Source organism: Plantibacter sp. AC185, from assembly GCF_979258065.1.
This window is the reverse complement of record NZ_OZ409831.1, coordinates 3729489-3844831: the sequence shown is the minus strand read 5'-3', so window position 1 is coordinate 3844831 and position 115343 is coordinate 3729489. Positions and strand designations below refer to the sequence as shown.

Annotated in this window: 104 protein-coding genes and 1 tRNA gene (2 of these 105 cut by a window edge); 35 read left to right on the top strand and 70 right to left on the bottom strand. The window is 70.1% G+C overall.

Going from position 1 to position 115343, the window contains the following annotated elements; translation table 11 throughout:
• From ACZZZB_RS17890 to ACZZZB_RS17835, 12 genes are all read right to left on the bottom strand, one after another.
• A protein-coding gene (locus ACZZZB_RS17890) for an SDR family oxidoreductase (RefSeq protein ID WP_463530395.1) crosses the window boundary here: on the bottom strand, positions 1-369 show its 5' end (the start). 1230 nt of this gene lie to the left of the window's left edge; only the first 369 of its 1599 coding nucleotides appear in the window; the start codon lies at positions 367-369; its stop codon lies beyond the left edge, outside the window.
• A 90-nt stretch (positions 370-459) separates the two neighbouring features.
• A complete protein-coding gene (locus tag ACZZZB_RS17885) occupies positions 460-1320 on the bottom strand; it encodes an aldehyde dehydrogenase family protein (protein ID WP_194645587.1) in 861 nt (286 codons plus the stop codon).
• Positions 1317-2813, bottom strand: a complete 1497-nt coding sequence (locus ACZZZB_RS17880; RefSeq protein WP_463530394.1) for an aldehyde dehydrogenase family protein — start codon at positions 2811-2813, stop codon at positions 1317-1319. The genes ACZZZB_RS17885 and ACZZZB_RS17880 overlap by 4 nt, the downstream gene beginning before the upstream one ends.
• A gap of 6 nt (positions 2814-2819) precedes the next feature.
• Positions 2820-3842: a deoxyribose-phosphate aldolase gene (gene deoC / locus ACZZZB_RS17875; protein ID WP_071262338.1), complete on the bottom strand. Its 1023-nt coding sequence runs from the start codon at positions 3840-3842 to the stop codon at positions 2820-2822.
• Positions 3839-4840, bottom strand: a complete 1002-nt coding sequence (locus ACZZZB_RS17870) for a sugar-binding transcriptional regulator (protein ID WP_137243268.1) — start codon at positions 4838-4840, stop codon at positions 3839-3841. The genes deoC and ACZZZB_RS17870 overlap by 4 nt, the downstream gene beginning before the upstream one ends.
• Before the next feature lie 146 nt (positions 4841-4986).
• Positions 4987-6222 carry an MFS transporter gene (locus ACZZZB_RS17865; RefSeq protein ID WP_079707148.1) on the bottom strand — a complete coding sequence of 412 codons (1236 nt, stop codon included), beginning with the start codon at positions 6220-6222 and terminating at the stop codon, positions 4987-4989.
• Positions 6219-6926, bottom strand: coding sequence for a hypothetical protein (locus ACZZZB_RS17860; protein ID WP_463530393.1), 708 nt, complete (start codon positions 6924-6926; stop codon positions 6219-6221). The genes ACZZZB_RS17865 and ACZZZB_RS17860 overlap by 4 nt, the downstream gene beginning before the upstream one ends.
• 101 nt (positions 6927-7027) lie before the next feature.
• Positions 7028-7960: a bifunctional riboflavin kinase/FAD synthetase gene (locus tag ACZZZB_RS17855; RefSeq protein ID WP_086473921.1), complete on the bottom strand. Its 933-nt coding sequence runs from the start codon at positions 7958-7960 to the stop codon at positions 7028-7030.
• The gene (locus tag ACZZZB_RS17850) at positions 7957-8376 is read right to left on the bottom strand and encodes a hypothetical protein (protein ID WP_086473922.1); all 420 of its coding nucleotides are present in this window, start codon (positions 8374-8376) and stop codon (positions 7957-7959) included. The genes ACZZZB_RS17855 and ACZZZB_RS17850 overlap by 4 nt, the downstream gene beginning before the upstream one ends.
• 102 nt (positions 8377-8478) lie before the next feature.
• On the bottom strand, positions 8479-8847 hold the full coding sequence (locus ACZZZB_RS17845) for a hypothetical protein (RefSeq protein WP_086473923.1): 369 nt from the start codon (positions 8845-8847) through the stop codon (positions 8479-8481).
• Positions 8844-9779, bottom strand: coding sequence for a tRNA pseudouridine(55) synthase TruB (truB, locus tag ACZZZB_RS17840; RefSeq protein WP_463530392.1), 936 nt, complete (start codon positions 9777-9779; stop codon positions 8844-8846). The genes ACZZZB_RS17845 and truB overlap by 4 nt, the downstream gene beginning before the upstream one ends.
• A gap of 64 nt (positions 9780-9843) precedes the next feature.
• Positions 9844-10518, bottom strand: coding sequence for a nucleoside/nucleotide kinase family protein (locus ACZZZB_RS17835; protein WP_071262341.1), 675 nt, complete (start codon positions 10516-10518; stop codon positions 9844-9846).
• A 38-nt stretch (positions 10519-10556) separates the two neighbouring features.
• On the opposite strand from ACZZZB_RS17835, the gene ACZZZB_RS17830 reads away from it, so the two are divergent.
• A complete protein-coding gene (locus ACZZZB_RS17830) occupies positions 10557-11441 on the top strand; it encodes an HhH-GPD family protein (RefSeq protein WP_229940190.1) in 885 nt (294 codons plus the stop codon).
• A gap of 279 nt (positions 11442-11720) precedes the next feature.
• On the opposite strand, the gene rbfA is transcribed toward ACZZZB_RS17830, so the two are convergent.
• From rbfA to nusA, 4 genes are all read right to left on the bottom strand, one after another.
• Positions 11721-12158, bottom strand: a complete 438-nt coding sequence (rbfA, locus tag ACZZZB_RS17825; protein ID WP_079707157.1) for a 30S ribosome-binding factor RbfA — start codon at positions 12156-12158, stop codon at positions 11721-11723.
• Positions 12159-12276: 118 nt separating this feature from the next.
• Positions 12277-15045: a translation initiation factor IF-2 gene (infB, locus tag ACZZZB_RS17820; protein ID WP_463530391.1), complete on the bottom strand. Its 2769-nt coding sequence runs from the start codon at positions 15043-15045 to the stop codon at positions 12277-12279.
• A gap of 287 nt (positions 15046-15332) precedes the next feature.
• Positions 15333-15602, bottom strand: coding sequence for a YlxR family protein (locus tag ACZZZB_RS17815; protein ID WP_086473927.1), 270 nt, complete (start codon positions 15600-15602; stop codon positions 15333-15335).
• Positions 15603-15607: 5 nt separating this feature from the next.
• Complete coding sequence (gene nusA, locus ACZZZB_RS17810) at positions 15608-16609, bottom strand: transcription termination factor NusA (protein ID WP_079707160.1); 1002 nt, start codon at positions 16607-16609, stop codon at positions 15608-15610.
• A 249-nt stretch (positions 16610-16858) separates the two neighbouring features.
• Here nusA and ACZZZB_RS17805 point away from each other — a divergent pair, with 249 nt between their 5' ends.
• From ACZZZB_RS17805 to ACZZZB_RS17795, 3 genes are all read left to right on the top strand, one after another.
• Entirely contained in the window at positions 16859-18526 is a 1668-nt protein-coding gene (locus ACZZZB_RS17805) for a sensor histidine kinase (RefSeq protein ID WP_463530390.1), read from the top strand.
• Entirely contained in the window at positions 18523-19203 is a 681-nt protein-coding gene (locus ACZZZB_RS17800; RefSeq protein WP_064295346.1) for a response regulator transcription factor, read from the top strand. The genes ACZZZB_RS17805 and ACZZZB_RS17800 overlap by 4 nt, the downstream gene beginning before the upstream one ends.
• A gap of 99 nt (positions 19204-19302) precedes the next feature.
• Positions 19303-20229, top strand: a complete 927-nt coding sequence (locus ACZZZB_RS17795; protein WP_463530389.1) for a hypothetical protein — start codon at positions 19303-19305, stop codon at positions 20227-20229.
• 47 nt (positions 20230-20276) lie between these two features.
• On the opposite strand, the gene ACZZZB_RS17790 is transcribed toward ACZZZB_RS17795, so the two are convergent.
• The 7 genes from ACZZZB_RS17790 to ACZZZB_RS17760 are packed head-to-tail and all read right to left on the bottom strand — an operon-like array spanning position 20277 to position 27525.
• Positions 20277-22034 (bottom strand): proline--tRNA ligase, encoded by a 1758-nt coding sequence (locus ACZZZB_RS17790; protein WP_463530388.1) that lies wholly within the window; start codon positions 22032-22034, stop codon positions 20277-20279.
• Positions 22035-22075: 41 nt separating this feature from the next.
• The gene (locus tag ACZZZB_RS17785) at positions 22076-23152 is read right to left on the bottom strand and encodes a hypothetical protein (protein ID WP_463530387.1); all 1077 of its coding nucleotides are present in this window, start codon (positions 23150-23152) and stop codon (positions 22076-22078) included.
• A complete protein-coding gene (locus tag ACZZZB_RS17780; protein ID WP_159879161.1) occupies positions 23149-24189 on the bottom strand; it encodes a VWA domain-containing protein in 1041 nt (346 codons plus the stop codon). Before ACZZZB_RS17780 ends, ACZZZB_RS17785 begins: the two co-directional genes overlap by 4 nt.
• Positions 24186-25184 carry a vWA domain-containing protein gene (locus ACZZZB_RS17775; protein WP_137243278.1) on the bottom strand — a complete coding sequence of 333 codons (999 nt, stop codon included), beginning with the start codon at positions 25182-25184 and terminating at the stop codon, positions 24186-24188. The genes ACZZZB_RS17780 and ACZZZB_RS17775 overlap by 4 nt, the downstream gene beginning before the upstream one ends.
• On the bottom strand, positions 25175-25642 hold the full coding sequence (locus ACZZZB_RS17770; protein ID WP_191941386.1) for a hypothetical protein: 468 nt from the start codon (positions 25640-25642) through the stop codon (positions 25175-25177). The genes ACZZZB_RS17775 and ACZZZB_RS17770 overlap by 10 nt, the downstream gene beginning before the upstream one ends.
• Positions 25629-26519 carry a DUF58 domain-containing protein gene (locus ACZZZB_RS17765; protein ID WP_229939091.1) on the bottom strand — a complete coding sequence of 297 codons (891 nt, stop codon included), beginning with the start codon at positions 26517-26519 and terminating at the stop codon, positions 25629-25631. The genes ACZZZB_RS17770 and ACZZZB_RS17765 overlap by 14 nt, the downstream gene beginning before the upstream one ends.
• 4 nt (positions 26520-26523) lie before the next feature.
• On the bottom strand, positions 26524-27525 hold the full coding sequence (locus ACZZZB_RS17760) for an AAA family ATPase (RefSeq protein WP_064295340.1): 1002 nt from the start codon (positions 27523-27525) through the stop codon (positions 26524-26526).
• 198 nt (positions 27526-27723) lie between these two features.
• On the opposite strand from ACZZZB_RS17760, the gene ACZZZB_RS17755 reads away from it, so the two are divergent.
• Genes ACZZZB_RS17755 through ACZZZB_RS17745 form a run of 3 tightly spaced genes read left to right on the top strand, consistent with a single transcriptional unit; the run spans position 27724 to position 31257 of the window.
• Positions 27724-28992 carry an acylneuraminate cytidylyltransferase gene (locus ACZZZB_RS17755; RefSeq protein WP_137243279.1) on the top strand — a complete coding sequence of 423 codons (1269 nt, stop codon included), beginning with the start codon at positions 27724-27726 and terminating at the stop codon, positions 28990-28992.
• Complete coding sequence (locus ACZZZB_RS17750; protein WP_124769572.1) at positions 28989-29918, top strand: N-acetylneuraminate synthase family protein; 930 nt, start codon at positions 28989-28991, stop codon at positions 29916-29918. The genes ACZZZB_RS17755 and ACZZZB_RS17750 overlap by 4 nt, the downstream gene beginning before the upstream one ends.
• Positions 29919-29949: 31 nt before the next feature.
• Entirely contained in the window at positions 29950-31257 is a 1308-nt protein-coding gene (locus ACZZZB_RS17745) for a DUF6716 putative glycosyltransferase (RefSeq protein ID WP_463530386.1), read from the top strand.
• Between the two features lie 45 nt (positions 31258-31302).
• On the opposite strand, the gene ispG is transcribed toward ACZZZB_RS17745, so the two are convergent.
• From ispG to ACZZZB_RS17710, 7 genes are all read right to left on the bottom strand, one after another.
• Positions 31303-32463: a flavodoxin-dependent (E)-4-hydroxy-3-methylbut-2-enyl-diphosphate synthase gene (gene ispG, locus ACZZZB_RS17740; RefSeq protein WP_064295337.1), complete on the bottom strand. Its 1161-nt coding sequence runs from the start codon at positions 32461-32463 to the stop codon at positions 31303-31305.
• A 76-nt stretch (positions 32464-32539) separates the two neighbouring features.
• Complete coding sequence (locus tag ACZZZB_RS17735) at positions 32540-32878, bottom strand: SHOCT domain-containing protein (RefSeq protein ID WP_138944658.1); 339 nt, start codon at positions 32876-32878, stop codon at positions 32540-32542.
• Between the two features lie 134 nt (positions 32879-33012).
• On the bottom strand, positions 33013-33672 hold the full coding sequence (locus tag ACZZZB_RS17730; RefSeq protein WP_079707170.1) for a response regulator: 660 nt from the start codon (positions 33670-33672) through the stop codon (positions 33013-33015).
• Positions 33669-34877 carry a sensor histidine kinase gene (locus ACZZZB_RS17725; RefSeq protein ID WP_463530385.1) on the bottom strand — a complete coding sequence of 403 codons (1209 nt, stop codon included), beginning with the start codon at positions 34875-34877 and terminating at the stop codon, positions 33669-33671. Before ACZZZB_RS17725 ends, ACZZZB_RS17730 begins: the two co-directional genes overlap by 4 nt.
• A gap of 120 nt (positions 34878-34997) precedes the next feature.
• On the bottom strand, positions 34998-36332 hold the full coding sequence (locus tag ACZZZB_RS17720) for a M50 family metallopeptidase (RefSeq protein WP_463530384.1): 1335 nt from the start codon (positions 36330-36332) through the stop codon (positions 34998-35000).
• Positions 36333-36417: 85 nt separating this feature from the next.
• A complete protein-coding gene (locus ACZZZB_RS17715; RefSeq protein ID WP_079707173.1) occupies positions 36418-37497 on the bottom strand; it encodes a 1-deoxy-D-xylulose-5-phosphate reductoisomerase in 1080 nt (359 codons plus the stop codon).
• Positions 37498-37532: 35 nt separating this feature from the next.
• The gene (locus ACZZZB_RS17710; RefSeq protein ID WP_463530383.1) at positions 37533-38531 is read right to left on the bottom strand and encodes an FKBP-type peptidyl-prolyl cis-trans isomerase; all 999 of its coding nucleotides are present in this window, start codon (positions 38529-38531) and stop codon (positions 37533-37535) included.
• A gap of 146 nt (positions 38532-38677) precedes the next feature.
• Between ACZZZB_RS17710 and ACZZZB_RS17705 the strand changes: the two genes are divergently transcribed.
• Positions 38678-39490 carry a lysophospholipid acyltransferase family protein gene (locus ACZZZB_RS17705; RefSeq protein WP_138944661.1) on the top strand — a complete coding sequence of 271 codons (813 nt, stop codon included), beginning with the start codon at positions 38678-38680 and terminating at the stop codon, positions 39488-39490.
• A gap of 21 nt (positions 39491-39511) precedes the next feature.
• Here the strand turns inward: ACZZZB_RS17705 and ACZZZB_RS17700 are convergent, their stop codons facing one another.
• On the bottom strand, positions 39512-39994 hold the full coding sequence (locus tag ACZZZB_RS17700) for an OsmC family protein (protein WP_086473942.1): 483 nt from the start codon (positions 39992-39994) through the stop codon (positions 39512-39514).
• Positions 39995-40076: 82 nt separating this feature from the next.
• Between ACZZZB_RS17700 and gabT the strand changes: the two genes are divergently transcribed.
• Together gabT and ACZZZB_RS17690 are read left to right on the top strand one after the other, a co-directional pair.
• Positions 40077-41450: a 4-aminobutyrate--2-oxoglutarate transaminase gene (gene gabT / locus ACZZZB_RS17695; RefSeq protein WP_463530382.1), complete on the top strand. Its 1374-nt coding sequence runs from the start codon at positions 40077-40079 to the stop codon at positions 41448-41450.
• On the top strand, positions 41447-42451 hold the full coding sequence (locus tag ACZZZB_RS17690) for an asparaginase (RefSeq protein ID WP_426738501.1): 1005 nt from the start codon (positions 41447-41449) through the stop codon (positions 42449-42451). The genes gabT and ACZZZB_RS17690 overlap by 4 nt, the downstream gene beginning before the upstream one ends.
• 31 nt (positions 42452-42482) lie before the next feature.
• Here ACZZZB_RS17690 and ACZZZB_RS17685 read toward each other — a convergent pair whose 3' ends face one another.
• On the bottom strand, positions 42483-45533 hold the full coding sequence (locus ACZZZB_RS17685) for an FtsK/SpoIIIE domain-containing protein (protein WP_463530381.1): 3051 nt from the start codon (positions 45531-45533) through the stop codon (positions 42483-42485).
• 91 nt (positions 45534-45624) lie between these two features.
• On the bottom strand, positions 45625-46419 hold the full coding sequence (locus ACZZZB_RS17680; RefSeq protein WP_229939081.1) for a PP2C family protein-serine/threonine phosphatase: 795 nt from the start codon (positions 46417-46419) through the stop codon (positions 45625-45627).
• 193 nt (positions 46420-46612) lie between these two features.
• On the opposite strand from ACZZZB_RS17680, the gene ACZZZB_RS17675 reads away from it, so the two are divergent.
• From ACZZZB_RS17675 to ACZZZB_RS17665, 3 genes are all read left to right on the top strand, one after another.
• A complete protein-coding gene (locus ACZZZB_RS17675) occupies positions 46613-47095 on the top strand; it encodes an Lrp/AsnC family transcriptional regulator (RefSeq protein ID WP_064295326.1) in 483 nt (160 codons plus the stop codon).
• Positions 47096-47169: 74 nt separating this feature from the next.
• Positions 47170-48906, top strand: a complete 1737-nt coding sequence (locus ACZZZB_RS17670; RefSeq protein ID WP_159879183.1) for a sensor histidine kinase — start codon at positions 47170-47172, stop codon at positions 48904-48906.
• A complete protein-coding gene (locus ACZZZB_RS17665; protein ID WP_079707181.1) occupies positions 48903-50075 on the top strand; it encodes a diguanylate cyclase domain-containing protein in 1173 nt (390 codons plus the stop codon). Before ACZZZB_RS17670 ends, ACZZZB_RS17665 begins: the two co-directional genes overlap by 4 nt.
• A 19-nt stretch (positions 50076-50094) precedes the next feature.
• Here ACZZZB_RS17665 and ACZZZB_RS17660 read toward each other — a convergent pair whose 3' ends face one another.
• Positions 50095-50733: a hypothetical protein gene (locus ACZZZB_RS17660; RefSeq protein WP_229939078.1), complete on the bottom strand. Its 639-nt coding sequence runs from the start codon at positions 50731-50733 to the stop codon at positions 50095-50097.
• 199 nt (positions 50734-50932) lie between these two features.
• Between ACZZZB_RS17660 and ACZZZB_RS17655 the strand changes: the two genes are divergently transcribed.
• Complete coding sequence (locus tag ACZZZB_RS17655; RefSeq protein WP_079707182.1) at positions 50933-52429, top strand: glycosyltransferase family 2 protein; 1497 nt, start codon at positions 50933-50935, stop codon at positions 52427-52429.
• Entirely contained in the window at positions 52426-52803 is a 378-nt protein-coding gene (locus ACZZZB_RS17650; protein WP_079707183.1) for an Hpt domain-containing protein, read from the top strand. Before ACZZZB_RS17655 ends, ACZZZB_RS17650 begins: the two co-directional genes overlap by 4 nt.
• A gap of 64 nt (positions 52804-52867) precedes the next feature.
• Here the strand turns inward: ACZZZB_RS17650 and ACZZZB_RS17645 are convergent, their stop codons facing one another.
• Both ACZZZB_RS17645 and ACZZZB_RS17640 read right to left on the bottom strand, forming a co-directional pair.
• The gene (locus tag ACZZZB_RS17645; RefSeq protein ID WP_463530380.1) at positions 52868-53806 is read right to left on the bottom strand and encodes a response regulator transcription factor; all 939 of its coding nucleotides are present in this window, start codon (positions 53804-53806) and stop codon (positions 52868-52870) included.
• A 55-nt stretch (positions 53807-53861) separates the two neighbouring features.
• Entirely contained in the window at positions 53862-54923 is a 1062-nt protein-coding gene (locus tag ACZZZB_RS17640) for a glycoside hydrolase family 6 protein (RefSeq protein WP_463530379.1), read from the bottom strand.
• Between the two features lie 215 nt (positions 54924-55138).
• Here ACZZZB_RS17640 and ACZZZB_RS17635 point away from each other — a divergent pair, with 215 nt between their 5' ends.
• Positions 55139-56953, top strand: a complete 1815-nt coding sequence (locus ACZZZB_RS17635) for a BCCT family transporter (protein WP_079707184.1) — start codon at positions 55139-55141, stop codon at positions 56951-56953.
• A gap of 9 nt (positions 56954-56962) precedes the next feature.
• On the opposite strand, the gene ACZZZB_RS17630 is transcribed toward ACZZZB_RS17635, so the two are convergent.
• Positions 56963-57931: an aldo/keto reductase gene (locus tag ACZZZB_RS17630; RefSeq protein ID WP_463530378.1), complete on the bottom strand. Its 969-nt coding sequence runs from the start codon at positions 57929-57931 to the stop codon at positions 56963-56965.
• Positions 57932-58039: 108 nt separating this feature from the next.
• On the opposite strand from ACZZZB_RS17630, the gene ACZZZB_RS17625 reads away from it, so the two are divergent.
• Together ACZZZB_RS17625 and ACZZZB_RS17620 are read left to right on the top strand one after the other, a co-directional pair.
• Positions 58040-58588: a methylated-DNA--[protein]-cysteine S-methyltransferase gene (locus ACZZZB_RS17625; protein WP_463530377.1), complete on the top strand. Its 549-nt coding sequence runs from the start codon at positions 58040-58042 to the stop codon at positions 58586-58588.
• Entirely contained in the window at positions 58585-59172 is a 588-nt protein-coding gene (locus ACZZZB_RS17620) for a DNA-3-methyladenine glycosylase I (RefSeq protein WP_463530376.1), read from the top strand. Before ACZZZB_RS17625 ends, ACZZZB_RS17620 begins: the two co-directional genes overlap by 4 nt.
• 10 nt (positions 59173-59182) lie before the next feature.
• Here the strand turns inward: ACZZZB_RS17620 and ACZZZB_RS17615 are convergent, their stop codons facing one another.
• From ACZZZB_RS17615 to ACZZZB_RS17540, 16 genes are all read right to left on the bottom strand, one after another.
• The gene (locus ACZZZB_RS17615) at positions 59183-59944 is read right to left on the bottom strand and encodes a YaaA family protein (protein WP_463530375.1); all 762 of its coding nucleotides are present in this window, start codon (positions 59942-59944) and stop codon (positions 59183-59185) included.
• A 4-nt stretch (positions 59945-59948) separates the two neighbouring features.
• Positions 59949-60224: a F0F1 ATP synthase subunit epsilon gene (locus ACZZZB_RS17610; RefSeq protein WP_064295316.1), complete on the bottom strand. Its 276-nt coding sequence runs from the start codon at positions 60222-60224 to the stop codon at positions 59949-59951.
• A gap of 2 nt (positions 60225-60226) precedes the next feature.
• Complete coding sequence (atpD, locus tag ACZZZB_RS17605; protein ID WP_411558556.1) at positions 60227-61693, bottom strand: F0F1 ATP synthase subunit beta; 1467 nt, start codon at positions 61691-61693, stop codon at positions 60227-60229.
• Between the two features lie 47 nt (positions 61694-61740).
• Positions 61741-62634: a F0F1 ATP synthase subunit gamma gene (locus tag ACZZZB_RS17600; RefSeq protein ID WP_064295314.1), complete on the bottom strand. Its 894-nt coding sequence runs from the start codon at positions 62632-62634 to the stop codon at positions 61741-61743.
• A 3-nt stretch (positions 62635-62637) separates the two neighbouring features.
• The gene (gene atpA / locus ACZZZB_RS17595; RefSeq protein ID WP_071262368.1) at positions 62638-64266 is read right to left on the bottom strand and encodes a F0F1 ATP synthase subunit alpha; all 1629 of its coding nucleotides are present in this window, start codon (positions 64264-64266) and stop codon (positions 62638-62640) included.
• A 109-nt stretch (positions 64267-64375) separates the two neighbouring features.
• Positions 64376-65173 carry a F0F1 ATP synthase subunit delta gene (locus tag ACZZZB_RS17590; protein WP_071262369.1) on the bottom strand — a complete coding sequence of 266 codons (798 nt, stop codon included), beginning with the start codon at positions 65171-65173 and terminating at the stop codon, positions 64376-64378.
• On the bottom strand, positions 65173-65724 hold the full coding sequence (locus ACZZZB_RS17585; protein WP_064295311.1) for a F0F1 ATP synthase subunit B: 552 nt from the start codon (positions 65722-65724) through the stop codon (positions 65173-65175). The genes ACZZZB_RS17590 and ACZZZB_RS17585 overlap by 1 nt, the downstream gene beginning before the upstream one ends.
• 30 nt (positions 65725-65754) lie before the next feature.
• Positions 65755-65988, bottom strand: coding sequence for an ATP synthase F0 subunit C (atpE, locus tag ACZZZB_RS17580; protein ID WP_064295310.1), 234 nt, complete (start codon positions 65986-65988; stop codon positions 65755-65757).
• 46 nt (positions 65989-66034) lie between these two features.
• On the bottom strand, positions 66035-66814 hold the full coding sequence (atpB, locus tag ACZZZB_RS17575) for a F0F1 ATP synthase subunit A (RefSeq protein WP_175117868.1): 780 nt from the start codon (positions 66812-66814) through the stop codon (positions 66035-66037).
• A 275-nt stretch (positions 66815-67089) separates the two neighbouring features.
• The gene (locus tag ACZZZB_RS17570) at positions 67090-67575 is read right to left on the bottom strand and encodes a hypothetical protein (RefSeq protein ID WP_463530374.1); all 486 of its coding nucleotides are present in this window, start codon (positions 67573-67575) and stop codon (positions 67090-67092) included.
• Positions 67572-68837, bottom strand: a complete 1266-nt coding sequence (locus tag ACZZZB_RS17565; protein ID WP_086473957.1) for an MraY family glycosyltransferase — start codon at positions 68835-68837, stop codon at positions 67572-67574. Before ACZZZB_RS17565 ends, ACZZZB_RS17570 begins: the two co-directional genes overlap by 4 nt.
• Complete coding sequence (locus ACZZZB_RS17560) at positions 68834-69502, bottom strand: L-threonylcarbamoyladenylate synthase (protein WP_079707193.1); 669 nt, start codon at positions 69500-69502, stop codon at positions 68834-68836. The genes ACZZZB_RS17565 and ACZZZB_RS17560 overlap by 4 nt, the downstream gene beginning before the upstream one ends.
• Before the next feature lie 73 nt (positions 69503-69575).
• Positions 69576-70562 carry an MraY family glycosyltransferase gene (locus ACZZZB_RS17555; protein WP_137243295.1) on the bottom strand — a complete coding sequence of 329 codons (987 nt, stop codon included), beginning with the start codon at positions 70560-70562 and terminating at the stop codon, positions 69576-69578.
• Entirely contained in the window at positions 70559-72379 is a 1821-nt protein-coding gene (locus ACZZZB_RS17550; RefSeq protein WP_079002758.1) for a polysaccharide biosynthesis protein, read from the bottom strand. Before ACZZZB_RS17550 ends, ACZZZB_RS17555 begins: the two co-directional genes overlap by 4 nt.
• A gap of 12 nt (positions 72380-72391) precedes the next feature.
• Positions 72392-73363: an NAD-dependent epimerase/dehydratase family protein gene (locus tag ACZZZB_RS17545; RefSeq protein ID WP_463530373.1), complete on the bottom strand. Its 972-nt coding sequence runs from the start codon at positions 73361-73363 to the stop codon at positions 72392-72394.
• A complete protein-coding gene (locus ACZZZB_RS17540) occupies positions 73360-74157 on the bottom strand; it encodes a glycosyltransferase family 2 protein (protein WP_463530372.1) in 798 nt (265 codons plus the stop codon). The genes ACZZZB_RS17545 and ACZZZB_RS17540 overlap by 4 nt, the downstream gene beginning before the upstream one ends.
• A 125-nt stretch (positions 74158-74282) precedes the next feature.
• On the opposite strand from ACZZZB_RS17540, the gene ACZZZB_RS17535 reads away from it, so the two are divergent.
• Positions 74283-74921, top strand: a complete 639-nt coding sequence (locus ACZZZB_RS17535; protein ID WP_240044036.1) for an HAD-IA family hydrolase — start codon at positions 74283-74285, stop codon at positions 74919-74921.
• A 198-nt stretch (positions 74922-75119) separates the two neighbouring features.
• Here the strand turns inward: ACZZZB_RS17535 and prmC are convergent, their stop codons facing one another.
• Positions 75120-76028: a peptide chain release factor N(5)-glutamine methyltransferase gene (prmC, locus tag ACZZZB_RS17530; RefSeq protein ID WP_463530371.1), complete on the bottom strand. Its 909-nt coding sequence runs from the start codon at positions 76026-76028 to the stop codon at positions 75120-75122.
• A gap of 163 nt (positions 76029-76191) precedes the next feature.
• Here prmC and cysK point away from each other — a divergent pair, with 163 nt between their 5' ends.
• The 3 genes from cysK to ACZZZB_RS17515 all read left to right on the top strand — a co-directional run bounded on the left by cysK (position 76192) and on the right by ACZZZB_RS17515 (position 79354).
• Positions 76192-77130, top strand: a complete 939-nt coding sequence (cysK, locus tag ACZZZB_RS17525) for a cysteine synthase A (RefSeq protein WP_079707199.1) — start codon at positions 76192-76194, stop codon at positions 77128-77130.
• A gap of 9 nt (positions 77131-77139) precedes the next feature.
• Complete coding sequence (epsC, locus tag ACZZZB_RS17520; RefSeq protein WP_192018552.1) at positions 77140-77706, top strand: serine O-acetyltransferase EpsC; 567 nt, start codon at positions 77140-77142, stop codon at positions 77704-77706.
• Between the two features lie 91 nt (positions 77707-77797).
• Positions 77798-79354, top strand: coding sequence for an ABC-F family ATP-binding cassette domain-containing protein (locus tag ACZZZB_RS17515; protein WP_194604881.1), 1557 nt, complete (start codon positions 77798-77800; stop codon positions 79352-79354).
• 65 nt (positions 79355-79419) lie between these two features.
• Here the strand turns inward: ACZZZB_RS17515 and prfA are convergent, their stop codons facing one another.
• From prfA to ACZZZB_RS17475, 8 genes are all read right to left on the bottom strand, one after another.
• On the bottom strand, positions 79420-80499 hold the full coding sequence (prfA, locus tag ACZZZB_RS17510; RefSeq protein ID WP_463530370.1) for a peptide chain release factor 1: 1080 nt from the start codon (positions 80497-80499) through the stop codon (positions 79420-79422).
• A gap of 109 nt (positions 80500-80608) precedes the next feature.
• Positions 80609-82837: a transcription termination factor Rho gene (gene rho / locus ACZZZB_RS17505; protein ID WP_463530369.1), complete on the bottom strand. Its 2229-nt coding sequence runs from the start codon at positions 82835-82837 to the stop codon at positions 80609-80611.
• 232 nt (positions 82838-83069) lie between these two features.
• The gene (thrB, locus tag ACZZZB_RS17500) at positions 83070-84026 is read right to left on the bottom strand and encodes a homoserine kinase (RefSeq protein ID WP_071262436.1); all 957 of its coding nucleotides are present in this window, start codon (positions 84024-84026) and stop codon (positions 83070-83072) included.
• 65 nt (positions 84027-84091) lie between these two features.
• The gene (locus ACZZZB_RS17495; RefSeq protein WP_079002763.1) at positions 84092-85411 is read right to left on the bottom strand and encodes a homoserine dehydrogenase; all 1320 of its coding nucleotides are present in this window, start codon (positions 85409-85411) and stop codon (positions 84092-84094) included.
• The gene (gene lysA / locus ACZZZB_RS17490) at positions 85408-86814 is read right to left on the bottom strand and encodes a diaminopimelate decarboxylase (RefSeq protein ID WP_463530368.1); all 1407 of its coding nucleotides are present in this window, start codon (positions 86812-86814) and stop codon (positions 85408-85410) included. The genes ACZZZB_RS17495 and lysA overlap by 4 nt, the downstream gene beginning before the upstream one ends.
• A 323-nt stretch (positions 86815-87137) precedes the next feature.
• Positions 87138-87905 carry an LmeA family phospholipid-binding protein gene (locus ACZZZB_RS17485; RefSeq protein WP_192006671.1) on the bottom strand — a complete coding sequence of 256 codons (768 nt, stop codon included), beginning with the start codon at positions 87903-87905 and terminating at the stop codon, positions 87138-87140.
• Positions 87906-88008: 103 nt separating this feature from the next.
• On the bottom strand, positions 88009-89679 hold the full coding sequence (locus ACZZZB_RS17480; protein ID WP_064295369.1) for an arginine--tRNA ligase: 1671 nt from the start codon (positions 89677-89679) through the stop codon (positions 88009-88011).
• Positions 89680-89737: 58 nt separating this feature from the next.
• Positions 89738-90571: a transglutaminase-like domain-containing protein gene (locus tag ACZZZB_RS17475; protein WP_086473968.1), complete on the bottom strand. Its 834-nt coding sequence runs from the start codon at positions 90569-90571 to the stop codon at positions 89738-89740.
• Positions 90572-90661: 90 nt separating this feature from the next.
• On the opposite strand from ACZZZB_RS17475, the gene ACZZZB_RS17470 reads away from it, so the two are divergent.
• Positions 90662-90736, top strand: a tRNA-Arg gene (locus tag ACZZZB_RS17470).
• Positions 90737-90791: 55 nt separating this feature from the next.
• The gene (locus tag ACZZZB_RS17465) at positions 90792-91460 is read left to right on the top strand and encodes a 4'-phosphopantetheinyl transferase family protein (protein ID WP_274500811.1); all 669 of its coding nucleotides are present in this window, start codon (positions 90792-90794) and stop codon (positions 91458-91460) included.
• A 6-nt stretch (positions 91461-91466) separates the two neighbouring features.
• On the opposite strand, the gene ACZZZB_RS17460 is transcribed toward ACZZZB_RS17465, so the two are convergent.
• Both ACZZZB_RS17460 and ACZZZB_RS17455 read right to left on the bottom strand, forming a co-directional pair.
• A complete protein-coding gene (locus ACZZZB_RS17460) occupies positions 91467-92801 on the bottom strand; it encodes a M1 family metallopeptidase (RefSeq protein WP_463530367.1) in 1335 nt (444 codons plus the stop codon).
• A complete protein-coding gene (locus tag ACZZZB_RS17455; RefSeq protein ID WP_463530366.1) occupies positions 92801-96805 on the bottom strand; it encodes a Pls/PosA family non-ribosomal peptide synthetase in 4005 nt (1334 codons plus the stop codon). Before ACZZZB_RS17455 ends, ACZZZB_RS17460 begins: the two co-directional genes overlap by 1 nt.
• 159 nt (positions 96806-96964) lie before the next feature.
• Here ACZZZB_RS17455 and ACZZZB_RS17450 point away from each other — a divergent pair, with 159 nt between their 5' ends.
• Entirely contained in the window at positions 96965-98299 is a 1335-nt protein-coding gene (locus tag ACZZZB_RS17450; protein ID WP_463530365.1) for an aminotransferase class III-fold pyridoxal phosphate-dependent enzyme, read from the top strand.
• 22 nt (positions 98300-98321) lie between these two features.
• Here ACZZZB_RS17450 and ACZZZB_RS17445 read toward each other — a convergent pair whose 3' ends face one another.
• Together ACZZZB_RS17445 and ACZZZB_RS17440 are read right to left on the bottom strand one after the other, a co-directional pair.
• Positions 98322-99152: a DUF3097 domain-containing protein gene (locus ACZZZB_RS17445; RefSeq protein WP_071262446.1), complete on the bottom strand. Its 831-nt coding sequence runs from the start codon at positions 99150-99152 to the stop codon at positions 98322-98324.
• A 185-nt stretch (positions 99153-99337) separates the two neighbouring features.
• Positions 99338-100084, bottom strand: coding sequence for a gamma-glutamyl-gamma-aminobutyrate hydrolase family protein (locus ACZZZB_RS17440; protein ID WP_064295286.1), 747 nt, complete (start codon positions 100082-100084; stop codon positions 99338-99340).
• A gap of 277 nt (positions 100085-100361) precedes the next feature.
• Here ACZZZB_RS17440 and ACZZZB_RS17435 point away from each other — a divergent pair, with 277 nt between their 5' ends.
• From ACZZZB_RS17435 to ACZZZB_RS17415, 5 genes are all read left to right on the top strand, one after another.
• On the top strand, positions 100362-102434 hold the full coding sequence (locus ACZZZB_RS17435) for a TPM domain-containing protein (protein ID WP_463530364.1): 2073 nt from the start codon (positions 100362-100364) through the stop codon (positions 102432-102434).
• Between the two features lie 74 nt (positions 102435-102508).
• Positions 102509-103282: a PspA/IM30 family protein gene (locus tag ACZZZB_RS17430; RefSeq protein ID WP_064295284.1), complete on the top strand. Its 774-nt coding sequence runs from the start codon at positions 102509-102511 to the stop codon at positions 103280-103282.
• Between the two features lie 79 nt (positions 103283-103361).
• A complete protein-coding gene (locus ACZZZB_RS17425) occupies positions 103362-104222 on the top strand; it encodes an arginase family protein (protein ID WP_463530363.1) in 861 nt (286 codons plus the stop codon).
• Positions 104219-105634, top strand: a complete 1416-nt coding sequence (locus tag ACZZZB_RS17420; protein ID WP_463530362.1) for a dihydrolipoyl dehydrogenase family protein — start codon at positions 104219-104221, stop codon at positions 105632-105634. The genes ACZZZB_RS17425 and ACZZZB_RS17420 overlap by 4 nt, the downstream gene beginning before the upstream one ends.
• Positions 105631-106041 carry a Fe-S oxidoreductase gene (locus tag ACZZZB_RS17415; RefSeq protein ID WP_274500802.1) on the top strand — a complete coding sequence of 137 codons (411 nt, stop codon included), beginning with the start codon at positions 105631-105633 and terminating at the stop codon, positions 106039-106041. The genes ACZZZB_RS17420 and ACZZZB_RS17415 overlap by 4 nt, the downstream gene beginning before the upstream one ends.
• Before the next feature lie 45 nt (positions 106042-106086).
• Here the strand turns inward: ACZZZB_RS17415 and ACZZZB_RS17410 are convergent, their stop codons facing one another.
• Positions 106087-106542: an SIP domain-containing protein gene (locus ACZZZB_RS17410; protein ID WP_064295280.1), complete on the bottom strand. Its 456-nt coding sequence runs from the start codon at positions 106540-106542 to the stop codon at positions 106087-106089.
• A gap of 272 nt (positions 106543-106814) precedes the next feature.
• On the opposite strand from ACZZZB_RS17410, the gene ACZZZB_RS17405 reads away from it, so the two are divergent.
• Genes ACZZZB_RS17405 through ACZZZB_RS17385 form a run of 5 tightly spaced genes read left to right on the top strand, consistent with a single transcriptional unit; the run spans position 106815 to position 111750 of the window.
• A complete protein-coding gene (locus tag ACZZZB_RS17405) occupies positions 106815-108323 on the top strand; it encodes an ABC transporter substrate-binding protein (protein WP_463530361.1) in 1509 nt (502 codons plus the stop codon).
• Positions 108320-109279 carry an ABC transporter permease gene (locus ACZZZB_RS17400; protein ID WP_463530360.1) on the top strand — a complete coding sequence of 320 codons (960 nt, stop codon included), beginning with the start codon at positions 108320-108322 and terminating at the stop codon, positions 109277-109279. Before ACZZZB_RS17405 ends, ACZZZB_RS17400 begins: the two co-directional genes overlap by 4 nt.
• Positions 109276-110187: an ABC transporter permease gene (locus ACZZZB_RS17395; protein WP_463530359.1), complete on the top strand. Its 912-nt coding sequence runs from the start codon at positions 109276-109278 to the stop codon at positions 110185-110187. The genes ACZZZB_RS17400 and ACZZZB_RS17395 overlap by 4 nt, the downstream gene beginning before the upstream one ends.
• Entirely contained in the window at positions 110184-110972 is a 789-nt protein-coding gene (locus ACZZZB_RS17390; protein ID WP_086473981.1) for an ABC transporter ATP-binding protein, read from the top strand. Before ACZZZB_RS17395 ends, ACZZZB_RS17390 begins: the two co-directional genes overlap by 4 nt.
• Positions 110965-111750 (top strand): ABC transporter ATP-binding protein, encoded by a 786-nt coding sequence (locus ACZZZB_RS17385; protein WP_086473982.1) that lies wholly within the window; start codon positions 110965-110967, stop codon positions 111748-111750. The genes ACZZZB_RS17390 and ACZZZB_RS17385 overlap by 8 nt, the downstream gene beginning before the upstream one ends.
• Before the next feature lie 303 nt (positions 111751-112053).
• Here ACZZZB_RS17385 and ACZZZB_RS17380 read toward each other — a convergent pair whose 3' ends face one another.
• From ACZZZB_RS17380 to ACZZZB_RS17370, 3 genes are all read right to left on the bottom strand, one after another.
• Entirely contained in the window at positions 112054-113019 is a 966-nt protein-coding gene (locus tag ACZZZB_RS17380; protein WP_229939059.1) for an oxygenase MpaB family protein, read from the bottom strand.
• A gap of 149 nt (positions 113020-113168) precedes the next feature.
• Positions 113169-113540, bottom strand: a complete 372-nt coding sequence (locus tag ACZZZB_RS17375) for a hypothetical protein (protein WP_463530358.1) — start codon at positions 113538-113540, stop codon at positions 113169-113171.
• Positions 113541-113969: 429 nt separating this feature from the next.
• A protein-coding gene (locus ACZZZB_RS17370; RefSeq protein WP_463530357.1) for a dipeptide ABC transporter ATP-binding protein crosses the window boundary here: on the bottom strand, positions 113970-115343 show its 3' portion. 345 nt of this gene lie beyond the right edge of the window; only the last 1374 of its 1719 coding nucleotides appear in the window; its start codon lies off the right edge, out of view; its stop codon occupies positions 113970-113972.

The window sequence follows — 115343 nt, the reverse complement described above, 5'->3', positions numbered from 1 at the left end:
GACGCCCTCGGGGTGCAGGCCACCGAGGTAGACGATGCGCGACACCCCTGCCGCGGCAGCGCCGGCGGCGACGTGCTCCGCGGCGTCGAGCTCCGTCTGCTCGAAGTCACCCTTGCCACCCATGGAGTGCACGAGGTAGTAGACGACGTCGACGTCCACGCAGGCCGACGCGACCCGGGCGGCGTCGCCGAGATCACCCTCGACGACCTCCACCTGATCGCGCCAGGGCACGTCGGTGAGCTTCTGCGGCGAGCGCACGAGCACCCGGACCGTGTACCCGGCCTCCAGCAGCCGCGGCACGAGCCGCCCGCCGATGTAGCCGGTGGCACCCGTGACGAGCACGCGCTTCGGAGTCGATGATTCGGTCATGGATGCAACGTTACGACGCGTCGACGACAGCGGCGCCCGGCTGTACAGCCGGGCGCCGCTGTGCAAGCACCCCGTGGGCGTTGCGATCCGCTAGAGGAGCGCCTTCGTGTGCCAGACGGTCTTCACCTCGGTGAACGCGGTGATGCGGTCGAGGCTCGCCGGGACCGAGCCCCGGGAACCGTTCGGGCGGACCACCCGCTTGAGCGTCTCGGCCGCGAGGACCTCGAGCTCGATCCAGTCGAGTGCTCCGGCGCCGGCGAGGTCGATCGCGTTGACGTCGGCGTGCGAGGCGAGCCACGGAGCCATTTCGGCCGGCGATCCGGTCAGCACGTTCACGACGCCGCCGGGGACGTCACTCGTGGCGAGCACCTCGGCGAGGCTGATCGACGAGAGCGGCAGGCGCTCGCTCGCGATCACGACGACCGTGTTCCCCGCGACCAGCGCCGGAGCGACGACGCTCACGAATCCGAGGAGCGACGAGTCCTGCGGCGCGATGAGCGCGACGACGCCCGTCGGCTCCGGAACCGAGAGGTTGAAGTACGGACCCGAGACGGGGTTCGCTCCCCCGACCACCTGGACGTACTTGTCCGCCCAGCCCGCGTACCAGACCCAGAGGTCGATGGCCTCGTCGACCTGTGCCGCGGCCTTCGCCTGCGAGACGCCTTCGGCCTGGACGATCTCCTCGATGAACTGCGCCCGCCGACCCTCGAGCAGCTCGGCGATGCGGTAGAGCACCTGGCCGCGGTTGTAGGCGGTGGCACCCGACCAACCGGCGAGTGCCGATCGTGCGGCGACGACCGCGTCGCGGGCGTCCTTCCGCGAGGCGAGCGATGCGTTCGCGAGGAACTCGCCCTTGGCGTTCGTCACCTCGTACGTCCTTCCGGATTCGCTGCGTGGGAACTTGCCGCCGATGGCGAGCTTGTAGGTCTTCGGGATGGTGAGCCGGCTCATCGCTGCTCCTCCTTCGTGGTGCTCGTGGACGGCGCGACGGTGGCGGCGGCCGATGATCCGGCCGGCGCGAGGTAGGCACCGAGCCCGTGGCGACCACCCTCGCGGCCGTACCCCGACTCCTGGTACCCGCCGAACGGGCTGGCGGGATCGAACCGGTTGAAGGTGTTCGCCCAGATGACGCCGGCGCGGAGCTTGTCCGCGACCGCGAGGATCCGGCTGCCCTTGTCGCTCCAGATCCCGGCCGACAGTCCGTACGGGGTGTTGTTCGCCTTCGCGATGGCCTCCGCGGGCGTCCGGAAGGACATGACCGAGAGGACCGGCCCGAAGATCTCCTCGCGGGCGATCCGGTGGCTGGTGGACACGTTCGTGAAGATCGTCGGCGCGAACCAGAACCCGTTCTGGGGCAGCTCGCAGTCCGGGCTCCACCGTTCGGCGCCTTCGAGCTCGCCGATGTCCGAGAGCTCGCGGATACGGGCGAGCTGCTCGGCCGAGTTGATCGCGCCGACGTCCGTGTTCTTGTCGAGCGGGTCGCCGACGCGCAGCGTCTGCAGACGGCTCTTCAAGCGGTCGACGACCTCGTCGTGGATGCTCTCCTGGACGAGGAGCCGGGATCCGGCGCAGCAGACGTGACCCTGGTTGAAGAAGATGCCGTTGACGATGCCTTCGATGGCCTGGTCGATGGGGGCGTCGTCGAACACGATGTTCGCCGCCTTGCCACCGAGCTCGAGCGTCAGGCGCTTGTCGCTGCCGGCGATGGTCTTCGCGATCTCGCGCCCGACGGCGGTCGACCCGGTGAAGGCGACCTTGTTGACGTCGGGGTGGCGCACGATCGCCGCCCCGGTCGCTCCGGCACCCGTGACGATGTTCACGACACCGGCCGGCAGCTCGGCCTGCTGGAGGATCTCGGCGAAGATGAGCGCCGTGAGCGGCGTGGTCTCGGCCGGCTTGATGACGACCGTGTTACCGGCGGCGAGCGCCGGTGCGACCTTCCACGCGAGCATGAGGAGCGGGAAGTTCCACGGGATGACCTGCCCGGCCACGCCGAGGGCACGGGGGTTCGCGCCGAGGCCCGCGTAGTCGAGCTTGTCGGCCCAACCGGCGTAGTAGAAGAACCAGGCGGCGACGAGCGGGACGTCGACGTCGCGGGACTCCTTGATCGGCTTGCCGTTGTCGAGGCTCTCCGCCACGGCGAGCTCGCGGGCGCGCTCCTGGACGAGGCGCGCGATCCGGAACAGGTACTTGCCGCGGTCGGCGCCCGACAGCTTCGACCAGACGCGGTCGTAGGCACGCCGCGCGGCGGTGACGGCGCGATCGACGTCGGCGTCACTCGCCGCGGAGATGGTCGCGATCGACTGCTCGGTGCTCGGCGAGATCGTCTGGAAGGTCCCACCGGTGCCCTCGGTGAACTCCCCGTCGATGAAGAGGCCGTACTCGGAACGGAGGTGGAGGACGGAGGTGGACTCCGGGGCTGGTGCGTATTCGAGGAAGCTCATGATGTCCTAGTCGATGGTGACGTAGTCGGGGCCGGAGTAGTGGCCGGTGGTGAGTTTCTGACGCTGCAGGAGCACGTCGTTGAGGAGGCTCGAGGCACCGAAGCGGAACAGGTGCGGCTGGAGCCACTCCTCGCCGACCGTCTCCGCGACGGTCACGAGGTACTTGATCGCGTCCTTCGAGGAACGGATGCCGCCGGCGGGCTTCACACCGATCTGCTCACCGGTGAGGCGGTGCCAGTCCCGGACGACCTCGAGCATGAGGAGGGTCACCGGGAGGGTCGCGGCGGGCGCGACCTTGCCGGTGGACGTCTTGATGAAGTCGCCGCCCGCGAGGATGGCGAGCCAGGAGGCGCGCTTCACGTTGTCGTAGGTGTTCAGCTCGCCGGTCTCGAGGATGACCTTGAGGTGCGCCGAGGTGCCGTCGCTCCGACGGCAGGCCTCCTTGACCGCGACGATCTCGTCGAAGACCTGGCCGTACCGGCCGGAGAGGAACGCACCCCGGTCGATGACCATGTCGATCTCGTCCGCTCCGGCGTCGACGGCGTCGGCCGTGTCCGCCAGCTTGACCGCGAGGGAGGCGCGTCCGCTCGGGAAGGCCGTCGCGACCGCCGCGACGTTGATGCCACCGGCGTCGTGTGCCGCACCCGGCTGCGTGTGCGCCGCGCCGAGTGCCTCGACGGCGTACGGCACCATGTCGCCGTAGACGCAGACCGCGGCGACGCGCGGGGTGGACGGATCCCCGGCGTCCGGGGTGATCGCCTTGGCCACGAGGGAGCGCACCTTGCCGGGGGTGTCGGCGCCCTCGAGGGTGGTGAGGTCGATGAGTTCGATGATGCGGTCGAGGGCCCAGGCCTTCGACGTCGTCTTGATCGAGCGCGTGCCGAGGTCCGCTGCGCGCTGTTCGAGCCCGACGGCGTCGACGCCCGCGAGGCCGTCGAGGTAGCGTCTGAGGCTGGCGTCGGTGACGGGGCCGTCGACGAGTTCGAGCGCCGTCGGCTTCGCCACGAGGTCGCCTGGTGGTGTGGTCATGGTGCGTTCCTTCCGAGCAGTTCCTGCTCCGGGGTGTGCTGCTTGGCGGATGATGGTTCGTGGTCGGCGAGCAGTGCCGTCGCGGTCGCCTCGTCGGTGACGAGCACGGTGCAGAGGCCGCTGCTGACGACGGCTCTCGCGACGGCGTGCTTCTGGGCTCCCGCGATGACCGCGATGCTGCGACCGGCACGCCGGAGCGCTTCGAGTCCGAGCCCGACCGTGCGCTCGTCGAGTGTGGGGTCGACGATCATGCCCTCGGCGTCGATGTAGCGTCCGACGACGTCGCCGACGGCACCGCGTGCGACCAGGACGTCGACGTCCGCGGCCGTGAGGTAACCGCTGTGGACGAGGGCGGAGTCCGGTCCGGCCACGCCGGCACCGTACAGGTAGGTGTCGGCCGCTGCGGCCGTGCTGAGCACCTCCGCGACGGTGCGGTCCGACTCGATGCTCAGCTTCGTCTCCAGGCGCTCGAAGATCGCCGGGCTCGGGAGCAGGGTGACGTCGCCACGGCCCTTCTCGGCGATCCGTGCAGCCGTGGCGGCCGCGGTGCCGACGCGCTGGTTGAGGCTCACGCCGCCGTTGATCTGCACGACGGAGAGCCCCGTCGCCCAGCCGTCGGACAGGTGGTCGGCGATATCGCGGAGTGTCCTCCCCCAGCTCACGCCGAGCGTCCGCGGCACCGGTCGCATGGCACCGAGGTAGTCGGCCGCCGCGCGCGCGACGCGTTCGTGGAGGTCGGCACTGTCACTCGGACTCGGCACGACGACCGCGTCCGTGAGTCCGAAGCGCTCGCGGAGCGCCCGTTCGAGTGGGAGGCGGCGTGCGCGCGGGTGCACGATCTCGATGCGGATGTAGCCGAGTTCGCGGGCTTGGGCGAGGAGCCGACCGACCTTCCACCGCGTGATGCCGAGCAGCGCGCCGATCTCGTCCTGGGTCTTCGTCTCGTCGTAGTACAGCTCCGCGGCGCGCACCGCGAGCAGCTCGTCGCTTTCGATCACCTCGGGCCTCCTCCGGATCGTCTCCAGCCTAGGACGCCACCACCACCCGGACAACGTCCGTTGGTACCCATGCTCAGATGAGCAGAGGCCGGTGCGCGGATGCGCATCGCCGCCCAGGATCCGTCAGGAGGTCTGGAACAGACCGGTCACCGACCGCGCGCCGCCAGATCGGCTTCGATCGTCGTCGGTCGGCCGGTGATCCGGCCGGCGATGGCGCACAGCGCGCCCGTGGCCAGCAGGAGCAGCAACGGGACGGTCCACGATCCGGTCACGGCGTGCAACAGGCTCACGACCAGGGGGCCGAGTGCACCGAGGGTGTAGCCGACGCTCTGCACGAAGCCGCTCAGGGCGACCGCGCCCTCGTGGGTCGCCGTCCGCAGGTTGATGAGCACGAGGGCGAGCGGGAACAGCAGCGGGCCGAGCCCGGCCAGCAGCACCCACAGCCACGTGAGCGTCGCCGGCCACAGGAGCAGCCCGAGATAGCCGAGCACGAAGCACGCGCTCGCGACGTAGACGAGGACGGCGACGTTCCGCAGCCTCGCGACGAGCATCGGGACGATCAAGCTCGCCGGGACACCCATCGCGGAGAAGAGCGAGAGCAGCAGGCCACCCTGGGCCGGGGTGACGCCGGCGACGTCACCGACGATGGTCGGGAGCCAGGTGAACATCGCGTAGGCGTTCAGCGACGAGGTGGCGAACACCGCCGCGATGGCCCACGCGATCGGCGAGCGGTGGACGAGGACGCGACCGGCGCGGGGCACCTCCTCGATCTCGGGGTCCGTCGCGGCGGCGGCCCGGGCGTCTCGACGCTCCCGGACGATGAGCGTGATCCAGGGCAGCACGGCGAGCATGGCGACGATGGACCACACCCCGAGCGACACCTGCCACCCCGCCGCATCGGCGACCGGTACGGCGATCAGCGGCGGGATGAACGTGCTGACCGACAGGACCGTCGCATAGAGGGAGGTGACGAGGCCGACGCGGTCGGGGAAGTACTTCTTGACCAGCGGTGGGAGCACGACGTTGCCGATGCCGATCCCGGCGAAGCAGAGCGCACTCCCGATCGCGAGGACGGCGAAGTCGGGGGCGAGCGAGCGCATGAGGTGCCCGGCCACGATCGACCCGAGTGCGATGAGCAGCACCGGCTCGAGGTGCAGCCGACGCACGAGTCGCGGGGTGAAGACGCCGAAGAGGGCGAAGCACAGTGGCGGCAGCATCCCGAGGAGCCCCAGCCCGACCGACCCCACGCCGATGTCGCCGTCGATCTCGGCGAAGATCGGCGACAGCGAGGTGACGGCCGTGCGGAGGTTCGCCGCGACCAGCACGATACCGACGAGCGCGAGGGCCCTCCCCCGCCACAGGGGCGGGGTTTCGGGAGTCACGCGCCCCAGTTCGGCGACGGCGCCACGACACGCTCGATCGGTGCGGCGTCCGAACCGATCACGCCGACCGCCCAGGACCGGGATTCGACTCCCGGCTCGTCCCCCACCGGCGGGATGGGCGTGACGTCGGCCCGGATGAACACCCCTGGCGTACCGTCAGGCAGGGTGTAGCGCTGGACATCCTCCGGTGCGGCTCCCTCGGCACCCGAGACCTCCGCAGCCACGGCTTCGGTGTCGTCGCCCACAGCGTAGCCACCGACCACCTCGATCCGGACACCCGACTCCTCGGCGGACTCGACGAACACGACCGTCGCAGGGGTGTACGGCTCGCTCTGCTCGACGTCGCTCTCGACGACGGCCAGGCCACCCCAGGTGTAGCGGGTGCCGGGTGGGGTCTCGTTCCCAGCGGGATCGGCTGAGACGACGGGGTCTGCGCCGAACGCGGCCGTGAGGGCTGCAACGAGCGATGCGGCGGGGTCGAAGTAGCGCGCAGAGGCGATCAGCGTGTCGTCCTCCGCGACGACCTCCACGGTCTCCGCGCCGATCACGACGCGCGAGGCCACCGGCGCGGGTGCCGCCGTGGGTGTGGACGACGTTGCGGTCGTCGTCGGGCTGGCACTCGGCGCAGCCGCTTGCGGCGCACAGCCGACGAGGAGCAGGAGACCCGCGACGAGCGCAGGCAGGACACGAAGACGTGAGTACATGGTTGGATTCCCCCGGGTGATGTGGCCCGAACGGGCGTTCACCAGCCTATCGATCGGCACGTTCATGCGCGTCGGAGACACCCCGAGACGCGGCGCGTCGGCTAGGACAGCATGCGGCGCGCGCGCTCGACGTCGTCGGTCATCTGCACGATGAGCGGCTCGATCCCGGTGAACGCGACCATGCCGCGGATGCGCTCGACGAACTGCACCTCGACCTCGTCGTCGTAGAGGTCGAGATCGGTCTCGTCGAGGACGTAGGCCTCGACCTGCTTCTGCGGGACGCCGTCGAAGGTCGGGTTGTTCCCGACCGAGATCGCCGCCGGATACCGACGTCCTCGCCAGAACAGCCAACCCGCGTACACGCCGTCCGCGGGGATGAGACCCTGCGAATCGGGAGACAGGTTGGCGGTCGGGAAGCCGAGTTCCCGGCCACGCTTGGCACCGTGGACGACGACGCCCCGCACACCGGGCGGACGACCGAGGAGTCGCGACGCCTCGCGGACGTCACCCTCCTCAAGGAGTTCGCGGATCCAGGTGGACGACACCCGCCGCCCGCCGCCGGGACGGACGTCGTCGACGACGCGCACGGAGAACCCGTAGACCTCACCGAACGACTCCAGCGTGGCGACCGTGCCGAGGCCGCGATGGCCGAAGCGGAAGTCCTCGCCGACGAGCACCGTCCTGGCGTGCAATGCTCCGACGAGGATCGAGGTGACGAACTCCTCGGGCGTGAGCTGGGCCAGTGTCTGGTCGAAGCGCAGCAGCAAGGCGGCGTCGACCCCGGCGGCCGCCAGGAGACCGAGCTTCTGCTCGTTGCTCACGAGCGACGCCGGGCAGCGGTCGGGGTTGATGAGACTCAGCGGATTGCGGTCGAAGGTGACGGCGACGGAGCTGAGGCCGGCGGCCGAAGCCTCCTCGAGGAGCGCGGCGACGACGGCGCGGTGACCCGTGTGGACGCCGTCGAACTTGCCGATGGTGACGGCCGACGGTCCGAAGGCGTCGGGGACCTGGTCGAGCTCGGTGAACGTGATCATTTGCCGGTACGCCGATGTCCGGCCAACCACCACAGTCCGAGGACCGGGAGGACGAGCGGGATGAAGACGTACCCGCGACCGAAGACGGACCAGACCGTGTCGTGGGGGAAGAGCTCGGGATCGAGCAGGCTCAGCAAGCCGACGATCAGGACCCCGGCGAGCTCGAAGGAGATCGTGGCCCATGCGATCCGCCGCCAGACGGCGCCTGGAGCGACGAGCGAGACGGTCGCCAGGATGTACACCACCGCGGCGACGGCCGAGAGCACGTAAGCCAGGGGCGCCTGGTCGAACTTGGTCGTGATCTGCACCACGGACCGGCCGGTGGCGGCGAGCGCCAGGATGCCGTAGACGGCGACGAGCACGACCCCGACACCACGGACGCGTGGACGGGCTGGAGCGGTGGTGGGGAGAGGCATGACCCGACGATTCTATGCGACGCAGGCCCTCGCCCAGGCACTTCGCGACGGTCACGCGGGCTGCGGCGCCCTCGCCCTCCACCGTCGTCGATGCGCCGACGGTCAGCCGAGCTGGACGGTCCAGATCTGCTCCATGCGGTAGAGCATCACCGCGATCGCGAGACAGACGACGCCGAGGACGACCGTCGACCATCGGGTGCGGTCGACGAGCGCCCAGAACCCGCCGGCGATCGGCAGGATCATCGCGGAGACGAGGTAGGTGTAGAACTCGGGCACACTCCCCGTGGCGGTGTTCCCGAACGCGGGTGCGGCGATCGCCACCACCAGCTGCACGATGAGGAGGACCTCGACGAGTGCTGTCGCCCCCATCGTCAGGTCGTTCGGCGCGCGCCCGGCGAATCCGAGCACGATGCAGAGGAGCCCGGCCACGACCGCGACCGCGATCTGCGCGAGGGTGAACCACTCGATCATGCCGGTTCCTCCGCCGGGAAGTTCACGACCGACTTGAGCGAGCCGCCTCGGCGCTCCACGAGCCCCACCAGTCGCCCGTCCGGAGCGATGGCGGCGATCGGACCGGTGTGGCCGGCCGGCAGATCGCGTTCGAGCCGCTTCCCATGGCCGAGGTCGACCGCCTCCTGCTCCGTGAGCTCGAGGGCACCGAGCAGGCGCTTCGCGACGTCGGCCGGGTGCAACAGCGCCGTCTCAACGTCGAGGTCGTCGATCGTCGACGCGTCTGTGACGTCGAAGGGTCCGATCCGGGTCCGGCGAAGCGCGGTGAGATGGCCGCCGACGCCGAGGGAAGCCCCCAGGTCGCGGGCGAGGGCACGGATGTAGGTGCCGGAGGAGCAGACGACCCGGACGTCGACGTCGACGGCCGCACCATCCCGACGGATGGCCAGCACGTCGAACGCACTGACGGTGACCGCACGGGACTTCAGCTCCACCTCGATCCCCTCGCGGGCCAGGGCGTAGGCGCGCTTCCCGCCCACCTTGATGGCGCTCACCGTGCTCGGCACCTGCTCGATGTCGCCCGTCAGCGGACGGATCGCGGCGATGATCGCATCGTCGTCCACCGCTGCCACCGCGGCCTGGTCGGCGCGCTCGGTGACCTCACCTTCGGCGTCGTCGGTGGAGGTCGCCTCGCCGAGGCGGATGGTCGCCGTGTACTCCTTGTCGAGACCGACGATGAACGTCAGCAGTCGGGTCGACGAGCGCGTGCCCAACACGAGCAGCCCGGTGGCCATGGGATCGAGCGTTCCCGCATGCCCCACCTTGCGCGTGCCGGCGAGCCGTCGCACCCGGGCGACCGCGTCGTGGGAGGTGTGCCCCTGCGGTTTGTCGATGAGGAGGATACCGGGACGGGCGGACGCCGACCCGGGTGCTGCTGTGCTGTTCTCGACCACCTTGCAACGGTACCAGCGGCGGTCGGCACCGCCGGGCGGCCGGAGCACCCCTGGGCGGCGGCGCTCAGCAGAAGTCGGCGAAGATCCGCCGTGGGTGCCGCTCGTCCGTGTTGTCCACGAGGGCGGTCGCCCGCGCGGTCGGGTCGTCGTCCTTCCGGTAGAGCGCCTGCCCGCCCACGTAGCGCGCGTTGGACGGCGCCGTCGGGTCGGCGTCGACGCCGAGGCGCTCGTGCAGCCGCTCGTAGGCCGTCGCCATCGGGACGTCGAGCCAGACCGACGCATGCCAGAGGCCGCGGAGCTCGGGACGGTTCAGGAAGACGCCGTCGACGATGAGGACGGCGTCCTGCGGGCCGGTCGTCCAACGCAAGGGAGCGCCGACGTCGCGCTGCTCGTCGAACCCGACGAGTTGGAAGCCGGCGCTGCCCGCCAGGCGGAAGGGCTCGACGAGCACCCGGCGGAACAGCGAATAGTCGAACGAGTCGAGCCAGTAGCCCTCGGCCGAGTCCCGCCCCCGCGCGTACCGTTCCTCGCGAGGACGGTGGAAGTCGTCGATCGAGGCACGGAACACCGCGCGTCCGGCCTCGTCGAACACCTCGGCCAGTCCGTCGGCGAACGCCGCCGTGCCTGAGCCGCTGACGCCGTCCACCGCGATGAGGGTGCGGCCTCGTGGGTAGTCCCGCTGGAACTGGTCTCGCAGCTGCCGGAGCAACTCGATCCGTGGTGTCGTGACGAGCTTCATGGCGCCGAGCCTACCCGCGCGGATCGTAGGCTGGTGCGGTGCCGCCCGAACCCTCCGACCTCGCCCCGCTCGTGACGGGATGGTTCCGCACCGACGCGCGCGACCTCCCGTGGCGACGCCCGGGGTTCCCCGCCTGGGGCACGCTCGTGTCGGAGTTCATGCTCCAGCAGACGCAGGTCAGCCGGGTGATCCCGCGGCTCGAGGAGTGGCTCGAGCGCTGGCCGACGCCCGCCGACCTGGCGGCCGAACCACCGGCAGAAGCCGTCCGTGCCTGGGGCAGGCTCGGCTATCCGCGCCGAGCGCTCTGGCTCCATGCGGCGGCCACCCAGATCGCCGAACGGCACGACGGCATCGTCCCGTCGGACGTGGATCAGCTCTTGGCGCTCACCGGCATCGGCGACTACACCGCCCGCGCCGTCGCCGTCTTCGCCTACGGGGACCGGCACCCGGTGGTGGACACGAACACCCGACGGGTCATCGCCCGAGCTGTCCGTGGCCAAGGCGAGCCCGGCCCACCGAACGCCAAGGCGGACCTCCCCGCCATGGAAGCGCTCCTGCCGGAGTCCCGCTCGGAGGCAGCCGTCTTCAACGCAGGGCTGATGGAGATCGGCGCGGTGGTCTGCACAGCTCGAGCTCCGCGGTGCGAGGAGTGTCCGCTCCGCGAGGTGTGCGCTTGGCGCGCGGCGGGATACCCGGCCTACGACGGACCGGTCAAGACGAAGCAGAAGCAGTTCGCGGGCAGCGACCGACAGGTCCGGGGCATCATCATGGCCGAGCTCCGCTCGACCCACCGCTCACTGACGGACGAGGAGCTCCGGGCGCTCTGGCCCGACCGCGAGCAGTTCGACCGCGCACTCGCCGGACTGGTCGCCGACCGCCTCGCGGTGCTCGTCGACGGCGGGTACGCCCTCCCCCACGACTGACCGGTCCCTGAGCCCTACCCGGTCTCTGAGCCTTATGCGGTCCCTCAGCCCGAACCGCCCCTGAGCCCAAACGGCCCCTCAACCCCAAACGGCCCCTCAGCCTCAAACGGCCCCTGAGCCTGTCGAAGGGCGCACTTCGACAAGCTCAGTGACCGAACGAAGGAATCCGCACTTCGACAAGCTCAGTGACCGAACGAAGGAATCCCCACGTCGACAGGCTCAGTGACCGGATGAAGGAATCCCGGTCCCTGAGCCTGTCGAAGGGCTGGTGCGAGGTGGCTAGTCCTCGGCGTCCACGTCGCGCGGCTTGACGTAGGGGTCCTCGTCGCCGGCGTAGGCGGCACCGGCGGCAAGCCCGGCCACCTCGGTGTCGCGGTTCTTCGCCTCGCGCAGCAGGTCTTCGATGTGCTGCGCGTTCTCCGGGATCGCGTCCAGGAAGAAGTCGAGGCTCGGGGTCAGCCGGGTGTTGATGTTGCGGCCGATCTCGGCACGCAGCAGGCCCTTCGCGGATTCGAGCGCAGCCGAGGTGTCGGCGCGTTCCTCGTCGGAGCCGTACACCGTGTAGAACACGTTCGCGTGCTGGAGGTCGCCGGTCACCTGTACGTCGGTGATCGTCACGAAGCCGAGCCGCGGGTCGCGGATGCCCTTGTCGAGCCGTTTGGCGATGACTTCCTTGATGCGGTCCGCCAACTTGCGGGCCCTGGGGTTCTCTGCCATCTCGTCCTCCTCTGATGACCGTCGGGCGGAGGGCCGCCCGACGGATGCTGCACACACAATACAAGCAGGAATCCCCGCCGCCCTCCCGGAGGAGGACGACGGGGACCGGCCGAGCGGACTAGCCGCGCGGCTTCTCCTTCATTTCGATCGTCTCGATCTCGTCACCGATCTGGATGTCGTTGAACTTGCCGAGACCGATACCGGCCTCGAAGTCCGTACGCACCTCGGTGACGTCGTCCTTGAACCGACGCAGCGATTCGATCGCCAGGCTGTCGCCGACCACGACGCCGTCGCGGATGACCCGCGCCTTGGCGTTCCTCGTGATCGTGCCCGAGCGGACGATGACACCCGCGATGTTGCCGAACTTGGAGGAACGGAACACCTCGCGGATCTCGGCGACACCGGACTGGACCTCTTCGTACTCGGGCTTGAGCATGCCGGTGAGGCTCTGCTCGACGTCCTCGAGTGCGTTGTAGATGACCGAGTAGAACCGGACGTCCACACCCTCACGGGCCGCACGCTCGCGGGCCTTCGGGTCGGGGCGCACGTTGAACCCGATGATGATCGCGTTGTCGATCGTGGCGAGGTTGACGTCGGACTCGGTGACCGCACCGACACCGCGGTGGATGATCCGCAGCTGGACGCTGTCGTCGACGTCGATCTTGAGCAGCGACTCCTCGAGTGCCTCGACGGCACCGGAGACGTCACCCTTGATGATGAGGTTGAGCGACTCGACCTTGCCCTCTTCGAGTGCACGGGTGAAGTCCTCGAGCGAGATGCGCTTGCGAGCCTTGGCCAGAGCGGCGTTGCGCTCCGCGGCTTCACGCTTCTCGGCGATCTGACGCGCGGTGCGGTCCTCCTCGGTGACGAGGAAGGTGTCGCCGGCCCGAGGAACACTCGAGAGGCCCTGCACCTGGACGGGACGCGAGGGACCCGCCTCGGCGACGGTGTCGCCGTTCTCGTCGACCATCGCACGGACGCGGCCGTAGGCCGTACCGGCGACGATCGCGTCACCGACGCGGAGCGTACCCGACTGGATGAGGACGGTCGCGACGGAACCGCGGCCCTTGTCGAGCTTGGCCTCGATGGCCACACCGCGTGCATCCTTGTTCGGGTTGGCGCGCAGGTCGAGACCGGCGTCCGCGGTGAGCAGCACGGCGTCGAGGAGGTCCTTGATGCCGGTGCCGGCACGAGCCGAGACGTCGACGAACATGACGTCTCCGCCGTACTCCTCGGCGACGAGGCCGTACTCGGTCAGCTGCTGGCGCACCTTGGCCGGGTTGGCGTCGGGCTTGTCCACCTTGTTGACCGCGACGACGATCGGCACGTTGGCCGCCTGCGCGTGGTTCAAGGCCTCCACCGTCTGCGGCATGATGCCGTCGTCGGCCGCGACCACGAGGATCGCGATGTCGGTGACCTGCGCACCACGAGCACGCATTGCGGTGAACGCCTCGTGACCCGGGGTGTCGATGAAGGTGATCGGACGCTCGATGCCCTCGTGCTCCGCGACGACCTGGTACGCACCGATGTGCTGCGTGATGCCACCGGCCTCGCCGGCGACGACGTTCGCGTTGCGGATGGCGTCGAGGAGGCGCGTCTTACCGTGGTCGACGTGACCCATGACGGTGACCACGGGAGGACGGATGGCGAGGTCCTCGTCGGACTCGTCCTCCAGCTCCTGGTCGAGGTCGATGTCGAAGCCCTCGAGGAGCTCCCGGTCCTCGTCCTCGGGCGAGACCATCTGGATCTTGTAGCCGAGCTCGGAACCGAGCACGTCGAAGGTCGCCTCGTCGAGGGACTCCGTCGCCGTCGCCATCTCACCGAGGTGGAACAGCACGGTGACGAGGTTGCCGGGGCTGGCGTCGATCTTGTCGGCGAAGTCCGAGATGGACGCGCCACGACGCAGACGGATGATGGTGTTGCCGTCGCCGCGGGGGACGCTCACGCCGCCGAGCGACGGGGCTTCCCGCAGCTCGAATTCGGCCCTCTTCGTCCGCTTCGACTTACGTGCCTTGCTCTTGCCGCCACCGCGACCGAAGGCACCTGCGGTACCACCGCCGGGTCCGCGACCACGACCGCCGCCGCCACCAGGGCGACCCGCGAATCCACCGGCTGGTGCACCACCGGGGGCACCACCGGGACGGAAGCCGCCACCGGCGCCACCGGGACGGAAGCCGCCGCCACCGGCGGGACGACCTGCGCCACCCGGACGACCGGGGCCACCGGGACGCTGACCCTGCCCGACGCCCGGACGGGGCGAGCCGGGGCGCGGAGCCTGCGGACGCGGGATGTTGCTGGGGTTCGGACGCTGACCCATGCCCTGAGCCGCTGCGAACGGGTTGTTCCCCGGACGCGGCGTGCCGGTCGGGCGCTGGCCCATGCCCTGCGAGGACGCGAACGGGTTGTTCCCCGGACGCGGAGCACCGGGACGGGGGCCGCCCGGCTTCGCGGCGTCGCCGGAGGGCGAGTCGCCGGCGGTCGGAGACGCGGGTGCGGACGGTGCCGCCGGAGCAGCGGCTGCGGGTGCCTCCGCCGCAGGGGCGGGGGCGGCCGGAGCCTTCGGGCCTGGGGCGGCCTGCTTCGGTGCGGGCGCAGCGGGCGCCTCGGCCTTGGGGGCGGGTGCCGCGGGGGCCGGAGCCTTGGGTGCGGCGGGACCCGGGGTCGGAGCGCCGGGCGTGGCCGGTCGCTTCGCCGGGGCGGCGGGGGCGGCTGACGCCTTCGCGCCCTCGGCCTCGAGGGCGGCGCGCAGCTTGCGGGCCACCGGTGGTTCGATACTGGAAGACGGTCCCTTGACGAACTCGCCCAATTCCTTGAGCTTCGCCATGGCGATCTTGCTGTCTACTCCGAGTTCGGATGCGATCTCGTGTACACGTGGTTTTGCAGCCACAATTCTCCTGTCTGAGCTTGCACCCAGGCAGGGGCAAGCGTTAGTGGTGGACGGTGCTCATTTCGAGCCGCTCATGAGTTGTCCATTAGCCGTTCAGCCTGTTCTCTCGGAATGCCGCACCCGGGTGGGGCGGCAGCAGGATGGAGGCCCGGGATCCGGGCCTGATACCTGCGGTGGGAAGCACGGTGTGCGCCGGAGCGCTCTCGCGTGCACTCACCATCGTACACCCCGACCCTGGGTGCGGGCTCACCACCGGATCGTGAGCGGGTCGTTCCAGCCCGACGACGTCATTCAGCCGTCGGCGCGGCCGGTTCCGTCGACACGAAGGCCTGGACCGCCGACGCGTCGGGTCCCGCACTCAATCTGAGCGCCCTCGTGAACGCCCGACGCTGCACCGCCTGGTCGACGCACGCCGACGTCGGGTGCACCCAGGATCCGCGACCCGGCAGGCGCGCCGCGGCGTCTGGGATGAGCGCCCCCTCGACCGCGACGACGCGCAGCAGTGCCGAGCGCGGCTCGCGACGGCGACAGCCGACGCAGGTCCGCACCGGTTCCATCCGGCTCAGTCCGATTCGAGGATCGAGTCCGGCTGGATGTCGATCTTGGCGCCGGTGAGCTTGGCGGCGAGACGGGCGTTCTGCCCCTCCTTGCCGATCGCGAGCGACAGCTGGTAGTCCGGCACGAGCGCCCGGACGGCCTTGAGCGACTGGTCGATGACGTACGAGCTCGTGACCTTGGCCGGCGAGAGCGCGTTCGCGACGAACGTCGGCAGGTCGGGCGAGTAGTCGACGATGTCGATCTTCTCGGCCCCCAGCTCGTCGGTGACCGCACGGACACGACGCCCGAGCTCACCGATGCAGGCGCCCTTGGCGTTGATGCTCGGGTCGTTCGCCTTCACCGCGATCTTGGTCCGGTGTCCGGCCTCGCGAGCGAGCGAGACGATCTCGACGATGCCGGATGCGATCTCCGGGACCTCCAAGGCGAACAGCTTCCGTACGAGTCCGGGGTGGGTGCGCGAGACGGTGATCTGCGGACCCTTGAGGCCCTTCGTCACGCTCGTCACGTACACGCGGATGCGCGCACCGTGCGGGTACTCCTCACCGGCCACCTGCTCCTCGGGCGGAAGGATCGCCTCGATGGTGCCGAGGTCGACGTGGATCATGCGCGGGTTCGGGCCCTGCTGGATGACGCCCGCGATGATGTCGCCCTCGCGACCCTTGAACTCACCGAGGACGGCGTCGTCCTGGATGTCGCGGAGCCGCTGGAAGATGACCTGCTTCGCGGCGAAGGCGGCGATGCGGCCGAAGTCGTCCGGCGTGCTCTCGGCCTCACCGATCAGGACACCCTCGTCGTCGAACTCGGGCACGAACACCCCGACGTGGCCGGTCTTGCGGTCGAGCTGGACCCGCGCTGCCGGGACGTCGCCGCGCGCGGTGGTGTCGGTACCCTCGGTGCTCTTCAGGTACGCACTCAGGATGGCCTGCTCGATGATCACGACGAGCTCCTCGAACGGGATCTCCTTCTCGCGTTCGATCGACTTCAACAAACCGAGATCGATGTCCATCGATGGCCTCCTCTATTCAACTGGTGGTGCCGCGGCAAGACGTGCAGCGGCACGACGGGCATGCTGCTGCCGTGCTGCCGAACCCGTCTGTCTACGGTACCGGATGCCGAGGGGTACGTCATCCACCCAGCTGGGAAGCCCCCGCGCGTCCTCGAGGGTCCCGCTCCCGGCTCGACCGCGTCTCGGGGCGGGTGACATGATTGGCCAATGGTCTTGGGCGAGCTGCGGAACGTCATGCGGAGCACGAGGGTGAGGATCCTCGTTGCGATCCTGCTCGCGACGACGCTCGCGATGACGCTCGTGGGCGTCTCCACCTACACGCTCGGCCGGCAGCAGACCCTCGCGACCATCGACGCCCGCCTGGAGCACAGCGCCGAGCTCATCGCCTTCATGGTGGTCGGTTCAGGCGACTCCGCCGACGCCCCGGCGACGAGCGACGCGGCCGTCGACGCGGTGATGCGACGCTGGATCTTCGCCGAGGACGAGACCGCCATCGGTGTGCGCGCCGACGGCTCGACGGTCGCGCCCAGCGCCCCGTCCGCCTTCCGCCTGGACGACGACCCGCAGCTGCTCGACACCATCACGGCCCGGTCGTCCCGCGGCGTCGTCACGGGCGAGGCCACCGGTGACCGCACCGTGCGGTACGCGATCATCCCGGTGCAGGTCGTCGGCGACCCGAGTGTGGCCCACGTCGTCATCGCCACCGACGTGCACGCGGCACTCGCGGAGTCCCGAGGCATCCTCGCCGTCGAGATCGTGGTCGCCGTGGTGTGCCTGCTCCTGCTCGGCCTCGTCGGCTGGCAGCTCGCGGGCGGACTGCTTCACCCCATCCGGCTGCTGCGGGACGCCGCGGCCCGCATCACCGAGTCGGACCTCGACGAGCGGATCCCGGTCGTCGGTCGCGACGACGTCTCGGAGCTCACCACGACCGTGAACGGCATGCTGGACCGGCTCGACGAGGCCTTCACCAGTCAACGCCAGCTGCTCGACGACGTGGGCCACGAGCTGAAGACGCCGCTGACGATCGTGCGCGGACACCTCGAGCTCCTCGATCCGTCCGACCCCGCGGAGGTGGCCGCCACCCGGGACCTCGCCCTCGACGAACTCGACCGGATGAGCTCCCTCGTCGCCGACATCACGGAGCTCTCGACGGCCGGACTCGCGTCGACCCTCGACCGGGAGCCGGTCGACATCGAGGCGTTCACGGCCTCGGTCCACGAGAAGGCCACGGCGATCTCGCCCGAACACGAGTGGACCCTGGGCGAGCAGGCCGCACTCACCGCGGACGTCGACGCCGGGCGACTGGCCCAGGCCTGGCTGCAGCTCGCGGACAACGCCGCGAAGTACTCCCCGGCCGGGTCGACGATCGTGATCTCGAGCCGGTTCGACGAGTCGGACGACCCGGCGCTCGTGCTCTCCGTCGCCGACGACGGGCCCGGGGTGCCGGAGGCGCTCCGCGAACGCATCTTCGACCGGTTCACCCGGGTGAGCGGTGGACGGGGTGTCGCAGGCTCCGGCCTCGGCCTGTCGATCGTGCAGGCGATCGCCGCGGCACACGGCGGGTGGGCCGAGGTCGAGGACACGCAGCAGGCCGGCTCCCTCTTCAGCATCCGACTGCCGCTCGCGGTGGCGGACGACGACGAGGGGTCCGACGCGGACCTCGACCTCGACCCGGACGAGACCGCGGCGATCCCACGCAGCGCGATGGCCCAGGCGATCGCGCTGCGAGAGGCGCAGGCGGCTCAGGAAGCCGCCGAGGCGCAGACGACCGCGGCGATGCAGGCCGGACCGACACCCGGCGATGCACGCCCCGCGATCGACGCACCACCACGCTCGCGAGCACCGTCCCCTGAGGACGACTTCCCGGACCTCGTCGACACCTCGGCTCGGCGGAGTGCGCCGGAGGACCACGCATGAGCCGGATCCTGGTCGCCGAGGACGAGACGCGGATCTCCGCGTTCGTGAGCAAGGGCCTGCGTGCCGCCGGACACACGGCGGACGTGACGGTCGACGGCTCGCAGGTCGTCGAGCTGGCGGAGAGCGGCGACTTCGACCTGCTCGTCCTCGACATCGGACTCCCCGGCGTCGACGGCTTCGAGGTGCTCAGACGGCTCCGCGACGACGGCAGCGAGCTCCCCGTCATCATCCTGACCGCCCGCGATTCCGCGCGAGACCTCGTGGCGGGCCTCGACGGCGGGGCGAACGACTACATGTCGAAGCCCTTCCGGTTCGAGGAGCTCCTGGCCAGGATCCGCCGACGCCTGGCCGAGCGGGCTCCGGCGTCGACCACCGCCGTCCAGGAACGGCTGTCGGTCGGTCATCTGGAGCTCGAGCTGCGCGAACGGCGCGTCCTCGTCGACGGTGTGCCGGTCGAGCTGTCCACCCGCGAGTTCGCCCTGGCCGAGGAGTTCTTCCGCCACCCGGACCAGATCCTCAGCCGGGAGGAACTCCTCAGCCGGGTCTGGGGCTACGACTTCGATCCCGGTTCGAACGTCGTCGACGTCTACGTGCGGTATCTCCGGAACAAGATCGGCAAGGACGCCATCGCGACGGTCCGCGGAGCCGGCTACCGCCTCAGCACGAGAGCGCAGTAGCGGCCGTCATTCCCCGCGGATGGCGACGGTTACTGCGCTCTCGCGCGCGGCTGTGGACAACGCTGGGGCAGGATTCCGCCGGCTTGCGAAGGTATGGGGATGCGACCCCCTCGACCGTTGCCCGCGCATCTCGTCGGCCGCGCGTTCACGACCGACAACGTCGGACTGCACGGCCAGTCGATCGGACGTCTGCGGGGGCGGGATCTCTCGGCCCCGCATCGCGGCGTGCGGACGGTCGGCGTCGATCTCGACACCGTGCGCGGACGGTGTCGGGCGTACGAACCGCTCCTCGGACGCTCGCGGGTCTTCAGCCACGTCACCGCGGCCCTGCTCCTCGACCTGCCCCTCCCACCCCGGGTCGCCTCCGCGCCGGAGCTCCATGTCGGTGCACGCGACGGGACGACGCCTCCCCGAGCGCGTGGCATCGTCGGCCATCGCCTGGCTCCCGAGACCGTCGTCGCCTTCGCCCATGGGCACCCGGTGACCGCCGCACTCGACACCTGGCGTTCGCTCGCGGATGTCCTGCCACAGGAGGAACTCGTCGCCGTCGGGGACCGCATCGTGTCCGGCGTGCGGACGGGGACGGATCGGACCGATGTGCTCGCGTCCGTCGCCGATCTCCGGCAGGCGGCCCTCGAGCACCGAGGACGACGCGGAGCAGCTGCGCTCAGATGGGCCGCAGCACGCGTCAGGGCCGGCGTCGACTCCCGTCCCGAATCGCTCCTCCGCCTCGCGGTCGTCGAAGCAGGGCTTCCCGAGCCGCTCGTCGGACACCCCGTCGTCGTCGATCACGGGGGCTTGACGCTCCACCCGGACCTCGCGGACACCCGCGCGCGACTGTTGTACGAATACGAGGGCGACTTCCACCGGACCGAGCGCCACCGGTTCCGGGACGACATCCATCGGCGGGAACTGCTTGAAGATGCAGGGTGGCGGGTGATCCGCGTCAGTGCCGACGACCTCTTCGCCCGCCGACAGCAGTTCCTCAGGCGGATCCGGCACCTCCACGCAGCGAGAGCGCAGTAGCGGTCGTCATCCGGACGGGATGACGACCGTTCCTGCGCTCTCGTGGCTCAGAGGGCGAGGTCGGCGATCGCGACCCGGTCCTTCGTGCCGGCGGCCCGGTCCCAGAGCTCGACGAAGCCCTCGGTGGCCTCGCGACCGACGACCACCACGACGGGCACGCCGATCAGCTCGGCGTCGCCGAACTTGACGCCCGGGGACACCTTGCCGGTGCGGTCGTCATAGAGGACGTCCTTCCCGCTCGCCTCGAGCGAGGCCACGAGTTCCTCGGCCACCTCGAAGATCGCCGCGTCTCGTCCTGCTGCGACGACGTGCACGTCGAACGGGGCGACGGCCTTCGGCCAGATGAGGCCGCGCTCGTCGTTGTTGCCCTCGGCGATGATCGCGAGGATGCGGGTGATCCCGATGCCGTAGGAGCCCATGGTCACCGTGACGAGCTTGCCGTTCTCGTCGAGCACCTTCAGTCCGAGCGCCTCGGCGTACTTGCGACCGAGCTGGAAGACGTGTCCGATCTCCATGCCTCGAGCGAGCTCGACCGGTCCGGAGCCGTCGGGCGCGGGGTCGCCGACGCGGACCTCGGCCGCCTCGACGAAGCCGTCGGCGGTGAAGTCGCGCCCGGCGACGAGGCCGAAGACGTGCTGCTGATCGACGTTCGCGCCGGTGATCCACTCGGTGCCGTCGACGACCCGAGGGTCGAGGAAGTACCGGATCTCCGTTGCCGACTCCTCACCGAGGACGGGCCCCTGCGGGGACCACGGTCCGATGTAGCCCTTGACGAGCCCGGCGTTCGCGGCGAAGTCCGCTTCGGTCGCGGCCTCCACCTCCGCGGGGCTGAAGGCCACCTCGACGCGCTTGAGGTCGACGTCGCGGTCGCCCGGCAGGCCGATGACGACCAGCTCGCGTGTGCCGTCGAGGTGCCGCAGTGCCAGCACGACGTTCTTGAGGGTGTCGGCGGCCGTCCAGGCCCGTCCGTCGTCGCGCGGGTGCCGCTCGTTGGCGAGGTTGACGAGCGTCGAGATCGTCGGGGTGTTCGGCGAATCGAAGACCGTCGCGGGTGCCAGACCCTCGATGGGGCGGGCCTCCGGGACCTCGGTGGTGTAGGCCTCGACGTTGGCGGCGTACCCGCCGGCCGAACGCACGAAGGTGTCCTCACCGACCGCGGTGGGGTGCAGGAACTCCTCGCTCCGTGAACCGCCCATCGCGCCGGCGTCGGCCTGCACGATCTCGTACTCCAGGCCGAGCCGCGTGAAGATGCGCTCGTAGGCGTCGCGCTGCGCCTGGTAGCTCGCGTCGAGCCCGGCATCGGACACGTCGAACGAGTAGGCGTCCTTCATGGTGAACTCACGACCGCGCAGGAGGCCTGCCCGGGGACGGGCCTCGTCGCGGTACTTGTCCTGGATCTGATAGATCGACAGGGGCAGGTCCTTGTAGGAGGAGTACAGGTCTTTCACGAGCAGGGTGAAGACCTCCTCATGCGTCGGCGCCAGCAGGTAGTCGGCACCCTTGCGGTCGTGCAGGCGGAAGAGGGCGTCGCCGTACTCCTCCCACCGGCCGGTGACCTCGTAGGGCTCGCGCGGCAGGAGCGCGGGGAAGTGCACCTCGAACGCGCCGGCGTTCGCCATCTCCTCGCGGACGATGGCCTCGATCTTGTTCTTCACCCGCAACCCGAGCGGCAACCAGGCGAAGACACCCGGCGCCTGGCGTCGGATGTACCCCGCCCGCACCAGCAGGCGGTGACTCGTCACCTCCGCGTCGGAAGGGTCTTCACGGAGCGTACGGAGGAAGTAATTCGAAAGGCGCGTAACCACCTGTCCATGCTAGTCCGTCACACGCAGGCAGCCCGGAACCGCTACCAGGGGCGATCGGCGAAGTTCCCGTTGTCGTTGTTCCGACCGCGGTTCTTGGCGTCCTCGGTCGACTTGTCCTGCTGGGCGTCCTGGCCGGCGTCCTTCAACTTGTCGACCTTCCCGTCCACCTCGCTGTCACCGGTACCGCTCGAGCCGCTCGAGTCGCCGTCGCCCTGTCCCCCGTTCGAAGGATCCTGCTGGCCCTGCCCGCCGGACCGGTCGCGCTGGTCGGTCGCATCCTGACGTTTGCGGTCGATGCGATCGCCGGTGTCCTGCAGGTTCTCACCGGGCGTACCCTTCGGATCGATCACGTCGGGCTGCTGCCCGGTTCCGCCCTGGTCGCCCTGGTCACCCTGGTCGCCCTGATCGCCCTGGTCACCTTGACCGCCCTGGTCGTCCTGACCTCCTTGACCACCTTGATCACCCTGGTCCTGCGGGTCCTGCGGGTCCTGCGGGTCCTGCGGGTCCTGCGGGTCCTGCGGGTCCTGCGGGTCCTGGGGGTCCTCGTTCTGATCCTGGGACTCCCCCTCGAAGCAGCCCTCGCCCTCGTCGACGATCCGCTTCGCCGTGTCGTAGAGGTTGATGGCGCCCTGGAAGAACTGGCCCTTCACGTACTCGTCGGCCTGGGTCTCGTACGCGCGCGCCAGGTTGACCCGGACGATGCAGGCGGTCTCCTCCGTCGGCGCGAGCTCGAGCGCCTTCCCGAGGTCGTCGGTCCCCTGCACCCAGTCCTGCCCGGCCGCGGCTGCGGTGCCTCGGTCGAACCAGGCGATCCACGGCTCGACGACGTTCGCCGTGAAGAGGTGCCCCGCGCTCAACTGCGCCCCGGAGTAGTCCTCGGCGCGGTACTCGGCGATCGCCGACTGCGCGACGACCGGCAGACTCACGAACTTGACCCCGACGACGAGGGCGACGAGGACCAGCGGAAGGGACCACCAGAACAGCCGACGGCGCAACCGGGCGACCTCGGCCGGGGCCAGCGGCGGACGCCGCGGTTCCTCGAGTCGTGGCCGTGGCTCCGGGCTGCGCGGCGCGTCGTCGGGCCGGTCGGTCCGGGTCCGATCGTCGAAGAGGGTCATGCCTGCCCACCCTTCGTCCGTCGGAGCTCGCCCAGCGCGCCGACCAGGCCGGGGAGCTCGGTGAGGAGCAGCACACCGAACCCGAGCGCGAACACCCAGTACAGCTCATCGGTGCGCCGGATGTCCACCTCGTCCTCGACGGTGACGCCGCCGACGGCGAGGCCGTCGAGTGCGTCGTCGAGCGACGCACCCGGTGTCCTGATCTCCGACTCGACGCCGAGCTGCGACGCGATCGTCTCGAGTGCGCCCGGATCCAGCCGGGACACGGCGGGCTCACCGGTCGAGTAGTCCTGGATGTAGCGGACGCTGCCGTCCTGGTACCCGGAGAACTCGCGCATGGTTCCACCGGCCTCGGTCCCGTAGCCGAGCACGCCACCGCCGCCGATGAGCGGTGCGATGCTCTCGAACGACCCGGGCGCCGCGCCACTCGTCTGCTCGCCGTCGCCGAGGTAGAACATGATCCTGTTCCGACCCGGCTCCTGCTCCTCGGCCTGGGTCAGCAGCGTGGTCATGAACTCCACCGGCGCGTCGATGCTGCTGCCGCGGGAGTAGGTGGTGATCTCCTGCGTCATCGCCTCCGCAGCCGACCGGAGCGCCGTCGCGTCCGTCGTGAGGGGCATGCGCTGGACGGCCACGGCGTCGAACGTCACGAGCGCGTAGCGGGCACCGGCCAGCCGGTCGGCGATGCCGGTGATGTCGGCCTTCGCACCGTCGAGTCGGGTCGGCGGCTTCGGGGCGCCGTTCTCGTCCGTCCCCGACGCGGTCTCGTCCGGCCAGTCCTCGGCGGCCATCGAGCTCGTCGTGTCCACGACGAAGTAGACGTCGAGGTCGCCCATCGCGGACGGCGGGCGATGGTTGCCGGGGATGGTCGGTCGGAGGGCGATGATCACGAGCACGACGACCATGGCCAGTCGGGCGATCCAGTGCCAGGCTCCTGGCCGCCGCACCCCGGCGAGGAACTGCCAGACGGCGAAGGCCGCGAGGACGGTGCCCAGCACGGCGACGGCCCAGATCGGCAGAACGGGGTTGATGGTCATCGGCGCAACCTCCAGGCGAGCAGCATGAGCGCCGCGAGGCCGCCGAACGCCGCCAGCACGAACACGAACGGCTCGTCGACCTGCACGAGCTGTTTGGCGCCCTTCAGCGTCTTCGTCTGCTCCGCCGTGATCTGCTGGACGATGCCGCCGACCGCGCCGGGGTCGGCGAGCGCGTAGTAGTCCCCGCCGGTGGACGTCACGACCTCGTCCATCTCCGCGGCGAGGTCGTCGAGGTAGTCCTTGCTGGAGACGTCGCCGGGGTTGATCCCGTACACCGTCACGTCCTGCGCCTTCGCGTACGCGCCGGCCTCCTTGAGCGTGAGGATCGGCTCGCCGGCGACGTAGTTGTCGGTCGCGAGCACGATCGAGCGCGACCGTTCCTCGCCGACCTGGTCGAACCGCATGACGCAGGACCCGAGACCGTCGCCGATGAGGGACGACCCGTTCCCGAGATCGGTGCCGTTCCAGTACTCGTAGTCGCTCTCCGGCGAGGTGAGGTCCTCGACGAGGTGGTCGAGCTGCGCTGCCACGTAGTCGTAGTCGCTCGTCAGCGGGAAGTACGTGGTCGCGGACGCGTTGAACAGGACGAGCGCGATCCGCTCACCGTCGAACCGCTGCACGAGCTTCTCGAACACCCCGACCAGCGCGGCGTCGTACTCCGTCATCGACCCGGACACGTCGAGGCAGAGCACGATGTCGCGGTTGCGCAGTTCGGGCTGGAACACCGTCGTGCTCACCACGCGGGACCCGAGGGCCGTGCCGGCGAGCAGCAACACCCCCAGCGCGGCGATCGTCGCGATGATGAGGCGCCGGTACCGCGACAGCGCACGACGGTATCCGGGGAGCGCGGTGAGCCGTTCGGAGTGCGCGACCCACAGCGGCTCGGCGTTCGCCTTCCGGCGCCGCCCGGTGCGGGCCACGAGGACGACGACGGCGACCACCGCTGCCACGGCGAGGAGCCAGACGAGCGGCATCCACCAGTAGATCAGCTCCACGTCGTCACCACCTGGCGGGCGAGCGTGGCGGCCTCGGCGACGCTGCCCGTCTCGGCCTCGCGGAACTCGACCGGGTAGTAGGCCGACACGGCACGACTGAGTGGCGCGAGTCCGGCGCGATCGAGGTCTGCGAGGGTCATGACCTGGGCGCGGACGCCGCTGGACTCGTGCGCGTACATCCGGAGGATCGCGCCGAGCCGTTGGTGGGCGCGCCGCGTACTCAGGGCGCCGTCCACGTGCTCGCGCTCGATCTCGCCGATGAGTGCGAGGTAGCGGTCGCGCAGGACGGTCGGCGACGGCTGCGGCGCCGGGCGCGGAGCGCTCCCGCGCGCGCGACGGCGCACGTGGGCGAGCATCCAGACGTACCACCCGATCACGAGCGCGATGAGCACGAGTCCGAGCACCGGCCAGAGCAGCGTGTACTGGACCGGTGCGTAGTAGCCGTTATCGCCGGGCATGTCGGTGGGCCTCGAGGAGGTGGAAGAGGACGGGGACGACGTCGTCGGCCCCGGTCACGCGCTGACCGCTGATGCCGAGTTCCTCGAGCTGGTCGAGGTGTCGGGCGGTGGCGCTGGTGACGGCCTCGGTGAACTCGCGACGGAGCGCGTCGTCCGACCGGATGAAGGCCGGCAGGGACCGCTCGTCGGCGACGTCGACCATCGCCCGACCGGTGTACTCCGCGCGCATGAGGTCGGCGTCCCCGACCGAGATCCAGAGCACCTCGTGCTGGACGTGCAGGCGACGGAGGATCTCCGACCGCTTCGGCGTGATCTCCTCGTCGTCCGAGACGATCACGAGCAGACAGCGCTGCTTGACCGACCGTGCCGCATAGCCGAGCAGCTCGTCGAGATCGCTCTGGGGCGCCGCGAGCGATGCACGCCGGTCGATGTGCTGCAGCAGGCGTTCGAGTGCCGATTCGGTGCCGGCGGGTCGGACGAGTTCCGGTGCGGCGGCGTCGCCGGCGACGAGACCGACGAGGTCGCCGTGCCGGATCGCGAGGTACCCCAGGATGCCGACCGCGAGGATGGCGACCTCGCGTTTGGTGCTCCCACCCTCGGCGAGCGCCGCGAGATCACGACCCGTGTCGACGACGAACAGCACCTGGTGTTTCCGCGTGGCGATGAAGCGCTTCACGAGTGGAGCACCGTGTCTGGCCGTCGCCTTCCAGTCGATGTCCTTGATCTCGTCGCCCGGGGTGTACTCGCGGAGGTCATCGAAGTCGAGGCTCCTCCCCTGGAACACCGAACGGTACTCGCCGTCGAGCATCCCCCGCACGCGGCGGTGGGCGTGGATGAAGAGCTTGGACTTCACCCGGTGGAGCAGCGGGGCTGACACGGGCCTACGGCGCCTGGACCGCTCCGAAGACGGCGTCGATGATCGTCTCGGGCGAGACGTCGTCGGCCGCGGCTTCGAAGTTCAGGATGATGCGGTGCCGCAGCACCTGGTGGCGGTAGCCCTTGACGTCCTCCGGGATGACGTGGTCACGCCCGGCGAGGATCGCGAGCGCCCGCGCGACGGTGCTGAACGCGATGCTGGCACGCGGGCTCGCCCCGTACTCGATGTAGCTCGCGAGCTTCGGCGGCAGGTAGTCGCTCGCATGGCGGGTCACGTAGACCGTCTGGACGATGTAGTTGAGGATCGATGCGTCGAGGTAGACCCGCTTGGCGAGGGACTGCAGGAACAGGACGTCCTCGAGGCTCACCCCCGGGCGGTCCTGGTCGGTCTCGTAGAGCCCGGAGTTCACCCGACGGACGATCTCGGCCTCCTCGCCGATCGTCGGGTAGTCGAGCACCTCCTTGAGGAGGAAGCGGTCGAGCTGCGCCTCGGGCAGGTGGTACGTGCCCTCCTGCTCGATGGGGTTCTGCGTGGCGAGCACGAAGAACGGCTTCGGCAGCGGATAGTGCGTGCCGCCGATGGAGGTCTGGCGTTCCTGCATCGCCTCGAGCATCGCGCTCTGGGTCTTCGCGCTCGACCGGTTGACCTCGTCGAGGAGCACGAAGTTCGCGTGTACGGGCCCGAGCTGGGTCTGGAACGCGCCCGTGCGGGCGTCGTAGATCTGGGTGCCGATGATGTCGCTCGGCAACAGGTCGGGGGTGCACTGGATGCGTTTGAACGAGGCGTTCACCGCTTGGGCGATCGATTCCGCCGCGGTCGTCTTCGCGAGTCCTGGGACGCTCTCGAGCAGGACGTGTCCGCCCGAGACGAGCGCCGCGAGCAGGGTGGTGCGCAGGCCCTGCTGGCCGACCACCTTCGCATCGTAGGCACCGACGATCTCGGAGAGGATGCTGCGGGCCCGCTGCAGCTCGGCTGGCGCGATGGGGGTGCTCGGCGTCACGGTCACTGGTCTCCCTGGCGAGGCTGGCGGTCCGGACGGATGACCGTCGAACGCGGATCCGCCTGGTGGAACCCGGCGGTCCGAACAGTCTACGTGTGAAGATCCGGAGCTCGGACGCCTCGGCCACCGGATGGCCACCAGGGCGTCGGCCGCCGTTCGCCCATCGTCCCCCTCGCGTCCACCGCCGCTTCCTACCGTGGATCGATGACATCTGCAGCGCACGGGAGGCACCCGGAGACCGACGGCGCGACGGCGATCGTCCCGGTCAGGGGCGGTTCGAAGGGGATCCACCGCAAGAACCTCAGGACGGTCCGCGGGAGCACCCTCATCGCGCGATCGGTCGAAGGGCTGCTGCGGTCGGGTGGCGTCTCGCGCGTGGTCGTCACGACCGATCACCCGGACCTCGCCGCCGCCGCCGTCGCCGCCGGTGCCGAGGTCATCGACCGGCCGGCCGAACTCGCCGAGGACAGCACCTCCTCCGAGGCCGCGCTCCTCCACGCGCTCGGCGTCCTCGCGGAGCGCGGAGAGCTGACCCCCGTGACGGTGTTCGCGCAGGCGACGTCGCCCTTCCTCGACGTTGAAGCACTCGACGACGCCGTCGCCCTGGTCTCCTCCGGGCGGGCGGACTCCGTCTTCGCCGCGGTGCTCGACCACGGATTCCTCTGGACGGAGAAGACGAAGGGTGCCCGAGGGATCGGTCACGACCACCGCGAGCGGCCCCGGCGACAGGACCGCGCCCCGCAGTACCGCGAGACCGGCTCGTTCTACGTCTTCGACACGGACGGCTTCCTCGAGGCCCGGCACCGCTTCTTCGGCCGGATCGCGCCGGCTGTCACCAGGTCCTTCGCCGCGCTCGACATCGACGAACCGGAGGATCTGCTCGTCGCCGAGGCGATCGCCGGACTCGCCGAACGTCAGCTGGGCATCCCGTCGGGCTCCGAGCGTTCGGAGCACCACCTCGACGTCGACGCCGTCGTCACCGACTTCGACGGGGTCCACACCGACGACCGCGCCAGCATCGACGCCGACGGGGTCGAACGGGTGAGCGTCCATCGCGGTGACGGCCTCGGCGTCCGTCTGCTGCGCGAGGCCGGGCTGCCGTTCCTGATCCTGTCGACCGAGCGGGTCCCGATCGTCGCCGCACGCGCGGCCAAGCTCGGCGTCGACGTCGTGTACGGCTCGGCCGACAAGGCGACCGCGCTCCGCGACTGGGCGACGGCGAAGGGCGTCCCACTCGACCGCATCGCGTACCTCGGCAACGACGTCAACGACATCCCGGCCCTCGAGATCGTCGGCTGGCCGGTCGTCGTCGCCGATGCGCACCCGGAGGCCCGTGCCGTCTCCCGGCTCGTCCTGGAACGCCGAGGCGGCGACGGGGCCGTCCGCGAACTCGCCGACCTCGTCCTCGCCGCACGCGCGACCCTCGACCCCCTGAAGCTGTCCACGCTGCAATCGAACGGAGCACGACCATGAGCATCCACCAGGACGCGAACGACACCACCGACCTCGACGGCCGGACGCAGCCGTCTCCCGTGCGCATCGACGGCATCCCCGTCGGCGGCGGCGCCCCCGCGTACGTCATCGGGGAGATCGGTCTCAACCACAACGGCGACGTGGAGCTCGCGAAGCGACTCATCGACGTGGCCGCCGACGCCGGCGCACAGGCCGTCAAGTTCCAGAAGCGCACGCCGGAGATCTCGACGCCGGCGCACATGCGCGACGTCCCGCGGCAGACGCCGTGGGGTGAGATGAGCTACCTCGACTACCGGTACCGGGTCGAGTTCGACCGTGAGCAGTACATCGAGATCGGCGACCACGCCACCCTGCGAGGCCTCAGCTGGTTCGCCTCCCCGTGGGACGAACCGTCGGTCGACTTCCTCGAGGACCTGGGCGTCAGCGCGCACAAGGTCGCGTCCGCCTCCGTGACCGACTCGGGCCTCCTGACCCGTCTCGCCGCGACCGGGAAGCCGATCATCCTCTCGACCGGCATGTCGACGCTCGAGCAGATCGACCGCGCAGTCGAGATCCTCCGGGGCTCGCCGCTGGTCATCCTGCACGCGACCTCCACGTACCCCTTGCCCGCCGAAGAGGCGAACCTCCGGATGATCGACAGCCTCGCCGCCCGGTACCCCGGTGTGCCCATCGGGTACTCCGGCCACGAGACCGGTCTGCAGATCTCCCTCGCCGCGGTCGCTCTCGGAGCCACGATGGTGGAACGCCACATCACGCTCGACCGTGCCATGTGGGGCTCGGACCACGCCGCGTCGCTCGAACCGCACGGCTTCTCGAACCTCGTCCGCGACATCCGGGTCATCGAGACCGCCATGGGTGACGGCGTCAAGCGCATCTTCCCCGGCGAACTCGCCCCGCTCGCGAAGCTGCGCAGGGTCGATGCCTGATCATCGGCCCCGCCGTCGGGTGATCGGGGTGGTGGACTCCGACTCCTTCGTGAAGTGGGGCGCCGCCACCCTCTCCCGCGCGACCGGCTGGGACGTCGACCTCGTCCTCATCGAGAGCGACGTGTCCGCCACCGACCGGCAGGTGGACATCGCCCTGCTCCACACGGCGTTCGAGGGGCGGACCGTCCGTCGCCTGTCACTCCGACGACTCGTCGACCTCATCCGGACCGAGCAGCCGGACGGCGTGTTCGTCTCCACGCGGGGGCCGGTCGCCGAGGTCGTCATCTCGGAACTCCTCGCGCTCGGGCGCGCCACCCGCCCGGTGCTGCTCACCGGTCTCCCCGGCATCTCCATCCCGGCGAAGTGGAAGGGGATCTTCCTCCGCGCGCAGGCAGACGTCTTCGTCCTGCACAGCCATCGCGAGGTCGCCGCCTACCGTGAACTCGCGCTGACGCACGGGGTCGAACCGGCGTTCGCGCTCGCGACCCTGCCGTTCCTGACGGACCCGGCGACCGAGTCACCGGCCGAGCCCGCCCCGCGTACCCGGGTCGTCTTCGCCGCCCAGGCCACCGTCCCGGCCGATCGCGGCGACCGTCTCCGGATCCTCTCCTGGCTGCGGACCCTCGCGAACCGGCACCGCGACCTCGACGTCGTGATCAAGGTGCGCGGCCTCGCCGGCGACCCGCAGACCCATCACGAGCACTACCCCTTCGACACCCTCCTGACCGGTCCGACACCCGACAACCTGCGGGTCGCCACCGGGTCGATGGCGGTCCACCTCGGCCACGCGGCCGGGCTCGTCACCGTGAGTTCCACCGCCGCGATCGAGGCCATCGCGGCCGGGGTCCCGGTCATCCTGCTCGACGACTTCGGTGTGGACCCGGCACTCATCAACACCGTCTTCGAGGGCAGCGGGCTGTTGGCCTCCAAGGACGACCTCATGGCCGCCCGGTTCCGGCACCCGAACCCGGACTGGCTGCAGCAGAACTACTTCCACCCCGCCCTGGAGGACGACTGGATCCAGCGGTCGGAGGAGGCGTTCGCCGCGCGCGACCTCGGGACCCTGCCGATCCGTCCTCGGGCACGACAGAGTCGCGGCGGCATGCTCCGCACCGGTTGGGAGCGCCGTCGGGCGTTCGGGCGGGCCGACACGAGCGCGCTGGGCACGGTCGCCTTCGTCATCGGGCGGCCACTGCAGATCGCTCGCCGTCTGGTCCGTCGCGCTCGTGGCGTCCAGCCGGCCGAGCGCCAACCGATCCCCTCCCGTCGGCTCGCGCCGATCGAGACGGAGACGCCGGTGCGCGCTCCGCACGGGGCTCGTCACCGCACGGCCCGCTGACGGGAGCGCCGCTCGACCGGAGACCGGTCGGGCGACGCTCCAGGCTCAGTTGGAGCCGACCGTCACCACCGGTGCGCCCGTGGAGGTGTCGTCGGCGGGCATCTCGGCGGCCAGGCGGTTGGCCTCCTGGATGAGCGTCGCGACGATCTCCGATTCCGGCACGGTCTTGATGACCTCGCCCTTGACGAAGATCTGGCCCTTGCCGTTGCCGCTCGCGACGCCGAGGTCGGCTTCGCGTGCCTCTCCGGGGCCGTTCACGACGCAGCCCATGACGGCGACGCGCAGTGGGACGCTCATCCCCTCGAGGCCGTCGGTCACGTCGTTCGCGAGCTTGTAGACGTCGACCTGCGCGCGCCCGCAGCTCGGGCAGGAGACGATCTCGAGCTTGCGCTCGCGGAGGTTCAGCGACTGCAGGATCTGCAGCCCGACCTTGATCTCCTCCGCCGGCGGCGCGGAGAGCGAGACACGGATGGTGTCGCCGATGCCCTCGGAGAGCAGGATGCCGAAGGCGGTCGCGCTCTTGATCGTGCCCTGGAAGGAGGGACCGGCCTCCGTCACGCCGAGGTGCAGCGGCCAGTCACCGCGCTCGGCGAGCAGCCGGTAGGCCTTCACCATGACGACCGGGTCGTTGTGCTTGACGGAGATCTTGAAGTCGTGGAAATCGTGCTCCTCGAAGAGGCTCGCCTCCCAGACGGCGCTTTCGACGAGCGCTTCTGGGGTCGCCTTGCCGTACTTCTGCAGCAGCCGCGGGTCGAGGGAACCGGCGTTGACACCGATGCGGAGGGAGACGCCGGCGGCCTTCGCGCGCCGGGCGATCTCGCCGACCTGGTCGTCGAACTTCCGGATGTTGCCGGGATTGACCCGGACGGCCGCGCACCCCGCGTCGATCGCGGCGTAGACGTAGGCGGGCTGGAAGTGGATGTCGGCGATCACCGGGATCTGACTCTTCTTCGCGATGATCGGCAGCACCTCGGCGTCGTCGCGGGTCGGGACGGCCACGCGGACGATGTCGCAGCCCGAGGCCGTGAGCTCGGCGATCTGCTGGAGGGTCGCGTTGATGTTGGTCGTCTGGGTCGTCGTCATCGACTGGACGCTCACCGGGGCATCGCCGCCGACGAGCACCTTGCCGACCTTGATCTGTCGCGACTTGCGCCGCGGGCTGAGCGTCTCGGGAACCGACGGAAGACCCAGATTGATAGCTACCACGAGCCTCAGCTTACGCGCGCGACGCCCCGCAGGCTCCCCGTGAGCTGAATGCCTGCTGGGACGTCGCGATCCACGGTCAACGGGCGGGCGGTGCCTCGCGATTCGCTCGCAGGACGCCGAGCCGTTCCCGGTACTCGACCTCGTCGATGTCGCCCTGGGCGAAACGCTCGGCGAGCGTCTGCTCGGCGCTCCGCGACCCGTCCTGGCGCCAGGCCCACGGCGGGCCCTGGTGGCCGTCCGGGGACGCCCCGGACCAGGCTCGGCGACGCCACCGCCGACCGACCAGCGCGACGATGAGGACGATCACGGCGATCCAGAACGCGGGGATGAGCAGCAGCCAGAGGAGGTGGAAACCCGGTCCGGGACCGCCGGGATGCATGGCGGTCGCGGCGAGCACGATCAGGGAGGTGGACATGGAGGACTCCGTTCGTCGGGCGGACGACGACCGTCGTCCGCATCACGACCCCGAGCCTCCTCCGGATGGTGGCCGAGGGCATCCGACGACGGGACGGATCACCGCACTCCCCCGGGAGTACGGCCACCCGGCGCTCAGACGCCGGGACTGACGAGCCCGGTCTCGTAGGCGATGACGACGAGCCGGACCCGGTCGCGCGCGGCGAGCTTCGACATGATGCGCGACACGTGGGTCTTCGCCGTGAGCGGGCTGAGGAACAGCGCCCCTCCGATCTCCTCGTTGGTGAGTCCGCGTCCGACGAGACCCAGCACCTCGCGTTCGCGCTCCGTGAGCCCGGCGATCACGGCGTCGTCGAGCGGCGCGGCGATCACTCCGGCGACCTGGGTGAGCAGCCGCCTCGTGACCCCGGGCGACAGCAGGGCGTCACCCGACGCGACCACGCGGACGGCCCGGATGAGCTCGGCCGGCTCGGTGTCCTTCACGAGGAAGCCGCTCGCGCCTGCCCGGATCGCCTGCGCGACGTACTCGTCGAGCTCGAAGGTGGTGACGACGATGATGCGGGTGGCCTCGAGCGCCGGATCCGCGACGATGGCCTCGGTGGCGGCCAGGCCGTCGCCTCCGGGCATCCTGATGTCCATGAGCACCACGTCCGGCCGTTCCCGACGGACGACGACGAGCGCCTCGTCCCCACCGGCCGCCTCACCGACGACCGCGATGTCGGGCTCCGCGTCGAGGAGGGCGCGGAACCCGCCGCGGATGAGGGCCTGATCGTCGGCGACGACCACGCGGATCATGCGACGCCTCGGACCGGCACCCGGGCCGTGACACGGAAGCCGCCGAGCGGACTCCGCCCGGTCTCGAGGGTGCCGCCGAGGAGCTCGGCGCGCTCGGTCATGCCGAGGAGGCCGTTGCCGTGCTCCGCGGGGCCGGGTGGGGCACCGACCCCGTCGTCCTCCACGAGCAACCGGTAGGACCCGTCGACCTCGACGAGCTCGACGGACACCCGTCCGGCCCGCGCATGCCGGAGCACGTTCGTGACGCTCTCCTGCGCGATCCGGTACAGCGCCTGCTGCACGGCCGCGCCGGGCGTGGAGACGAGGCGCAGCTCGAGTACCGCGTCGACGCCCTGGTCTCGGAGGGACTGGACGAGGACTGGTAGTGCCTCGAGATCCGGCCCCGGTCGCCTCGGCGCGCCGGTCGTGGGATCCTGGGCCGCATCGGCACCACGGAGGACGTCGAGGAGGCCACGGACCTCGTCGAGCGACGCCTTGCTCGACCCCTTGATGTTCGTCAGAGCCTCCCTGGCACGTTCGGGCTGGGTGTCCATGAGATGCAGGCCCATGCCGGCCTGGACGGTGATCTGCGCGAGCGAGTGGGCGACCACGTCGTGCAGCTCACGGGCGATGCGCACGCGCTCCTCCTGCGCGGCGGACGCCCGGCGTTCACCTTGACGCCGGCGATCCGCGTCGAGCTGTTCGCGCCGGGTGCGGAGTCCCTCGGCGAGGAGGACGGCGACGATGACGAGGGCGGTCGTGGCCCCGACACGGAAGCCCGACACCTTCCAACCGACGGCGAGCGCGACGGTCAGGGCGAGCGCCCACCCGAGTCCCAGCGACGGATAGGCCCAGCCGCGCGCGCCACGGACGATGCCGGAACCCGCGGCGAACGCCAGCGCCACGGCGGGAGGGCCCCAGGTGGGACCCGTCAGCATCGAGGCGGTCGACAGCACGGCGACCGCCGCGACCGTCGGCCCGGGCGACCGCCTGGCAGCGAGCAGGCAGAGCACGCCGGCGAGTGCCAGGAGGACTGCCGAGGAACGGGACCACCCCGAGGCACCGGCACCCGGGCCGAAGGAACCGTGGAGGGCGAGCACCGCTGTCGCGGGCACCTGGACGAGGAAGGACACCACCACCGGCGCCCAGAGGCGCCAGACGGGGCGTCCGGGTCGGCGATCGCTCGGCGTCGTCCAGGGTGCCGAACCCGTCTCGACCGATGCCATCCCTGCATGCTACTCGCGGGTCGGAGCCGCCGCGTCGCCCGCACGGAGCCTGCACCGTACTCCCCGGGGAGTACGGCCGTACCGGGATGGGACGGTCCCGCGGGCTCCGGTCGCGTCGGCCTAGCCGAAGAGGTTGACCGGCTTGACGATGTCGGCGTACACGAGGAGCGCGCTCATGCCGCCGAGGACGATCACCACGCCGAAGGTGAGCGGGATGAGCTTCGCCGCGTCCACCGGTCCCGGGTCGCGACGTCGGAAGACCTTCGCGAAGCGGCGACGGATCGCCTCCCAGAGCGCTGCTGCGACGTGCCCGCCGTCGAGGGGCAGCAAGGGGATGAGGTTGAAGACGAAGAGCGCGACGTTGAGCGACCCGAGGATGCCGAACACGGTCGCCGCCTTCGACGCGACGGGGATCTCGTCGAGGCTGACCACCTCGCCCACGACCCGTCCGACGCCCACGACACTCATCGGCCCGTTGGGGTCGCGCTCGCCGGATCCGAACGCGGCCTGCCCGACGTCGATGAGTCGCTGGGGCAGGTTCAGGATGATGTTGGCGGTCCGGGCGATCGTGTCGCCGACGGTCGGCAGGATCGTGGTGACGGGCTGCGCCACCATCTGCTGCTGCGGGGTGATGCCGACGAAGCCGACCTCATGGGTCTTCGCCGAGCCGTCGGCCTTCGTCACGATCTTGCCGGTCTCGGCGTCGACGACGTCCCGCTCGAGCAGCAACGGCGTCAGGGTGAGGTCGAGTCGCTGCTCACCGCGCGCGACCTCGAGGGCCAACGGCTTGCCCGGCGAATCCTGCACGGCCGCGGAGATCTCGGCGAACGTGGAGATCGGGGTGCCGTCGATCGAGAGGATCGTGTCGCCCGGCTTCAAGCCCGCGGCGGCCGCCGGACCCTGCGGATCCCCCGCTGCACAGCTCTGGCGGTCGCTGGTGGACGGCAACACGCACTCGTACACCGAGGTCAGCGTGCTGCTCTGCTGCGGGACGCCGAACCCCGACACGGCGATACCGATGAACAGGACGGCGAGGACGAGGTTCATGAACGGCCCGCCGAGCATGACGACGATCCGCTTCCAGACGGGCAACCGGTAGAAGGTGCGCTCCTCGTCGCCGGCGCCGATCGTGTCGGCACTCGCCTCCCGCGCGTCCTGGACCAGCGTGTCGAAGAAGCCGGTGCTGGCGTTCCGGGCGGCACCGCCGGGCTGCTTGGGCGGGAACATGCCGATCATCGAGATGTAGCCGCCGAGCGGGATCATCTTGACGCCGTACTCGGTCTCGCCCTTGCGGCGCGACCAGATGGTGCGACCGAAGCCGATCATGTACTGGGTGACCCGCACGCCGAACAGCTTCGCGGGCACGAGGTGACCGACCTCGTGCAGCCCGATGGACACGATGAGGCCCACGAGCACGATCACGATGCCGAGGAGGTAGAGGAGGACGGATTCCACGGCGTAACCCTACTCGCGCGGTCGGGTCACCGGCTGCACGCCGGCTGTACGGCCGCTCGGAAGCTTCCGACGATGGACGGGCAGGTCAGCCGATGCGCTGCTGCGCGCGAGCCCTCGCCCAGCGCTCCGCCTCCGCGAGCGCCTCCCGGGTGAGCTCGCCCTCGGGCGCCTCGTGGTCGTCGACGACCGCGCGGACGGTGTCGAGGATGCCGAGGTAGCCCAGCCGACCCGCGTGGAAGGCCGCAACGGCCTCCTCGTTCGCCGCGTTGAACACGGCCGGATAGGTGCGACCCTGCCCGCCCACGAGCTTGGCCAGCCGCACCGCCGGGAAGGCCTCGTGGTCGAGGGGCTCGAACGTCCACTGCTGGCGCGAGGTCCAATCGAGCGGGACGCCGACGCCTGGGACCCGGTTGGGCCAGTCGAGCCCGAGGGAGATGGGGAGCCGCATGTCGGGCGGGGAGGCCTGGGCGATGGTGGAACCGTCGATGAACTCGACCATCGAGTGGACGATCGACTGCGGGTGGACCGTCACCTCGATGCGGTCGTACGGGACGTCGAACAGCAGGTGCGCCTCGATCACCTCGAGACCCTTGTTGACGAGGGTCGCCGAGTTCGTCGTGACGACGAGACCCATGTCCCAGGTGGGGTGGGCGAGCGCCTCGGCCGGCGTGACGCCGGCGAGCGACGCGCGGTCCCGTCCGCGGAACGGTCCTCCCGAGGCGGTCAGGACGAGCCGTCGCACCTCCGTGGCGGTGCCGGATCGGAGGGCCTGGGCGATCGCGGAATGCTCGGAGTCCACGGGCACGATCTGGCCGGGTGTCGCGATCCGCCGGACGAGGTCGCCACCGACGATGAGCGACTCCTTGTTCGCGAGCGCGAGCGTCCTGCCCGTCTCGAGGGCCGCGAGGGTCGGGCCGAGCCCGATGGAGCCCGTGATGCCGTTCAGCACCACGTCGGCGTCGACGCTGCGGATGAGCCGCTCGGCGTCGGCCGCGCCCAGGGCCGTGTCGTCGACGTGGAAGGCGGCGGCCTGCTCGGCGAGGAGCTCGGCGTTCGAGCCGGCCGTCAGGCCGACGACCTCGAACCGGTCGCGGTCACCCCGGATGACGTCGAGTGCCTGCGTGCCGATCGAGCCGGTTGATCCGAGGATGATGACGCGTCTCACGGCGGTCAGTCTACGTCGGCGGCGGTGCGGGCCGCTCAGCCCGCGGCGGGAGCCGTGGTGCTGCTCGCGTCGAGGATGTCGATGACGAACACGATGGTGTCGTCGGCCTCGATGCCCGCCTGGCTGTTGCCGCCGCTCGGTCCGTACCCGAGGTCGGGTGGGATGACGGCGATGATCTGCGACCCGATGTGCTGGCCGGCGATGGCGCTCGAGAAGACCTTCACCACGGCGGACAGCTGGAAGTTGGTCGGTCCGTTGCCCCAGCTCTCGTCGAAGACCTCGCCGGTCCGCCAGTTCACACCCTGATAGTTGATGATGACCTCGGCGTCGGGCTGCACCACCGCTCCGTCGCCCTGCTTGAGGACCGCGACCTGGAGATCGGCCGGAGCGGGCTCCTCGGGGATGGTGACCGTGGGTCGTCCGGCGGTGTCGAGCTCGACCGCGGGCATCCCGGCGACGGGCTCCTGCGGGACGCCGTCCGCCTTGGCGTCGCTGTGCACCGTGCTGAGGACGTCGGCCACGACGACCAGCGGCTGGTCGGCCTGGACCGTGCCGTCGCTCGACCCTGCGGAACCGAACCCGTCGCCCGCCGTGACGAACGCCGCGACGCGCGATCCGACGTTCGTGCACTCGACGGCGCGGACGAGGCCCTTCAGGTACTTCTGGTCGTTGACCACGATCGCCGTCGCCGGGCTCGCACCGTAGGCGGTCTGCGCGACGATCGACCCGGTCACGGCGTTGTAGATCGACATCTCGACGAACGTCGTGTCGCCGGGATCGACCCGCTCTCCGTCGCCCTTGGCCACGATCGTGCGTTCGGTCGTGTCTGCGGCGAGGGTGCCCTTCGCGAAGGTGACCTCGGGGATCGAGCCGAAGTCGCCACTGACGCTGATCGCCTTGGACGCCTTGCCTGCGCTCGTGTCGGCGCACTCCCCCGGACTGGGAAGCGCTTGCGACTGCGACGTCGCCGAACTGCACGCGGTCAGCGACACGAGGGACGCGATGACGGCCAGAAGGCAGAGGCTCTTGCGCACAGGGGAACTTTCGGTCGTTGCTGAGGGGTCGGTCCAGTTTCACCCACCAGGCTCCATGCTGGCTGACAGCGCGCCGAACATCCGCGGTGGGCGGTCACACGTGAGTATGCCGGGTCGCGCATGCGTCGGCGGGTACAGTCGTGCGCATGGCCGATGAGGAGCAGACGCAGCGACGCGCCCAGGAACCCTCCGACCAGACCACGGTCGAACCGTCGACGGACGACACGGTGGCCACGCCCTCGAAACCCGGTGTCGTCTACTACTTCGGACGAGCCGTCCTGAACACGACGGCGAAGCTGCTCTACCGCCCCAAGATCATTGGTCGGAAGAACGTCCCGAAGCGTGGGCCGGTCATCCTGGCGAGCAACCACCTCTCGTTCATCGACAGCATCGCGATCCCGATCAGCGCGCCACGACGGGTGCAGTTCCTGGCGAAGTCCGATTACTTCACCGGACGCGGTCTGAAGGGCTGGGTCTCGCGCACCTTCTTCACCTCGATCGGCGCGGTCGGGGTCGAACGTGGCGTCGGACAGGCGGCGCAGGAGGCGCTCGACCAGGGACGCCGGATCCTCGAGAGCGGCGAGGCCTTCGCCATCTACCCCGAGGGCACCCGGTCGCTCGACGGACGGCTGTACCGCGGCAGGACCGGTGTCGCCTGGCTGGCACTCACCACGGGCGCGACGGTCGTCCCCGTGGGCCTCATCGGCACCGACGACCTCATGCCGGTGGGCACCACGATCCCGAAGTTCAAACCGGTCACGGTGATCTTCGGTGAACCCATCGACGTGAGCCACCATGGCCCGGCGACCTCAGGACGCGCCAGACGCAAGGCGACGGACGAGATCATGGCGGCGATCCACGCCCTCACCGGCCAGGAGCTCGCGAACGCCTACAACGAGTCGCCGCCCGCCGACACCGTCGAGCGCATCAAGCGCGCCTTCCGCCCGGAACGGCTCTGAGCCGCGGCGTCGGTCCACTCCTCAGGTGGTCGTCGCGACGACGATCGTCGGCTCATGACGGACCGGGAAGTTCACCGAGTTGGCGATGAAGCACAGCTCGTTCGCGCGGGCGTGCCCTGCACGCGCCGCCTCGACCATCGACGCATCGGCGACCGTGACCTGCGGACGCAGGACCACCTCCGTGAACGCACCGCTGCCCGCGCCGTCCTCGACCATGGTCCCGACGGCGTCGTCCGTGTAGGCCGTCACCACGACACCGAGGGTCACGGCGACGTGCAGGTAGGACAGGAGATGGCACTGGGCGAGGGCCGCGAGGAGCAGCTCCTCGGGGTTCCATCGACCCGGGTCGCCGCGGAACGGTTTGTCGGCCGAGCCCTCGAGGTCGTGCTTCCCGGCGGCCGTCACCGTGAGCTCCCGTGAGTAGTCCCGGTACCCGCTCGTGCCCGTCCCGAGGTCTCCGTCCCAGCGGACGCCGATGGTGTAGTCGTGGTGGCCCGTGATCATGCCACCAGTATCCCACTGGCCTCCCCACCGCGGCCCGCGTTCGCGGCCCCGCTGTCGGGAGGTCGCGCTACGCTGGAGGACTATGACTGACACGCTCGACACCACGGACCAGACGACCGCCTCCGCCCCCAGCGTGACGCAGGAGCGTCGCATCGTGACGGCCGTCCCGGGCCCGCGCTCGCAGGCGCTGCACGCCCGCCGGACCGCGGTCGTGTCCGATGGCGTGTCGAGTGTCCTCCCGGTGTACATCGAGCGCGCGCACGGCGCGATCGTCGTCGACGTCGACGGCAACCAGTTCATCGACCTCGGTGCCGGTATCGGTGTCACCACCATCGGCCACACGGAGTCCTCCGTGGTCGGCGCCGTCCAGGACCAGGCGGCCGACGTCCTGCACACCCTGTTCACGATCACCCCCTACGAGGAGTACGTGCGCGTCGCGGAGCTGCTCGCCGAGCACACCCCGGGCGACTTCGCGAAGAAGTCGGTGCTCGTGAACTCGGGCGCCGAGGCGGTCGAGAACGGCGTGAAGATCGCTCGCAAGTACACCGGTCGGCGGGCTGTCGCGGTGCTCGACCACGGCTACCACGGTCGCACCAACCTGACCATGGCGATGAACTACAAGGCCGCCCCCTACGCGACCGGCTACGGTCCGTTCGCCGGCGACGTCTACCACGCCCCCAACTCCTACCCCTACCACGACGGCCTGTCCGGAGCTGCGGCTGCGGCCCGCACCATCGCCTACCTCGAGAAGCGCATCGGTGCCACCGACCTCGCATGCCTCGTCGTCGAGCCGATCCAGGGCGAGGGCGGCTTCGTCGTCCCCGCGGAGGGCTACCTCCCCGCGCTCCAGGAGTGGTGCACGGCCAACGGCGTCGTGTTCATCGCCGACGAGATCCAGAGCGGCATGGCGCGCACCGGCGAGTACTTCGCGAGCTCGCACTTCGGCCTCGTCCCCGATCTCGTGCTGAGCGCGAAGGGCATCGCCGGCGGTCTGCCGCTCGCGGCGGTCACGGGGCGCGCCGAGATCATGGACGCCAGCCAGCCCGGCGGGCTCGGCGGCACCTTCGGCGGTAACCCCGTCGCGTGTGCCGCGTCGGTCGCGGTCTTCGAGTCGATCGAGTCCCGCGGACTCCTGGCCGAAGCGGATCGCATCGGTGCCACCCTGACGGCGGCGCTGCTCGAGCTCCAGGGCAAGTACGACATCATCGGCGACGTCCGCGGCATCGGCGCGATGATCGCGATGGAACTCGTCCAGCCGGGTACGGCCTCGACGACGAAGGAGCCCCACCCGGCCGCCGTCAGCGCCATCGCCGCAGCCGCTGCGCAGCAGGGCGTGCTCGTCCTCACCGCCGGCACCTACGGCAACGTCCTCCGCTTCCTCCCGAGCCTCGCCGTCTCCGACGAGCTCATCGCGGACGCGATGACGGTCATCGATCAGGCGCTCGCAGCACTGTGAGCACGGCGGTCCCCCAGACCTTCGGCGTCGCGGACGCGGTGGAGTTGGCCGTCGTCGAGCGCAGCGGCTTCATCGAGTCACGACACGCCGGATCGGCGATCGTCCTCGGGCCGGAGGGCGAGGTTCTCGCGAGCCTCGGAGCACCGGACGCACCGGTCTTCCCCCGCTCGTGCCTCAAGCCCTTCCAGGCGATCACGATCATGAACGCCGGAGTGTCCCTCGAGGGCGCTCAGGCCGTGCTCGCGACCGCGAGCCATGCGGGGACCCGCAAGCACGTCCAGGTCGTGCGCAGCATGCTCGGCCGGGCTCGGATCGAGGACTCGGCGTTGCAGTGCCCGGCCGATTGGCCCGGTGATCGCGCGTCCCGCGACGAGCTGGTCCGGGACGGCCTCGGCACGAGCCCCCTGTACATGAACTGCTCCGGGAAGCACGCGGCCATGCTGCTCGCCTGCGCGCAGAACGGGTGGGACCAGGCGACGTACCTCGAGCCCGACCATCCGTTGCAGCTCGCCGTCCGGGACACCGTCGAGCGCTTCACCGGCGAGAAGCCCGCCGCCAGCGGGGTCGACGGCTGCGGGGCGCCGGTCTACGCGATCTCCCTGACCGGACTCGCACGTGGCATCGGACGCGTCGTCAACTCCTCCCCCACCTCGCCGTTCGCCCTGTACCGGAACGCAGGGCTGCTCACGGCGGCGGTGCTCGCCAACGGCTGGGCACTCGATGGACCCGGTCGGGCGAACACGCTCGTCATCGAACGCCTCGGCCTGTTCGCGAAGCTCGGTGCGGAAGGCGTGATGGTCATGTCGGCACCCGGCGGCGCGACCGTCGCGCTCAAGGTCCTCGACGGCTCGCTCCGGGCCTCGACGATCATCGCCCTCCGGCTGCTCGTCTCGGTCGGAGCGCTCGATGCGGCCGCCGTCGACGCCCTCGAACCGGAACTCGACCTGGCCATCCACGGCGGAGCCGCCGTCGTCGGCCGGATCGCCGTCACCGCGGTCTGACCGCCCGGCCGACAGCCTCGGCGGCTTCGGGTCAGGAGCCGAGTAGGTCCACACGCATCGCCTCCTGTCCGGCCCGCCACCACCAGGCACGGCCGCTCGCATAGCCGAGGAGCGGCGGGAGCTCACGGCTCCTGGTCACCTGCCGGAAGTCGGCGGCGGAACAGCTGTGGACCAGCAGGTCGGCACCGGCGGTGCTCGGCGGAAGGTCTCGCCCGACGACCAACCGGCCCGACAGCCACGTCTCGGGGTCGACGAGGACGACGATCGCGGCGTCGTCCTCCAGGACGTCGCTCTCGATGCCCGCGACGCCCGCGAGCGGTGCGGACGGGAACAGGTGCGCTGCCGGTTCGATGAGCCGCACGCGTCGCTCCGTCCCGGTCGAGCGCTGCAGCATCGCCCGGACCGCTCCGGTCGCGCGCGTGACGATGACGGTCGCGCGTGCCGGGCTCGGCCGCCAGCGGTGGACCCCGGGCGCAGAGGACGGTGACGTCGGCGACGGTGGAGCGAGCGCGATCTGCACCTCCGAGTCCTGCCAGTGCGCGCGGCCGGCGGGTCGGCGTGGATCGAAGCAGGAGGCGGGTGCGCCGGCGACGAGATGATCCTGCCGATCGGCGAGGCGGAGGACCAGGGTGCTGCCCAGCTGAGCCGAGAACCGGTGGACCACACCGCCGAGCCGGGAGGCGACGAGGACGACGCTGATGCCGCGGCGTCCCCCGTCTCGAAGCAGGCCGAGCAGTGCGTCGCGGAGTGCGGCGCCGTGCTCGTCCCCGGCGGTCGCGAGGAGCGACTCCACGTCGTCGACGAGGAGGAGGGTGCGCTCGGTCGGGCGGAGCGGATCCGACAGCGCCATGACGGTGTCCCAGGCCTGCTCGGCATCCTGGCCGACGCGCTCCACGCGGAAGCGATCGCGCGCGCCGACCTCGAGCGTGTCCAGCAGGGTCGTTCGACCGGAACGTCCGGTGCCGAGCACCAGCAGCGAGCCGTCGTGCTCCGGACACCACACCGCGGGGCGTTGTGCCTGTTCCTCGGGGAGGTCCGCGAGGCCGAACACGATGCCCTCCCCGGGAGGACAGTCGACACCGGTGCGCTCCGAGCCTCCGGCACGTCCCGCCTCGATCGCAGAGACGGCGCTCAAGGCCAGGCGTGCCGGCAGGGGGTCGAGCCATGGTCGCCGAGGTGCAGGCGCGTCGCGCCAGCGCTCACGGACCGCGAGGATGTCGTCGGAGGTGGTGACCGCGGACTGGAACACGAGTCGTCGGTCGCCGTTCCAGACGATGCAGCGGCCCGGCGTTCCGGCCGGGATCGCGGCCGCATCGGGCACACCGAGGATCGCGGCGCTGTCGGGGCGCGAGGTGACCCGGAGCGAGAGGCGGAGCGTGCAGTTCGCGAGGATGGCGTCGGCGGCGACCGCCGCAGGTCGCTGACTGCAGAGGATCAGGTGCAGGCCGAGTGATCGCCCGCGGGCCGCGAGGTCGGCGAACACCTGATGGAGGTGCGGGCTCGCGTCGAGCAGCGCCTGGAACTCGTCGACGACGACGACGAGCCGTGCCGGGCGATGTTCCGGCAGGAGCACGGGGTCGAGCAGGTGCCGCGCCCCGTGTGCGGCGAGCACGCGCTCGCGGTGGCGCAGCTCGGCTCGCAGACTCGACACGACGCGGTCCGCCGCCCCCGGTTCGAGGTCGGTCACCATCCCGACCACGTGCGGCAGGGTCTCCACCGCTTGGAAGGAGGCGCCGCCCTTGCAGTCGACGAGGAGCAGGGAGAGCTCCTGCGGCGAGCACTGCGCGGCGAGAGCCGTGATCCAGGTGATGAGCAGCTCGCTCTTGCCGCTCCCGGTCGTGCCGCCGACCAGTGCATGGGGTCCGTCCGCTCCGAGGTCCAGCAGCTGCACGCCCTCGACGCCGGTGCCGATGGCGACCCGGAGCGCATCGGGCCGCCAGTCGGATCCCGCCGGCGGGCGACGGCCCCGCACCGGATGCACCTGCGCGAAGGCGACGTCGGTCGGCAGACTCGAGAGGGTCGGGGACTCCCCCGTCGTGAGTGCGGCGGCGGTGAGCGCCCCGACGACGTGTTCCGCCTCGGCTTCCGCGAGCAGGGTTGGCGACACCGGCACGGACGAGGAGGCGCCGGTACCGTCGGCGAGGACGGTCTGCCCGTCGGTATCGAGGACGAGCAGGTGTCGGCAGCGGGTGGGGATGAGCTCGACGGTGTCGGACAGGGCGACGAGCACACCGCCGATCGGCGGGCGTCCTCCCGAGCGCCCCGCGGCGGACCCGACCGCTTCCCAGCGTTCGACGACCGAGACGAGGGTCGGCTCCGCCGTTCGCCCACCGGGCATCGGGTCGGCGGGGTCCGAGACCGCACGGTGCGGGAGGCCCTCGAGGAACGCCCAGGTGCGGTCGTCGGGAGCCGCGGGCTCACCGGAGAACTGCGCTGCCTGCGGCGGGAGCTGTCGGGCGAGCTGCAGGAGGATGCTGCGGGCCACCGCGCGCGCGAACACCTTCCCACCGACGATGCCGATCCCCTCGACCGCGTCGACCACGACCGGCGCCTCGGACAGCCGTGCCGCCCACTCCCATCGGTCGTCGTCCGCCCCCGCGTCCACCCGGACGGCACTCCTCGTCTCCCCTCGCCCGACGCAGACGAGCGTGCGGCGGGCCTCCGGTACCCGCCACCTGGCACGATCGGGTCCGTCGATGACCTCGAGGAGCCGACCGGCAGGGTGGAGTGCTCGCAGTTCCTCGCGTTCCTCGGCGTGTGCTCGCGCGATGTCCTGCTCCAGCTCCAGCGCCGCAGCGTCATACGCCGCGCGCGCCCGCCGTCCGCGCCGACGTCTGGTCCAGCGTGCGTCGATGTAGCCGGCGACGGCGATCAGGGGCCCGAGCGCGGCGAAGACGAGGGTCACGGGTGAGCCGGTGATCGCGAACAGGGCGACCGACCCGACGACCGGGGCGAGACTTGCGAGGATCGGGAGCGACCCGGTGGGCGGCTCTGCCGGCGGGCTGGGGGCACGGAGGCGGGCCGGCGTCGTCGCGGGCCGGTGCGAGGTGGTCGCGGAGGGCGTCACGTCCGAAGGGCTCATGGCTCCAGTGGAGCACCCTGCGGCCCTGACCGGCTGACGGGACGGTCCGACCGGGCGCGAAGCCCGCGCGAGCAGCGGCTGTGGAGCGGGCTCAGGAGGCGGGCTGCTCCACGCTCTCGTCGACCGCCGCGATGTCGAGCACGATGACCGAGACGTTGTCGCGTCCGCCGTTGTCGAGGGCGGCACGCAGGAGGAGTTCGGCCGCGTCGACCGGCGTGGCCCCCTCGGTCAGGAAGTACCAGATCCCGTGGTCGGTGAGTTCCTTCGTGAGCCCGTCCGAGCAGACGAGCCATCGGGCACCGGTCTCGATCGGGAAGAGCTCGACGTCAGGTACGGGGTCGTCCGACGGTCCGACGGCCCGGGTGATCATGTTGCTGTTCGGGTGGAACTCCGCCTCCTCAGGGCTGATCGCTCCCGCGCGGATCAGCTCCTGGACGATCGAGTGGTCTTCGGTGACCTGAACCAGCTCGCCGTCCTGCAGCCGGTACACCCTGGAGTCGCCGATGTTGAAGACCGCGACGCGCCCCTCGCCCTCGTCGGCCGTCAGCACGACACCGGTGACGGTGGTGCCCATGCCGAGTTCGCCCTCCTCCGCGGTGTCGATCATGTCCGCGACGGCCATGCGCAGCGCGTCGACGAGGCCGTCGACGGTGAGGATCTCGGCTCCCTCGGTGGCCTTGGTCAGGCGGTGCGCGACCGCGGCACTCGCGACCTCGCCGGCGGAGTGCCCACCCATGCCGTCGGCCACGGCGAACACGGGAGGGAGCGCCACGAAGGCGTCCTCGTTCAACTCGCGTCGCTTGCCGACATCGGTCATGCCGGCCCACGCGAGTGAGACTCGACGCCCGCCGGGCAGCGTGACGATCCGTTGCCCGTGCTCGGTCACGTCTGCTCCTCTAATACGGCTGGCGGTGGCTGATGCACCCTCGACGATAGTACGGTACCGGCCGACCGCAGGACCGCCCCACCCGGCTCGGCGGATTCCGTCCGGGGATCGGCGACGACGGATCCGGACGCCGGGGTCGGTCGGTCCTGCGGATCCGCTTGCCGCGACCCGTCCACGCTGTCATGATCGACGCATGACACGAGCGAGCTCCGATGCACCGGCGAAGGCGGCGCCGCCCGACGACACCTCGAAGGCGATCATCGAGCAGCTCCAGACCGACGGACGCCGCTCCTACGCCGAGATCGGGAAGGCCGTCGGACTCAGCGAGGCCGCGGTGCGGCAACGGGTGCAGAAGCTCACGGAGTCCGGCGTCATCCAGATCGTCGCGGTGACCGACCCGATGCAGCTCGGTTTCACCCGACAGGCGATGATCGGCGTCCGGGTGACCGGTGACACCCGCGTGGTCGCGGACCGCCTGTCCGCGTTGTCGGCCGTCGACTACGTCGTCCTGACCGCCGGCTCCTTCGACCTGCTGGTCGAAGTGGTCTGCGAGGACGACGAGGAACTGATCGCGCTGCTGAACGACGAGATCCGCACCGTCGACGGTGTCTCCGGAACGGAGACCTTCGTCTACCTGCGCCTGCACAAGCAGCTCTACGACTGGGGCACCCGCTAGAGGGGATCCCCGCACCGGCGCAAGCCGTCCCCAGTATCACGTTCCGCCACCCCCGACAGAGGTACGCTCAACCCATGCCCGCGAAGCCGATCGGAGAACGGACTCCCCCGTCCGGCCCGTCGGCGTCGGGTGACACCGCCTCGGCACCCGGTCTCGCGGACACCGGGCCCACGAGAACGGGCCCGCACGCGGTCGAGGTCCCACGACGCGTCGGCCGGATGACCGGCTACAGCGCCTTCCCACAGCTGCTCTTCGGCCTGGCGGTGGTCGCCATCCTCTTCGCCACGCTCCTGTTCCAGGGCGTCGACGACAACTCCGTCCTCTTCTACATCGGGGTGATCCTGGCGTTCATCGCGACGGCGCTCGCGCCGATCGTGCCGTGGCACCAGGTGCCGCGGCTCCTCATCGCGCTCCCGATCCTCGACATCATCGCCATCGCGCTCATCCGGCAAGGCGAACCCCTGATCGGCGCGGGACTCCTCTGGGTCTTCCCGACCATCTGGATGGCGACGGCCTTCGGCCTCGCAGGTGCCGTGACCGCCATCGTGCTCGTCTGCACGTCGAGCTGGTCATCCCTCGCGATGACCCCGGGGGACATCACCATCGCCAACCTGCCGGCGCTCGTCATCCTGCCCACGGTCCTCGCGTTCGTCGCCGTCTCCACCGCGATGACCGCGAAGCGGACGGAGGCGCAGCGCGTGCTGCTGAACAAGCAGGCCGGACAGCTCGAGACCGCCCTGGGGCGTGCACAGGACCAGGAGAGCCGCCTCGCGGAGATCCTGAACGCCGTGAACTTCGGCGTCGTCCGCTTCGACCGCATCGGAGCCCGGGCGATGGTGAACCGGTTCCAGACGCGGCTGCAGGACGAGGTCGGCGAGCTGTCCGACGTCAATCCCGCACTCCCGGTGTGGGCCGAGGACGGACTGACCCTCCTCCAGCCGCAGGACAAGCCGTACATCCGTGCACGCCGTGGTGAGGAGTTCGAGAACCTCACGGTGTGGCTCGGCGCCCCCGGTACCGAGCGGATCGCCCTCGCCCTCACCTCCCGCCGCCTCTACGACCACGAGGGCGGCTACGACGGCACGGTCCTCGTCTCACGCAACGTCACGAGCGAGATCAACGCGATCCGCGCCAGGGACGACCTCGTGGCCTCCGTGTCGCACGAGCTCCGGACGCCGCTGACGTCGATCCTCGGGTACCTCGACCTCGCGCTCGACGACCCGGGGCTCCCACCGCGGGTCGCGAAGCAGCTCACGATCGCCCAGACGAACGGCGATCGACTCCTCGAACTCATCGCGGACATCCTCGCCGCCTCCCGCGACGTGAACCGGACCATGGTGCTCGAACGCTCCGAGTGCGAGCTCCGGGAGATCGTCGACCGCTCGGTCGAGTCGTTGGCGCACGTGGCCGCCGAACGGAGCATCACCATCGTGCGCCACGACGAGGAGGCCGTGCCGTTGTTCGCCGACCCGTTCCGCCTCCGGCAGGTCGTCGACAACCTGCTCTCGAACGGCATCAAGTACAACCGGGACGGCGGCGAGCTGAGCGTCGGTGTCACCGCGGAGGGCGACACCGCCTGGGTCATCGTGCGGGACACCGGCATCGGCATCTCCGAGGAGGACCAACCGAAGCTCTTCGAGCGGTTCTTCCGCTCCGACCTCGTCCGCAACTCCACGGTGCACGGCAGCGGTCTCGGCCTCGCGATCAGTCGGGACATCGTCCGTCTGCACGGCGGCGACCTCACCGTCCACAGCGTGCTCGGTGAGGGCACGACCGCGGTCGTCCGTATTCCGAGAGGCGGCACCGAATGACCTTCGACAGCCAGACCGTCGCGGTGATCAATGCGCTCGTCATCTTCGTCTGCGGCGCGACGTTCATCGTCAACACCTTCATGCGGAAGGACGACGCGAGCGGGAGGGTGTGGTCCGTGTCCTACATGGCCGGGATGTTCACCAGCTTCTCCTACGTCGTCAGCGCCCTGAGCCAGGAGGCCTGGTGGGCGATCGCCGCCGGGAACGGTGGATACGTGCTGAGCATCGCCGCCCTGTGGTCCGGCGCGCGGCTCTTCAACGGCAAATCGAGTCTGCTCTGGGTCTCACTCATCGGGACGGCGGTCACGATCGTCGCCGCGCTCGCCGCCGGCCCCTCGGGAGGCCCCTGGGCGGGCGCGCCTGCGACGTTCCTCTGCATCGCCCTCTTCGCGGGCCTCGGCGCGGCTGAGACGCTCGTCGGCGCGATGCGGGACAACCCGACCACCCGTGGTTTCACCATCGTGCTCGGCATCGCGTCGGCGTTCTTCGCGGCTCGGCTGGTCGCACTCCTCGTGGAGGGGCCGGACGGTTCGTTGTTCACGACGCTCTTCGGGACCGTGGCCGCCTCGCTGCTGCTCATCGCGCTCCTCATCGTCGCGACCGTGGTGCTCTCGGTCCTGCGGGCCGAGCGCGCCGCACCCGCCAGCCGACGGCACGGGAGCATCGTCGCGTACACGGGCGACGACGTCCTCCTCCAGGAGTCCTTCGTCCGGATCGTCGACGACTGGCTGGAACGGGCGAACTTCCATGACGAGCAGCTCGCGATCCTCCACGTCCGGCTCGACGACCTCGATGAGATGAAGACGGCGTTCGGAGCAGCGTTCAGCAGTGAGGTCGCCGAGGGGTTCATCTCCTCGGTCCGTCGGTACGGCCCGACGCTCTCCGACATCGGCGAGGACGGCGCGGGGTGTCTCCTGATCGCGACCCCCGCAACGGACGCCGACGTCGCGCTCCAGGCGGCCAAGGGCATCCAGGACGGCCTGCTCGACCACCCCGTCGAGACCACGCCGCGCCTGCGCCCGACGGCCAGCATCGGGATCGCTCTGACCGACTACCTCGGGTACGACGTCGCCGTCCTCACGCGTGCCGCCAGCGACGCCAGCCTGCGTGCCGCAGCGTCCGGCGGGAACCGCACGGTCCTCGCCTCGTCCTCGCCGACGGGCCGCTGACGGATCGGATCGAGCTAAGTCAGGCGGGCGGGGCGATCGCGATGGTCAGGGTGTCCACCGCAGTCTGCTTCGCATATTCGGCGGACGTCGGCGTCGCCTGCACCAGCAGCTCGTAGGTGATCGTCAAGGTGACGCCGGTCGCGGTGCTGTCCACCTCGGGGAGGACGAACGTCTGGCTGTAGCTGTACGGTGCCTTGATGAGGTACCCCGGTGCCACCGTCGACTGGTCGGTGAACGGGGCAGGCGACTCCAGCTGCCCCTTCGGTCCGTGGACGGTCGTGGTGAGCGTCACCCGCGAGAGATAGAGCGCCTGGAGGTCGTCGGGGTTGAGCACGCCGCTGAGCGAGAAGCTCACCGGTTTGTTGACGTCCGCGGTCCACGCGTCCATCGACAGTGTGGACCAGTAGTCGACCGTGAGGGTGGCGGAGCCCGCCGTGAGCGTGTGCTTGGCACTCCCGCTCGCGAGTTCGTTGGTGATCGCACTCACCGTCGGCCTCGGTGTCTTCGACACGCGCGGCGAGCTGGTCGGCTGCGCGCCCGGCTCCTCCCACGGAGGCGTCCCGCAGGCGCTCAGCCCGAGGACGAGCGCGGCGGCGGTCGCGGCCTGGAGGGCGTGCCTGACGTGCCGGTTCCGGACCGGGCTTGGGTGGTTCGACATGAGGCTCCTGGCGGGTGTCGGAGGGATGATCGAGTGACCCTCGAGGGTCCGTATGACCCACGAACTGGGGCCAGCGCGAATCTTGAGGAAATCCTGAGCCGACGCTATCGCATTCACGCGCGAAAGCCGCGCCCAACGCGGCAGAGTTGCAACTGCAGCGCGAACCGTTGCACTCGACCCACTCGGAACAGGACCCCTGATGTCAGAACTCGAAGCGCGACCGGACAGCTCTCGGCCCAACGCCCAGCAGCCTGACCCTCGGTACATTCAGACGCAGCCGCTTCTCGCGCCCGAACTTGAAGCGTATGCCAACGAATTCATCGACTCGGTCAACTCGCTCCCCGAGTACCGCGCGACCATCGGGTGCATCATCCCCGCCTACAACGAGGAGGAGTCGCTGCCGGCGGTGCTCGCGTCCCTCCTCGAGCAGACGCGGATGCCCGATGTGATCCACGTGGTCATCAACAACACCACGGACCGGTCGGTCGACGTCGCCGCGCCCTACGCCGGCCCGCACTCCCGGGTCGACGAGGACGGCTACGAGCAGTTCACCGAGGTGTTCATCCACGACATCGGGAAGAACCCCGACAAGAAGGTGGGCGCGCTCAACTACGGCTTCACGCTCGTCGAAGGCTACGACTACCTGCTCGGTGTCGACGGTGACACGGTCGCCGACCCGACCGCGATCGAGTCGCTCGAAGCCGAGATCGTCTCGGACAGTCGCATCGGCGGCATCTCCGCGATCTTCTCGATCGACGACGAGCCGTTCAAGAAGCAGCTCGTCCCGGCGTTCCTCATCGCCGGCCAGCGCACGCAGTTCGCCGCGTTCAACATGCAGAACATGCTCCGAGGCCGCAACATGGCCGTGCTCGGCGGGCAGTACTCGATCTTCTCCGTCCAGGCCCTGCGCGACGCCATGGAGCAGAACCACCAGTCCACCCCGTGGGTGAAGGACTCCGAGGTGGAGGACTCGCTCCTGTCGCTGCAGATCAAGAGCGCCGGCTACCTCACGAAGATCAGCGCCCGTGCCCGTGCCGACGTCGGCGGGATGACCACGGTCCGCTCCCTCGACGCCCAGCAGGTCAAGTGGAACTACGGCGCGATCGAGCTCATGTGGCCCGGCCAGCGCGGCGACACCAAGGGGCAGCCGTTCCACCCGAACCTCCGACTGCGGTGGCTCGAGAACGCGGAGATGCTCCTCAACATCGTCACGCGCATCCTCTTCGTCGTGCTGCTCGCCGGGTCGCTGTCGATCCACGCCTTCGTGTTCAGCCCCGTGTGGCTCATCCCGCCGCTGGTCGCCATCTTCCTCAACCTGCGCATCGCGCTGTCGATGAAGAAGCGGAACGCCCGCGACATCCTCTTCGCGGTCCTCATCTTCCCAGCCGAGTTCTACATGTGGATCCGCATGGGCCACTTCATCCGTGCCTGGTCGAAGTTCGCGTCGAACAAGAAGGTCGACAACTGGGCCGAGCAGGCGAAGGCAGAACGCGGCTCGGGCAACGCGCACCTCGCGCCGCTTCTGTTCGTCCTCGCCGCCATCATCGCGATCGTCGCCGCCTGGACCCAGCTCTCCCCCGTCGTCCAGTCCACGATCCTCTGGGCGGGCTGGCCGGTCCTCGGCGTCATCACCGTGCTGCAGACGCTCAGCATGTTCGGCAAGCTCATCCGTCGTCAGCGCGGCTACCGCGTGTGACGTCCCCCGACCCGGGCACGGTCGACGCCGACGAACTGCGCAGGTTGCTCCGAGAACTCTCGGGCGACCTGCGCAGTCGTCGTCGGTTCGTCCAGACCTACGTCGAGATGTGGCCCACCCGTCTGGCACGTCTGGGAGCAGCGCTCGACGCCGACGACACCGACGAGTCCAAGGTCGTCCTCCTCAGCATCCGCTCCTCCAGCGTCATGCTGGGCGTGATCGGGGTGGCCGGACTCGCGAGTGCCGGTCTCCAGGCGATCGAGCTGGGGCGACTCGAACGCGCGCGCGAGATCCACACCGCCCTCCAGGAGGTCGGCCGTCGCAGCTGCGAACGGCTGCTCGAACTCGACGCGGCAGACGCAGCGGAATCCTAAGCTCCGTCCACCAGGCGTCGTTGGTCGCCGGCGAGGCTCCGTCGCGGTCGGGACCGCGGTGGTCTCAGTCGTCGGAGGTCATGCGGTAGCCGACGCCGCGCACCGTCTCGATGAACCGCGGGGCCACGGTGCTGTCCGCGAGCTTCCGTCGCAGGTTGGCGAGATGCACCTCGATCGCACGCTTGTCGGCTTCGCTGACGTAGTAGGCCGTGATGTAGCTCTCGCCACGGAGCATGAGCGCGAGGTCCGCCTTGCTGCGCACTCGACGGCGGGACTCCATCAGTGCCTGCAACAGGTCGAACTCGCTCCGCGTGAGGTCGACCTCGGTGCCGTCGACCTCGACGATGCGGGTGGCCGAGCTGAGCTTCAGACCGCGGTGGACGAGCCACCCCTCGCCGTCGTCGGGCGCTGCGGCAGCCGGTTGCATGATGATCGGGACGACCGACTGCCCGACGGGCGCGGCATGACGCGCGACGGTCTCGTGCACGATCGTGGGGTCGGGCGACGACACCTGCTGCTGCAGCGGCGGTGCCGCGACCTGGACGACGGGAGCCGGCTCGACCGCGGTCGGAGCCGGTTGCGCCGGTGCCGCCGCGGCGACGGCCGGAGCATCACCGTTCGCGCGAGGCCGACGCAGCATCGCCTCGATGCGGGCACGGAGCTCGCGCGGACGGAAGGGCTTGGTCATGTAGTCGTCGGCGCCGGAGTCGAGGCCCTGCAGGGTGTCGATCTCGTCGCCTCGGGCGGTCAGCATGACGATGTAGGTGGAGCTGATGGCGCGGATGCGCTTGGCAGCCTCGAAGCCGTCGATACCCGGCATGCTGACGTCGAGGGTCGTGACGAGGGGGTTGTGCCTCCGCACCGCCTCGACGCCGTCCAGACCGTTCGCAGCGGACACGGTCTCGAATCCGGCCTGCTCGAGAACGGTCTCGAGCAGTTGGCGGATGTCCGCGTCGTCTTCGATGACGACCGCGGTCCGACGTTCGCTCAGCTCTTCGGTCACGATGCCCCTACCCGTTCCACCCGTCAGCGACGTGCCGGATGTAGCCGTTGCCGACTCACCACGCGCTGAATCCCTTGGCCAGTTGCACGGCCTGCTCCGGCCACCATACCCCAGCAAGGGGGCCACCGTTGCACGCTCCGTCGCTCTCGCCGGGGGCTTTCACCCAGAGGTTCGCGTCGAGGTGTTCGGCCTGCGCGGTGAGGGGCTGCTGCCCCACCGTCCGGCCGGACGGGTTGCACCATTCGCCGTTCGAGCCACTGCCGTTCCGAGAGGTGTCGATTACGTAATGGGCGCCGTCGAGGAGGCCGCTCAGTTCCTCCGCATAGGCGATCTCGTCCTCGGTCGTGTTGTAGTTGGAGACGTTGGTGGCGAAGCCCGATGCGTCGGCGACACCGGCCTCCCGGAGGAGCTCGGCCATCTCGGCGGGCGGTCGCCAGTCGGAGTGGCCGCCGTCGAGGTACACGGGGACCGATGCGTCCGCGAACTGCTCGGTCGCGGCTGCAAGTTGCCGCATCCGCGCGGTGCGGTCACCGCAGTCCGGCGCGAGCGCGACGGCATCCGGTTCGAGGATCATGGCGACGCGGTGATCCGCGACGGCGGCGACGATCTCGGCGACCCAGTCCTGGTACTCGTCGCTCGACAACCCACCGGCGGACTGGTTGCCGCAGTCCCGCTCCGGCACGCCGTAGACCGTGAAGACCGGCATGGACCCGGAGCGCTCGGCGGACCGGACGACCTCGGAGACGGTGTCCCGGACGGTTCCGATCGGGTAGCGCTCCGGCACGAGCCAGATCGCGGTCGGCTCCGCCGCGAGCCGCTCCGCCGCTGCGAGCTGTTGGGCGACGTCGCTCGGGTCGCCGTTCGAACCGCCGCTCGTCCCGGCCGTGGCGGAGCTCGTCGGTTCCTCGGTCGCGGCCGCCGGATCGGCTGCGGCGGCTCGGGCGGCAAGCGAGGACGGATCGACGTACAACTGCGCTCCGTCGAACGGGCCGGCAGCGGCGTTCGGGACGCGGCTCACGAGCGACACCGCGAGCGCACCGCCGGCGAGGAGGACGGCGACGACGCCGAGGGCGACGGCCGTCCGGGTACGTCGTCGGTCGCGGGGCGTTCTCGGCACGGATCCTCCTGCATGGTCATCCGCAATTGTGCCCGACAAAGCCTCGCCACGGTGCCGATTCGCTCGAATCCGTGCCCCGAGTGGGGGTGGGCGCGATGTCCGAGAGGCACCGACGCGTCCGGGACCGCCCAGCCGCTCGACGAGCGCGCACGCCGGACTGCACACCAGGGCCCGCTGCGCAACGTTGTCCGGATCGCCGCGGCTCCCTACCCTTGATGATCGTGGCGACGCAGGGTCGCCCGCACGGCCCGAGGAGCGCACACGTGAGCACGAAGACCATCCCCACCTCCGACGCGGCGGCTGGTGACGCCCCCGCGAAGGTCATCCCCTGGGTGCTCGGGCCGGCCCTCGTGGTCATCCTCGGTGTCGCGCTGTTCTCGATCCTGCTCCCGAAACAGGCCGAGTCCGTCTTCAACGCCATCCAGTCCGGGATCATCGGAGGCCTCGGGTGGTACTACGTCCTGCTCGTCGCCGGGTTCGTCATCGTGGCGATCGTCTTCGCCGTCTCGAAGTTCGGCGACATCAAGCTCGGCAAGGACGACGACGAACCGGAGTTCTCGCTCCTGTCCTGGTTCTCCATGCTGTTCGCCGCCGGGATGGGCATCGGGCTCGTCTTCTACGGCGTCGGTGAGCCGCTCACACACTTCCTCGAGCCGCGCCCCGGGGTCACGGGCTCCCAGCAGTCCCTGGCCCAGCAGGCCATGAGTCAGACCTATCTCCACTGGGGACTCCACGCCTGGTCGATCTACGCGGTCGTGGGTGTGGCGCTGGCGTACGCCGTGCATCGCAAGGGGCGCCCGATGTCGATCCGGTGGTCGATCGAGCCGTTGCTCGGCAAGCGCGTGCAGGGCGGCTGGGGCAATGCGATCGACGCGATCGCCGTCATCGGTACCGTGTTCGGCGTCGCGACCTCGCTCGGCCTCGGTGTGCTGCAGATCTCCGCGGGGCTCGGGTACACGGGCATCGCCGAACCGAACATCGTCACGCAGGTCATCCTCATCCTCGTGATCACCGGCGTCACGATCTTCTCCCTCGTCTCCGGCGTGCACAAGGGCATGAAGTGGATCTCGAACACCAACCTCGTCCTCGCGGCGCTGCTGCTGTTCTTCGTCCTGTTCGCCGGCCCGACGCTGTTCCTCCTCCGCGAATGGGTGCAGGCCATGGGCGCCTACCTCCAGAACGTGGTCGGGCTCACCTTCAACGTCTCCGCGTACCAGGGTGCTGCGGGCGAGGCCTGGCAGTCCTCGTGGACGACCTTCTACTGGGGCTGGTGGATGTCGTGGGCGCCCTTCGTCGGCGTCTTCATCGCCCGCATCTCGAAGGGACGCACCGTGCGGCAGTTCGTGCTCGGCGTCCTGCTCGTCCCGACCCTCGTCACCTTCCTCTGGTTCGCCGTGCTCGGCGGCACCGCCATCATGCAGTCGCTGGAGGGCCGTGACTTCAGCGGCGCCGACGGCCCGGTGGATCTCAACACCGCCCTGTTCAACATGCTCGCCGGGCTCCCCGGCGGATCGATCGCGACCGTTGGTGCCCTGCTGCTCATCCTCCTGTTCTTCGTGACCTCGGCCGACTCGGGATCGCTCGTGATGGGCATGCTCACCACCGGCGGCACGGAACCGCGGAACCGGGTGCGGATCGCGTGGGCGCTCGTGACGAGCCTCCTGGCCATCTCGCTGCTGATTGCCGGCGGTCTCGCATCGATGCAGACGGCGGCCATCATCACCGCGCTGCCCTTCAGCGTCGTGATCATCCTCATGTGCATCTCGTCGTTCAAGGCATTCGGGATCGAGGTGCGACGGGAGCAGCGGGCGAAGCGCCGCCTGTTCGCCGCAGAGCTCACCGAGAGCGTCTCAGCCGACGTGAGCGAACAGCTGTCGGATCAGGTCTCGGAGCAGGTCACGGAGCACTTCGGCACGATGACCGCCCAGCTCGACCTCCGGCAGCTCGCGTCCCCGGACGCACCGGGGTCATCGGCCGCATCCACGGAACCGCAGACGCAGGACCCGGAGCAGCGCCGCTCGAAGGACTGACCGGACGGCTCAACCGACGGGGAAGCGGTCCGAGATCCAGGCCGCTTCCTCGGCGGTCGGCGACCACGCCGAACCGGCCGCGGCGTTCGCGCGGATCTGTTGCGGAGTGGTCGCACCGCCGATGACACTCGTGAGCCCGTCCTGAGCGAGCAACCAGCCGAAGGTCGCCTCGAGCATGGAGATGCCGCGCTCGTCGCAGAAGGCCTGGTAGGCCTCGATCGCGTCCCAGGGCGCCGTGTCGAGGAGGTGCTTGCGCTGGCGCATGATGCGGCTGTCGGCCGGCCCGCCGTCGCGGGAGAACTTCCCCGTGAACAGGCCGTTGTAGAGCGGGAAGTACGGGAGGAAGCCGACGCCGGCGGCGCGCATGGCCGGGAACAGCTCGCGCTCCGCTCCCCGGACGAGCAGGCTGTACTCGTTCTGGGCCGAGATGAAGGCGGGGTGGCCGGCGGTGCGAGCCGCCCAGTCCGCCTCGGTCAGCTGCCAACCGGCGAAGTTCGAGTGGCCGGCGTAGCGGATCTTCCCCTCGTGGACGAGCTCGTCCAGGGCCGCGATCGTCTCCTCGATGGGCGTGAACGGGTCTGGGGTGTGCAGCTGGTACAGGTCGATCCAGTCGGTGCCCAGGCGGCGGAGCGAACCTTCGACCGCGAGCCGGATGTAGCGACGGGAGCCCTTGGCACCCCAGTTCGGGATCGGGCTCTCGTAGTCCACATGGCCGAACTTGGTCGCGAGCACGATCTCATCCCGCCGTCCGGCGATCGCCTGCCCGAGGAGTTGTTCGCTCAGCCCGTACTCCCGGCCGTAGATGTCGGCGGTGTCGAAGAGGGTGACTCCGGCGTCAATGGCCGCGTCGACGACGGCTCGCGTGCCGTCCAGGCTCTCGGTGACCGTGCCCTCGCGTCCGAAGTTGTTGCAGCCGATGCCGACAGCTGAGACGAGGAGGCCGCTGCGACCGAGTGGGCGATAGCTGAGATCAGACATGCATCCAGGCTAGCCCGACCGTCCTCCACAGGCACCCGTCGGCCCCCGACGCCGCGGCCAGGCCCACGTGACGCATCGCGCCGATCACGGGCTTCCTACGCTCGGTGCATGACCACACACCTCACCGTCACCGCTCCCGTACTCCCCTGCTCCGTCATCGCCGACCCGACCACCGAGGGTTTCCTCAGGATGCCGACGCCGGTGGGGCGGATCGAGCTCCGCTCCGTCGACGACGCGGTCTCAGCCGTGCGCTTCGAGCACCACGGGCGACTCCCCCTCGACGGCGTGGACGAACGCCCCACCGCGGTCCTCCTCGACGCCGCGGAGCAGATCGACGAGTACTTCCGCGGACGACGCACCGTGTTCGACCTCGCGCTCGTCACGACCGGCACGCCGTTCCAGCAGGCGGTCTGGTCGGCGCTCGGCGAGGTGCCGTTCGGCGACTCCATCGGGTACGGCGCCCTTGCAGCCGCGGCCGGTGCCCCGCAGGGCGGCAGGGCGGCCGGCCAGGCGGTCCGGGCGAACACCATCGCCCTCCTCATCCCCTGTCATCGCGTCCTCGGGACCGGGCGGATCGTGACGGGCTATTCTGGCGGAGACGGACCGGCCACCAAACGCTGGCTCCTCGACCACGAAGGGATCCCGTACCGCCGATGAGTCCAGCCTCCCCGACCATCGTCGGCACCGACGGCCTGACCCGCTGCGCCTGGGCCGGGACGGACGCGGAGTACCAGCGCTATCACGACGAGGAGTGGGGCGTACCGCTCCACGGACAGCGGCAGGTTTTCGAGAAGATCAGTCTCGAAGGGTTCCAGGCCGGGCTCTCCTGGATCACGATCCTCCGGAAGCGACCGGCTTTCCGGGAACGGTTCCACGGCTTCGACCTCGACGCCGTCGCAGCGATGACGGAGGCGGATGTCGAGAGCCTCCTCGACGACGCCCGGATCATCCGGCACCGCGGGAAGATCAACGCGGTCATCGGCAATGCCCGCACCGCGCTCGAGCTGGGCGACGACCTGGACGAGATCCTCTGGAGCTTCGCTCCCCCGCCACGGCCCGAACGGTTCGCCCAGTGGACCGAGGTCCCCGCGGTGACCCCTGAGTCCACCGCGCTCAGCGCCCACTTGCGGAAGCGCGGCTACCGGTTCGTGGGCCCGACGACGATGTACGCCCTCATGCAGTCCGGAGGGCTCGTCGACGACCATCTCGTCGGCTGCTGGCGCTCCGAGAGCGCTCCCTGATCCGGAGCGGTCAGACGACGAGGGCGAGCTCGGTCACCCGACCGTCGTCGGCACGGGCGTGGACGTCGAGCACCCATCCGGTCGACCGCGCCCAGTCGAGCAACGAATCGACATCAGGGTGGTCGACACCGGCCTCCAGCAGCGCGCGGGTGAACCGGCCCTTGCCCTGCTTGTTGAAGTGGTTGAGCGCACGACGGCGGCCATCGTCGCCGACCGTGAGCACACGCAGGTAGACGGCACCGACGCGGTCCGGCAACGGCCCGAGCGACGCGTAGCCTTCCGAGCGCAGGTCCAGCAAGACACCCGGGACGGCGTCCAGCTCGCGCGCGACCGGCACCGCCCAGTGACGTTTCAGGACGAACCCGGGGAGCCTGGAGTCGTGGGAGAGCCGATACGCCGGAATGGGATCGAGCGCGCCGACCGGGCCGAGTAACGCCGAGTGCACGACCAGGTGCTCAGCGGCGAAGCGTCGTGCGTCCGCTGAGAGCGTGGCTGCATCGAGCGCGTCGTACAGCACCCCCGTGTACCGGTCGATCGCCGGCATCGTCGAAGACGTCGCCGCCACGCGGTTGCGCTGGACCTCACCGAGCTGCTTGGGGCCGAGCTTCAGCGCCTTCACCGTCGCGGCCTCATCGGCAGCGAGCGACACCAGGGCGCCGAGGCAATCATTCCGGGACGAGGAGAGCCCTGGAAACCGCAGCAGGGCGGTGTCCAGGGCTCGTCCGTCGCCGCCGTCCCGCTTCGTCTCCGAAGGGGGAAGGAGGATCAGCACTGAATCAGGAGCTGGTCACGAGCGTGGCGTTGCCGGCCACGACGGTGACGGTGTTGTTCTCGACCGACAGGAAGCCGTCTTCAGCGTTCGCGACGATCTTCGAGCCGTCTTCGAGCGTGACACGGACCTCACCGGCGGCGAGGATGGCCAGCATCGGCTCGTGGCCGGGCAGGATACCGATCTCGCCGTCGACGGTCTTCGCGATCAGCTGGCGTGCCGGGCCGGACCACACTTCGTGGTCGGCCGCGACGACGCTCACGGTCAGAGGAGCGGAAGCCATGCTTAGCCGTTGTCCTTCTGGATCTGAGCCCACTTCTCTTCGACGTCGGTGATGGAACCGACGTTGAAGAAGGCCTGCTCGGCGACGTGGTCGAACTCACCCTTGGCGATGGCGTCGAACGACTCGATGGTGTCCTTCAGCGGGACGGTCGAGCCCTCGACACCGGTGAACTTCTTCGCCATGTAGGTGTTCTGCGAGAGGAACTGCTGGATCCGGCGCGCACGCGACACCGTGATCTTGTCTTCCTCAGAGAGCTCGTCGACACCGAGGATGGCGATGATCTCCTGCAGTTCCTTGTTCTTCTGGAGGATCTGCTTGACCGTGGTGGCGACGCGGTAGTGGTCGGCACCCAGGTAGCGGGGGTCGAGGATACGGCTCGTCGAGGTCAGCGGGTCGACGGCCGGGTACAGACCCTTCGACGCGATCTCACGGGAGAGCTCGGTCGTCGCGTCGAGGTGCGCGAAGGTGGTCGCCGGTGCCGGGTCGGTGTAGTCGTCGGCGGGGACGTAGATCGCCTGCAGCGAGGTGATCGAGTGACCACGCGTCGAGGTGATGCGCTCCTGGAGGAGACCCATCTCGTCTGCGAGGTTCGGCTGGTACCCCACGGCGGACGGCATACGACCGAGCAGGGTCGACACCTCGGAACCGGCCTGGGTGAAGCGGAAGATGTTGTCGATGAAGAGCAGCACGTCCTGCTTCTGGACGTCGCGGAAGTACTCCGCCATCGTCAGCGCGGAGAGGGCGACGCGGAGACGCGTTCCCGGCGGCTCGTCCATCTGGCCGAACACGAGGGCCGTCTTCTCGAAGACACCCGCCTCTTCCATCTCGTGGATGAGGTCGTTGCCCTCACGGGTGCGCTCACCGACGCCGGCGAACACCGACACACCACCGTGGTCCTGCGCGACGCGCTGGATCATCTCCTGGATGAGGACGGTCTTGCCGACACCGGCACCACCGAACAGACCGATCTTGCCACCGAGGACGTACGGCGTCAGGAGGTCGATGACCTTGATGCCGGTCTCGAACAGCTGCGTCTTCGATTCGAGCTGGTCGAACGACGGCGGCTGGCGGTGGATCGGCCAGCGCTCGGTGATCTCGATCTGCTCGCCGGGCTCGGCGTTGAGCACCTCGCCGATGACGTTGAAGACCTTGCCCTTGGTGACGTCGCCGACGGGCACCGAGATGGGCGAACCCGTGTCGGTGACCTCCTGGCCGCGGACGAGGCCGTCCGTCGGGTTCAGGGCGATGGCGCGCACGAGGTCGTCGCCGAGGTGCTGTGCGACCTCGAGCGTGAGGACCATCGTCTGCTCGCCGATCACGACGCTGGTCTTCAGGGCGTTGTAGATGCCCGGGATCGCGTCGTGCGGGAACTCGATGTCGACGACCGGGCCGGTGACGCGGGAGATGCGGCCGACGGCGCCGGCCTTCACCTCTGCAGCGCCCTGCTCGGCAGTTGCGGTGGGAGTCATGTTCTTCTCTTCTCTGTCTCTACAGATACGTGTGCGTGTTGCGATGACTAGGACGAGAGCGCGTCTGCGCCGCCAACGATTTCGGAAATCTGCTGGGTGATCTCGGCCTGCCTCGCGTTGTTGCGGAGGCGGGTGTAGTCGGTGATGAGCTTGTCGGCGTTGTCGCTGGCCGACTTCATCGCCTTCTGCGTCGCGGCGTGCTTCGCGGCGGAGGACTGCAACAGCGCGTTGAAGATCCGGCTCTCGATGTAGTTCGGGAGCAGTGCATCGAGCACGCTCTCGGCATCCGGCTCGAACTCGTACAGCGGCAGCACAGCGGTGTCGGTGGGCTCCTCGACGCCTTCGACGACCTCGAGCGGCAGGAGACGGACGACCTCGGGGGTCTGCGTCATCATGCTCACGAGGCGGTTGTAGACGATGTGGATCTCGTCGACGCCACCCTCGGAGGCGTCCGTGAGGAACGCCTTGAGGATGGACTCGCTGATCTCCTGCGCCGTGGCGAAGTCGGGGTTCTCCGTGTTGCCGACCCACTCCCCTGCAGCCTGCATCCGTCGGAACGTGAAGTAGGCGACGGCCTTCCGGCCCACGAGGTAGTGCGTTACGTCCTTACCCTGGCTACGCAGGAGCTCGGTCAGCTCGGCGGCCTCACGGAGGACCTGCGAGTTGAAGGCGCCGGCGAGGCCTCGGTCGGATGCGAACACGACGACCGCAGCCCGCTCAACCTTCTCCGGCTCGGTCGTGAGCACGTGGTCGACGTTGGAGTACGTCGCGACGGCGGACACGGCACGAGTGATCGCACGAGAATAGGGTCCGGATGCCGCCACCCGCGCCTGCGCCTTCTGGATGCGCGACGCGGCGATGAGCTCCATCGCCTTCGTGATCTTCTTGGTCGTCTGCGCAGACTTGATCTTCTGCGTGTAGACCCGGAGTTGAGCGCCCATGGACTAGCGGCGACCCTTCACGATCTTCTCCTGGTTGACGTCTTCAACCGGGAGCTCCTCGACCTGCTCCGAACCGAGGGCAGCGCCCTCGCCCGTCTGGAACTCGAGCTTGAACTGGTCGACAGCGGCATCGAGCTTCGAGACGGTGTCGTCGTCGAGCACGTTCGTGTCGCGCAGCGTGGTGAGGACCTCGGTGTTCCGACCCAGGTAGTCGAGCAGTTCGCGCTCGAAGCGGAGGACGTCCTCGACCGGGACGTCGTCCAGCTTGCCCTTGGTTCCGGCCCAGATCGAGACGACCTGCTCCTCGACGGGGTACGGCGAGTACTGCGGCTGCTTGAGCAGCTCGGTGAGGCGGGCGCCTCGGGCGAGCTGACGGCGGCTGGCCGCGTCGAGGTCCGAGGCGAACATCGCGAACGCCTCGAGCGAGCGGTACTGCGCGAGCTCGAGCTTCAGCGTTCCGGAGACCTTCTTGATGCTCTTCACCTGAGCGTCACCACCGACGCGCGAGACGGAGATACCGACGTCGACCGCGGGGCGCTGGTTGGAGTTGAAGAGGTCGGACTGCAGGAAGATCTGACCGTCGGTGATCGAGATCACGTTGGTCGGGATGTACGCCGAGACGTCGTTCGCCTTGGTCTCGATGATCGGCAGACCCGTCATCGAACCGGCGCCGAGTTCGTCGGACAGCTTCGCGCAACGCTCCAGCAGACGGGAGTGCAGGTAGAAGACGTCACCCGGGTAGGCCTCGCGTCCCGGCGGACGACGGAGGAGGAGGGAGACGGCACGGTAGGCCTCGGCCTGCTTCGACAGGTCGTCGAAGATGATCAGGACGTGCTTGCCCTCGTACATCCAGTGCTGGCCGATGGCCGAGCCGGTGTACGGAGCGAGGTACTTGAAGCCGGCCGGGTCGGACGCAGGCGAGGCGACGATCGTCGTGTACTCGAGCGCGCCGGCCTCTTCCAGCGCACCCTTGACGGAGGCGATGGTCGAGCCCTTCTGGCCGATGGCGACGTAGATGCAGCGGACCTGCTTGTTGACGTCGCCCGACTCCCAGTTGGCCTTCTGGTTGATGATGGTGTCGATCGCGATCGCGGTCTTGCCGGTCTGGCGGTCGCCGATGATGAGCTGGCGCTGGCCACGGCCGACGGGGATCATGGCGTCGATCGCCTTGATGCCGGTCTGGAGCGGCTCGTGAACCGACTTGCGCTGCATGACGCCGGGAGCCTGGAGCTCCAGTGCGCGGCGGCCGGTGCTGGCGATCTCGCCGAGGCCGTCGATCGGGTTGCCGAGCGTGTCGACGACACGGCCGAGGTAGCCGTCGCCGACGGGGACCGAGAGGACCTCGCCCGTGCGGGTGACGTCCATGCCTTCGACGATCTCGTCGAACTCACCGAGGACGACGACGCCGATCTCGTGCTCGTCGAGGTTCAGCGCGAGGCCGAGGGTGCCGTTCGCGAAGCGGAGGAGCTCGTTCGCCATGGCGCCCGGGAGGCCCTCGACGTGGGCGATGCCGTCAGCGGCATCGATCACGCGTCCGACCTCGGTGGCCGCGGCGGTGCCGGGCTCGTAGGCCTTGACGAAGTCCTTGAGAGCATCCCGGATCTCGTCTGGGCTGATCGTGAGTTCTGCCATCATGTTCCTTTTGGTTGTGGAACCCGGGGGTTCCGAGAGGTGCGATCCGTCAGGATCAACGTCTTGAGTTGTGGAGACCGTCGGGCCGGTCCCCGCGCTGCACGGGCCGTTATCCGGCCAGTTGCAGACGGAGGTCGTTCAGTCGGGCAGCGAGGCTGCCGTCGATGACGTCGTCCCCGAGCTGCACGCGCAGTCCACCGACGACGGCGGGGTCGATCACCTGGTTGATCTTCACCTGACGGCCGTAGGCCGTGGCGAGGTGGCGCTCGAGGCGCTGGAGCTGCGACGCCTCGATCGGTGCGGCTGCCGTGACCGTGGCGACCGCGAGGCCCTGCTGGTCGGCGACGATGCCTGATGCGTACCGGAGCAGTTCTCCGATCCGACGGTCTCTCGGCTGCTGCACGAGCTGACCGACGATGCTGACGGTCTGCGGGCTCGCCTTGCCCGCGAGGAGGGACGCCGCCAGGGCGCCCTTCGCAGCGGACGAACCGAGCTTGCTGCTGAGCGCGAGTTCGAGCTCGTGGTTGCTCGACACGAGCTTCCCGAACTCGAACAACTCGGCCTCGATGTCGCCCTGCGCACCGGCGGAGATCGAGGCGGCCCGGAGGCCGAGCTCCTCGATGCCTGCGAGCAGGTCGGCCTCGCTGGACCAGCGGCCGGAGACGACGGTCTGCAGCAGGCCGAGCGCCTGCGCGCTCAGCTGGGTGCCGAAGATCCGCTCGACGACGGTGCGCTTGGCACCGGCGTCGGCTGCGGGGTCGCTGAGCGCCGCGCTCAGGTGGCTCGAGCCGCCGATGGCCCGGCCCGCTGCGAACAGTCCGTCCGCGGTGGCCAGATCGGCCCCGGCGCCGAGGGCGGCGAGGGCCTCCTTCGACGAGGCGAGTGCTTCTCTGGTCGCGCTTCCCATTACTTGGCTGCCTTCTCCGACGCTTCGAGGTCCGCGAGGAACCGGTCGACGACCGCCGTGGCCTTCGCGTCGTCGTTCAGCGTCTCGCCGATGACGCCACTGGCGAGGTCGAGCGCGAGCGTGCCGACCTCGGCACGCAGCGACACGACGGCCGCCTGACGCTCGGCTTCGATCTGTGCCTGAGCGCTCGCGGTGACGCGAGCGGCTTCGACCGTGGCCTGCTCCTTGAGCTCGGCGAGGATCGTCTGACCCTCGACACGAGCCTGCTCGCGGATGCGGCCGGCTTCCTGACGGGCCTCGGCGAGCTGAGCGTTGTACTGCTCGAGCGCCGCTTCGGCCTGCTTCTGCGCTTCATCGGCCTTGGCGATGTTGCCCTCGATGGCCGCTGCGCGGTCGTCGAGGAGCTTCTGCACCTTGGGCAGGACCAGCTTCCAGAAGAAGCCGAGGATGATGATGAAGACGACGGCAGACCAGACGATGTCGTAGACCGCTGGGATGAGAGGGTTCGTCGGAGCGCCCTCTTCAGCAGCGATGATCACTGCATCAAACATCTTGCCTCCTTCGGAGATGTGAAAGGGGGCTTAGACGAAGATGAAGTAGGTCGCGATGCCGATGAAGGCGAGCGCCTCGGTGAAGGCGATACCGATCCACATGAGGACCTGGAGACGACCACCCAGCTCGGGCTGACGCGCGGTGCCTTCGATCGTCTTGCCGACGACGATACCCACACCGATGGCGGGGCCGATGGCTGCGAGACCGTAACCGACCGTCGCGATGTTTCCTTCAAGGGCGGCGAGAACGGTAGTTGCGTCCACGTTTGTTTCCTTCCGTTGGGTGAGACCTGGCGGGTGCCGGGCTCGATTAGTGCTCTTCTGCGACCGCGAGCTGGATGTAGACCGCGGTGAGGAGGGTGAAGACGTAGGCCTGGAGGACTGCGACCAGGAGTTCGAAGAGGGTGAAGACGAGGCCGAAGGCCAGCGTCCCGACACCCATCAGGGCGAACCATCCGCCGAGGTTCACGATGAAGAACTGCGTCGCCGCGAAGAACAGGACGAGCAGCAGGTGCCCGACGATCATGTTCATGAGGAGTCGGAGCGTCAGCGTGAGCGGGCGGATGACGAAGGTCGAGATGAGCTCGATCGGCGTGACGATGATGTACACCGGCCACGGCACCCCGGAGGGGAAGAGGGAGTTCTTGAAGAACTTGCCCGGGCTCTTCTTGATACCGGCGTAGATGAAGGTGACGTAGGACACCAGTGCGAGCACCAACGGGACACCGATGACCGAGGTACCGGCCAGGTTCAGCCCGGGGATGATGCCCGTCAGGTTCATCGCGAGGACCATGAAGAAGATGGTCGTCAGGATCGGCAGGAACCGGAGGCCGTCCTTCTTGCCGAGCAGGTCTTCCGCGATGTTGACGCGGACGAAGCCGAGCCCCATCTCGGCGAGGCTCTGCGCGCGGCCGGGGACGAGGCGCATCTTGCGCGTCGACAGCCAGAAGAACAGGAGGAGGGCGATCACCGCGATGAACCGGATCAGGATGACCCGGTTGATCGCGAAGGGCGTGCCCTCGAAGAGGATGATGTCGGGGAAGAACTCGTCGATCGACGGACCGTGGAACTCGCCATCTTCGGCGGCCATCGGTGCGATCAGGTGCACGGCGTTAGCGAACAGCACGTATCTCCAGTTTCGGGGGCGTGGAGCAGAGCTCTCGCGGCGACGAACAGGGGGGATGTCTCCTCGCCGCACGCCGAAGCGGTGCTAGTGGGAGGATTCGTTGACGAGTCTAGCAAGGAAACCCGGCCCCGACGAACCCAGGGGTGGTATTCCACGGCTATATTCCGAGCTGGGACCTCGGCTGTGCCTCGGATACCGGTTCCGGCATGCTCCCGCGCGACCTGGATGCGTCCGCAGCGTCAGCCCTGGTCGGAGTCCTGCGGCGACGCCTTCGGGAGGATGTCATCCGAGACGTAGGGCACCCGCACCTTCGCCGCCACGACGGCGTCGATCACGAGCGATCCGACGACACCGACGATGACGCTCCCGAACAGGATCGGTGCGTTGACCCACGGCTGGTCCTTCAGGATGAAGCCGAGCACGAGGAAGATGACGAACTTCACGAGCCAGCTGCCCATCACCACCCCGAACAGGATGCCGACGAAGAACTCCTGGCCGGACCAGCGGTTGGCGAAGAGGATGCTCACCGAGGTGATGCCGAGGAACACGAGCGCCATCGCGGTGCCGATGAGCGCACTCGTGAGGCCGCGGGAACCGTCGACGCTCCAGCCGACCACTCCCCCGACGACGGCGATCACGAGCGCGAGGAGCGCGCTGTACCGGAGTGCCGTGCGGAAGACCCGGTTGGCGCTCGCGTGCGAGCCGGCCTGGGCGAGAGGAGTCATGGGTGCTGGTCCTTCTTGGCGAGAGAGTCGAGGGTGTCGAGGGTGTCGCCGCTCACGGGCGCCTCGGGGTCGCGCTGCCCGGAGGCCTCGTCGAGCCGATCGTACAGCGCCGACCCGGGAGCGCCCTCCGTGCCGGCGGCCACGCGCTGCGCGAGCCGGTCGGCCCGCCTGCGGCGACCGATCGGCAGGAGCGTGAACGCCGTGCAGGTGACGACGCCCACGGAGACGAAGAGCACGGCCAGCCAGGTCGGGGCCGCGAAGAACGCCAGGCATCCGACGGAGATGACGACCGTCCAGCCGTAGAAAATGAGGACGGCGTGCACCTGGCTGTGACCGAGGTCGAGCAGCCGGTGGTGGAGGTGCATCCGGTCGGCGCTGAACGGCGACTTGCCGGCGCGGAGACGACGGAGGACGGCCAGCACGAAGTCGGCGAGCGGCACGACCAGGATGGCGAACGGCAGCAGGATCGGGATGAACGCGGGCAAGAGTTGCGTGCGGCCCAGGGCAGCCGGGTCGACCTGGCCGGTCACGGCGGCTGCGGAGGTCGCCATGAGCAGCCCCACGAGCAGCGCACCGGCATCGCCCATGAACAGTCGGGCGGGGTGCCAGTTGAGCGGGAGGAAGCCGAGGCACGCACCGACGAGGATCGCGGCGATCAGCGAAGCGAGGTTGAAGTAGTCGCTCGCCCCGGTGGAGGTCACGAGCAGCTGTGTGTAGACGAAGAACACGGTGTTCGCGATGACGGCGACACCGGCGACGAGCCCGTCGAGCCCGTCGACGAAGTTGATCGCGTTCATCACGAGCACGATGGCGAAGACCGTCATCGAGAAGGACACCCACGACGAGCCGACCGTCAGGCCACCGATGGGCAAGGAGTAGATCTGCACACCGAGCCAGGCGACGAGCCCTGCCGCCATGAACTGTGCGGCGAGCTTGATCATCCAGTCGAGGTCCCACAGGTCGTCGGCGACGCCGATCCCGACGATGAACAGGGCGGCACCGAGGATCGCCAGCACCGGCTCCGGATCGGCGAACACGAGGTCGAAGAAGGGCAGCTGCCAGGCCACGCCGAACGCGACGAGGATGCCGATGAACATCGCGACCCCACCGAGGCGCGGCGTCGGCGTCTGGTGGACGTCCCGTTCGCGGATCGGCGGGTGGAGACCGTACTTCACACCGACCCGCCGCGCGAGGTGTGCGAAGCCGAAGGTGATGCCCGCGCTCACGACGAGCACGATGAGGTACCCGGAGAACTGGTTCATGGTTCGCGCGGCTCGGGGAGCAGATCGCCCACCACGCCGCGGATCGCCTCGCGGGAGACGGCTCCATCGCGCAGGACGACGATCCGTTCGTCGGCCGTGCCGAGTCGGGTCGCGTCGATGATCGTCGACGACTGCTCGCCGCTCTCGCCGCCGTCGAGGTAGACCGAGACCGAGTCGCCGAGCATCTCGAGCGCGGCAGCGGCGGAGGTGGCGGCCGGTCGGCCGGTGAGGTTCGCCGAGGAGACCGCGAGCGGGCCCGTGTCCTGCAGGAGTTCGAGGGTCACCGGGTTCGACGGCATCCGGAGCGCGACCGTACCGGCGGTCTCGCCGAGGTCCCAGGCGAGCGACGGCTGGGCCTCGAGCACGATGGTCAGGCCGCCGGGCCAGAACGCCTCGACCAGCCGGTGCACGGCATCGGGCACGGACGCCGCCAAGGCCTCGAGCGTGTTCACACCCGAGACGAGGACGGGCGGCGGTGACTGCCGGGTCCGACCCTTCGCGTCGAGCAGGCGCTGTACCGCGGCCGGCGAGAACGCGTCGGCGGCCACCCCGTAGACCGTGTCGGTCGGGAGCACGACCAGCTCACCCCTCGCCAGGGCCGTCCGCGCCAGGCGCATCCCGGCGAGCAGCTGCGCGTGATCCTGGCAATCGAAGGTCTGCGGCATGTGGTGGGTCCTGGCTGAACGGGGCCGCCGATCGGTGATCAGTCGGCCGGATGATCGGGGTGACGACGCTCAATCATAGCCTCGGGCGTCTTCCGAGCAGTCTGGGCAGGCACAGGTAGACGGCGAGGACGAGCAGGATGCCGAGGACGGCGAGGACCTGGAAGGGCCAGGCGCCGGTCGCGACGACCACCCCGAGGAGTCCGGTGGCGAGGGTCGCGACGCTGACGACGGCGGTGGACCCGAGGTGACCGAGTCCGCCGGCGGCGAGACGCTGGTACACGTGGCTGCGATGTGCCTCGTGCAGCGGCTCCCCCCGCCGCCAGCGCGCGATGATCGTCGTCCCGGTGTCCGCGACGTACACGAGGACCGGGCCGATCAGCGCGACGAAGGAGATACCGCTGAAGGCCGCGTAGATGGCGACCGCGACGAGGGAGCCGCCGAGGAGGTAGCTGCCGACGTCGCCCAGGAACATCCGGCGCCGAGCGAGGTTCCACGGCAGGAACCCGAGGAACGCGGCCGCCACGACGAGGCCGGCTGCCGTGACGCCCGGGAGACCGGCCACGGCGCCGAGACCGGCGTAGAACCCGCCGACGACCGTGCCGTGCATCGAGGAGATGCCGTTGACGCCGTCCATGAAGTTCGCGATGTTCGTGTAAGCGACGAGTGCCAGGATCCCGAGCGGGATCCACCAGAAACTCGCGGCCATCGACACGACGAGCACCCAGGTCGCCACGAGTCCGAGCACGACCTGCAACCCGAAGCGCACCCGGACGGGGAGTCCGCGGACGTCCTCCACGGCTCCGATGGCAGCGTTCACGACCGACACGGCGGCGACGATCCAGAGCGGCAGGCTGTGGAGCAGGACCGCCGCCGTGCCGAGACCGACGGCGACCGCGACGGCGACGCCGATCCCTCCCCCGCGGATCGTCGGGGTGACGTGCATGGATCGGTGGTTCGGGGTGTCGACGACCGACCGACGGATGAGGATCGGGCGGATGGCGAGCTGGGACAGCAGGCTCACGACGAGCGCGAGCACCCCCGCCAGGATGGCAACCGTCATTGCACCAGGTGGTGGGTGCCGGCGCCCTCGTCGGCGATCGTCTCCCGCCAGACGGCGATGTCGAGCAGTGCCGGGTCGAGCGGCTGGATCCGCGTGTGCGAGACCTTCGGGTGCTTCGAGCGGTCGGCGATCTCGTCGGTGTCGATGAGGACCTCGTGCAGCTTCTCGCCGTGCCGGAGACCGGTGTACACGATCTCGACGTCCTTGCCGGACGCGGCGATCATGCGCTTGGCGACGTCGAGGATGCGGACCGGACGGCCCATGTCGAGGATGAGGACCTCGCCCGGGTCGCCGATCGCGCCGGCCTGGATGACGAGCTTCGACGCTTCGGGGATCGTCATGAAGAAGCGGGTGACGTCGGGATGCGTGACCGTGACCGGACCGCCGGCCTCGATCTGGGCGGTGAACGCCGGGATGGCGGAGCCTCTGCTGCCGATGACGTTGCCGAACCGGACCGAGAGGTACCGTGCGTCGGTCTCCTGGGCACTCATCCAGGCGGTGAGCTTCTCGGCGATGCGCTTGCTGTAGCCGAGGACGGTCGTCGGGTTCGCGGCCTTGTCGGTCGAGATGTTGACGAAGGTGCCGACGCCGACGGCCCGCGCCGCGTTCAGCACGTTCAGGGTGCCGAGGACGTTGTTCTTCCAGGCCTCGTCGGGGTACTGCTCGAGCATCGGAGCGTGCTTCAACGCTGCCGCGTGGAAGACGACGTCGGGACGGCGGTCCTCGAAGATCTCCATGAGCGACGGGAGGTCGCGGATGTCGGCGAGCACGACCTCCTTGGTGTCGAGCAGACCGTGTCCGGAGATCGAGAGCTGCGTGGTGTGGAGCCCCGTCTCGTCGCGGTCGAGCAGGACGAGCTCCGCCGGGCCGAACTGGTTGACCTGACGGGCGATCTCGGAGCCGATGGATCCGCCGGCACCGGTGACGAGCACGCGCTTGCCGGTGAGGTACCCCGCAATGCTCTCGACCTGCAGGTCGACGGTGTTGCGGCCGATGAAGTCCTCGACGTTGAGGTCGCGCAGGCTCGGCGCGCTCTCGCCCGTCCCGGGAGCCAGCATCGTGTCGATGGGCGGCACGACGAGCACCCGGAGCTTCGCTTCGTCGGCTCGCTCACTGACCTGGCGGATGAAGTCGTTGTCGACGTCCGCGATGCTGATGATGAGCGCCTGCGCCCCGGTGCGCTTGACGGCCGCCACCAGGTCGGCTCCCGTGCCGACCACGGCGACGGAGGCGATGCGGAAGTTGCGCTTCGAGGGGTCGTCGTCGATGACGCCCACCGGGAGGTAGGGGGACTGCGGGTCGCGCATGAGCCGAGGGATGATCGACATCCCGAGCGCACCGGCTCCGTAGACGAGGACGCGCTGCGCCTCGATCGGCCGGCTCCGGCTGTCGACGAAGAGTCGCTTGACGTAGCGCGTGATGCCCATGAAGACGATCGCGAACGGGAACGCGATCACCGTGGTGGACCGTGGAACCCCCCACGCGACGCCGAACACCGCGTTGACCGCGATGAGGATCGCGGTGACGATCAGCGCGACGACGATGAGCTGTTTCGCCTCGTAGAAGCTGCCGAAGCTGTGCAGGCCGTGGTAGTAGCTCCACAGGTAGGCCACGACGAGCTGGGCGACCACGGCGATGACGCACAGGAGGACCGTCCCGACGAGGGCCACGCGCTCGTACTCGAGCTCGAACCGGACGAGCTGGGCGACCACGATGGCGAGCACCCAGCACAGTGCGTCGAGGGCGGTCTTCGCGGCGAAACGAGGACCGGGCGCCTGCGTCCATCTACGGGGGGCGTCGGGGAGCGTGGAGGTCATAACGTGTCGATCCTACCGATCGCCGGCTTCGCGTTGGCTGCGCACGGACTGCGCGTCGGGGCCGGGCGCACCGCGCTCCGCGGCGAGGGCTGCGATCGAGGACCGGAGACCGTCGTCCGTCGCCGTCGGCATGCGCTCGTGCCCCAGTGCACCGAGCAGTCGGGCTCCGGAGACGCGGTAGTCCTCGGTGAGCTTCGCGAGACGCCCGGAGTTGAGCGGCACGGCGGGGACGCGATCGCCGACGGCGGCCGCCAGCCGGACGAGTGCCGGCGGCAGGGCAAGGCGACGGACCCGGCGACCGGTGACCTCGGCGATGAGGCTGACGAGGTGCCCCGTCGACACGGGCTCGTCGTCGGCGACGAGGTAGACACCCGTCGTGACGGCGGGCGTGTCGATGATGCTCGTGATCGCCCACGTGAGGTTCTGGATCGACACGAAGCTGCGCTCGTTGCGGAAGGCGTCGAGCGGGTACGGGATACCGCGGGACAGCAGGCCGAAGAGGAGGCGGAGGTTGCCCTTGTCCCCCGGCCCGTGCACCATCGTCGGACGAAGGACGATCGTCCGGCGACCGGCAGGGGGCTCGACGGCGAGCAGGAGCCGCTCGGCCGCGAGCTTCGACTTGCCATACGGGGTCACCGGGTGGGGCTCGGCGGACTCGTCGAGCACACCGTCGACCGTCGCCTCGTTCACCGCGGCGACGCTGCTCAGTTGGATGAAGGTGGTGGCGTCCGACGCCAGGAAGGCGACGTACGCGCGTTCGGCGAGGTCGGTGTTGATCCTCCGGTACACCTCGGGAGAGGCGGTGCCGTCGAGGTCGTGCGCCTTCCCGGCGAGGTTCACCACGACGTCGACGTCCGCCGGGAAGGGCTCCCCCGTCCACCCGCGCAACGAGAACGGCACGACCTCGTGGCCGGCCGCCTCGAGGACGGGGACGAGGTTCGTCCCGATGAAGCCGGTCGCACCGGTCACGAGCACCCGGCTCATCGTCCGAACCATCCCCACGTGCGGAAGTACACGAAGGCCCCCTGGATCGAATACCACATCAGCTTCCGGTTGTGATGCGAGCCCTTCGCGAAGTGGTGGTGGATCGTCGCGCCGGGGTAGTACGCGGTCCGGGACACCTGGAGGAAGCGACGGGTGAGGTCGGCGTCCTCGATGTACATGAAGATCCGCTCGTCGAAGAAGCCGACGCGGTGCAGGGTCGAGGTCCGGAGGAACATGAAGCACCCCGAGAGGTAGGGCACGTCGAACATCGTCTTGTTGTAGTCGTGCGCCGGGTTCTCGTCGATGTCGCGGTACTCGTAGCGGGCCATGCGCTTCGCGACGAGCGGCTTCAGCGGACCGGGCAGGAATCGGCGGGCGAACAGGTCGAAGACGGAGGGGTTCCGCTTCACCAGGTACTGGAGGGATCCGTCGGGGTACAGCACCTTCGGCATGACGTGCCCGACCTCGGGGTGCTCGAGCATGAACTCGTGGAGCTGCTCGATCGCCTCCGGCTCGAAGTACACGTCCGGGTTGACCACCATGTGGAACTTCGAACGCCCGAGGACCTTCGCGATCGCGAGGTTGTGGGCGGTGCCGAAGCCGGGGTTCGAGGGGTTGTGCAGGTACTCGACCCGCGGGTCGGCCGCGAGGTCGCGGAGCTCGTCCGTCGGCGAGTTGTCGACGAGGTACAGCGTCTCGACGAGCGGGCTCCCGAGGGTCGAGTCGATGGCCGCACGCAGCTTGTCGCGATCGTTCCGGTACATGACGATGCAGGCGGTCACAGGACGGTCCACGGTTCACCCTCTCCGGCGGCGGGGACGGCACCGCCGAGGCACGACGGACGTGGGCCCGACGCGCCTGGTCAGTCTACGTGCTGCCCGCGTCCGGTCCTGGGAGCCCGGGGCCGCATACTGGAGTGGTGCCAGAGCGTGTGTTCTTCTTCGACTGCGACAAGACCCTGTACGACTACGACTTCCGGAAACGCCTCCCGGCGCTCTCCCGGTTGACGGGCGTGAGCCAGTACCGGCTCGCGAAGCAGTGGTGGGTCGGCGGCCACGAGGCCGCGGCCAACATCGGCGAGTACCCGACGAGTGACGACTATCTGGCGGTGTTCGCCGAGGTCACCGGGTACCCACTGTCACTCGAGGAGTGGCGCGAGGCCCGTGCGGCGGCGATGACCCCGGTTCCCGGCGTCCTGGCCACCCTCGCCCGTGCCGCGACCCTCGGCACGGTCTCCCTGCTGTCGAACAATCCGATCCCGTTCCGGGACTCCTTCGCGCAGCTGGCTCCCGAGGCCGCAGCCCTCCTCGGCGAGAACGACCTCGTGTCCGCCGTCCTCGGAGCGGAGAAGCCCGAGCCCCGTGTCTACACCCGCGCGCTCAGCCGGTACGGCGTCGCACCCGGCCGCACCATGCTCATCGACGACTCCGCGGCGAACTGCGCGGGCGCCGAGGCCGTGGGGATGCACGCGTTCCAGCTGACGAAGGACGCCTCAGGTGCCTTCGACGTCGCAGGACTCGACGCTGCGGTCGACGCCTTCGTGGCGGCCACACCCTGACTCGGCCCACCGGCCGATGCGTCCCACCGGCCCCTGAACCGAACCATCGGTCCCTGAGCCGACCCATCGGTCCCTGAGCCGAACCATCGGTCCCTGAGCTTGTCGAAGGGCGGCGGATCCACGGCTCGGACTCGCCCTTCGACAGGCTCAGGGACCGGAAGAGGGGCCTCCGGAGCTGAGAAGCGCGGGCTCGACGCGTCAGCGGATCGCGATGGTCGTGCGGTCGCGGGTGGTGAGGTCGCGGTGGGTCGCCGCAGCGTGCCAGCCGTCGGCCGTGAGCAGCTCGCGGATGGCCTGCCCCTGGACTTCACCGTGCTCGATGATGAGCGTGCCGCCCCGGTGGAGCAGTCGCTGCGCGGTGGCGGACACCTGGCGCACCACGTCGAGACCGTCCGGTCCGCCGTACAGCGCGGCCGAGGGGTCGTGGAGACGCACTTCGGGATCGCGCGGGATCGCGTCGTCCGGGACGTACGGAGGGTTCGAGATCACGACGTCCACCGAGCCGTCGAGCTCGTGGAAGGCGTCGGCGAGGTGCTCGAAGACGACGGTGGCGTTGTCGGCACCGGACTCGGCGAAGTTCCGCCTCGCCCAGATGAACGCCTCGACCGAGTTCTCGGTCGCGTAGATCGCCGCGTTCGGGACCTCGGTCGCCATCGCCAGCGCGATCGCTCCACTGCCGGTGCCGAGGTCGACGCCGATTGGCTGAGGGATCGGAACGGCTCGGAGCGCGTCGATCGCGAACTGCACGACCGACTCGGTCTCGGGGCGCGGCACGAAGACGCCTGGTCCGACCGCGAGTTCCATCGAACGGAACGCGGCACGACCCGTGATGTGCTGCAGCGGTTCGCGCGCGGCCCGACGCTCGACCAGCTCGGCGAACACGGTGCGCTCCTCGGCATCGAGCACGCGACCGGTGATCGCCGCGGCCTGCACGGCACCACGACCGAGGCCGAGCACGTGTCCGAGGAGGAGCTCCGCGTCGACGTCGGGTGACGGCACGGCTGCGCGGGTGAGGATCTCGACGGCGTGTCGGCGCGCGAGTTCGACGGTCGCAGGGTGGCCGGCGGACGGGGTGTCTGCGGCGGCGGCGGAAGGGGTGCTGGGCATGAGCGAGGTCATCATCTGGGGCGGCCTGGTCGGGTGGGCCGCACCGAGCCTACCCCACCGCCTCGGCGCGGCGGCGGGCCGGTAACCCTCGTCGTCACACGGGACCCCGCCGATCGACCAGGTCGTAGGCTGAACCGAGCCCCGTTCGAGGAAGAGGAACACCGTGACCGGCACCGTCTACACCGACATCACCCAGGCCTACGGGCGCACCCCGCTCGTCCGCCTGAACCGCATCGCCGAGGGCGTCGGCGCGACCGTCCTGGCGAAGCTGGAGTTCTACAATCCCGGATCGAGCGTCAAGGACCGCCTGGGCATCGCGCTCGTCGACGCGGCGGAGGCCTCGGGCCAGCTGCAGCCGGGAGGGACCATCGTCGAGTCGACGAGCGGGAACACCGGCATCGCGCTCGCCCTCGTGGGAGCCGCCCGGGGCTACCGGGTCATCCTCACGATGCCGGCCTCGATGAGCAAGGAACGCCGGACCCTCCTCCGCGCCTACGGTGCCGAGCTCGTCCTCACCGATCCGACGAAGGGGATGGCGAACGCCGTGCAGGAGGCGCAGCGCATCGTCGCCGAGCACCCCGGCGCCGTCTGGGTCAGGCAGTTCGAGAACGAGGCGAACCCCGCCATCCACCGGCGGACGACCGCACCCGAGATCTGGGAGGACACCGCCGGCACGGTCGACGCGTTCGTCGCGGGCATCGGGACGGGCGGGACGATCACGGGCGTCGGCGGCTGGCTCCGCGAGCACAACCCCGACGTGCAGATCATCGCCGTGGAGCCCGCGGACTCCCCGCTGCTCAGCGAGGGTCGCGCCGGTGGACACAAGATCCAGGGCATCGGCCCGAACTTCGTGCCCGACATCCTCGACACCTCCTTGTTCAGCGAGATCATCCCGGTCGAGACCGACACGGCCTACGCGACCGCACGACGCCTCGCGACCGACGACGGCATCATCGGCGGCATGTCCTCCGGCGCCGCGGTGTGGGCAGCCCTCGAGGTCGGACGCCGTCCGGAGATGGCCGGCAAGACCATCGTCGTCATCATCCCCGACGCGGGCGAGCGCTACCTGTCGACGACGATGTACGACGACCTGCGCGACTAGGCTCGACGCATGGGAATGCTGTCGCGGGTCCGCGAGGACATCGGTGCCGCACGCGCACACGATCCGGCGGCCCGCGGCACCATCGAGATCGCGCTCAGCTACTCCGGCCTGCACGCCGTCTGGGCATACCGGCTGCACCATCGCCTGTGGCGGCGCGGCTTCCGCACCCTCGCCCGGTTCGGCTCCCAGTTCACCCGGTTCCTCACCGGGATCGAGATCCACCCGGGCGCCCGGATCGGCAGGCGGTTCTTCATCGACCACGGCATGGGCGTCGTCATCGGCGAGACGGCCGAGGTGGGCGAGGACGTCATGATCTTCCACGGCGTGACCCTCGGCGGGAAGAGCCGCGGCGTCGGCAAGCGCCACCCGACGATCGGTGACGGCGTCGCCGTCGGAGCCGGGGCGAAGATCCTCGGGCCCATCCTGATCGGTGCGGGGACCATCGTCGGCGCGAACGCCGTCGTCACCAAGGCGTGCCCACCCCGCAGCCTGCTGCTCGGTGTCCCGGCGGTCGAGCGCCCGCGCGGGAGCGGCACGCACGGTCTCGCGTTGCTCGATCCCGAGTACCACATCTGATCCGCGCGAGGTGAGGCGGTCCGTCGTCCACGCCTCCCCCGGACGACGATCTCCCGCATCCCACCCGCACCCCGTTCCTCGAGAGGTCCCAATGAGTCTCATCCGCCTGCACGACGTCACCGTCCGGTTCGAGGAGCGCCCGGTACTCCGCGACGTCTTCTTCCGGCTCGAGCCAGGCGACCGGGTCGGGCTCATCGGCCGGAACGGCTCCGGCAAGTCCACCCTCCTGAAGCTCGCGCTCGACCAGCTCCAACCGGACTCGGGCACCGTGACCATCGAGGACGGGACGCGGATCGGGTACTTCTCGCAGTTCTCGGAGCTCGACGGCAGCGCCACCATCACCGAGGTCCTCGAAGGACTCTTCGGTCACATCCACGCCATCGAGGCGGAACTCGCATCCATCGACGCCGCGATCGCCGCCGACCCGAACGACCTCGACGGGATGACGAAGCTCATCGAACGGCAGGCCGAGCTCTTCGAGGAGATGGAGCGCCAGGACGGTTGGGACTACCAGCGCCACATCGACACCGCCCTCACCACACTCGGCTTCGACGCCGCGCGCCGCGTGCTCCCCATCGACTCCCTCTCCGGCGGCTGGCGCAACCGCGCGGCGCTCGCGAAGATCCTCCTCGAGCGCCCGGACGTCCTGCTCCTCGACGAGCCGACGAACTTCCTCGACGTCGCGGGGGTCGAGTGGCTCGAATCCTGGTTCGGCTCGTTCCGCGGCGCGGCCATCGTCGTCTCGCACGACCGGACCTTCCTCGACGCCGTGGTCACCCGCATCGTCGAGGTCGAGAACTTCCACCTCCACGAGTATCCCGGCAGCTTCGACGAGTACGTCGTCCAGAAGCAGTTCCGACTCAAGAGCCTCGAGGCGCAGTTCGTCCACGAGTCCGAGCTGCTCGCCTTCGAGGCCGAGGGCATCTCGGACCGTCGCGAGGCGGCCAAGGCCGCCGGGAAGAAGGACCTCTCCTCGCAGCTGGCGAAGATCAAGAAGGCCAGGCCGCCGCGTCCGGTCGACGACATCATCACCGACATCTACGGCGGCCTGCACATCAAGGACACGCTCTGCCGGATCCAGGGGCTCACGAAGGCCTACGGCGAGCACACGCTGTTCGACGGGCTCGACCTCGAGATCGGCCGCCGCGAACGCATCGTCGTCCACGGACCGAACGGCGCGGGCAAGTCCACCTTCCTCCGGATCCTCGAGGGCGACGAACGCCCCGACGCCGGTCACGTCACCTGGACCGGCGGGGTCCGATACGCGTCCTACAACCAGATGGTCGACGAGCTAGACCTCACCGACACGGTCGCGCACGCCGTCGGCGCCATGCCCGACAGCCTCGCCTTCGCGGCGACGAAGAAGTCGGTGAACCGCTTCCTCGGCATGTTCCAGTTCTCCGACGCCGACCTCAAGCAGAAGATCGGCATGCTCTCGGGTGGGCAGCGCGCCCGCGTCGCCATGGCCCAGTGCCTGCTCTCCGGAGCTTCGGTGCTCCTCCTCGACGAGCCGACGAACCACCTGGACCTCGCGAGCACGCAGGTGATGGAACGCGCACTCGTGCACTTCCCCGGCGCCATCGTCGTGGTCAGCCACGACCGGTTCTTCGCCGACAAGGTCGCGACGAAGCGACTGCGCATCGGCTGAACGACGAAAGCGCAGTCGTGGTCGTCATCCGAGCGGGATGACGACCACGACTGCGCTCTCGAGTCCTAGTCCTGGTCGCCGATGTCGGCCAGGCGTGCCTCCTCGTCGGCGGTGATCGCCGATTCGATGATCGGCCCGAGCGCGCCGTTCATGACGCCGTCGAGATTGTACGCCTTGTACCCCGTCCGGTGGTCGGCGATGCGGTTCTCAGGGAAGTTGTAGGTGCGGATGCGCTCGGAGCGGTCCATGGTGCGGATCTGCGTCTTGCGGGCAGCGCTGTCGAGAGCGGCCTGCTCCTCCTGCTGACGCGCGAGGATGCGGGCGCGGAGCACGCGCATGCCGGCCTCACGGTTCTGCAGCTGGCTCTTCTCGTTCTGCATCGACACCACGATGCCGGTCGGCAGGTGGGTGATGCGCACCGCGGAGTCCGTGGTATTGACCGACTGACCGCCGGGGCCGCTCGACCGGTAGACGTCGATCTTCAGGTCGTTCTGGCTGATCTCGACCTCCTCCGGCTCATCGACCTCGGGGAAGACGAGGACACCCGTGGTGGAGGTGTGGATGCGGCCCTGGGACTCGGTGGCCGGCACACGCTGCACGCGGTGCACGCCGCCTTCGTACTTGAGGTGCGCCCAGACCCCCTGCGACGGGTCGGTCGCGTTCGACTTGATCGCCACCTGGACGTCCTTGTATCCACCGAGGTCGCTCTCGGTGCGTTCGAGGAGCTCGGTCTTCCACCCCTTGGACTCCGCGTAGTGCAGGTACATCCGGAGCAGGTCGGCGGCGAAGAGCGCGCTCTCGGCGCCGCCCTCGCCACCCTTGATCTCCATGATGACGTCGCGGCCGTCGTCGGGGTCGCGCGGGATGAGCAGACGGCGGAGCTTCTCCTGGTTGGTCACCAGCAGCTCTTCGATCACCGGCACCTCCTCGGCGAACGCCTCGTCCTCCTTGGCGAGTTCCCGAGCGGCGTCGAGGTCCTCCTGCGTCGCCTGCCAGGTGTGGTAGGCCGCGATGATCTTCGACAGCTCGGCGTAGCGGCGGTTGATCTTCTTCGACCGTGCGGGGTCGGCGTGGACCGCCGGGTCGGCGAGCTGATCCTGGAGATCCTTGTGCTCGGCGACGAGCGTCTCAACTGATTCGAACATCGTTCTCTTCCTTCATCACCATCATGCGGCACCGGGGGCGAAACGGGACCGACCCCACCCGTTCCCGATGCCGGTGCGGCGCGGGTACGGATGGGGTCGGTCGGGACCGCTAGCGGTGGTTGTTCTCGTGTCCGTGGCTGTGCGAGGTCGGTGCGGGCATCGACTTCTGCATCTGGACGAGGAACTCCACGTTGGACGTGGTCTCCTTCAGCTTGCCGAGGACGACCTCGAGGGCCTGCTGCTGGTCGAGGCCGGCGAGGGCACGACGCAGCTTCCAGGTGACCTTGACCTCGTCGGGGGCGAGCAGCATCTCCTCGCGGCGGGTCGAGGACGCGTTGACGTCCACGGCCGGGAAGATCCGCTTGTCGGCGAGCTGGCGCGAGAGCCGGAGCTCCGAGTTGCCGGTGCCCTTGAACTCCTCGAAGATGACCTCGTCCATCTTGGAACCGGTCTCGACGAGCGCGGTCGCGAGGATCGTGAGGGATCCGCCGTTCTCGATGTTGCGAGCGGCACCGAAGAAGCGCTTCGGCGGGTACAGCGCCGCGGCGTCGACACCACCGGAGAGGATCCGACCCGAGGCGGGTGCGGCCAGGTTGTAGGCACGACCGAGACGCGTGATCGAGTCGAGCAGCACGACGACGTCGTGGCCGAGCTCGACGAGACGCTTGGCGCGCTCGATCGCGAGTTCGGCGACCGTCGTGTGGTCCTCGGCCGGCCGGTCGAAGGTGGAGGCGATGACCTCACCCTTCACCGTGCGCTGCATGTCGGTGACCTCTTCGGGACGCTCGTCGACGAGCACGACCATGAGGTGGACCTCAGGGTTGTTGATCGAGATCGCGTTGGCGATCTGCTGCAGGACGATGGTCTTCCCGGCCTTCGGCGGGGCGACGATCAGGCCGCGCTGGCCCTTGCCGATCGGTGCGACGAGGTCGATGATGCGCTGCGTGAGCTTCGTCTGCTCCGTCTCGAGACGGAGGCGCTCCTGCGGGTACAGCGGGGTCAGCTTGCCGAACTCGACGCGTGCGCCGGCCTCGTCGACGGACAGGCCGTTGACGGAGTCGACCTTGACGATCGCGTTGTACTTCTGGCGGCTGCTGCTGTCGTTGTCGCGCGGCTGACGGATGGCCCCGACGACGGCGTCGCCCTTGCGCAGGTGGTACTTCTTCACCTGGCCGAGGGAGACGTAGACGTCGTTGGTGCCCGGGAGGTAGCCGGAGGTGCGCACGAAGGCGTAGTTGTCGAGGACGTCGAGGATGCCGGCGACCGGGATGAGGACGTCGTCCTCGGCGATCTCGGGCTCGACGTCGTCGTTCTGCACGGATCCGCGACGCTTGCGGTCGCGGTAGCGGCTGCGGCCGCCACGACCCTCGGACTCGTCGCCCGGTGCGCCCTGGTTGCCCTGACCGCCCTGGTTGCCGCGGTTCTGCCCCTGCTGCTCCTGCTTGGCGTCGGCCTTCTGGCCGGCGTCGGCGTTCTGGCCACCGGTGTTCTGGTTGCCGTTGTTCTGGCCGCCGTTGTTCTGGTTGCGGCCTCGGCCACGACCGCGGCGCCCGCCGGACGACTGGCCGTCCTGCTGCTCGCCGTCCTGGGTGTCGTCGGCGTCCGTGTTCGCGGCGTCGTCGTTCGAGTCCTGCTCGGAGGCGTTCTGTGCGGCGCGGTTCTGCTCGCCGCCGGCCTGCTCGCCGGTGCCCTGCTCAGCCGTGTTCTGCTCGGCGTCGTCGGCGTTGCGGTCGCGATCGCGTCCGCGACCACGGCGGTTGCCGCGCGAACGCCTCGGCGTCTGCTCGGGGGTCGTCTCGTCGGCGCTCGGCGACTCGGCGGTCGCGGCGGTCGCGGCGGCGTCATCGGACTGCTCGGCGGGAGCCGCGTCGGCCGGAGCGGACGGTGCCTCGGCCTCGACCGGGGCGGGTGCGGCAGCCGGCGCAGCCGGTGCCTCGACGACGGGGGCGCCGACGATCGGGGTCGCGTTCGGGGCGACGGTGGCCGTCGTGGCCCGGCGGGACTTGCGTCGCGCCGGCGGGGCCGCCTTCTCGGCACCGAAGGCCTGGTCGAGCGCGAGGTCGAGCTCGGGCAGCTTGGACTGCACCGGTGCCTCCGGCGCGACTTCGAGCGCGGAGACCGACTCGATGACGTCGGCGGTCTCGGTGACCGCGGCGTCGGTGTCGGTGTCGGTGCTGTTCTGGATGGTCTGGATGGCTTCGACCAGCTCGCCCTTGCGGAGCTTTGAGGCTCCGGCCACTCCGAGAGCGGCGGCGAGACGCTGCAGGTCGGCGACCTTGAGCGTCTTCGGGTCGGCATCCAGCGAGACGCCTGAGGCGCCTTCGTTGACGTCTGTCACGTGTGTCTTCCTTCCCTTGCGTCGAGACAGAGCTGTCTCGCGCAGGCGGCGATCGCACCGGAATCCTGTGCGGCGGGTGGGTGATGTTCACACGACGCAGAGCCTGTGCGGATAGCCCGGTGCGACGACCCGGCGGAGCGCTGCTCAGCAGGATGGAAACACGGTGGGACCCGAACAGACGCGATCAATTGGTGCGAAAGCGATGATTGTGCGGAATTGCCCCGGAAGCCGATTACGCCGAAGAGGCGGGGTGGGCCGGGTGCCCTCCCACTGTAGCACCCTTGAAGTCGACCGCGAGCATGAGCGACTGCCACGGGGTGGTGGCGTGCTCGGCGACCAGCGCGGTGGCTTCGAGGCGTCGTCCGGGATCGTCCGCGAGGACGAGGATCGACGGGCCGGCGCCGGACACGACGGCGGCGAAGCCGTGCTCACGCAGCAGCGTGATGAGGGTGTTCGTCTCGGGCATCGCGGCGGCGCGGTAGCTCTGGTGGAGCCGGTCCTCGGTGGCTGCGAGCAGGAGCTCGGGGCTCTGCGTGAGCGCGGCGACGAGGAGCGCCGAACGCGAGACGTTGAACGCCGCGTCGGCGTGTGGCACGTTGGCGGGCTGCAGGCTGCGGGCGAGTTCCGTGGACATCGTGTGCTCGGGGACGAGCACGAGCGGCGAGACCCCGCGGTGCACGATGAGCTTCTTGTGCTGCGGGCCGTCGTCCGTCGTCCACGCGATCGTCAGGCCGCCGAACAGCGCCGGAGCGACGTTGTCGGGGTGACCCTCCATCTCCGTCGCGAGCCGGAGGAGGTCGTCCGGTCCGAGCTCGACCCGACCCTCGAGGAGCCCCTTCGCCGCCATGATGCCGGAGACGATCGCGGCGCCCGAGGAACCGAGGCCGCGGCCGTGCGGGATGACGTTCCGCGCGACGACGTCGAGACCGGGGAGGTCGTGGCCGTAGGCACGCAGGGCGTGGGCGATCGCGGTGATCACGAGGTTCGACGCGTCGGTCGGCACCTCGCCGGCACCGACGCCGATGACCTCCACGAACACGCCCGGCTCCTCGCGGACCGTGACGGTCAGCTCGTCGTACAGGGCGAGCGCCAGACCGAGCGTGTCGAAGCCGGGTCCGAGGTTGGCGGTGGTCGCCGGCACCTTCACGGTGACGGTGCGTCCGATCGCAAGCGGTTCGGTGTGACTCATAGGGATGCCTGCAATCTGGTGAGAGGTCGGCGAGCGACGCGGTCGGTGGTCGTGCGGTTCGGCACCTACTCGGCTCCTTCGACCCGGAGCACGGACACGACCCGCTCGACGTGGGCGTTCGAGGCGAGCTGCTCGACGGTGGCCGCGAGGGCCGATTCGAGCGCCCGGTGGGTGCCGATGACCAGGGTAGCGGTCGACAGCGTCCCGTCCGAGGAGGCCACGGACTGCTGGAAGGTCTCGACCGAGACGCCGCCGTCGCTGAGGATCCCCGCGACCGCGGCGAGCACGCCGGGTTCGTCCGCCACCTCGAGGGTGACCTGGTATCGCGTCGTGACGCGGCCGATCTCGAGGACCGGCAGGTCGGCGTGCGTGGACTCGCCGACACCGGGGCCGCCGGCGACGTGACGACGGGCCGCCGAGACGAGGTCGCCGAGCACCGCGGAGGCGGTCTCCTTGCCACCGGCGCCGGCGCCGTAGAACATCAGGCTCCCGGCGTTCTCGGCCTCCACGAACACGGCGTTGTTGCCGCCGTGTACGGCGGCCAGTGGGTGCTCCCGACCGATGAGCGCCGGGTAGACGCGGGCGGACAGGCCCTCCTCGCCGGTGGTCTCGTCGACGATCCGCTCGGCGATCGCCAGCAGCTTGATGACGTAGCCCTCGCTGCGGGCGAGGTCGACCTGCGCCTTCGTGATGCCGGTGATGCCCTCACGGTGGACGGCCTCGACGGGGACGGTGGTGTGGAAGGCGAGACTGGCCAGGATGGTCGCCTTCTGCGCCGCGTCGTAGCCCTCGACGTCGAGGGTCGGGTCGGCCTCGAGGTACCCGAGCTCGCTCGCGACGGCTGCCGCGTCCTCCATCGTGTCGCCGAAGCGGTCCATCCGGTCGAGCATGTAGTTCGTGCTGCCGTTGACGATGCCGAGCACCCGGTTGATGCGGTCGCCTGCGAGGCTCTCCCGCAGCGGCCGGATGATCGGGATCGCCGCGGCGACGGCCGCCTCGTAGTACAGCTGGGCGCCGACCTGCTCAGCGGCGTCGAACAGTTCAGGGCCGTGCGTCGCGAGCAGCGCCTTGTTGGCGGTGACGATGTCGGCACCGGCGTTGATGGCCTGCAGGATGTGACTGCGCGCGGGCTCGATGCCGCCGATGAGTTCGATCACGATGTCGGCGCTCAGGATGAGCTGCTCGGCATCGGTCGTGTACAGCTCCTTCGGCAGGTCGACGTCGCGAGGTGCGTCGACGTCGCGCACGGCGATGCCGATGAGCTCGAGGCTCGCTCCGGCGCGGGACGCCAGTTCGTCGGCGTGCTCGAGCAGCAGACGCGCCACCTGCGAGCCCACCGATCCGGCGCCCAAGAGGGCGACCTTCAGTCCGCGGTATTCGATCATTCCGTGTCCAATCCCGCATCGCGGCTGAGGAGGTCGTGCTCGGTCTCGCCGCGCACGATGACGCGGGCCGCGCCACCCGACACGGCGACGACGGCCGGGCGACCGAGGTAGTTGTAGTTGCTCGCGAGGGACCAGCAGTAGGCCCCGGTCGCGGGGACGGCCAGGAGGTCGCCGTCGCGGACGTCCGCCGGCAGGTAGTCGGCGTTCACGACGATGTCGCCCGACTCGCAGTGCTTGCCGGCGATCCGGACAAGCGCGGGGGACGCGTCGCTCACGCGATCGGCGATCCGGACCGTGTAGTCCGCGCCGTACAACGACGGCCGGGCGTTGTCGCTCATCCCGCCGTCGACGCTGACGTAGCGGCGGACGGCCGTCTCGCCCTCGTCGTTCCAGGCGACCACGACGTCCTTGATCGTGCCGACCTCGTAGAGCGTGATGCCGGCGCCGCCGATGATCGCGCGTCCCGGTTCGAAGGCGAGCTTCGGGATCCGGACGCCGTGGAGGTCTGCCGCAGCCTGGACACCGGCGAGGATGTCCGCCGCGAGCTGCTCGATCGGCGTCGGGTCGTCGGCGCTGGTGTAGGCGATGCCGAAGCCGCCACCGAGGTTGAGCTCGGGCACGGGGCCGCCCTCGAGCAGGCGCGCGTGCACGGCGAGCAGGCGGGCGGCGGATTCGGCGAACCCGTCGGACCCGAAGATCTGCGAGCCGATGTGGCAGTGGAGTCCGAGGAAGTCGAGCGAGGCGTGGGCCCGGATGCGCGTGACGGCGTCGACGGCGTCCTCGAGCGGCAGGCCGAACTTCTGGTCCTCGTGGGCGGTCGCGAGGTACTCGTGCGTGTGGGCGTGGACGCCGCTGTTCACGCGCAGACGCACCGACTGGACCCGGCCGGCGCGCTCGGCCGCTGCGGCGACGCGGTCGATCTCGGTGAGGCTGTCGAGCACGATGGCGCCGATCCCGACGCCCACGGCTCGCTCGATCTCCGCGACCGACTTGTTGTTGCCGTGGAAGCCCAGCTGGGCCGGATCGGTTCCGGCGGCGAGTGCGACGGCGAGTTCTCCGCCGCTGCAGATGTCGATGCGGAGGCCCTCCGCCGTCATCCACCGCGCGACCTCGGCCGAGAGGAACGCCTTCCCCGCGTAGTAGACGGCGACACTCGTGCCGCGGGCGGCCGCCTCACGCTCGAACGCCTCACGCAGCGTGCGGGCGCGGGCCCGGGCGTCGTCCTCGTCGACGACGTAGAGCGGCGTGCCGAAGCGCTCCTGAAGCGTGCGGACGTCGACGCCGCCGAGCTGCAGGCGGCCGTCGGTGTCGCGGGCGGCCGATGCCGGCCACACGGCTGGATCGAGCGCGTTCGGATCGACGGGCTCGGCGAGCCAGTCGGGGGCGAGGGGGTTTCTGGCCACGGGGGTGTCCTGAGTCCTGTTGAGCGGAAAAGGAGGTTCTCGTTGGGCGAGCGGACCCGGTTTGGCCCCTGAAGCACCGATTTGTAGAGCACCGATGAAGGTGGATGCGCACGGCCCGGTGGTTGGTGATCCCGGTCGTCCGCACCCATCGCCGCTCGGTTGGAACGACTGAGGTGGAACACGGGCCGGAGGGCCCGACGGCACACCTCACCGCCCGGTCGGAGCAGTGGGTGTGTGGAAAGTCTAGCGAGACGCGCGTGCCCGTGCAGCATCGTGACGTCGGGTGGCCTGCTCCCCTCCGCCGCCGGGTGGCGGGGCGAGGTTCAGTCGCAGCTGCCGAGCGTCTGCAGCGACGCCTCGTCGAGGCGGAGCGTCGTCGAGGTCAGGGTGGCGGTCGCCGCCTCCGGCGTCACTGCGAGTCCATCGAGGTCGACCCCCTCGGGCAGGTACTGGGCGACGCAGATGCTCGGCGGGTCGCCCTGCAGGAAGCCGGTCACGAGCGCCCGCAGGTCGATGACGCCGAGGAGGCCGGTGTCGACGTTCACGGACGTCGGCATGAGGTTCACGCGGTCGGCCGTGGTGGTCGGCGCCACGGAGAAGTCGTACGGGATGGTGAACCCGAGGACGGTCGCCTCACCCGCGTACCCGATCTCGTCGTCGCCGAGGGTGAGCGTGCCCGGAAGCCCGGCCGTCTTGGCGAGGTCCGCCGCTCCGGCGGCATCGATCCTGATGGTCGCCACCACCCGACCGATGGTCTGCTGCGGGTCGAGGGGGACCCGGTCCGCGCTGACCCGGAGGTCCAGCGGGACGCCGTCGACGCTCGCGTCCGGTGCACGCAGGTCGACGTGCTCGAACGTTCCGGTGAGGTACTGGGCGATGACCGAGGCACCGCCGATCGACACGGCGACGTCCGCGTCGACGTTGTCGGGCAGACTCTGCTCGATCTGCGTCGCGACGCGCTCTTCGGCGACACCGCGCACGATCGCGTCGGCGATCAGGAACGCGCCGACGAGGACGACGAGCACCCCGACGACGATGACGATCGGAAGCCAGGGACGCCTGCGCTTACCCGACGGTTGCTGCTCACTCATGTTCCGAGGGTAGCGAACCGTCGTCGGCGGGAGGACGCCGCGAGCGCAGGACCGTTCCCGAGGAACCGTCCTGCGCTCGCGCGGATCTCCTGCTGTAGGGAAGCTACATGCGCTCCGGCGCGGAGACGCCGAGGAGCGCCAGCCCGTTGCGGATGACGGTGCCGGTCGCGTCGTTCAGCCAGAGGCGCGTGCGGTGCAGGTCGGTGACCGGCTCCTCCCCCATCGGGACGACCCGGCAGCTGTCGTACCACTTGTGGTACAGGCTCGCGGTCTCCTCCAGGTGCCGTGCGACGCGGTGCGGCTCGCGCAGCTGTGCTGCCTGCGCGACGATCCGCGGGAACTCCTGGAGGACGCCGAGGAGCGCCGACTCCGTCTCGTGGACGAGCAGCTCCGGCGCGAAGGCGCTGCGGTCGACCCCGGCCGAGGCGGCGTTGCGCGCCACCGAGTTCGTGCGGGCGTGGGCGTACTGGACGTAGAACACGGGGTTGTCGTTCGTCCGGCTGCGGAGCTGCTCCGGGTCGAGGGCCAACGGCGAATCGGCCGGGTAGCGACCGAGCGAGTACCGCAGGGCGTCCGTCCCGATCCAGGCCTGCAGGTCGTCCAGCTCGATGATGTTGCCAGCGCGCTTGGAGAGTCGGGCACCGTTCACGCTGACGAGCTGCCCGATGAGCACCTCGATGTCGCGGTCCGGGTCGTCTCCGGCCGCACCCGCGAGGGCCTTCAGCCGGTGGACGTAGCCGTGGTGGTCGGCGCCGAGCAGGTAGATCTTGTGCTGGAAGCCGCGGTCGCCCTTGTTCAGGTAGTACGCGGCGTCGGCGGCGAAGTAGGTGTAGACACCGTTGGAGCGACGGATGACGCGGTTCTTGTCGTCGCCGAAGTCCGTCGTGCGCACCCAGACGGCGCCCTCCTCGTCGAACACGTGCCCCTGCTCGCGCAACCGGTCCACGGCCTGGTCGATGAGGCTCGTGCCGTCCTCGCCCGTCGCGTGCAGGGTGCGCTCGCTGAACCAGACGTCGAAGTGGACGTTGAAGCGCTCGAGGGACGCGCGGATCTCACCGAGCTGCAGGGCGTAGGCGCGTTCCCGCGCGACCTCGCGGGCGTCAGGACGCTCGAGGAGGTCGGGGATCTCGGCCAGCACGGTCTTCGCGAGGTCGCCGATGTACGCCCCGGGATAGCCGCCCTCAGGCGTCGGCTCACCCTTGGCCGCTGCGAGGATCGAGTCCGCGAAGGTGTCCATCTGGTTGCCGGCGTCGTTGATGTAGTACTCGCTGACGAGCGTCGCGCCGGACGCGCTCAGGACGCGAGCCAGGGAGTCGCCGAGCGCGGCCCAGCGCGTGTGGCCGATGTGCAGCGGGCCGGTCGGGTTGGCCGAGACGAACTCGATGTTGATGGTCTGGCCGGCGAGGCTGTCGTTGCGGCCGAACGCGTCGCCGGCGTCGACGATCACCTTCGCGAGCGCGCCCGCGGCAGCGGCGTCGAGGCGCACGTTGATGAACCCGGGACCGGCGACCTCGACCGAGGCGACACCGTCGACCTGCACGAGCGCGTCGGCGAACTCCTGCGCAAGCTCGCGTGGGTTCGCCCCCACCCGCTTCGCGAGCTTCATCGCGATGTTGCAGGCCCAGTCGCCGTGATCGCGGTTCTTCGGACGCTCCAGCACCACGTCGTCGACCGACACCGCGACCTCGTCGGTGATGCCCGCCGCCTCGCGTCGTCGTTCGACGATCGGAACGACGATGGCGTGCAGGGCGGAGGCGAGGTCTTCAGGAGTCACGAGGAGCGATTCTACCCGGGCGCGTCGCACCGGTGACACGGCGGCCTCGGGGCGACCGTCAGGCGAGCACGACCGCCTGCGCCGGGTCGTCGGCGGGCAGGACGTCGATCAGGGCGTCGATCCGCATGTCCTCGACGGTCACGTTGCCGTGATGGTTGCTCAACCAGGCCACGTCCGCGGCGTCGCGTCCGGTGGCGATGCGGACGAGCGACTGCCGGGGAGCCAGGCCCGTCGCGTCGACCACGTGCCAGGCGCCGTCGACGAAGCCCTCGGCCACCGCGTGGAAGTCCATGGGGACGAGACCCGGGGCGTAGACCGCGGCGTACCGGGCCGGGATGTCGAGCGCCCGCAGCATCGCGATGGTCAGGTGCGCGAAGTCCCGGCACACGCCACGCCCCGCGGCGAGGGTCGACACCGCACTGTCCGACACGGTCGTGGAGCCGGAGACGTAGGAGAGGTGGCGTCCGACCCAGGCAGCCACCCATGGCAGCACCTGCAGACCGCCGGACACCGTACCGTCCTCGTGCAGGCGACGGTGCTCGAGGAGGTAGCCGAGCTCGGAACGCGCGAGCGAGAACAGCGCGTCCGACTCGCAGTACCGGCTGGGACGGAGGTAGGTCACGGTCTCCAAGGCGTCCACGGGACGCGGCACGGCCTGCCCGACGACCACCGCCTCGTAGTCGACCTGCAACCGGCCGGGCTCGGCGATGACCCGGTGGAGTCGTGTGTCGTCCGGACCCACGATCTCGGTGACCGCGCACGGGCCGTCCGAGGAGTGCACCTGCAGTCGCTCGCTCGCCAGCGGGGTGCCGCCGGCTGCAGCGATGGAGAAGATGAGGTCGGCTCGATCGTGCACCCGCAGATCGAGCGACGCGGTCAGGGTGCGCTGCATGACCTCATTGTTCCACGCGACGGGCGACGCGGAACCCGCACGCCTCCGGTACCGGCGTGGGTCCCGACTCTGGTAGCTTGGACACGTTCCGCCTTCGTAGCTCAGCGGAAGAGCGCTTCCCTCCGGAGGAAGAAGTCGCTGGTTCGAATCCAGTCGAGGGCACCATCACCATCTCGCGAGGTCCTGCTTCGCATCGCTCCGACTCCGGGACGCGGGGGCCATGCATCGACCCGATCCCCTCCCGCAGCCGACGGTCCGCTTCATGCGCTGGGCCAGCGCCGCTGAGCTCGACCTCGCCGGCACGGCGGCCCGGCTGGACGCGTCCGCCCGTGACCGCCTCGACACCTCGTCCGCGACCGCGGGCCGTCGGTTCCTGTTCGGTCGCGCACTGCTCGTGCGCACCGTCGCGGAGACGATCGGCACCGACCCCGAGCAGATCGGGGTCACGGCGGTCTGCCCGGACTGCGGTCTCGCTCACGGACGACCACGGGTGCGCTTCGGAGACCGGACCGTCCACGTGAGCGTCTCCCACACCGCCGACGCCTCCGCGGTAGCGGTGTCGATCGAGCACCCCGTCGGTGTCGACGTCGAACGGCTCGACGCGGCCCGGTTCGCCGGCGTCGAGGACGTCGCTCTCACCCCCGCGGAACGGGAGCAGTGGCAGCGGCTCCCGGACCGACGACGCCTCCGGGCGCTCGCCGAGCGCTGGACGGCGAAGGAGGCCGTGACGAAGGCCCTCGGTACGGGCCTCGCGACCGATCCCGCGACGATCGACCTCGGGCGGGATGCCGCACCACTCGTCACCGCGACCGCGGGCCACCGATTCGTCATCGACCACCCGGAGCCCGCGCCGGGATTCGTCGTCGCGACGGCCCTCCTGCTCCCCTGACCCGGTTCAGCCGACGGGGAAGGGCGGGAGCGCCTCCTGGAAGAGCCACGCGTCGAGGAGCGGCTCGACCGGTGCCGGTGCATGTCGATCGACCGTCCGGATGAAGTCGTCCGTCGACACGCTCGAGTGCCGGAAGGACGCCACCCAGTCACGCAGGAGGTCGAAGAACGCCTCGTCGCCGAGCAGTCGGCGCACGGCGTGCAGGGCGATCGCGCCCCGCTTGTAGACCCGGTCGTCGAACATGTCCGCAGGTCCCGGGTCGCCGACGACGAGGTCCTGCGGTGCCCGTCGGAGCGCTGCGTAGTGCGCCCGGGCACAGGCGTCGGCGCTCTCGGCCCCCGACTCCTCCGACCACAGCCACTCGGCGTAGCAGGCGAAGCCCTCGTGCAACCAGATGTCCCGCCAGGCGGCGATCGTCAGGCTGTTCCCGAACCACTGGTGGGCGAGCTCGTGCGCGATCAACCGCTCCGAACCGCTGACGCCGTCGACGTGGTTGCGGCCGAACACGCTCATCCCCTGCGCCTCGAGGGGGATCTCCAGCACGTCGTCGGTGACGACGACGCCGTAGCTGCCGAAGGGGTAGGGGCCGAAGGCGCGCTCGAAGCACGCCAGCATGTCGACCTGGTCGGCGAAGTCGTGTCGGAACCGCGCGGTGAGGTCGCGCGGCAGGTGTGCGACGACCGGCACCGTGCTCGTCGCGACCCGAGCGCTGACGGCGAGCCGCTGGTACCGGCCGATCTGCACCGTCGCGAGGTAGGCGGCCATCGGTTCAGGCTGCTCGTAGACCCACGTGGTCCGGCTCGCGCGGGCAACGCGCGACACCAGCTCCCCGGGGGCGACGACCGTGTACGCCGACGACGCCGTGACACTGATCCGGTAGGACGACTTGTCCGAGGGGTGGTCGTTGCAGGGGAACCAACTCGATGCGCCGCACGGCTGGGACGCCACGATGACGCCGTCCTCGAGTTCCTCCCAGCCGATCTCGCCCCAGGGGCTGCGCACGGGACGGGGCGCACCCGAGTACCGGACGAGCACGGAGAACTCGGCGCCGTCCGCGATGGTGTTCCGGGGCGTCAGCGTGAGCTTGCCCGAGCTGTGCGTCCGCTTCGCCTCGACCCCGTCGACCTGGACACGGGTGACGCGCAGCGCGGCGAGGTCGAGCGAGAACCGCGTGAGCTCCTCCGTCGCGACGGCGGTGAGCCGAGCCGTCCCGGACAGGGCGTTGCGGTCGACGTCGTAGTCGAGCTCGAGCTCGTACCGTACGACGCGGTAGCCACGATTCCCGCTGGAGGGCGTGTAGGGGTCGCCTGCGCTCCGCAGACGGGCGAGAGCCTCCCCCATCAGGACGCGACCTGGGGCTCCCGGTACTCCGCCGTCGTCACCTCGCGCCACGGGCCGATCGGGTTGCCGCTCCACCGGGTGCCCGCCGGGACGCGTTCTCCGCGCATGACGAGCGAGGCCGGTCCGACCGTCGCGTCGTCGTCGATCCGCGCTCCGGGGAGGATGACGCTGTGCGGCCCGAGCGTGGCGCCCGATGCGAGTTCGACCTGATCCATACTCATGATTCGATCATGGAACAGGTGCGTTTGCACAACGCAGCCCCGGTTGACCGTCGCGCCGTCGCCGAGTCGGACGAGGTCCGCCTCCGGCAGCCAGTAGCTCTCGCACCAGACCCCACGACCGATGCGGGCACCGAGCGAGCGCAACCACCAGGTGAGGGCTGGGGTGCCGGTGGCGGGTGCCGCGAACCAGGGTGCCGCGACCATCTCGACGAAGGTGTCGGACACCTCGTTGCGCCAGATGAACGAGGACCAGAGCGGGTGCTCCCCCGTGCGGATCGGGCCGACGATGACCCACTTGGCGACGGTCGTGATCCCGGCCGCGACCGCGCCGGCGGCCAGGAGCACGGCACCGCTGACGGCGATCGCGACACCGAGACCCCAGGTGTCGGCGAACCAGGCGAGGGCGAGGAGCACCAGGAGCGCGATGCCCGTCGTCACCATGACGGGGACGATGCGGCAGAGCTCCCACAGCGCGCGGGCGATCCGGAGCCGGAGCGGCGGGTCGTAGGTGCGGTCGAGATCGGCGTCGGACACCTGCCGCCGGAGCCGCATCGGTGGGCTCCCGAGCCAGGACGAGCCGGACTTGGCCTTCCGCGGTGCGGCCGACAGCACGGCGACGAGGCCGTTCTTGGGGACGTGCATGCCGGGGCCCGCCATGCCGGAGTTGCCGAGGAAGGCGCGCTTGCCGACGGACGCACCGGCGATCCGCATCCACCCGCCACCGAGCTCGTAGGAGGCCACCATCGTGTCGTCCGCGAGGAACGCACCGTCGCCGACGGTCGTCATCCGCGGGAGGAGGAGCACCGTCGACGCCTCCACGTTGCGCCCGACCTTCGCCCCGAGCAGGCGGAGCCAGACGGGCGTGAAGAGGCTCGCGTACAGGGGGAAGAGGAGGGTGCGCGCGGCGTCCAGGAGCCGCTCCGTGGCCCACACCTGCCAACCGACCCGACTGCGCACCGGGAAGTAGCCCTCGCTGAGACCGAGGCCGAGCAGCCGGACCAGGCCGATCGTGCTGATCGCCAGGACGACGAACCACACGAGGGTGGCGACGGGCACCCAGAGGAGCGCGCGCCAGGAGAACTCGAGCAGACTGGTCGCGCCCGACGCCCCGGCCGCCACGACCGCCGCCGCCAGCACGAAGGCGAGGAACGGCAGCACCGACAGCAGCGCCGATCCCGCGCCGTACGCGAACAGCCAGCGTCGGCGACGCGGGGGTCGTTCGGTCGGCCACACCGGCTTCGCCTTGCCGACGCGGACGGCGGGCGACCCTGACCACAGGTGTCCGGAGGGGACGCGGCCGAAAACGGACGATCCTGGAGCGATCTCCGCACGCTTGCCGATCCGGGTGCCGGCGAGCAGGGTACTGCGAGCGCCGACCGTGCTCTCGGCGCCGATGTGGACGTGGCCCAGTCGGAGCGTGTCGCCGTCGACCCAGTAGCCGCGGAGGTCGACCTCGGGCTCGATCGACGCGCGCGCCCCGACGGTGAGGAACCCGGAGACCGGCGGCACGCTGTGGAGGTCCGCGTCGGCACCGATCTTCGCGCCGAGCGCCCTGGCGTAGCTCGAGATCCAGGGGGCTCCGGCGAGACTCACCGCGCCGACCGTGTCGGCGACGCGTTCGGCGAGCCAGAGTCGCACATGGACCGAGCCGCCGCGCGGGTAGTCGCCCGGGCGGACGCCGACGAGGAGGAGCTTCGCCGCGATCACGGAGATCGCCATGCGTCCGATCGGGGTGATGACCACGAGGAAGCCGAGGGCGATCCACCACCACGAGACCATGGGGAGGTACGGGACATCCGCGACGAGGCCGAGGACCCGACTGCCGGCGAGCAGGTACACGAGCCACCGGAGTCCGACGAGGATGAGGAGCGGGACACCCAGGAGGGTCTGTGCCCACTGGGTCGCGAGCGGCGTCGGGAGCACGGGGTCCGCGACGGCCGCTCGGCTGCGACGCTCGGGGCGTCGGCCGTCGAGTTCGGCGGCCATCGCGCCGAGTCGGGGGTGGCCGTAGATGTCGGCGACCGTGAACTCGGCATCGCGGGTGCGGATGAGCGAGACGAGCTGCGCGGCCGCCAGGCTCCCGCCGCCCAGGCTGAAGAAGTTGTCGCTCTCGGCCGTGACCCGGACCCCGAGGACGGCCGTCCACTGCTCGGCGAGCCACGCGGCGGTGCCCGACAGGGTCGAGGCGTCCTCCCCGTCGGCGGCGTCGAGCGGCCACGGCAGCGCGGCCCGGTCGACCTTGCCGGAGGTGCGGGTGGGCAGCTCGCCGACGACCGCGAGGAGCGGGACGAGCGGTGCCGGGAGCTGCTCACGGAGGGTGTCGAGCGCCCGCTCGACGGAGAACCCGTCGCGGTCGGGCACCGCAAGGTACCCCACGAGGACGGCGTTCCCGGCGGCGGTACGCTGGACGGCTGCTGCCGCACCCGAGACGCCCGGCAGCGCCTGCAGAGCGGCCTCGATCTCCCCGAGTTCCACGCGCCGACCGCCGATCTTCACCTGATCGTCCGCGCGCCCCTGGAACACGAGTCCTGCGGCCTCGTAGCGGACGAGGTCGCCGCTCCGGTACGCCCGCGACCACCCGATGCTCGGCATGGGCGCATACCGTTCGGCGTCCTTGACGGGGTCGAGGTACCGGGCGAGTCCGACGCCGCCGATGATGAGCTCACCGACGCCGCCCTCCTCGACCGGGATGCCCTCGGCGTCGACCACGGCGAGGTCCCAGCCGTCGAGTGGCAGTCCGATGCGCACGGGCTGCTCGCCGGTCAACAGCGCGGCGCAGGCGACGACCGTGGCCTCGGTGGGTCCGTAGGTGTTCCAGACTTCGCGACCGTCCACGGCCAGCCGGGCGGCGAGCTCCGGCGGGCAGGCCTCGCCGCCGAAGATGAGCATGCGGATGTTCTCGAGGGATTCGGCGGGCCACATCGCCGCCAACGTGGGCACCGTCGACACCACGGTGATGCCCTTCGCGGTGAGCCAGGGTCCGAGGTCCATGCCGCTGCGGACGAGCGAGCGCGGCGCCGGGACCAGGCACGCGCCGTGTCCCCAGGCGAGCCACATCTCCTCGCAGGACGCGTCGAAGGCGACGGACAGGCCGGCCAGCACACGATCACCGGGGCCGAGGGGTTCCGCCTGGAGGAAGATCCGCGCCTCGGCGTCGACGAACGCGGCGGCAGAGCGGTGCGAGACGGCGACGCCCTTCGGCGTGCCCGTCGAGCCGGAGGTGAAGATGATCCAGGAGTCGTCGTCGAGTCGCGGTGGTTCGAGGACCGGGATCGCCCGGGTGCCCGGGTGGGGTGCCGCGCCCGTCGCGAGTTGCACCCGGTCGGGATCGGCGCCGTCATCGGCCGGGTCCTCAGTGCCTCGGCGCGAACGCTCGAAGACACCGCCGTCGACCAGGACGCCGGCGACGGCCGCCTCACCGAACACGAGTCGTGCCCGCTCCTCCGGGTCGTCAGCGTCGACGGGCACGTAGGCCGCTCCGGTGAACAGGATCCCGAGGATCCCGAGGTAGAGGTCGCGGGTGCCCGAGGCGATCCGGACACCGACCCGGTCACCGCGGCGGACCCCGGCGGCGAACAGCCCAGCCGCGACCCGCTCGGCACTGAGGACGAGCTCACGGTAGCTGAGCGCCCCCTCCGCGTCCTCGATCGCCGAGGCCTCGGGGTGCGACGCGGCGACGTCACGGAGGATGTCGAGGAGGGTGCGCTCGGCCGGTGCGCGCACGCCACCGAGCAGCGCGGGCTGCCGCTCGATGAGGAGGGCGGTGCTGGTGTCGGCGTCCATACGCGATCCCCTGTCGTCCGGCTGTTCAGCGCCGCCAACGGTAGGCAGCGCGCATGGACGGTTGGTGAACACCAGTCAACCGCCAGATGTCGTGGAATCGTCGGCGACGCTCCGTCGGCCCCCGGCATCCTCGGAGGACGCGCGCCTACCATGGCCTGCATGACCATCGACTACTCCGTGCCCCAGGAACGCCAGCTCGTGACCGCCATCCCCGGCCCCCGATCGCTCGCCCTCACGGAACGGCGCCGCCGCGCGGTGTCGCGCGGTGCCGGCAACCTCGCGCCGGTGTGGATGGACCACGGCTCCGGCGGCATCCTCGTGGACGTCGACGGCAACCACATCATCGACCTCGGAACGGGCATCGGCGTGACGACCATCGGGCACGCCAACCCCGACGTCGCCGCGGCAGCAGCCGAGCAGGCGACGAAGCTCACGCACACGCTCTTCACCGTGACGCCGTACGAGAACTACCTGCGCGTCGCGGAGAAGCTGTCCGAGATCACTCCGGGCGACTTCGAGAAGCGCTCGATCCTCCTGAACTCCGGTGCCGAAGCCGTCGAGAACGCGGTGAAGATCGCGAAGAAGTACACCGGACGTCGCGCGATCGTCGCCCTCGACCACGCCTTCCACGGACGCACGAACCTGACGATGGCGATGACCTACCGGCCTGCGCCCGAGCGCCTCGGGTTCGGCCCGTTCCCGGGTGAGATCTACAGCGTCCCGCTCTCCTACCCCTTCCGCGACGGACTCGACGGACCGGCGGCTGCCGAGGTGACGATCGACTACATCGAGCGGCACATCGGTGCGAGTGAGGTCGCCGCGTTCTTCGCCGAACCGGTCCTCGGCGACGGCGGCATCGTCATCCCCGCGCCCGGCTACTTCGCGCGCATCAGCGAGTGGTGCACCGAGAACGGGATCGTGTTCGTCGCCGACGAGATCCAGGCCGGCATCGGACGCACCGGTGCCTGGTACTCGATCGAGCACCACGGCGTCGTGCCCGATCTCATCACGAGCGCCAAGGGCATCGCCGGCGGTTTCCCGCTGTCGGCCGTGACCGGGCGCGCCGAGATCATGGACGCCGTCCAGCCCGGTGGTATCGGCGGCACCTTCGGCGGCAACCCGGTGTCCACGGCGGCCGCGCTCGCGACGTTCGAGGTCATCGAGCGCGAGGACCTGCTGGGCGAGGCCCGTCGGGTGGAGGCGACCCTGCGATCGCTCATGGGTGACTGGGCCGAGCGCTTCGACATCGTCGGCGAAGTCCGGATCATCGGTGCGATGGCCGGCGTCGAGTTGGTCGTCCCCGGCACGAAGCAGCCGCATCCCACGGCACTGCAGACCGTCATCGACGCGGCGATCGCCCAGGGCGTGCTCGTGCTCGACGCCGGTTCCTGGGACTCAGTGCTGCGACTCCTCCCGAGCGCGGTCATGTCCGACGAGCTCCTCCGCGACGCGATGTCCGTCCTCGAGGACGCCCTGGGTCAGGTCTCCTCCTAGCGGCAGCGGTCGCGCGGGCGGGTCAGTCGACGGTGACGAAGTCGATGAGCTGTTCGACGCGACCGAGGAGTTCCGGCTCGAGGTCGTTGAAGGTCCGGACCTGACCGAGGATGCGCTTCCAGGCCCGGGCGATGTCGGCCTGCGAGTCGTGCGGCCAGCCGAACGCCTGGCAGATGCCCTTCTTCCACTCGATGGAGCGAGGGATGGTCGGCCACTCGCGCAGGCCGACCCTAGCGGGCTTCACGGCCTGCCAGACGTCGACGTACGGGTGCCCGACGATGAGGACGTTCCGGCCGTTCGGTCCGGCCATGACGGCGTCGGCGATCCGCTGCTCCTTCGAGCCGGGAACCAGATGGTCGACGAGGACGCCGACACGGCGGTCCGGGCCCGGCCGGAACTCGGCGAGCGCGGCGTCGAGGTGGTCGACGCCCGCGAGGTACTCGACGACGACGCCCTCCACGCGGAGGTCGTCGCCCCAGACCCGCTCGACGAGTTCCGCGTCGTGGCGACCCTCGACGAAGATCCGGCTCGCGCGAGCCACCCGAGCGGTCGTCTCCACCGCGAAGGAGCCGGAGGCGGTGCGCGCCCGCCCCGTCGGTGCGCGCTTCGGCACGACGAGGACGACGGGTTCACCCTCGAGGAGGAACCCCGCCCCCATGGGGAACACGCGTCGCTTGCCGCGGTAGTCCTCGAGCTCGACCGTCTTCGCCTCGACGCGCGTGATCGCGCCGCAGAAGCCGCCGAGTTCCTCGACCACGAGGTCGGTCACCGCCTCGACCTCACGGGCCACCACGCGGTTCTTCTTCCGCCAGTCCCCCGCGAGGACGTCCTGACCGTACCTGTCTTCGAACACCCGTCAACGCTAACCAACCCTCCGACCTTTCTCAGGACGGCCTCGGCGTGGCGCGGCCGACACGCCGCAATCCAGGCTCGACACGCCGACGCCGTCCTGAGTTGGGGACATGTCGAGCGGTGGGTCGCCTGCAGCGGGAGGGCCTCCTGGCATGCGAAGCCGCCCGGCGCGGAGACACGCCCCGACTAGGCGGCGGCGCGCTCCGCCTCGCGGGCGAGACCGCCGAGCAGGAGCCCGAGCTGGTCGTCGACAGTGCCGGGGTCCTCGGGGTGCCACTGCACGCCGGTGATCGGCAGGGTGCGGTGCTCGATCGCCTCGACGGTGCCGTCGGAGGCCCAGGCGACGGCGCGGAGGCCTTCGCCCAGTTCGCCGACCGACTGGTGGTGGGCGCTCTGCACCTGGAGGTGACGGGCACCGAGTCGGAACGCGAGGGCACTCGAGGGGTCGAGCTCGACCTCGTGCGGGGTCATACTCTCATCGACCGGGACGCCCTCGTTGCGGTGGGCGCTGTGCTCACCGAGGTCCTGCACGAGCGTCCCGCCGAGGGCGACGTTGATGATCTGGTGACCACGGCAGATCCCGAGCAGCGGCGTGCCTCGCTCGGCGGCGCGACGGGCGACCGCCAGCTGGGCGCGGTCGGCCTCGGGGAAGTGCTGGCCCTCGGCGCGGTAGCCGGTGGTTCCGCCGTACTGGGCGGGATCGATGTCGGCGCCGCCCATGATGACGACGGCGGAGGCCCCGTCGGTCGAGGCGAGGAGCGCATCGGTGCCGAGGTCGTGCGCGGCCAACCGGGTCACGCGCCAGCCGGCCCGTTCGGCGGCGGCGATGGTCCGTCCGACGAGGATCTGCACGTACTCGTGGTAAGCCTGATCGTCCTCACGGAACCTGGTGACCTCGACGAGCGCCAGCATGGGTGAGACGTGTCCTTGCATGATGCTCCTTCCAGGGGTTCCGTGAGGTGACTCGACCAGTCTCGCCGGGCAGATGCCCTCGCGCGAGTGGCCGCGTCACGGTCGGTAACAGAGTCCGTCACGGTCGGTGACAGCGTCACGTTCCGTGTCGCCGAAGCACCGTCACCGCCGTATAGCACAGCTCCGGTTCGGTGCGCTCGCTGGGAGCCCGCTGTAGAGATGTCGAGGGCCCGGACCTAGACTCGGAACCGAGCCGCGGGGTGGGGCTCCAGGGTCCGAACGAGTGACGAGGTGGCCGATGCGGGTTCGCTGGGCGGTATCGATCTGGGCGTTCTGCGTAGCCGTGCTCCTCGGAGCGGGAGCCACCGCCGCCTGGGCGGAGAGCCCGGTGCAGCTCGGCGCCGGGCGCGTGTCCGACAGCGCGGGTGTCCTCAGCAGCGGTGAGGTCTCCGAGATCACGACGGCCGTCGACGACCTGGCCGCGGATCACGGCGTCGACCTCTGGGTGGTCTACGTACCGACCTTCACCGACCCGAGTGACGCCGAGTCCTGGGCGAACCAGACCGCGAAGGACAACAACCTCGGACCGAACCAGTACCTGCTGGCCGTGGCGACGGAGGACCGCGCCTACTACCTCTCCGGCGACTCCAGCGGACCGGTGAGCGGTGACCAGCTGACCGAGATCGAGCAGCAGCGTATCCTGCCGCAGCTGCGTGACGACGACTGGGCCGGCGCCGGCGTCGCTGCCGCCGAAGGCCTGGGCGCCGCCGTCGGCGGCGGGTCGATCGGAGGCACCGGTGGCGGCTCAGGGGGCTCGGCCGGGTGGCTGACCATCCTGCTGATCGTGGTCGTCGCCGTCGTGGCCGTCGTCCTCCTGGTCGTCGTCCTCCGCCGACGCCGCGCTGCGAACGGCGACGGCGCGGTGACCGCGGGCCAGCAGGGGGCACCGGTCGACCCGCTGACCACCGCCCCGATCCCCGAGCTCGAACGACTCGCCGGCAGTGCGCTCGTCCAGACCGACGACGCCGTCCGGACGAGCGAGGAGGAGCTCGGCTTCGCCACCGCCTCCTACGGCGAACCGGCCACGGCCGCGTTCACCGCCGCCCTCGCCGGAGCGAAGGACGACCTCGCACACGCCTTCGCGCTCAAGCAGCGGCTCGACGACGCCGAGCCGGACACCGAGCAGCAACAGCGCGACTGGAACCTCCAGATCATCCGGCTCTGCGAGCACGCGAACCACGTGCTCGATGAACAAGCAGCCTCCTTCGACGAGCTCCGCGCACTCGAGAAGAACGCACCCGCCGCGGTCGAGGAGCTGCGAGCCAGGGCGGCCGCAGCCGGACCGACGGTGACGGCCGCGCAAGACGCGGTGCACGCCCTGCAGACGCGCTACAGCCCCGACGCCCTCATCACCGTGATCGACAACCCGGCGCAGGCGACCGAGCGACTCGCCTTCGCCACCGCAGCGATCTCCGACGCAGCTGCACGGCTCGCCGCCGGAGACTCGGGCGAGGCCGCCGTCGGCATCCGAGCCGCCGAGGAAGCGCTCGACCAGGCCACCCAGCTCACCGGGGCCGTGAAGCGGCTGCAGGCGGATCTGACGACCGCCGAGCAGCACCTCGCCGCCCGACTGGCCGAATTGGACGGAGACGTCGCCGCGGCTGGCGGCCAACCGGACCCGACCGGCACCCTCGCCGCGGCGGTCGCGAGCACCACCGCGACGGTCTCCCAGGTTCGCGGCGCGCTCGGCGCACCGAACAACCCGATCGCCCTCCTCGCCCGCCTGGATGCGGCGAACACGCAGATCGACGGTGCTCTCCAAGGGGTGCGCACCGCGGCGGAGCAGCGACAGCGCGCCGCAGCCGCCCTCGGACAGACCCTGCAGACGGCGGGCGCGCAGGTGTCGGCTGCAGAGGACTTCATCGTCTCGCGGCGCGGAGCCGTCGGCCCGGAGGCCCGGACGCGCCTCGCCGAAGCCGGCCGCACCCTCGTGCAGGCCCAGGGCCTCGCCGCCAACGACCCGACGCAGGCGCTCTCCCTCGCCCAGCGCTCCAACTCGCTCGCGAGTCAAGCGGTGCAGCTCGCCCAGGCCGACCTCGGGCAGTTCCAGAGCCAGTCGGCGGGCGGACTCGACGGCATGTTCGGCGGCGGCCAGGGGCAGCAGGGCGGCAACGGGATGCTCGGTGCCGTCCTCGGCGGCATCCTGATCAACTCCGTCCTCGGCGGCGGCGGGTCCCGTTCCGGCGGCGGCATGTTCGGCGGCGGAGGATCGAGCGGCGGCATGTTCGGCGGCGGCTCCGGTCGCTCACGCAGCGCCGGCAGCTTCGGTGGCGGCGGCACCCGTTCCCGACGCGGCGGCGGTCGCTTCTGATCCGCGGCACCACCCACCTCATCACCAGACACCGACCGACACGATCCAGCAGGACACGAGAGAGGAACCACACCATGGCAGAGAAGCAGTCCATCTTCGGACGCATCGCCCAGCTGACCAAGGCCAACATCAACGCGCTGCTCGACTCCGCCGAGGACCCGCAGAAGATGCTCGACCAGATGGTCCGGGACTACACGAACTCGATCGCCGACGCCGAGAGCGCGATCGCCGAGACGATCGGCAACCTCCGGCTCCTCGAGCAGGACCACCAGCAGGACGTCGAGGCGGCCTCCGAGTGGGGCACCAAGGCGCTGGCCGCGAGTCGCAAGGCCGACGAATACCGTCAGGCGGGCAACGCCGCGGACGCCGACAAGTTCGACAACCTCGCGAAGATCGCGCTCCAGCGCCAGATCGGCGCCGAGAACGAGGCCAAGCAGGCCGAGCCGCAGCTGGCCTCGCAGACGAAGGTCGTCGAGCAGCTGAAGAACGGCCTCAACGGCATGAAGACGAAGCTCGAGCAGCTGAAGACGAAGCGCAGCGAGCTCGTCGCCCGGGCCAAGACCGCGGAGGCCCAGCGCAAGGTCGCGGATGCGGTCGGCAGCATCGACATCATGGACCCGACGAGCGACCTGAGCCGCTACGAGGACAAGATCCGCCGCGAGGAGGCGAAGGTGCTCGGCCAGCAGGAGCTCGCCGCCTCGAGTCTCGACGCGCAGTTCAACGACCTCGAGGACCTCGGCGAGCTGACCGAGGTCGAGGCCCGCCTCGCCGCGCTGAAGGGCGGCGGTTCCGCGTCTCCCGCGATCGAGTCCTCCGGCCCCGAGTACACGCCGAACGCCGGCCAGTAGTGCCGATCCGACGGGCCCTCGGGACCTCCCGAGGGCCCGTCGCCCTCGCCCCCTCGCACCACCTCCAGGAAGGCACCGCATGACGAAGTTCGTCGTCGTCCCCCAGTGGCAGGGCTCCGGTTCGTCCAGGGCCATGCAGTTGATCGATGGAGCCGAGGCGATCCGTGGCGACCTGCCCACGGCGGCCACGACACTCGTCCACGTGCCGACGGAGGCCGGCGAGGCCCTCGACACCGACATCCGGCGCGCCAGTTCCCTCGTGACGACCGCGGAACTCCAACGTCAGGCGCTCGTCGGGATCGACGAGCCCGTCATCACCATCGGTGGGGACTGCGGCGTCGAACTCGCGTCAGTCGGTGAGGCCCTCCGACGCGACCCCGGCATCGCCGTCGTCTGGTTCGACGCACACGGCGACCTCAACACCCCGCTCAGCTCGCCGTCCGGGTCGTTCAGCGGAATGGTCGCCCGAGCACTGACCGGCGAAGGCGCCGCGATGCTCCTGCCCGAGGCCCCACTCGATCCCGCCCGGCTCGTCCTCGTGGGGGTGCGCGACCTCGACGACGGTGAACTCGCCCACATCGAGGAGCGTGGCATCCCCATGGTCTCCTCGGTGATGACGAGCGCCGCCGAGGTGGTCGCCGCTGTCGAGGCGACGGGCGCCGACCGCGTCTACCTGCACGTGGACGTCGACGTCCTCGACCCCGCCGTCATCGCCGGCGTCAGCTCGGCCGTCCCCTTCGGTCTCGAACTCGGCACCCTGCTCGACTGCATCACCGCCCTCCGCGCCCGGTTCGGCTTCGCCGGGGCCGGGGTCACGGGCTTCTCCCCCGGCTCCCCCGACGCCGCAGCCGACGACCTCGGCACCATCCTCCGCATCATCGGCGCGATCAGTCGCGATCCGAAGCCCGACAGCACCAACCCGACAGGAGTCACCCCATGAGCCGTACCGTCGATCTCGTCGTCATCGGAGCCGGACCCGTCGGCGAGAACGTCGCCGACTACGCCCACAAGAGCGGTCTGAGCGTCGTCATCGTCGAGAGCGAACTCGTCGGCGGTGAGTGCTCCTACTGGGCCTGCATGCCGTCCAAGGCCCTCATCCGATCGGGCGCCGCCCTGCGTGCCGCCAAGCGCACGGGTGGAGCCATCCCCGAGGACACCGCGCTCGACCCGCTCAAGGTCCTCGCGCGACGGGACTCGTTCACGAGCGACTGGTCGGACGACGGCCAGGTCGAATGGCTCCAGGGCGCCGGCATCGAGCTGGTGCGTGGGCACGGTCGACTGACCGGCGAGCGCGAGGTCACCGTGACGGCCGCCGACGGTTCGACCACCGTGCTCACGGCGACGCACGCCGTCGCGGTCTGCACCGGATCCGCCGCGCTCCTGCCCGACATCGCGGGGCTGGCGGCAGTGGAGCCATGGACGAGCCGCGAGGCCACGAGCGTCCAGACCCTGCCAGCGTCCGTCGCCTTCCTCGGTGGCGGCGTCGTCGCCGTCGAGCTCGCGACGGCCTACCGCTCGCTCGGGGTCGACGTCACGCTCGTCGCCCGCAGTGGCCTGCTCGGCAACACCGAACCCTTCGCCGGCGAACTCGTCGAGTCCTCCCTGCGTGAGCTCGGCGTGACGATCGTGCACGCCTCGCCCACCGCCGTCTCCCGGGCCGCCGACGGTGCCGTCACGCTCGAGTTCGACGATCGGGAAGCGGTGACGACGGCGGAACTCGTCGTGGCCACCGGCCGGACGCCACGGACGGACGACCTCGGGCTCGAGACCGTCGGCCTGGAACCGGGTGCCTGGATCGAGGTCGACGATCAGCTCCTCGCCCACGGCAGCGACTGGCTGTACGCCGTCGGCGACGTCAACCACCGGGCACTCCTGACGCACCAGGGCAAGTACCAGGCACGCGCCGCGGGCGCGGTCATCGCGGCACGGGCGAACGGCGAGGACGTCGACACCAGCCCGTGGAGCGACCACGCGGCGACCGCCGACCACCGTGCCGTGCCGCAGGTCGTCTTCTCCGAACCGGAGGTCGCCGCCGTCGGACTCACGGCCGCGCAGGCCGAGGCGGCGGGGATCGACCACCGGGTGGTCGACTACGACCTCGGTGGCATCGCGGGCTCGAGCCTCCACGCCGACGGCTACACCGGGCAGGCGAGGATGGTCGTCGACGAGGAGCGCGGCGTGATCATCGGGATGACCTTCGTCGGTCAGGACGTCGCCGAACTCGTCCACGCGGCGACGATCGCCGTCGTGGGTGAGGTGCCGCTGCACCGCCTCTGGCACGCGGTGCCGTCCTACCCGACGATGAGCGAGATCTGGCTGCGGCTCCTCGAGACCTACCGGAGCGGTGCGTGACCCGTCCCGGCGAGGTCGATCAGCCGCGGAGCCGTCGTTCCGGCGGCCCGTGGCTCGACTCACCGCTCAGCCGGATCGGGTACTGGTACGCCACGCTCACCGGGCTCGTCTGGGGCGCAGTCTGGAGCACCGGGCCGGTCGAACGGCGGGGCGGGATGATCGTCTTCCGCGGGATGCCGTCGTGGACGTTCGGCCGAGGTGGTTCATGCGTCGGCGGGGTGTACCTCACCGATCGGAACGTGTCGACCCGGGTGCTCGAACACGAGGCGGTGCACAAGCGGCAGTGGCAGCGGTACGGCATGCTCTTCCCGCTGATGTACGCGATCGCCGGTCGTGATCCGCTCCGGAACCGGTTCGAGATCGAAGCCGGTCTCGAAGCGGGAGGCTACCTGCCGAAACGCCGCTGACGAGCGTCGCGGTGTTCGTGCGGTGCAGTGCGGTGCGAGGTCGTGTCAGTGCGATGCGCGTTCGACCGAGCTCGAGCGCTGACGTACGCCGATGCTCGCCAGGGTCATCCTGAGGTCGTTCCGGAGACCCGTGAGGTGCTCCGTCTCGCCGCCGATCCACACGTGGTAGTCGGCCGCGTCGTGTCCGTCGACGTCGAGCATCTCGCTCGCCCAGGCCCGGGTCGCTCGTGCGACGGCCTGACCGCGTGCGCACCGGCTGCCCGTTCCGGGTTCCCCCGAACGCGCCGCGCGGACGAGCCACGTCACGACGACGCGTCCCGGCGAGTCGAGGGTGGTGATCGACGCGGCGTCGTCGACCTCGACGAACACCTGACCGCGGGCGCAGATGGGGAGCAGCGCGAGGACCTCGGCCAGCTCGCCGACCGACGACTCGTCGCCAGCGAGCAGCACGTGGCGTGCGTCCGCGACGGCGAACTCCGCCGGATCCTCGAAATAGCTCACGCGATCAGTATAGGCGAGCCTAAGCTCACTTCGGCCCCCGCGCAGGGTCTTCCAAGGCGGCGGAGCACATCACGATCCGATCACTCTGTGACGCCCCCTGACACCGTGGCTGGCACCACACACGTCGACTGGGTACGCTCGCTGGAGCCCCAGCGATGCGGCTTTCCGGACGCGGTCCAGTATTCACGCGGCCCAGGCGGGAATGCCCGCTGCCCGGAACCGGTTGTGCGTCTCCAGATGCCGGCCACTCCAGCATCCCCGAAAGGACCTCCATGCGTCATCGTCAGCTGCGTCGTCAGCTCCTCACCGCCGCGATCGCGGTCACCGGCGCCGCCCTCGTCCTCACCGGCTGCGCAGGCCCGGCCGCGACGCCGACGCCCGACGCCGACGCGACCCTGCGGGTCGGTCTCGTCCTGGAGCCCTCCGACCTCAACATCCGCACCACCTCCGGCGCCGCGCTTGACCAGATCCTCATCGACAACGTCTACCAGGGCCTCGTGTCCCGCACCGAGGACAACCAGATCGTCGACACGCTCGCGAAGAGCCACGACATCAGCGCCGACGGTCTCACCTACACCTTCGTCCTCCGCGACGGCGTGACCTTCCATGACGGCGCCGCCCTGACCGCGGCCGACGTCGTCGACTCCATCACCCAGGTGCAGCAGGACCCGACCTTCGTCGACAACGTGGCGCTCCAGAAGGTCGCCTCGATCACGGCCGTCGACGACTCGACCGTGCAGTTGCAGCTCACCTCGCCCGACTCCAACCTCTTGTGGACCCTGACCGGACGCGCAGGACTCGTGCTGGAGTCGGGCGCCACCAACGACCTGTCGACGACCGCCAACGGCACCGGGCCGTTCACCTTGAAGACCTGGAAGCAGGGCGACAGCATCACCTTCGACCGGAACGCGAAGTACTGGGGCGACGCTCCGAAGATCAAGGAGGTCGTCTTCAGCTACATCCCCGACGCCTCCTCCGCCGTCAACGCCACCCTCGCCGGCGAACTCGACGTGCAGACGGCGCTCGACGCGAACCTCAAGGACCAGATCACCCGCGCCGACGGGTTCAGCATCACCGAAGGCAAGACGACCGACAAGTACACCCTCGCCTTCAACAACCAGCGCGCTCCCCTGAACGACCCCCTCGTCCGGCAGGCGCTCCGCTCCGCCATCGACCACGCCGCGATCGTCGAGGCCGTCGGCGGCGCCGCGGTCGAGCAGTACGGACCGATCCCCGAGCTCGATCCGGGCTACGAGAACCTCAGCGAGCTCGTGAAGTACGACCCGGAACAGGCGAAGGCGCTCCTCGCCCAGGCCGGCCAGGAGAACCTGTCCCTGACGCTCACGATCCCGAGCTTCTACGGAACCTCGGTGGCCAACGTCCTGGTGTCCGAGTTCAAAGCCATCGGCGTCACCCTCACAGTCAAGAGCGTCGAGTTCCCGACCTGGTTGAACGACGTCTACACGAACAAGGACTACGACCTCAGCTACGTGAACCACGTCGAGGCACGCGACTTCCAGAACTGGGCGAACCCGAACTACTACTTCGGCTACGACAACGCGCAGGTCCAGTCGCTCTATGCTGAATCCGTAGCGGCGACCGATCCGGCCGTCGCAGCCCAGAAGCTCAAGGAGGCGGCGTACCTCGTGTCGAAGGACAACGCCGCCGACTGGCTCTACACCGCGATCACCCTCACGGTGGTGCGCGACGGCGTGACCGGCTTCCCCGTGGACTCGGTCAACTCGCGCATCAACCTGGCGAAGGTCGCCGTGACCGGGTGACCCGCTTCATCCTGACGAGGCTGGTACTCCTCCTCGTCGGGCTCCTCGCCGCGAGCGCCCTGATCTTCTTCACCATCAGGGTGCTCCCGGGCGACGTCGCCCAGGTCATCGCAGGGACGGACGCGACGCCCGAAGCGGTCGCCGCGATCCGTGAACAGTTGGGACTCGGCCAGCCCGTCCTCCTGCAGTACCTCGACTGGATCGGCGGGTTGCTCCGCGGCGATCTCGGGAACTCGCTCATCACGGGCACCCCCGTCGCCAGCGAACTCGCCCAGAAGGCGCAGGTGACCGTTCCGCTCGGCATCATGGCCCTCGTCATCGCCCTCGCGTTCAGCGTGCCGCTCGGGGTGTTGGCTGCCGTCCGGCGCACCCGCGCGACGGGCGTCGTCATCTCCTTCGCGTCGCAGGGGCTCGCCGCCGTCCCGGTCGTCTGGGCCGGCATGATGCTCGTGCTCCTCTTCGCCGTCGTACTCGGTTGGCTCCCGGCGCAGGGCTTCCCGCGCGCGGGCTGGAACGATCCGCTGGCGGCGATCCGCGCCCTCCTCCTCCCGGCGCTCACGATCGGCGTCGTCGAGGGCGCGGTCCTGCTGCGCTTCGTCCGTTCCGCCGCCCTCGACGCGATCGGCCAGGACTACGTCCGGACGGCGGCGGCGAAGGGGCTGACCCGTTCGCAGGCACTCATCCGCCACGGGCTGCCGAACGTGGCGCTCTCGGTCGTCACCGTGCTCGGGCTCCAGATCGCCGGGCTCATCGTCGGCAGCGTCATCATCGAACAGCTCTTCACGCTGCCCGGCATCGGGCGCATGCTCGTCGCCGATGTCGGCAACCGCGACCTCGTGAAGGTGCAGGGCGAGCTCCTCGTCCTCACCGGGGTGGTCCTCGTGATCGGTGCCGTCGTGGACGTCGTCCACCGTCTCGCAGACCCCCGACTCCGAGAACGGGAGCAGACCGCATGACCGCCGGTCAGGATCACCCGCGTCGGCGCGCGGCATCAGGCGGACTCCGCACCCTCGTGTCCGGCCCGGCAGGCGTGTTCGGTCTCGTCGTGGTCACCCTGCTCCTCCTGAGCGCCTGCGTCTCCTTCCTCTGGACGCCGTACGGCCCCCAGCTCACCGATCCGTTCGCGAAGTGGCTGGCTCCGTCGCCGGCCCATCTGCTCGGCACGGACGAGGTCGGACGCGACATCTTCAGCCTGCTGCTCGTCGGTGCGCGGGTGACCGTGGCCGTCGCGATCGGTTCCGCAGTCGTCTCGACGGTCCTCGGGGTCGCCCTCGCCGCCCTCGGTTCACTCACGCGGCGCTGGGTCCGGGAGACGGTCGCGGTGCTGATCGACATCCTCATCGCGTTCCCCACACTGCTCATCGCCATGATGATCGCCTCGGTCTTCGGCGGCTCGCTGTGGGTCGTCATCTGGGCGGTGGGCATCAGCTTCGGCGTGAACATCGCACGGGTGACCCGCCCCGAGATCCGCCGGGTCTCGCACAGCGAGTACGTGCTCGCCGGCAAGGCCGCCGGTCTCGGACCGGTGAGGAACCTGACGCGGCATCTGCTGCCGAACGTCGCACCGGTGTTCATCGTCCAGCTGTCGTGGTCGATGGCGGTCGCGGTCCTCGCCGAGGCGGGCCTGTCGTACCTCGGCTACGGCGCCCCCTCCAGTGTCCCGTCCTGGGGTCGGATGCTCAGTGAGCTGCAGACCTACCTCGCCGTGCACCCGCTGTCGGTGCTGTGGCCGGGGCTCGCCATCACCATCACCGTCCTCGCCCTCAACCTGCTGGGTGACGCCCTGCGGGACGCGACCGATCCGACCCTCGGTCGCCGAGGACCCGCCTCGACCCCCACGTCCCCCCAGGGGGTGACCGCATGAGTCTCGACGTCCAGGACCTCGTCGTCACGCTCGGCGGCCGCCGGGTCGTCGACGGAGTGAGCTTCAGCGTGCCGGCGGGCGCACGGTTCGGCCTCATCGGCGAGTCCGGATCCGGGAAGTCACTGACGGCGCTGGCGATCCTCGGACTGCTCCCGGACGGCGCCTCGGTGAGTGGCAGTATCCGCTGGCAGGGCGAGGAGCTCCTCGGCCGCGACGACCGCGAACTCGCGCGGATCCGCGGGCGTGAGATCGGGATCGTGTTCCAGGAGCCTCGGACGGCGCTCAACCCGATCCGCACCATCGGACGCCAGATCGGCGAGCCGCTGCGCATCCACGAGGGGCTGTCGAAACGGGAGGCGCTCGACCGGGCCGTCGAACTCGCCGCGCGGGTCCGTCTGCCCGACCCCGAGCGCATCGTCCGGCGGTATCCGCACCAGCTGTCGGGCGGGCAACGCCAGCGGGTCGCGGCCGCCATCGCCCTCGCCTGCGGACCCTCCCTGCTCATCGCGGACGAGCCGACCACGGCGCTCGACGTCACCATCCAGTCGGAGATCCTCGGCCTCTTCGAGCGTCTCGTGAGCGAGACAGGGGCGTCCCTCGTCTTCATCACGCACGACCTCGCGGTCCTCTCCCGGATCGCCAGTGACGCCGTGGTGCTCGCGCAGGGGAAGGTCGTCGAGGCCGGGCCGGTGGCCCAGCTGCTGTCGACGCCGGTGTCGCCCGTGACGCAGCGACTGTTGGCCGCCGCGAAGACCATGAGCTGGAAGGGCGAGGACGATGACTGAGCCGCTGCTCCACGCCCAGGGGCTCGGACGGGTCTACACCAACCCGCGGGAGTCGCTCTTCCAGCGCCCGAGCCGCACCGTCGCGCTCCACCCGAGCGACCTCGTCGTCGCCCCCGGTGAAGCCGTCGGCATCATCGGCGAGTCGGGGTCGGGCAAGTCGACGCTCGTCCGCCTCCTGCTCGCGCTCGACACCCCGAGCTCCGGGTCCGTCGCGTTCGACGGCCGTCCCGTCAGCGCTGCGGCGAGCGCCAGGAGCCTGCACTGGTTCCGTCGACAGACGGGCGTGGTGTTCCAGGACCCGTACGCGTCGCTCGACCCGCGCATGAGCGTCGGGCGGATCGTCGCCGAGCCCCTCTCGGCGCTCGGGATCGAGGGCGACCACCGTTCCAAGGTCCGCGCGGTGCTCCGGCTCGTCGGGCTCGACGCCGACGCGGCCGACCGCTTCCCGCACGAGTTCTCGGGTGGTCAGCGCCAGCGCATCGCCCTCTCGCGCGCGATCGTGCACCGCCCGCGCCTCCTCGTCGGTGACGAACCGCTCAGCGCGCTCGACGTCACCGTCCGCGCGCAGATCCTCGAGTTGCTCGGCGGGCTGCGGCAGGAGCTCGGGCTCGCGATCGTGCTCGTCTCACACGACATCGGCGTGGTGCAGCATCTCTGCGACCGGGTCGTCGTCATGCGCGACGGAGCGATCGTCGAGGAGGGTCCGGTCGCCAAGGTCCTCAGTCGGCCGTCACATCCATACACGACCCAGCTGCTCGCCTCGGTCCCCCGCCTCTGACACCGTCCCGGTCCCTGAGCCACCACACGGTCCCTGGACCACCGTCGCTGGACCACCGTCTCGGCCCCTCAGCCACCATTCCCCGGTCCCTGAGCCTGTCGAAGGGCGACAATCCTCCGCGCAGAACCGCCCTTCGACAAGCTCAGGGACCGGAGACGGTTGGCGGCGCGATGACGCCCAAGAGGGCATGCCGACCTGCCGTCCGGTCCTGCGCCACCACCCGGTCCCTGAGCCTGTCGAAGGGCGAAGTACGGAACGCGGAGCGCAGCCCTTCGACAAGCTCAGGGACCGGAGACGACAAGCTCAGGGACCGGAGACAGCCGGCGGGTCCGCCAGGCGTCGATGCCGGCGCAGGGCCGCGCGCTGGCTCGGCGACTCACCGTGCAGGACGAGCCCCACGATCCACAGGACGACCCGGGTCGCCGTCACGACCGGCAGCGGGATCGGGCCGAGGTGGGCGGTGCGGAGCCCGAGGATGCGGCGGTACTCGGGTGGGATCGTCGCGACGGCTCCCGCGAAGAGGATCCCGTAGGCAGGGAGCAGCGAGCGGTCGAGCGGCGGTCGACGGAGGAACGCCAGGGTCTCGTCCACCCGCGGGCCGCCCGTCAGGTCGCCGGCGTCGAGGTACCCGCGCAGCTGCCTGGCCAGTTCGACCTCCGAGCGGGGCGGGTCGACGACGCCCATGAGCTCGCCCGCGAGCGCCCAGTCGGCCACATAGGCGTCCGCACCACCGGGGATCCGACCGCCCCAGGTCTGTCGCACGCTCAGGAAGGCGTCGGTGAACGCCAGGTGCACCCACCGCAGGAGGTCCGGGTCGTTGGCCGCGTACGGGCGCACCACGCCGTGGGCGTCGAGGTACTCCCCGACGACACGTTCGTGGAGCTTGAGTACGTAGTCGCTCGTCCGACGGGCCGTGTCGCGGTCGCCGTAGGTGACGGTGAAGATCCAGCGGATGGTGCCGTCGAGCCGGCCGAGGGGGTCCTCCCGGTACCGGGACCAGTCGTGCACGCCTGCCAGGGCCCCGGGGTGGGCCGCCTGCAGGAGGAGCGCCCGGATGCCGGCGACCATGGTCTCGACACCGCCGTGCACCGTCCAGGCCGCGGAGTCGGGCGTGAAGAACCCCGTGTCGGTGCCGTCCTCGAGATCGAGGGTCCACTGCGGCGGGCGGTCCTGCTCCACCGCGAAGACCGCGAGGATACGTGAGCGGAGCCCGGCGAGCAGGCGGGTGCGCAGGCGGGAGACCGGTCGCCGTCCGGTGCCGACATCCAACACTCGATCGTCCTCCACTCGCCGTCACGACGAGCCTACGTCGGGATGCCGGTGGCCCCGCCCGTAGAGGGATCATCTCCTCTATCCCGGTCCCTGAGCCTGTATCCCGGTCCCTGAGCCTGTCGAAGGGCGCCTCGGCAGGGCCGCGGTCACCGGGCGGGCTTGCGCGCTTCGATGAGGGTTCGGGAGGAGTGCGCGACGAACGGGCCGTCCTCCTGCAGGGAACGGTGCAGCTCCCGCAGGCGGTCGAGGTACCGCGCGGAGGTGAATCCGGGCACCATCCAGATCACCTTGCGCAGGAACCAGACGATCGCACCGACGTCGTGGAACTCGATCCGCAGCCGTTCGGTCCGCAGCTCCACGATCTCGAGTCCGGCGGCGCGGGCGGCGTCGGCCTCGTCGTCAGGGTGACGTGCTCGACGGACGGCTTCGGGCTGCGGGCCGAGGAAGGCCTCGACGAGTTCGAACACGCTCGCCGGTCCGACGTGCTGGGCGAGGTAGCCTCCTCCCGGCGCGATCACCCGCGCTACGTCGGCCCAGTCCACAGCGACGGGATGCCGGCTCGACACCGAGCGCGAACAAGTCGTCCGCGAACGGCAGTGGAGCACCCTCCTCCGTGCGAACGACGACGACCCCGCGCGGGTGCAGGCGGGCGGCGGCTCGGGCGAGGTTCGGTGGCCAGGACTCGGTGGCGGCCGCGAGCGGTGGAAGCACCGGCGCCGTGTCGAGCACCTCTCCCCCGCCGGTCTCGAGGTCGAGCGAGGACGGGACGTCGGCCAGACGTCTCCCGAGCAGCTCCGAGAACCGCCAGGAGGGGCGCGCCTCACTGGCTCGGCCGTCGAGCCACGAGAAGTCCCATCCGTCGACCGAGGCGGCGTCGGCCTCGGCGACGAGGTCGTCGAACGATCGTGACATGGTCTCCTCCGTGCGTGGTTCCGTGGTCGGTGCGCTCATCCGACGGCCTCGAACCGGCTCGGATCGAGCCGCTCGACGTCGAACCGCGGCACCGCGTCGAGCAGCTCCCGAGTGTACGCGTGCTGTGGATGCCCGAGGACGGCCGAGGCCGGGCCCGACTCGACGACGCGCCCGGTCGACAGCACCGTCACCTCGTCGGCGATCTGCCGGACGAGACCGAGGTCGTGCGAGATGAACAGGTAGCTGAGCGCGTGCTCGTCCCGGAGGTCGGGGAGCAGTTCGACGATCTGCGCCTGCACCGAGACGTCGAGCGCCGAGGTGGGCTCGTCGAGGACGAGCACCGACGGCGCGAGGACGAGCGTCCTCGCGAGTGCGACCCGCTGGCGCTGACCGCCCGACACCTCCCGTGCACGACGCCCCAGCGCACTCGCGGGGAGGGCGACCTGGTCGAGGATGGTCGCGACGCGGCGCCGGCGTTCGGCGGCGCTCCGCACCCCGTGGATCCGCAGGGGCTCCTCGATGATCTGTCCGACGGTGTACCGCGGATCGACCGCCGAGAGCGGGTTCTGGTAGACCAGCTGGAGGTCGCGCGCGAAGGGGTTGGCGACGGCGTTGTCCCGCGGGAGTTCCCGGCCGGCGACCCGCACCGAGCCGTCGTCGAAGGAGGTGAGCCCGGCGACGATGCGCGCGAGCGTCGACTTGCCCGACCCGGACTCGCCGACGAGCGCGTGGATCGAACGCGGACGGAGGACGAGCGACGCGCCGTCGAGTGCGGGCGGCGCCTGCGGATCGCGTCCGAACCGTTTGGACACGTGCGACACCTCGACCACTGCGGGCGCCGCGTTCGTCTCGCCGCGCTGCTCCGCCTGCACCTGCTCGGCCGCAGCGCGGATGCGTTCCCGGTAGCGCAAGGGCGAGGACGCGGGTGAGTCCGAGAGCAGCCCCACCGTGTAGGGGTGCCGCGGTGCGAGCAACACCTCCTCGGCCGGGCCCGACTCGCGGACGTTCCCGTCCTGCAGGACCACGATCGCGTCGCTGCGCTCCTGCGCCAGCGCCAGGTCGTGGGTGATGAAGAGGATCCCGAGCCCGAGCTCCTGCCGGAGGCCGTCGAGGAGGTCGAGGATGCGCCGCTGGACGGTCACGTCGAGCGCGGACGTCGGCTCGTCGGCGATGAGCAGCTTGGGCCTCGCCGCGATGGCGATCGCGATGAGCACCCGCTGCAACTGCCCGCCCGAGAGCTCGTGCGGGTAGGACCGCACGCGGGCCGAGGCCTGACGGATGCCCACGTGGTCGAGCAGCTCGATCACGCGCGCGGGGACCTCCGAGCGCGGGGTGTCGCCCGCCACCTGGACCGCCTGGGCGATCTGCACGCCGATCCGCTGCAGCGGGTCGAGTGAACTCAGCGGATC

Coding starts and splice junctions, on each gene's coding strand:
- ACZZZB_RS17885 (WP_194645587.1), bottom strand. CDS start 1,320: ATGAGCCGGCTCACCATCCCGAAGACCTACAAGCTCGCCATCGGCGGC.
- ACZZZB_RS17880 (WP_463530394.1), bottom strand. CDS start 2,813: ATGAGCTTCCTCGAATACGCACCAGCCCCGGAGTCCACCTCCGTCCTC.
- deoC (WP_071262338.1), bottom strand. CDS start 3,842: ATGACCACACCACCAGGCGACCTCGTGGCGAAGCCGACGGCGCTCGAA.
- ACZZZB_RS17860 (WP_463530393.1), bottom strand. CDS start 6,926: ATGTACTCACGTCTTCGTGTCCTGCCTGCGCTCGTCGCGGGTCTCCTG.
- ACZZZB_RS17855 (WP_086473921.1), bottom strand. CDS start 7,960: ATGATCACGTTCACCGAGCTCGACCAGGTCCCCGACGCCTTCGGACCG.
- ACZZZB_RS17850 (WP_086473922.1), bottom strand. CDS start 8,376: ATGCCTCTCCCCACCACCGCTCCAGCCCGTCCACGCGTCCGTGGTGTC.
- ACZZZB_RS17845 (WP_086473923.1), bottom strand. CDS start 8,847: ATGATCGAGTGGTTCACCCTCGCGCAGATCGCGGTCGCGGTCGTGGCC.
- ACZZZB_RS17835 (WP_071262341.1), bottom strand. CDS start 10,518: ATGAAGCTCGTCACGACACCACGGATCGAGTTGCTCCGGCAGCTGCGA.
- rbfA (WP_079707157.1), bottom strand. CDS start 12,158: ATGGCAGAGAACCCCAGGGCCCGCAAGTTGGCGGACCGCATCAAGGAA.
- ACZZZB_RS17815 (WP_086473927.1), bottom strand. CDS start 15,602: ATGGAACCGGTGCGGACCTGCGTCGGCTGTCGCCGTCGCGAGCCGCGC.
- nusA (WP_079707160.1), bottom strand. CDS start 16,609: ATGGACATCGATCTCGGTTTGTTGAAGTCGATCGAACGCGAGAAGGAG.
- ACZZZB_RS17800 (WP_064295346.1), top strand. CDS start 18,523: ATGAGCCGGATCCTGGTCGCCGAGGACGAGACGCGGATCTCCGCGTTC.
- ACZZZB_RS17795 (WP_463530389.1), top strand. CDS start 19,303: ATGCGACCCCCTCGACCGTTGCCCGCGCATCTCGTCGGCCGCGCGTTC.
- ACZZZB_RS17785 (WP_463530387.1), bottom strand. CDS start 23,152: ATGACCCTCTTCGACGATCGGACCCGGACCGACCGGCCCGACGACGCG.
- ACZZZB_RS17780 (WP_159879161.1), bottom strand. CDS start 24,189: ATGACCATCAACCCCGTTCTGCCGATCTGGGCCGTCGCCGTGCTGGGC.
- ACZZZB_RS17770 (WP_191941386.1), bottom strand. CDS start 25,642: ATGCCCGGCGATAACGGCTACTACGCACCGGTCCAGTACACGCTGCTC.
- ACZZZB_RS17755 (WP_137243279.1), top strand. CDS start 27,724: ATGACATCTGCAGCGCACGGGAGGCACCCGGAGACCGACGGCGCGACG.
- ACZZZB_RS17750 (WP_124769572.1), top strand. CDS start 28,989: ATGAGCATCCACCAGGACGCGAACGACACCACCGACCTCGACGGCCGG.
- ACZZZB_RS17735 (WP_138944658.1), bottom strand. CDS start 32,878: ATGTCCACCTCCCTGATCGTGCTCGCCGCGACCGCCATGCATCCCGGC.
- ACZZZB_RS17730 (WP_079707170.1), bottom strand. CDS start 33,672: ATGATCCGCGTGGTCGTCGCCGACGATCAGGCCCTCATCCGCGGCGGG.
- ACZZZB_RS17725 (WP_463530385.1), bottom strand. CDS start 34,877: ATGGCATCGGTCGAGACGGGTTCGGCACCCTGGACGACGCCGAGCGAT.
- ACZZZB_RS17705 (WP_138944661.1), top strand. CDS start 38,678: ATGGCCGATGAGGAGCAGACGCAGCGACGCGCCCAGGAACCCTCCGAC.
- ACZZZB_RS17700 (WP_086473942.1), bottom strand. CDS start 39,994: ATGATCACGGGCCACCACGACTACACCATCGGCGTCCGCTGGGACGGA.
- gabT (WP_463530382.1), top strand. CDS start 40,077: ATGACTGACACGCTCGACACCACGGACCAGACGACCGCCTCCGCCCCC.
- ACZZZB_RS17685 (WP_463530381.1), bottom strand. CDS start 45,533: ATGAGCCCTTCGGACGTGACGCCCTCCGCGACCACCTCGCACCGGCCC.
- ACZZZB_RS17675 (WP_064295326.1), top strand. CDS start 46,613: ATGACACGAGCGAGCTCCGATGCACCGGCGAAGGCGGCGCCGCCCGAC.
- ACZZZB_RS17670 (WP_159879183.1), top strand. CDS start 47,170: ATGCCCGCGAAGCCGATCGGAGAACGGACTCCCCCGTCCGGCCCGTCG.
- ACZZZB_RS17665 (WP_079707181.1), top strand. CDS start 48,903: ATGACCTTCGACAGCCAGACCGTCGCGGTGATCAATGCGCTCGTCATC.
- ACZZZB_RS17660 (WP_229939078.1), bottom strand. CDS start 50,733: ATGTCGAACCACCCAAGCCCGGTCCGGAACCGGCACGTCAGGCACGCC.
- ACZZZB_RS17655 (WP_079707182.1), top strand. CDS start 50,933: ATGTCAGAACTCGAAGCGCGACCGGACAGCTCTCGGCCCAACGCCCAG.
- ACZZZB_RS17635 (WP_079707184.1), top strand. CDS start 55,139: ATGATCGTGGCGACGCAGGGTCGCCCGCACGGCCCGAGGAGCGCACAC.
- ACZZZB_RS17630 (WP_463530378.1), bottom strand. CDS start 57,931: ATGTCTGATCTCAGCTATCGCCCACTCGGTCGCAGCGGCCTCCTCGTC.
- ACZZZB_RS17625 (WP_463530377.1), top strand. CDS start 58,040: ATGACCACACACCTCACCGTCACCGCTCCCGTACTCCCCTGCTCCGTC.
- ACZZZB_RS17620 (WP_463530376.1), top strand. CDS start 58,585: ATGAGTCCAGCCTCCCCGACCATCGTCGGCACCGACGGCCTGACCCGC.
- ACZZZB_RS17610 (WP_064295316.1), bottom strand. CDS start 60,224: ATGGCTTCCGCTCCTCTGACCGTGAGCGTCGTCGCGGCCGACCACGAA.
- atpD (WP_411558556.1), bottom strand. CDS start 61,693: ATGACTCCCACCGCAACTGCCGAGCAGGGCGCTGCAGAGGTGAAGGCC.
- ACZZZB_RS17600 (WP_064295314.1), bottom strand. CDS start 62,634: ATGGGCGCTCAACTCCGGGTCTACACGCAGAAGATCAAGTCTGCGCAG.
- atpA (WP_071262368.1), bottom strand. CDS start 64,266: ATGGCAGAACTCACGATCAGCCCAGACGAGATCCGGGATGCTCTCAAG.
- ACZZZB_RS17590 (WP_071262369.1), bottom strand. CDS start 65,173: ATGGGAAGCGCGACCAGAGAAGCACTCGCCTCGTCGAAGGAGGCCCTC.
- ACZZZB_RS17585 (WP_064295311.1), bottom strand. CDS start 65,724: ATGTTTGATGCAGTGATCATCGCTGCTGAAGAGGGCGCTCCGACGAAC.
- atpB (WP_175117868.1), bottom strand. CDS start 66,814: ATGGCCGCCGAAGATGGCGAGTTCCACGGTCCGTCGATCGACGAGTTC.
- ACZZZB_RS17570 (WP_463530374.1), bottom strand. CDS start 67,575: ATGACTCCTCTCGCCCAGGCCGGCTCGCACGCGAGCGCCAACCGGGTC.
- ACZZZB_RS17565 (WP_086473957.1), bottom strand. CDS start 68,837: ATGAACCAGTTCTCCGGGTACCTCATCGTGCTCGTCGTGAGCGCGGGC.
- ACZZZB_RS17560 (WP_079707193.1), bottom strand. CDS start 69,502: ATGCCGCAGACCTTCGATTGCCAGGATCACGCGCAGCTGCTCGCCGGG.
- ACZZZB_RS17555 (WP_137243295.1), bottom strand. CDS start 70,562: ATGACGGTTGCCATCCTGGCGGGGGTGCTCGCGCTCGTCGTGAGCCTG.
- ACZZZB_RS17550 (WP_079002758.1), bottom strand. CDS start 72,379: ATGACCTCCACGCTCCCCGACGCCCCCCGTAGATGGACGCAGGCGCCC.
- ACZZZB_RS17545 (WP_463530373.1), bottom strand. CDS start 73,363: ATGAGCCGGGTGCTCGTGACCGGTGCGACCGGCTTCATCGGGACGAAC.
- prmC (WP_463530371.1), bottom strand. CDS start 76,028: ATGCCCAGCACCCCTTCCGCCGCCGCCGCAGACACCCCGTCCGCCGGC.
- epsC (WP_192018552.1), top strand. CDS start 77,140: ATGGGAATGCTGTCGCGGGTCCGCGAGGACATCGGTGCCGCACGCGCA.
- ACZZZB_RS17515 (WP_194604881.1), top strand. CDS start 77,798: ATGAGTCTCATCCGCCTGCACGACGTCACCGTCCGGTTCGAGGAGCGC.
- prfA (WP_463530370.1), bottom strand. CDS start 80,499: ATGTTCGAATCAGTTGAGACGCTCGTCGCCGAGCACAAGGATCTCCAG.
- thrB (WP_071262436.1), bottom strand. CDS start 84,026: ATGAGTCACACCGAACCGCTTGCGATCGGACGCACCGTCACCGTGAAG.
- ACZZZB_RS17495 (WP_079002763.1), bottom strand. CDS start 85,411: ATGATCGAATACCGCGGACTGAAGGTCGCCCTCTTGGGCGCCGGATCG.
- ACZZZB_RS17485 (WP_192006671.1), bottom strand. CDS start 87,905: ATGAGTGAGCAGCAACCGTCGGGTAAGCGCAGGCGTCCCTGGCTTCCG.
- ACZZZB_RS17475 (WP_086473968.1), bottom strand. CDS start 90,571: ATGCAGCGCACCCTGACCGCGTCGCTCGATCTGCGGGTGCACGATCGA.
- ACZZZB_RS17465 (WP_274500811.1), top strand. CDS start 90,792: ATGCATCGACCCGATCCCCTCCCGCAGCCGACGGTCCGCTTCATGCGC.
- ACZZZB_RS17460 (WP_463530367.1), bottom strand. CDS start 92,801: ATGGGGGAGGCTCTCGCCCGTCTGCGGAGCGCAGGCGACCCCTACACG.
- ACZZZB_RS17455 (WP_463530366.1), bottom strand. CDS start 96,805: ATGGACGCCGACACCAGCACCGCCCTCCTCATCGAGCGGCAGCCCGCG.
- ACZZZB_RS17450 (WP_463530365.1), top strand. CDS start 96,965: ATGACCATCGACTACTCCGTGCCCCAGGAACGCCAGCTCGTGACCGCC.
- ACZZZB_RS17440 (WP_064295286.1), bottom strand. CDS start 100,084: ATGCAAGGACACGTCTCACCCATGCTGGCGCTCGTCGAGGTCACCAGG.
- ACZZZB_RS17435 (WP_463530364.1), top strand. CDS start 100,362: ATGCGGGTTCGCTGGGCGGTATCGATCTGGGCGTTCTGCGTAGCCGTG.
- ACZZZB_RS17430 (WP_064295284.1), top strand. CDS start 102,509: ATGGCAGAGAAGCAGTCCATCTTCGGACGCATCGCCCAGCTGACCAAG.
- ACZZZB_RS17425 (WP_463530363.1), top strand. CDS start 103,362: ATGACGAAGTTCGTCGTCGTCCCCCAGTGGCAGGGCTCCGGTTCGTCC.
- ACZZZB_RS17420 (WP_463530362.1), top strand. CDS start 104,219: ATGAGCCGTACCGTCGATCTCGTCGTCATCGGAGCCGGACCCGTCGGC.
- ACZZZB_RS17405 (WP_463530361.1), top strand. CDS start 106,815: ATGCGTCATCGTCAGCTGCGTCGTCAGCTCCTCACCGCCGCGATCGCG.
- ACZZZB_RS17395 (WP_463530359.1), top strand. CDS start 109,276: ATGACCGCCGGTCAGGATCACCCGCGTCGGCGCGCGGCATCAGGCGGA.
- ACZZZB_RS17390 (WP_086473981.1), top strand. CDS start 110,184: ATGAGTCTCGACGTCCAGGACCTCGTCGTCACGCTCGGCGGCCGCCGG.
- ACZZZB_RS17385 (WP_086473982.1), top strand. CDS start 110,965: ATGACTGAGCCGCTGCTCCACGCCCAGGGGCTCGGACGGGTCTACACC.